Consider the following 115,343-nt stretch of genomic DNA (forward strand, 5'->3'; position numbering starts at 1 on the left):
TCATCAATGAATGGTCCTTTTTTCAAGCTACGAGCCATTTCGGAACCTCCCTCCATGATTCAGCCACGACTCGATTGAATCGCAGCTTAATCACATTATTTTTTACGAGAACGAATGATAAATTTATTAGATTGTGCTTTTTTGTTACGAGTTTTGTAACCAAGTGCTGGTTTACCCCATGGAGTCATTGGTGATTTACGACCAACTGGAGCTTTACCTTCACCACCACCGTGTGGGTGATCGTTAGGGTTCATTACAGAACCACGAACTGTAGGACGTTTACCCATCCAACGTTTACGACCTGCTTTACCAATATGGATAAGTTCGTGTTGTTCGTTACCAACTTCACCGATTGTAGCGCGGCAAGCTGCTAAGATCATACGTACTTCACCAGATTGTAAGCGTACGATTACGTATTTATCTTCTTTACCAAGTACTTGTGCAGAAGTACCTGCAGAACGTACAAGTTGTCCACCTTTACCAGGTTTTAACTCGATGTTATGGATTGTAGTACCCATTGGAATGTTAGCAAGTGGTAATGTGTTACCTACTTTGATATCCGCACCTTCACCAGATACGATAGTCATGCCAACTACTAGACCTTTCGGAGCTAGGATGTAGCGTTTTTCACCATCAGCATAGTTAATTAATGCGATGTTTGCAGATCGGTTAGGATCGTATTCGATAGTAGCTACTTTACCTACGATACCATCTTTATTACGTTTGAAATCGATAATACGGTATTGTTTCTTGTGGCCACCACCGTTATGACGAACAGTGATTTTACCCTGGTTGTTACGACCAGCTTTGCGTTTTTTAGCAGCTAATAAAGATTTCTCTGGTTTATTAGTTGTGATTTCAGCAAAGTCAGATGACGTCATGTTACGACGGCCATTTGTGGTTGCTTTATACTTTTTAATCGCCATGTGTATTCCCTCCTTTATTAATTAAGAATGCAATCTATATTACATTTCGAATAATTCAATTTCGCCTTCAGCTAAAGTTACGATAGCTTTACGACGTTTGTTAGTTAAGCCAGTGTAACGGCCAACGCGTTTCTTTTTACCTTTGTAGTTCATGATGTTTACTTTCTCAACTTTAACACCAAAGATAGTTTCAACAGCGTCTTTAACTTCTGTTTTGTTGGCACGAGTGTCAACTTCAAATGTGTATTTTTGTTCTGCCATTTGTTCTGAAGAGCGCTCAGTGATGACAGGACGTTTTAGTACTTCACGTGCTTCCATTAACCAAGCACCTCCTCAATTTTAGCTACAGCATCTTTAGTGATAACAACTTTGTTTGCAGATACTAGATCTAGAACGTTGATACCTTCAGCTGTTAGAACAGTTACGCCTGGAATGTTACGAGCAGATAATGCTACGTTTTCATTCATATCAGCAGTAACGATAAGTGATTTAGTTGCTACTGATAAATCAGCAAGAACTTTCACGAAATCTTTAGTTTTTGGTGCATCTAAAGTTAGAGCATCAACAACTACGAAGTTTGTTTCAGCAACTTTGTTAGAAAGAGCTGATTTAAGTGCTAAGCGACGAACTTTTTTAGGAAGTTTGTATGCATAGCTACGTGGAGTTGGACCGAATACGATACCACCACCGCGCCATTGTGGAGAGCGGATAGAACCTTGACGGGCACGACCAGTACCTTTTTGACGCCATGGTTTACGACCACCACCAGAAACTTCTGAGCGACCTTTAGTTTTGTGATTACCTTGACGTAGAGAAGCGCGTTGAGCGATTACTGCGTCGAAAAGTACAGCTTCATTTGGTTCAATTCCGAAGATAGCATCGTTTAATTCGATTTCACCTACAGAAGAACCTGTTTGACTAAGTACGTTTACTTTTGTCATTCCTGTTTCCTCCTTTCTTCGGAAAATTAGTTAGCTTTAATACCAGACTTAACTGTGATTAACGCTTTTTTAGAACCAGGAACATTACCTTTAACTAATAATAAGTTGCGTTCTGCATCAACTTTTACGATTTCTAAGTTTTGGATAGTTACAACGTTGCCACCCATTTGACCAGGTAAATTCTTTTGTTTGAATACGCGGTTTGGAGCAACTGGACCCATTGAACCAGGGCGACGGTGGTAACGAGAACCGTGGGACATAGGACCACGTGATTGACCATGGCGTTTAATAACACCTTGGAAACCTTTACCTTTAGTAACACCTGTTACATCTACTACATCGCCTTCTGCGAAAATTTCAACTTTGACTTCTTGACCAATCTCGTACTCAGCTAAGTCAGCATTGCGAATTTCGCGAATGAAGCGCTTAGGAGCAGTGTTTGCTTTAGCTACGTGTCCTTTTGAAGGTTTGTTAGATAACTTTTCACGTTTATCTTCGAAACCGATTTGGATAGCTTCGTAACCATCTGTATCAACTGTTTTCTTTTGAAGAACTACGTTTGGAGTAGCTTCGATAACAGTTACAGGGATTAAATCACCGTTCTCAGCGAAGACTTGCGTCATACCGATTTTTCTACCTAAGATTCCTTTGGTCATGTGTCACACCTCCTGAGGATATTTAAAAATTATTTTTATTTTTTACCATGCATTATAGTTTGATTTCGATATCAACGCCTGATGGTAAATCTAATTTCATTAACGCGTCAACAGTTTGTGGTGTTGGGTTAACGATATCGATTAGACGTTTATGCGTACGCATTTCGAATTGCTCACGTGAATCTTTATATTTGTGGACTGCACGTAAGATTGTGTAAACTGACTTTTCAGTTGGTAGTGGAATCGGACCTGATACACCAGCACCTGAACGTTTTGCAGTTTCTACGATTTTTTCAGCAGATTGATCTAAAATACGGTGATCATATGCTTTTAAACGAATACGAATCTTTTGTTTTGCCATTATTTTCCCTCCTTTTCGCCTATTTCCTAGACAATTCTCCACGGAAATTTTCCAACCACGCGCCATGGCAATGCGGCCGGGTGTGTCGGTAACCTCCCGTTTCATCGCAGTCAAAGACCAACATTTATATTATACATAATCTACGTATTCAACGCAACAACTTTCTTTAAAAAAATTATTTGCGCTATTCTATGTGGTTCTTTTCTAAATTTTTAATTTACGTCTGCTTTTTTTAACGTTTCCTAGTATATAAAAAATTAACCAATAAGGCAACCCATTCCCCTTCAAAAATAAGAAAAACCATTTTTCTGTCAACTTACGTACAAAAAAATGGCCTTTCTTCTATAAATAATACATTTCATTATGAAAAGAACATAATCGCTACCCAACCAGAAATTAATAAGGGGATATTGAAAATGAATAGTGTTGGTATACATGTATCACGAATATGATCATGTTGCCCATCAACATTTAATCCAGCTGTAGGTCCCAATGTTGAATCAGAAGCAGGTGAACCTGCGTCACCTAATGCTCCAGCAGTTCCTATTAATGTAATAATTGCTGCGGCACTTAGACCAAAGCTTTCAGCAATTGGCACAAAAATGGATGCAATAATAGGAATCGTTGCAAAAGATGAGCCAATTCCCATATCGATAAAGAAACCTATCAACAACATAATTAAAACAGCTAACGCTTTATTATCACCAAGCATTTTTTCTGCTGCAGACACTAAGCCATCTACATCTCCAGTTGCTGTAACCACCGCAGCAAAACCGCTTGATGCAATCATAACCATACCGATAAACGCCATTAAACGCATACCATTCGTTAAAATACTGTCGGCTTCTTTCCATTTAATTGCTCCCGTAATATACAAAATCAACACACCTGTTAATGCGCCTAAAAACATTTGTCCTGATTCTAAGGGTACAAGTGCTGGAATTTGAACAAGCACTGTAGCAATTAACGCAATTATTGTTGAAATGATATTTTTCTTACTTACTTGAACGACAAGTTCACTTTTCACATTGATTTCTTGATATTTACGCGGCTTACGAAACACAAAAAATGCAATTGTTAAACCAATTAACATTCCTACTGCGGGAATCAGCATTGGTCCATATACATCAGAACGAGAAATTTCTACTCCTGCTGATGAAATATTCTCTGCTACGATACCTTGATAAACAAGTCCAAAACCGAATGGCAAACTCATATACGGTGTGATTAAACCAAATGCTAAAATACATGCAATCAAACGTCGATCAATTTCCAATATATTTAAAATCTTAATAATTGGTGGAATCAGCAAAGGAATGAATGCAATATGAATTGGGATAATATTTTGTGAAGATACCGCCATTAATACCAACACAATGAAAATAAGCGCTTTTACTAATGCAGTATTTTGTGAATCTCCTCCGCGCTTTACCAATTTTAAAATTGTTGATACTAACAATTCAGAAATACCCGTTTTTGAAATAGCGACAGCCAGACCTCCAAGCATTGCATAACTCAATGCCACTTCTGCTCCATCACCTAAACCTCCAATAAATGCCTCTAACGTTTTACTTAGTGACATCCCTGAAGTTAAACCTCCAACAAGTGCTCCAATCGCTAATGAAAAGTAAGCCCGAAATATAAAAAAACGCGCACCTTAACGGTACGCACAGCAAATAGCCGATTAGTCGAATGATTTTTGACTAAGTCGGCTATTTATTTTCTACAAGTGGCCTGAATATCTTCGGACCATGGTAGATAACGCTCTAAAATTTCTGGTTGCTGCTGAAAAGGCAGGTTCGGTAAATCTGTCATCAATTTCACCAAGTATTGATAGAAATCAATGCCATTGGCTTTAGCAGTTTCAGCAAGACTTAAACAAATGGCATTTGAATGAGCGCCTGCTTCACTGACAGAAAACAGCCAATTTTTTCGACCAATCACATTTGGACGAATCGCATTTTCTGCAGCGTTATTATCAATGGCTATATAGCCATTATCAAGGAATCGTTTTAATGCAACTTTACGATTCAATGTGTAGTCAGCAGCTTTAGCAAGTGCATTTTTTCCGAAGAACGGCGAACGATCCACCCATTCAAAAAATTCATCTACAATCGGTTTGGATTCTTGCTGACGAATTTTCACACGTTCTTCCGGTGAAAGATGCTTGATCTTACGCTCAATATGAAATAACTGATCGCAATATTGCACGCCTTTTCGACCATTGTTACTATCAGCCTTTAACCAATAGCGGCGGACATGGGCCCAACAGTTAGCGAACTGAACATCAGGCAAATGATTATAAGCTGAATAGCCATCACAAATGACGGTGCCCTTGAACCCTTGAATGAAATCTTCTAAGGTCGCACGACCACGAGACAATGCACTCTTAAACAAAATAATCACTGGGCCTTCACTTTGAACACTGCGAGCTACCCAGTTATAAGCATTTGATTGTGCTGGTCTTCCATCGGAACGCTTAAGAATTTGCGCAAAGGTTTCATCAATATGTAAAACGGATTTTGCTATTAAACGCTTTTTCATCAATTCGTACACTGGTTGCAGCCAATCTGTTGCTACACGTATTACCCAATTGGATAAATTTTTATCGTTTGTTAATAAGCCATGTCTTGACCATTCATTTACTTGACGGTAAAGTGGCAAATATTGCGCAAACTTATCATAAATAAGCTTTGCCAAAACAGTAGGCCCTGCAATACTTCTTTGAATTGCACCTTTTGGTGCTTGGCCGCGTTTAATTTGAGATTTTTTCAAAGAATCATTTTTACATAATCGACACTCATAGACATGCTCAAAGTACTGTACACGTTTTAGTGTAGCTGGTATAAATTTTGCTTCTTCTCTAACTAAGACAGAGCTAAATTCGACCATTGGTTCATGACAACAATCGCAAGATGAATCATTTGGATGATAATGAACTTCTTCAATTTCTATATGCTCTCCAAATGAATCATTACGTTTTTTATTTGTCTTTTTACGATTAACCGTATAACTAATTGTTTCGGTGCTTTTTTCTTCTGTCTGCTCAGATTCGTTAAAAGACGGATCATCCTCAAATAAAGAACCTTGCCCATCGGGCACTTGGTACTTTGATTTTTCTGATTTGGAACCGTATAAAGCTTTTGTTAATTGACGGACTTGTTCAGTCAACGCTTCAATTTGTTTAAACGATTGATCTAATTTCTGTGTTAATTCTTCATTCTGTCTGTTCGAGTGCGCTAGTTGAGTTTCTAAAAGTTGTATAATCCGTTCATTGTTCATAGAAGCGTTTTCCAAATCATTCACCACATTTCGTTCGGTATGTTGTGGATAATTATACCATTTTATACAAAGTAATTAAAAGACACCTTTTAAAGATTTTGTAATCGCCTTTGGCTGTTGTATAGATAACCCCTCTAATAGCCAGCGCAATTCTTGCTGCGAAAGGTTACGGACTTGTTGCTCATTTTTCGGCCATTGCAGACGACCTTGATCTAACCGCTTGTACAGTAAAGCAAAACCATCGCCATCAAAATAAAGACATTTATAGCGATCTTTGCTTGTACCCGAAAATAAAAAAATAGCATCGCTATATGGATCCAATTCGAATGAATCCTGAACTAAGGCCGCCAGGCCATCAATTCCTTTCCGCATATCCGTTCTGCCACAGACAATATAAATATTTTTTACCTTTGTGAAATCTGTTTTCATTTCAACACCAATCCTTTCAATACGGTTTGGACAAGGTGTGCATCTACGCCATTGAAGAAAGAGATTTCAACTGCTGCTGTTTTAATCACACAGGTTGGCTCGATTTTTTGTTGAGGCGAGGATCCCGGAGGGAGTTCTAAAGGGAGAGGATCTAAATGAACGGGGACGATAATTGGTTTGTTCGTAGACATAATAAAAGCACCTCCATTGATTGATACATTTATCGTATCGGAGATGCCTACAAGATTATATGCGTTATTTGATTACGGGCTTACAATGAAAAAACAACATTAATGCGTAAAACACTCAATACTAGCATGACTAGTACAGCAATGATTACTGCATTCATCGCTGTCACCCACTTTCTAAATTTTTAACACAATTGCATAAAAAAAACGTATGTAGCGTGCACGCTACATACGTTTTTATAAGAAAGCTTGTTAAATCAATCTAGTTAAAGAGAGAATTAAGCTTTTTCGATGTTAGAAACAACACCTGAACCAACTGTACGGCCGCCTTCACGGATTGAGAAACGAGTACCGTCTTCAATAGCGATTGGGTGGATAAGTTCGATGTTCATTTTAGTGTTATCGCCAGGCATTACCATTTCAGTACCTTCTGGTAACGTGATTACACCAGTTACGTCAGTAGTACGGAAGTAGAATTGTGGACGGTAGTTAGAGAAGAATGGCGTATGACGGCCACCCTCTTCTTTTGATAACACGTAAACTTCAGCAGAGAATTTAGTGTGAGGTGTGATTGTACCTGGTTTAGCTAATACTTGACCACGTTGGATATCTTCACGAGCAACACCACGTAATAAAGCACCGATGTTATCGCCAGCTTCAGCGTAATCTAATAATTTACGGAACATTTCAACACCTGTTACAGTTGTTTGAGCAGTTTCTTCAGTAATACCAACGATATCAACAACATCGCCGACTTTAACTTGACCACGTTCAACACGGCCAGTTGCTACTGTACCACGACCAGTGATAGAGAATACATCCTCTACTGGCATCATGAATGGTTTGTCAGTTTGACGTTCTGGAGTTGGAATGTAAGAATCTACAGCGTCCATTAATTCAACGATTGCATTTTCCCATTTTTCTTCGCCTTCTAAAGCTTTAAGAGCAGAACCTTTGATTACAGGAACATCATCGCCAGGGAAGTCGTATTCTGATAATAAGTCACGTACTTCCATTTCAACTAATTCAAGTAATTCTTCATCGTCTACCATATCACATTTGTTTAAGAAAACAACGATGTAAGGTACACCTACGTTACGAGATAAAAGGATGTGTTCACGAGTTTGTGGCATTGGACCATCAGCAGCAGATACTACTAAGATAGCGCCGTCCATTTGTGCAGCACCAGTGATCATGTTTTTAACGTAATCGGCGTGTCCTGGGCAGTCAACGTGAGCGTAGTGACGAGTGTCAGTTTCATATTCGATATGAGAAGTGTTGATAGTGATACCGCGTTCTTTTTCTTCTGGAGCGTTATCGATATCAGCGTATGATTTTGCAGTACCGCCTTGTTTTTTAGCAAGAACTGTAGCGATTGCAGCAGTTAGAGTTGTTTTACCATGGTCAACGTGTCCGATTGTACCAATGTTAGCATGCGTTTTAGAACGGTCGAATTTTTCTTTAGCCATTTTAAATGTGCCTCCTAGGGTTTAAAAAGTTTTATTAGTAATAAGTTTTATTAGATATATCTTTTAGAAGAACGGGCCCTGTTCTTCTGCCAAGACATAGCTTACATGTTATTTATACTTGATATACCAAGAAATTTCAATTAAAAATTATTTAATTTAAAATTAACCTTGGTGTTTTTTAATGATTTCTTCTGAAACTGATTTCGGAACTTCTTCATAGTGATCAAACACCATCGAGAATGTACCGCGACCTTGGGTAGATGAACGTAAAGTTGTTGCATACCCAAACATTTCAGCAAGTGGAACCATTGCACGAACAACTTGAGCGTTACCGCGAGCTTCCATACCTTCTACACGTCCACGACGAGCAGTGATGTTACCCATGATATCACCAAGATATTCTTCTGGCATTACTACTTCTACTTTCATAACTGGTTCTAAAAGAACTGGGTTACAAGCAGAAGCAGCTTTTTTCACTGCTAGAGATGCAGCTACTTTGAACGCCATTTCATTTGAATCGACATCGTGATAAGAACCATCGACTAATGTAGCTTTAACATCGATTAGAGGGAACCCTGCTAATACTCCGTTTGCTAATGAATCTTTAAGTCCGGCTTCTACAGCTGGAATGTATTCACGAGGAACTACACCACCAACGATAGCGTTGACGAACTCAAAGCCTTTTCCTTCTTCGTTTGGTTCGAATTCGATATGAACGTCACCATATTGACCACGACCACCAGATTGGCGAGCGAATTTACCTTGAACTTTAGCCGCTTGGCGGAAAGTTTCACGGTAAGATACTTGAGGAGCACCTACGTTAGCTTCAACGTGGAATTCACGTTTCATACGGTCAACTAAGATATCTAAGTGAAGTTCACCCATACCTGAGATGATAGTTTCACCAGTTTCAACGTCAGTGTGAGCGCGGAAAGTTGGATCTTCTTCTTGAAGTTTTTGTAGTGCTTGACCCATTTTATCTTGGTCAGCTTTTGATTTAGGCTCAACAGATAGAGAAATAACTGGTTCTGGGAATTCCATTGATTCAAGGATAACTAAGCTATCTTCTGCACAAAGAGTATCACCAGTAGTTGTAGCTTTAAGACCTACTGCAGCAGCAATGTCGCCAGCGTAAACTTCAGAGATTTCTTCACGGCTGTTAGCGTGCATTTGTAGGATACGACCTACACGTTCACGTTTGCCTTTAGAAGAGTTTTGTACGTAAGAACCTGATTGAAGAACACCAGAGTACACACGGAAGAAAGTTAATTTACCAACATAAGGGTCAGTCATAACTTTGAACGCAAGTGCAGCAAATGGTTCATCATCAGAAGAGTGACGTACGATTTCTTCTTCACCATCAATAGATGTACCTTTAATAGATTCAACATCTGTTGGAGCTGGTAGGTAATCAACTACTGCATCAAGCATTAATTGAACACCTTTGTTTTTGAACGCAGTACCACATACTACTGGGTAGAATTCTACTGATAAAGTAGCTTTACGGATAGCAGCTTTTAATTCGTCTGTAGTGATTTCTTCACCAGCGAAGTATTTTTCCATTAGATCTTCATCTAATTCTGCAACTGCTTCGATAAGTTTTTCGCGGTATTCGTCTGCTTGTTCTTTGTATTCAGCAGGAATTTCTTTAATTTCTGCATTTGAACCATCATCGCCTTCTTTGTAGAAAGTAGCTTGCATTTCTACTAAGTCGATAATAGCGTGGAACTCATCTTCAGCACCGATTGGTAATTGAATTGGATGAGCGTTTGCTTGTAAACGTTCATGTAAAGTTCCTACAGAATATAAGAAGTTCGCACCGATTTTATCCATTTTGTTAATGAATACGATACGTGGTACGCCGTAAGTTGTAGCTTGACGCCATACTGTTTCAGTTTGTGGTTCTACACCTGATTGAGCATCAAGTACAGTAACAGCACCATCAAGTACACGAAGAGAACGTTCAACTTCTACAGTGAAGTCTACGTGTCCTGGTGTATCAATGATATTTACACGGTGGCCTTTCCATTGAGCTGTTGTCGCAGCAGAAGTGATAGTGATACCACGTTCTTGCTCTTGCTCCATCCAGTCCATTTGAGAAGCACCTTCGTGAGTTTCACCGATTTTGTGAATCTTACCAGTGTAATAAAGGATACGCTCAGTTGTTGTTGTTTTACCAGCATCGATGTGAGCCATGATTCCGATATTACGAGTGTTCTCAAGTGAGAATTCTCTAGTCATGCGGAATTTCTCCTTCCATAATGGATATATAGTTTAGTTTGAATATTACCAGCGGTAGTGAGCGAATGCTTTGTTAGCTTCAGCCATTTTGTGCATATCTTCACGTTTTTTAACTGACGCACCAGTGTTATTAGAAGCGTCTAAGATTTCGTTAGCAAGACGTTCTTCCATAGTTTTTTCGCCGCGAAGACGAGAGTAGTTTACTAGGTAACGAAGACCTAAAGTAGTACGGCGTTCTGGACGCACTTCTACTGGTACTTGATAGTTAGCACCACCGACACGGCGAGCACGTACTTCAAGAACTGGCATTACGTTTTCTAATGCAGCTTCGAATACTTCTAAAGCGTCTTTACCAGAGCGTTCTTTAACTAAATCGAAAGCTCCGTATAAGATTTTTTGAGAAGTACCTTTTTTACCATCTACCATTAATTTGTTGACTAAACGAGTTACAAGTTTTGAATTATAAAGTGGATCTGGTAACACGTCACGTTTGGAAACAGGACCTTTACGAGGCATGTGTTTTCCTCCTTTCAAGTATAGCTACTTATTATATTACATTATTTTTTTTCTTTAGGTTTTTTAGCACCGTATAATGAACGTGATTGCATACGTCCTTGTACAGCTGCAGTATCAAGAGCACCACGAACTACGTGATAACGTACCCCTGGTAAATCTTTTACACGTCCGCCACGGATAAGAACAACACTGTGTTCTTGTAAGTTATGGCCTTCACCAGGAATATAAGCGTTAACTTCGATTTGGTTAGTTAAACGCACACGAGCGTATTTACGTAACGCTGAGTTTGGTTTTTTAGGTGTCATTGTACCAACACGAGTACAAACACCACGTTTTTGTGGTGAGTTGACATCAGTTAAGCTTTTTGCAAAGCTGTTGTAGCCTTTGTTTAAAGCTGGTGAATTAGATTTCTTACTTTTGGATTGACGAGGCTTACGTACTAATTGGTTAATTGTAGGCATCGATATGTCCTCCTCTCATTGCTTTCTTTAAATCCACACATCCAGGTGGTTCATTTTAAGTTAAAAACAAAAGCCTTTACGTGATCAGCGTAAAAACTACTAACGCAGTACTTCAAGTTATGCTGGCGTTTCGTATCAACGTCATCATCTCTACCAAGAGTCTGCCTGGTTATTTAATGCAACGGGAACTCCAAAATTTGTGCCGTCGCACCGCATGCGTGGTTATTCACCTGTTACATCTTAGAGTAACAATGTTTTGCTCCACGACCAACAATGCTTGTCGCTACTGTTTGTTAATAACATGTATTGTTTTAATTTTTCCCTTAGACAATTATGTCCATGAAATGATAGACAATGAACTATCAACCTAAAATATATTATCATCCTATAAGTTCGTTGTCAACTAAATATAAAAAATCCCAACGAAAATTCGTTGGGATTTGATATAAAACTAATTATTCAGCTGAAGTTGTGCTTTCTGTAGCTGCAGCACCAGCAATTTCAATTTGGCGGTAGCGTTGCATACCTGTACCAGCTGGCACAAGTTTACCAAGAATAACATTTTCTTTCAGACCTAATAATTCATCACGTTTACCTTTGATTGCTGCATCCGTTAACACACGAGTTGTTTCTTGGAATGAAGCCGCAGATAAGAATGATTCAGTTTCAAGAGAAGCTTTTGTAATACCAAGGATCACTGGGCGACATGTAGCTGGCGCTTTGTTACCTGACACTAAAATATTTCGGTTTGCTTCAGTGAATTGGTGAATATCAACTAACGAACCTGGTAGTAATTCAGTGTCACCAGCTTCGATAATACGAACCTTACGTAACATTTGACGTACCATAACTTCGATATGTTTATCGCCAATTTCTACACCTTGCATACGATATACTTTTTGAACTTCTTTTAATAAATACTCTTCTACAGTAGATACGTCAGTAACTTTGATTAATTGTTTTGGATCAATTGAACCTTCAGTTAATGTTTGGCCATGAGCAACTTGATCGCCTTCTTGGACTTTTAGACGTGCATTGTATGGAGCAGTATATTTACGAGATTCAATTGGGCTTTGAATAGTAATTTCTTTTAAGCCTTCACGAATTTCTTCGATTTCAACAACAGTACCTGAAATCTCAGTAATTAATGCTTGACCTTTTGGATTACGAGATTCAAAAATCTCTTGGATACGAGGTAAACCTTGTGTGATATCGGCACCGGCAACCCCACCAGTATGGAATGTACGCATTGTTAACTGTGTACCTGGTTCACCGATAGATTGAGCAGCGATGATACCTACTGCTTCACCTACTTCAACTTCGTCACCTGTAGCTAAGTTCATACCATAACATTTTTTACATACACCATGTTTTGTGTTACATGTGAACGCAGAACGGATTGTAACTGTTTCGATATTTGCTTCTGTAATTTTACGAGCTAATTCAGCTGTGATTAATTCATCTGGGCTAACGATAACTTCGTTTGTTTCCGGGTGACGAATTGTTTTCTTAGCGTAACGACCAAGAACACGTTCTTCAAGGGCTTCGATTAATTCGTTACCTTCTTTAAGAGCTGAAATTTCAAGACCTTTATCAGTACCACAATCATCTTCACGAATGATGACATCTTGAGCAACATCAACAAGACGACGAGTAAGGTAACCTGAATCGGCTGTTTTAAGGGCTGTATCGGCAAGACCTTTACGAGCACCATGGGTAGAGATGAAGTACTCTAATACCGTTAAACCCTCACGGAATGAAGATTTGATTGGTAATTCGATAATACGGCCAGCTGGGTTGGCCATCAGACCACGCATACCTGCCAATTGAGTGAAGTTAGATGCGTTACCACGGGCACCAGAGTCACTCATCATAAAGATTGGGTTCGTAGCTGGAAGAGATTTCATCAGTTTGGATTGGATAACATCTTTTGCGTCACTCCAGAATGAAATTACGCGATCATAACGTTCGTCTTCAGTAATTAAACCGCGACGGAATTGTTTTTGAACTTTATCAACTTTAATTTGAGCTTCATGTAAAATTTCTTGTTTATCTGGTAATACGATGATATCTGAGATACCAATTGAGATACCGGCTTTAGTTGAGTATTTGAAACCAAGGTTTTTCAACTCATCAAGCATTTTAGAAGTCTCAGTAATATGGTAGCGGTCGAATACTTCTGCAATGACTTTACCAAGATATTTTTTAGTGAATGGTTTAGCAGGTTCTTGTTCTACTAAATATTCTTTAATATTTGTGGTAGTCGGAACGAAATATTTATCTGGCGTACCCACTTGTAAATTATCAGTAGTTGGTTCATTAATGTATGGGAAATCAGCGTACAAGATTTCATTGAACATTACTTTACCAACAGATGTAATTAACAATTTTTTGTTTTGTTCTTCAGTGAACGTATTGTTATTTAAAGAAGCTGCGCGAATCGCAATACGAGAGTGTAAATGTACCTCATTATTCGCATAAGCAACATTTAACTCTTCTGGATCTGAGAAGACAGTACCTTCACCTACAGCACCTTTACGCTCAAGAGTTAGGTAGTAGTTACCTAAAACCATATCTTGAGATGGTGTAACGACTGGTTTACCATCTTTAGGGTTCAGGATATTTTGTGCTGCAAGCATTAATAAACGTGCTTCAGCTTGTGCTTCTGCAGAAAGAGGAACATGGACGGCCATTTGGTCACCATCGAAGTCAGCATTATATGCAGTACATACTAATGGGTGTAAGCGGATTGCTTTACCTTCGATAAGTGTTGGCTCAAACGCTTGGATACCAAGACGGTGAAGAGTTGGTGCGCGGTTTAGTAATACTGGGTGTTCACGCATGATGTCTTCTAAAACATCCCATACTTCTTCATGTTGACGTTCGATTTTACGTTTAGCTGATTTAATATTGTGAGCTAACCCACGTTCAACTAATTCTTTCATTAAGAAAGGTTTGAATAGTTCGATTGCCATACCTTTTGGCAGACCACATTGGTACATTTTTAAAGATGGACCAACTACGATTACAGAACGACCAGAGTAATCGACACGTTTACCAAGTAAGTTTTGACGGAAACGACCTTGTTTACCTTTTAACATATGAGAAAGAGATTTCAATGGACGGTTACCAGGCCCTGTAACAGGACGGCCACGACGACCATTATCGATTAACGCGTCAACTGCTTCTTGTAACATACGTTTTTCGTTTTGAACGATGATGCCAGGAGCACCAAGGTCTAATAAACGTTTTAAACGGTTGTTACGGTTGATAACACGACGGTATAAATCATTTAAGTCAGATGTTGCAAAGCGACCACCATCTAGTTGTACCATTGGGCGTAATTCTGGTGGAATTACAGGAAGTACATCTAAAATCATCCATTCAGGACGGTTACCTGAGTGGTGGAATGACTCAACAACTTCTAAACGTTTAATTGCACGTGTACGGCGTTGGCCTTGTGCAGTTTTAAGCTCTTCTTTAAGCTCGATTGATTCTTTGTCTAAATCGATTTCTTTCAATAAGTCTTTGATTGCTTCTGCACCCATAGATGCCTTGAAAGTGCTACCGAATTTTTCACGATATGCGCGATATTCTTTTTCTGAAAGAAGTTGTTTCTTTTCTAAAGGAGTATCGCCCGATTCGATTACAACGTAAGAAGCAAAATAAATTACTTCTTCAAGTGCACGTGGAGACATATCTAAAATGAGACCCATGCGGCTTGGAATCCCTTTGAAGTACCAAATATGAGATACAGGAGCAGCTAGCTCAATGTGTCCCATTCGCTCACGACGTACTTTTGCACGTGTTACTTCAACACCACAACGATCACAAACTACGCCTTTATATCGTACGCGTTTGTATTTACCACAATGACATTCCCAGTCTTTTGTTGGACCAAAGATGCGTTCACAGAATAAACCATCTTTCTCTGGTTTTAATGTACGGTAGTTGATAGTTTCTGGTTTTTTAACCTCACCGTATGACCAAGAACGGATTTTATCTGGTGAAGCAAGACCAATTTTCATATATTCAAAATTATTAACGTCTATCAAGGAGCCTACCTCCCTCTATTAATGAAGTCTTTTCGACTTATAAATAATTAGCTCGACGATTGATTATTAGTAAATAAACGGGAATTAGGACAAGCCCCTAAGAGGGCCTGTCCATGTCCCGAAAAAATTACAACTTAGTTTTCAGAAGTTACTTCATTAGTCTCTTCTTTTTTAGAAGCGATATTTAACGCGTCAGCTGACGGAACATCATCATCTTCGTCATCGCGTAGTTCTACTTCTTCATCATTAATATTTAACATTTTCACGTCTAAACCTAATGATTGAAGTTCTTTGATTAATACTTTGAATGATTCTGGTACGCCTGGTTCTGGAACAGATTCACCTTTAACAATTGCTTCGTATGTTTTCACACGACCTACAACGTCATCAGATTTCACTGTTAAGATTTCTTGAAGTGTGTGCGCTGCACCATAAGCTTCAAGAGCCCAAACTTCCATCTCACCGAAACGTTGTCCACCAAATTGAGCTTTACCACCCAATGGTTGTTGTGTAACAAGTGAGTAAGGACCAGTTGAACGAGCGTGAAGTTTATCATCAACCATGTGCGCAAGTTTGATCATGTACATAACCCCAACAGATACGCGGTTGTCGAATGGTTCACCTGAACGTCCATCATAAAGAGTTGTTTTACCGTCACGGTTCATTCCTGCTTCTTCCATTGTACGCCATACGTCTTCATCTGAAGCACCATCGAATACAGGAGTAGCCATGTGCACGCCTAAGTAACGAGCAGCCATACCTAAGTGTAATTCAAGTACTTGTCCGATGTTCATACGGGATGGTACACCTAATGGGTTAAGCATGATGTCAACTGGAGTACCATCTGGTAAGAATGGCATATCCTCTTCTGGTAAGATACGAGAGATAACCCCTTTGTTACCATGACGGCCGGCCATTTTATCACCAACGCGGATTTTACGTTTTTGAACGATGTAAACACGTACCATTTGGTTTACACCTGGAGATAATTCATCGCCGTCTTCGCGATGGAATACTTTAACGTCAAGTACAATACCACCAGAGCCATGAGGAACACGTAATGATGTATCGCGTACTTCACGTGCTTTTTCACCAAAGATTGCATGTAATAGACGTTCTTCTGCAGTCAGCTCTGTTACACCTTTAGGAGTAACTTTACCTACTAAGATATCACCATCATTTACTTCTGCACCAATACGGATAATACCACGTTCGTCTAAGTTGCGAAGTGCTTCTTCACCAACGTTTGGAATATCACGAGTGATTTCTTCAGGTCCAAGTTTTGTATCACGTGCTTCTGATTCATATTCTTCAATGTGAACAGAAGTGTATACGTCATTTTTAACTAAACGTTCATTCATAATTACAGCATCTTCATAGTTGTAACCATTCCAAGTCATGAATGCCACGACTACGTTACGACCAAGTGCAAGTTCACCATTTTCCATTGATGGACCATCAGCAAGGATTTCACGTGGTTGCACGCGGTCTCCTTCTTTTACTAATGGACGTTGGTTAATAGATGTACCATGGTTAGAACGAGTGAATTTTTGTAATTTGTAACGAACTAAATCACCTTTCACCTCTTTACCATCTACTTCTTCGATTGTACGAACTGAGATGTAACGAGCTTCAACATGCTCAACAATACCATGGTATTTCGCTACGATTGCAGCACCAGAGTCACGAGCGTTGACATGTTCCATACCAGTACCTACGAATGGGGCCTCTGGGTTTAGAAGTGGAACAGCTTGACGTTGCATGTTGGCACCCATAAGAGCACGGTTAGAGTCATCATTTTCTAAGAATGGGATACATGCTGTCGCAGCAGATACTACTTGTTTAGGAGATACGTCCATGTAGTCGATAGTGTCGCGTTTGAACACTGAGTTATCGCCACGGAAACGTCCTACTACTTCTTCCTCGGTGAACGTACCATCTGCATTTAGTGGTGAGTTCGCTTGAGCAACAACATAGTTATCTTCTTCGTCTGCTGTTAGGTAATCAATATGTTCAGTAATTTTACCAGTTTCAGGACTCACACGACGGTACGGTGTTTCGATGAAACCAAATTTATTTACTTTTGCATATGATGATAGAGAGTTGATTAAACCAATGTTTGGACCCTCTGGAGTTTCGATTGGACACATACGGCCATAGTGAGAGTAGTGAACGTCACGTACTTCGAAGCCAGCACGTTCACGAGTTAAACCACCAGGTCCTAATGCAGATAGGCGACGTTTGTGCGTTAATTCTGCAAGAGGGTTTGTTTGGTCCATGAATTGTGATAATTGAGAGCTACCAAAGAATTCTTTAATAGCTGCAATTACCGGGCGGATATTGATCAATTGTTGTGGAACAATTGCATCAGTATCATTAATAGACATACGTTCACGTACAACACGTTCCATACGAGATAAACCAATACGGAATTGATTTTGTAGTAATTCACCTACTGAACGTAGACGACGGTTACCTAGGTGATCGATATCATCAGTATCGCCCACACCATGTAATAAGTTGAAGAAATAAGAAACAGAGGCTACAACATCAGCTGGAGTAAGATGTTTTACTTCATCATCGATGTAAGCATTGCTGATTACTTTGATTTCTTTTTGTGACTCATCATTTGGTGCAAAGATTTTAACTTCTTGTACAAGGATATCGCCTTCGATGATGCCGCTAACTTTTGAAAGTGTTTTGAAGTTTACGCCTTCTTCTAAGAATGGTGTAATGCGGTCTAATACACGACGGTCAATCACTGTACCGCTTTCTGCTAAGATTTCACCTGTATTAGGGTCTACTAGCGTTTCAGCCAATGTTTGGTTGAATAAACGGTTCTTGATATGAAGTTTTTTATTCATTTTATAACGACCTACAGCCGCTAAATCATAGCGTTTTGGGTCGAAGAAACGAGAATATAGTAAGTTTTTAGCTGACTCTACTGTAGGTGGTTCACCCGGACGTAGACGTTCATAGATTTCTAATAACGCTTTTTCAGTGCTATCAGTATTATCTTTTTCTAAAGTATTACGTAAATATTCATTATCACCGATAAGATCGATAATTTCTTGGTCAGATGCAAAGCCTAATGCACGTAGTAATACCGTGGCAGGTAGTTTACGTGTACGGTCGATACGAACGTAGACAACATCTTTTGCGTCTGTTTCATATTCTAACCATGCGCCGCGGTTTGGAATAACTGTTGCGCCAAAGCCTTTTTTACCATTTTTATCTGTTTTATCGTGATAGTATACACTTGGTGATCGAACTAATTGGGAAACGATAACGCGTTCTGCGCCGTTGATAACAAAAGTCCCGGTTTCTGTCATAAGTGGGAAATCACCCATGAATACTTCTTGTTCTTTTACTTCTTCAGTTTCCTTATTATGAAGACGTACTTTTACGCGTAATGGTGCTGCGTAAGTAACGTCACGTTGTTTACATTCATCGACATCATATTTTGGTTCTCCAAGACTGTAGTCGACGAATTCTAGTGAAAGATTTCCTGTGAAGTCTTCGATTGGTGAAATGTCGTGGAACATTTCACGTAAGCCTTCCTCTAAAAACCACTCGTTAGAAGCAGTTTGAATCTCGATAAGATTCGGAAGTTCTAGCACCTCTTTAATACGCGCGAAGCTTCTACGCTGGCGGTGTTGTCCGTACTGAACTAGTTGACCTGTCAACTCATTCACCCCTCAATAAAGCGATATTAGGTCTTATGAAATTGCAATTTTTCAAAAGACAAAAAAGAAAACGAGCAATAAATCTCATTTTCGATTATTCAAACATAATTTTATACCGAAAGCTATTGACATTTTCATAAAATAGGCAGACGGCTTCAAATTAATATTTTTGCATTTTCTTATAATATCACAGCGTTTTTGTCAAGTCAATCTATAAATATTGACAATTATTTTTCAGAAAATAGTATAAATTATTTTATTGCTTTAATAATCCAATAACCCTTTTCTTTATCAACAACTGTGACATCTTTAAACTGTATTTCTAAATGATCTACTGTAGATGGTGCTCCTTGTTTCTTTTGGATGACAATCCACAGTTCTCCGCCTTCAGATAAAATATCATAGGCTTGATTGTAAATGCGGAAGATGGTTTGTTTACCGGCACGAATAGGAGGATTTGTCAGAACAACAGCGACTTTGTCTGTTTGCACAGATGAAAGCGCATCACTCTCATAAATTCGTACATTTTGAACCCCGTTAACTTCAGCGTTTTTGCGTGCTAAATTTAACGCACGATCATTTACATCCATCATGTGAACAGTACGTTCTGGGTAACTTTTTGCGATTGATAAACCAATTGGACCATATCCACAACCCACATCCAAAATATTCCCTTCAACTGACGGCAGTTCAAAACGATCGATTAATACACGGGAACCAAAATCTACTTCGCTTTTACTAAAAACACCTGCGTCGGTTTCAAACGTGAAGGAAAATCCTCGAAGTCTAAAACTCCATCTACGTGGTTTACTCTCAACCTCAGGGTTTTTTGAATAATAATGATCTGACATTAGCATGCCCTCCATCACGTAAAATGAAGAAAAAGCTCGTCAAAAATTGACGAGCTTTTTCAATAGGTTAGCAGAAATTATTTAACTTCTACAGATGCGCCAACTTCTTCAAGTTTAGCTTTGATTTCTTCAGCTTCAGCTGCAGCTACGCCTTCTTTAATAGCTTTAGGAGCGTTGTCTACTACTTCTTTAGCTTCTTTAAGACCTAAGCCTGTGATTTCGCGTACTACTTTGATTACTTTGATTTTAGAATCACCAGCAGATGCTAATACTACGTCGAATTCTGTTTTTTCTTCAGCAGCGCCAGCTACAGCACCAGCTGCAGCTACAGGAGCAGCAGCAGTTACGCCGAATTCTTCTTCGATTGCTTTTACTAAGTCATTTAATTCTAAAACTGTCATCTCTTTAATTGCAGCTAAGATTTGTTCTTGGTTCATTATGAGTTCCTCCTATTATGGAATCTAATTTTTTATTTTTGGTGCACCCTAAGATGCGATGAAGTTTAAGCAGCTATTAAGCGCCTTGTTCTTCTTTTTGTTCTGCAACAGCTTTTGTTGCAAGCGCGAAGTTGCGCATTGGTGCTTGTAGCACTGATAAAAGCATTGATAGTAAACCTTCGCGTGATGGAAGTTCTGCTAATGCTTTTACTTCTTCTAAAGTTGCGAAGTTGCCTTCGATTAAACCTGCTTTAATTTCTAAAGCTTCGTTTTCTTTAGCGAAGTTATTGATAATACGAGCTGGAGCAACTACGTCTTCGTTAGAGAACGCGATTGCGTTTGGACCAGTAAGTACATCATTGATTTCAGCGTGACCAACTTCTTCAGCAGCACGACGAACTAAAGTATTTTTGTATACTTTGAATTCAACGCCAGCTTCACGTAATTGTTTACGTAATTCAGTTACTTGTTGAACTGTTAAGCCGCGGTAGTCTACTACTACTACTGACGCTGCAGCTTTGAACTTGTCAGCGATTTCTTGAACAACAGTTTGTTTTGCTTCTACTGCTTTGCTCATTATTGACACCTCCTATAAGAATGAGTCATTTATACCGACAAAAGAAAAGCCTCTTATCAAAGACAGACAAGAGGCAGAAATTCATCATCTAAATAGAGAATGATTCCTTTGCCCTCGGCAGGATTATTAAGCGGTACAATGCCGCCCCTACTGTCTATGGTACAAATGGATAATTCACAACAAAACTCATCTTATCAGATGAGTTTTTTTTTGTCAATTATTAAATTATTTTGCAAATGCTAGAGTATCAAGTTTGATTGATGGACCCATAGTAGTTGTAACGTGTACTGATTTTAAGTAAACGCCTTTTGCTGTAGCTGGTTTAGCTTTAACGATAACATCTACTAAAGTTTGGATGTTTTCAGCTAATTTGTCAGCGTCAAATGATGCTTTACCTACTGGTGCGTGTACGATACCTGCTTTATCAGCACGGTATTCAACTTTACCAGCTTTGATTTCGTTAACTGCTTTAGTTACATCGAAAGTAACTGTGCCAGTTTTAGGGTTTGGCATTAAGCCTTTTGGACCTAATACGCGACCAAGTTGACCAACTTGACCCATCATGTCTGGTGTAGCAACGATAACGTCGAAATCGAACCAGCCATCTTTAATTTTTTGGATGTATTCAGCATCGCCTGCGTAGTCTGCACCAGCAGCTTCAGCTTCTTTAAGTTTTTCACCTTTAGCGAATACTAAAACTTTTTGAGTTTTACCAGTACCGTTTGGAAGCACGATTGCACCACGGATTTGTTGGTCGTTTTTACGAGTATCGATGTTTAGGTTGAAAGCTACTTCTACAGTTGCGTCGAAGTTTACTTTACTTGTATTTTTAGCTAATTCAGCAGCTTCAGCTACAGAATAAACGTTAGTTTTGTCTACTAATTTAGCGGCATCTTGTAATTTTTTACCTTGTTTAGCCATTTTGAATTTCCTCCTTGATTGTGGTTATAGCGGGATTTCCCTCCCACGAATAAAGGTTGCGGTGTTTCAAATATCGCTATAAGAAACATTCGCAACCTCCAAAAACAATACTTTTATCAAGTAATGGGATTAGTCTTCTACGACAATACCCATGCTACGTGCAGTACCTTCTACCATTAACATAGCAGCTTCTACAGAACCTGCGTTTAAGTCTGGCATTTTAGTTTCAGCGATTTCGCGAACTTTGTCACGTTTCACTGTAGCTACTTTATTCTTGTTAGGTTCACCAGAACCAGATTTGATACCTGCTGCTACTTTAAGTAATACTGCAGCTGGTGGAGTTTTTGTAATGAAAGTGAATGAACGATCTTCAAATACAGAAATCTCAACTGGAATAATTAAACCTGCTTGGTCTTGTGTACGAGCATTGAATTCTTTACAGAATCCCATGATGTTAACACCTGCTTGACCTAGTGCAGGACCTACTGGTGGCGCTGGGTTTGCTTTACCAGCTTGAATTTGAAGTTTTACAACTTTAACAACTTTTTTAGCCACGAGACACACCTCCTTAAGTCCGTGATGTGGTCATAGGGTTGCCCCTCCCACTCAAATATCTGTCTGTCGGCTTATTTCCGATAACATTAAAAATTACTGTTAGTCGACTATAACTTAGTCACAGTCTGACCTAAAAAATAATAACACTTTTAATTATGCAAGGCAAGCATAATTAAATCAAATTAAACTTTTAATACTTTATCAAAAGCTAATTCCATTGTTGTTTCACGGCCGAACATATCGACTGTAACTTTAATTTTTTCGTCAGCAGCAAAGATTTCTTCGACTTTCCCTTGGAAATGAGCGAATGGTCCTTCTAATACTTCAACAAGATCACCTACAGCGAAATCAAGATCAACACTTTGTTCGTTTTCAGCCATTTTGTTTAAAATATGATCCACTTCTTCAGGTAATAATGGAGTTGGTTTTACCCCACCACCTGAAGAACCAATGAAACCTGTAACGCCTGGTGTGTTACGTACAACGTACCAAGCATCATCTGTCATGATTAATTCAACTAAAACATAACCAGGGAATGTTTTACGCATATATGTTTTTTTACGGCCATCTTTTACTTCTGTTTCTTGTTCTTCAGGAACGATGACACGGAAAATTTTATCTTGCATACCCATCGTTTCAATACGTTTTTCTAGGTTTAACTTTACTTTGTTTTCATAACCAGAGTAAGTATGAACGACATACCAATTTTTTTCCATAATTATTAGGACTAAATTGTCCTTTCCCTCCTTTTTTTAAAGGCAAATGAAAAAACCCGTTTCTACGGGCTCCTTCAAAAATATTAACATTTTTTCACTTATAAATCCAAGTACATGCGGAATAAATTTGATATTCCTAAGTCAACTAGCATAAAGAACACTGCCATAAAGAGTAATGTAGAAAGTACAACTAGTGTGTATTTGCTAAGCTCTTTACGTTTAGGCCAGCTAGTTTTACGCATTTCAGAAAACACATTACTGAAAAATGTTTTAAGCTTTCCCATCCAACCTAACCTCCGAATAAAAATAAAAATCTTGTATGATTAACGAAATTTATCTTGTTTGTTTGTGTAATGTACGTTCATTACAGTGCGAACAATATTTCTTTAATTCCATTCTTTTTGAGCTATCCTTTGGGGCCGGTAAATTATAATTACGGGCGCCGCATTTTTCGCAGCATAGCACAACTTTGTTTGCCATAATAAAAATCACCTTTCAGGCATTTGTCCTTATACAGACTATCATCTAATGCCATAAGCTGTCAATAAAGCTCAATGTGTCAGTTTGCTGTCAATTGTTGTTCAAGTTTACGTTTAATTCGTTGCAATGCATTGTCAATAGACTTCACATGGCGCTCTAATTGTTCGGCAATTTCTTGGTAGCTACAGCCGTCGATATAGCGTGCTAAAACTTTTTGCTCAAACGGACTAAGCAAGTCATTTATACGTGATTCCATATCAAGAAATTGTTCGCGATGCACTACAAAATTTGCTGGATCTTCGCTTGCATCTGTTTGCAATAAATCCATCAATGTACTAGCTTGTTCATCATCACCTACAGGTTTATCAAGCGACACATAAGAGTTTAGAGGGATATGCTTTTGTCGAGTAGCTGTTTTAATTGCTGTAATAATTTGGCGCGTAATGCATAGCTCTGCAAAGGCTTTAAACGACGCTTGATGTACGTCACTAAAATCTCGCACTGCTTTAAATAAGCCAATCATTCCTTCTTGAATGATATCTTCTTTATCTGCACCAATTAAAAAATATGATTTTACTTTAATCCGTACGAGTGGCTTATATTTTGTAATCAAAAAATCAAGCGCCTCGCTGTCGCCTTGCCTAGTGAATTCGACGAGTTGCTCGTCGGTCATACTACTATACTGGTGCTGCAATTTACTTGTTATCACAAAATCACCCCAACTATTAATCTATTTCAGGCCTCGACGCATATTTTCCAACTTATTTTTCGTTTCGGCATCTACTTGAACTCGGTTTGAAAATTTTCGTTGACGCGCATAGTCCTTGTTGACCGTTTGTGTAATTTGACGCTGTGATTCACGCACTTCCATCAACAATTCAGAAGCTGGCATACGCAAAGCACCATTCCCAAAAATAACGCTTTGCTCTGCCATATCAGATGTAGCAACTGTAATGCGCGTTAAACGGCCATATTTTTGAATCTTATCCATCGTCAACGATTCAATACATTCATCTGCCGTTTCTTTCACACGCGTATAAATAATTTCAATATCATGTTGTTTTTCTTTTGTAGCGACGCCTGGAACCTGATACGCATCAAATACAACAATAATCTTATAATGTGAATACGCTTGATATTCAGCTAATAATTCAATTAAACGATCACGCGCGTCAATTAATTGATGTTTGTCTTTCAATAGCTTCAATTCATCCCAGTCACCAATCATGTTATAGCCATCTACGATCAAAATATCCTTCATGAGCAGCCCTCACTTATAGCTCGTGACGTTTACGATACACTTCATACATTAGAAGCGATGCTGCTACTGATGCATTTAACGATGTAACGTGTCCAACCATTGGTAGATTGTAAAGGAAGTCACATTTTTCTTTTAGAATGCGGCTCATGCCTTTTCCTTCACTACCAATAATTACAGCAAGTGGTAATGTAGCATCCATGCGACGATAGTCTTGTGAACCTTTCGCATCGGTACCAGCAATCCAAACACCACGCTCTTTTAGTTCATCAACCGTTTGCGATAAATTGTTGACGCGTACAGTTGGAATGTATTCAATCGCGCCTGTTGATGCTTTAGCAACAACAGCTGTAAGTGATACAGACCGACGACGTGGAATGATAATACCATGTGCGCCAACTGCATCTGCAGTACGCATAATAGAACCTAGATTATGTGGGTCTTCTAGTTCATCTAAAATCATGATAAATGGATCTTCACCACGTTCTTCAGCCAATTTGAAAACGTCATCTAATTCTGCATAGTTATATGCGGCAACTGATGCGACAATTCCTTGATGATTTTCTGATGATAAATTATCAATTTTTTGTTTTGGTACAAATTGCACTACAATGCGACGTTCGCTCGCCATATCTAATAATTCTTTAATGCCATTCTTTTTCACGCCTTCAGCGATCCAAATTTTATTAATATCGCGCGTTGAACGAAGCGCTTCTAGTACAGGGTTTTTCCCTGCAATCATCTCTTTTGAGTGATCGACTTCTTGCTCTACTTCCGGTGCACGTTCAGGTTTACGGTCGCGTGCTGGGCGACGGTCGCGATCCTGTTTACGTCCCGATTTATAATCTCGTTCATATTTCATTATTTTGACACCTCATTTTTATCTTCAACTGTATCGATGGCGTATTGAATAATACCATCTACGCGCTCTTTTTGACCTAATAAATATAAATAACCGATAACTGCCTCAAAAGCCGAGCTATAGTTATATGTTTGAACATCCGTATTTTTTGGCACAGAACCTGATTTTGCATTACGCCCACGTCGTAGTACCGCTAGTTCTTCTTCTGTGAAATAATTTTCATCCATCATTTTACGAACGACCATTGCTTGTGCTTTTGCAGACACATAATGCGTTGCCTCACGGTGTAATACTTTCGGTTTCACTCGACCTGAGCGTAATAAGTGCTCACGAATCGCGATTTCTAAAACCGCATCTCCCATATAAGCTAAAGCTAGCGCATTTACTTGTTTAACATCTGCATCTCGAAGTTCTTCCACTTCTCTTAACCTCGTTTCCATCTTACGCCTTGGCGTGTGTCTTCTAAGATAATATTCATATCTTTTAATTGGTCACGAATCTCATCAGCACGTGCGAAGTTGCGATCCTTACGCGCTTGTTGACGTTCTTCGATTAACGCATCGATTTCTTCGTCTAATAATTCTTCTTTTACATTTAAGATAATACCTAATACGCCAGATAATTCATCTAACACATCGAGTAATGCTTGTAATGTTTCTGCATTTGTATTATCTTCGTTCAAATATTTGTTTGCTAACGTAGATAATGCAAATAATGTTGCAATCGCATTTGCTGTATTAAAATCATCGTCCATTGCTGTAGTGAAATTTTGGCGTTCTGTTTCAATTGCTTCAAATACCGCTTCATCTTTTTCCGCTAAGTTTGCTGTGCTTTCTAGGCGGTGCACTAAATTTTTGCGTGACGTGCGTAGACGGTCTAAACCATTTTGAGCAGCCTCCACTAAATCTTGTGCAAAGTTAATTGGATGGCGATAGTGTACAGATAACATGAAGAAGCGCAGTACTTGTGGATCGATTTGTTGAATAATATCATGCACAAGGATGAAGTTCCCTAGTGATTTTGACATTTTTTCATTATCGATATTGATGTAGCCATTGTGCATCCAGTAGTTTGCAAATTGCTTATCTGTGTAGGCTTCTGATTGTGCAATTTCATTTTCATGGTGAGGGAATGTTAAATCTTGACCACCTGCATGAATATCGATTGTATCACCAAAATGTTCGTGAACCATAACAGAGCATTCAATATGCCAACCTGGACGACCTTCACCCCATGGACTTTGCCAGAAAATTTCGCCTGGTTTCGCCGCTTTCCATAATGCAAAATCTAATGCATCTTCTTTTTTCTCTCCAGCTTCAATACGGGCGCCGATTTTTAAATCATCTACTGATTGATGCGATAATTTACCATAACCTTTGAATTTGCGTGTACGGTAGTAAACGTCACCTTGAGATTCATACGCAAAGCCTTTTTCGATTAATACTGCAATGAAATTAATGATGGCATCCATATGCTCAGTTACGCGAGGATGCGAATCAGCTTTTTGGCAACCTAATGCTGTAATATCTTCAAAATATGCATTAATGAAACGTTCCGTTAGCTCCGGTACTTCTTCACCTAATTCATTGGCCGCTTTAATGATTTTATCATCAACGTCGGTGAAGTTTGAAACGTAGTCTACTTCAAAACCACGATATGTTAAATAACGTCGAACTGTATCGTATACGATAACAGGACGGGCATTCCCGATATGAATGTAATTGTAAACAGTCGGTCCACATACATACATGCGCACCTTACCTTCTTCAATTGGCACAAAGTTTTCTTTTTCACGTGTCAGTGAGTTAAAAATTTGGATAGCCATTAGCGATCATCTCTCCTTTAATGAACATCGTTACTATAAGTTGATCCAGCGATAATCGTATTGTTCTCATTCCCTTACGATTAAAACATAATCACGAAAAAAAGCGCCCCTATCTACTAACTAGACAGAGACGCTGTATGCGCGGTTCCACTCTGATTGGAAAAATAATTCCCACTCGAAGTCTATTAACGGTGACGAACCGGTCATGCCTACTTACATTTCAACATGACACTCAGAGGTGCATTTCTGCGCAGCCTAGACTCAAATCATTTTCAGCCAATGATGATTCTCTCTTTAGAGCGTGCGGCGCATACTTCTCCTCTTCAACGTTTTGAACTGGATAGATTCATTGTACAATGAAACCTCACTTTTGAAAACTAAAACAAAAAAAGAAGAGAGCGCCACGTGCGGCGTCCCCTCTTTTTCTTAAAAACGATTAGCCTAGTTGAGCATCTAAACGTTTTACAACTGTATCTTTACCTAAAATTTCAATTGCATCTGCAAGTTCTGGTCCATGCATTTCGCCAGTAGTTGCTACGCGGATTGGCATGAATAGGTTTTTACCTTTATGGCCTGTTTCTTTTTGAACAGCTTTGATTGCTTTTTTGATTGCTGGAGCTTCAAAAGCTTCTAGTTCAAGAAGGTTTTTCTTGAATGTCGCAAGTACTTCAGAAACTTGTTCACCAGCTAATACTTCTTTTTCATCATCGTTTAATTCTACATGATCTTGGAAGAACATTTCAGAAAGCTCAACAATTTCAGCACCGAAGCTCATTTGTTCATGATAAAGACCGATTAATTTGTCTGCCCATTCAGCTTCTTCAGCTGTTGGATTTTCGGCGATACGACCTGCTTTTTGTAAGAATGGCAGGCAAAGTGCCACAACTTCTTCATGCGTTAATTTCTTCATGTATTGGTTGTTCATCCATTTTAACTTTGTCATATCGTACATAGATGGTGATTTTGTTAAACGTTTTTCATCGAATTGCTCAATCAATTCGTCCATAGAGAAAATTTCTTCTTCACCTTCTGGAGACCAACCAAGTAATGCAAGGAAATTGACCATTGCAGCTGGTAAATAACCAAGGTCTTTATATTGAGAGATGAATTGGATAATTGATTCATCACGTTTTGATAATTTTTTATGGTTTTCATTGATGATTAACGTCATATGACCGAAACGTGGTGCTTCCCAGCCAAATGCTTTGTAAATCATTAATTGTTTTGGTGTGTTAGATAAATGTTCTTCACCGCGGAATACATGTGTCATTTCCATTAGATGGTCGTCTAATACTACTGCGAAGTTATATGTTGGGATACCATTTGCTTTAACGATTACCCAATCACCAATATCTTTTGATTCGAATGTTACTTCATTGCGAATTAAATCATCTACTACATATGTTTCATTTTCTGGAACTTTGAAGCGGATTGTATAAGGTGCGCCTGACGCTTCTTTTTCTGCTACTTCTTCAGCTGATAAATGACGGCAAGTACCTTTATACATTGGAGCTGCTACACCAGCTTCGCGTTGTGCTTCACGTTCAGCTTCTAATTCTTCTGATGTACAGAAACATTTGTAAGCCATACCCATATCAATTAATTTTTCAGCAGCATCTTTATATGTGTCTAAACGCTCCATTTGACGATATGGTGCGAATGGGCCACCGATTGCTGGTGATTCAACAGGGTCAATCCCCATCCAAGCTAGGTTATGAAGTTGTGATTCTTCGCCACCCTCGATGTTACGTGCGATATCTGTATCTTCAATACGGAAGATAAAATCTCCGTCGTAATGTTTTGCGTATAAGTAATTGAATAGTGCAGTACGAGCACCACCGATGTGTAAGTGTCCAGTTGGACTTGGTGCATAACGTACACGAACTTTTTTAGTCATGATTAAAATCCTCCTATTTTGTCGAGAAAAAATTCAACTTTGTTAATTCTACCACTCGCGATATGAAATTTAAAGCGGCCTTACTTTTTAATTAAAAGAATTGTCGCCATTGAGGCAATTCCTTCTTTACGACCAACGAAGCCTAGTTTTTCAGTTGTTGTTGCTTTCACATTTACTTGCGATGGCTCTGCATTTAATAATTCTGCAATACGATTGCGCATTTGCTCAATGTATGGAGCCATTTTTGGTGCTTGTGCCATGATTGTACAATCGACATTTCCTAATGTGTAACCTTTTGCTTCGACCTTTTCCCAAATAAATGATAAAAGTTTTGCAGAATCTGCACCTTCCCATTCCGGATCTGTATCCGGGAAATGATGACCGATATCCCCTTCACCAATTGCGCCTAATGCAGCATCTGTTACTGTATGTAGCAGTACATCTGCATCCGAATGACCTATTAAACCTCTGTCACTTGGAATTTCAATACCGCCAATAATTAATGGGCGGCCTTCTGCAAATTCATGTACATCAAAACCTTGTCCTACGCGAAACATATAATTATCCTCCAATACGTTGGTTTAAGATGGCCTCACCAAAAACCAAATCTTCTTTTGTTGTTATTTTAACATTTTCATAGCTACTCTCAACCATATACACTGATTCGCCTTCACGTTCTACTAGCATCGATTCATCAGTACCTAAAAAATTATCTCGCTCCGCATGGTTTTCTGCTTGTTGTAATAGCTCGAAACGAAATGCTTGTGGTGTTTGAATCATCCACAATGTCGAACGATCCACAGTTTCTTGAATAATACCTTCTTCAACACGCTTCATCGTATCTTTCGCACGTACTCCAACAATTGCTGCACCTTTCTCATATGCCGCTTCTGCTAATTCGTGAATTGTTGGCTCTACAATAAATGGACGAGCTGCATCATGCACAAGTACAATTTCGCCACTTCCAATCGCCTTCATACATGACTGTACGCTATGTTGACGTTCATCGCCACCAGTTGGCATCGCACGTACTTTTGTAATGTTGTATTGCACAAGTAAGCTTTGAATAAAATCTCGCTCACTATCTTTCACCGCTAAATAAATACCTCGACACCAATTATCACGCTCAAATACTTCTAATGTATGAATTAAAATTGGCTTTCCTTTTAATTCAAGGAACAATTTATTTTTACCAGCACCCATGCGTTTACCGCTACCAGCTGCTGGCAAAATAACATCGTAGTTCATGTAATACACTCCCCCAACAATCTACTGTCTCTTATTGTATTAAAAAATGGTTGAAGCGCATAGCTCCAACCATCATCATTTATTTTTTTGGTTTGGCAAAAATCATACGACCAGCAGATGTTTGAAGCACGCTCGTTACAATAACGGTAATCGCTTCCCCGATATACGATTTACCATCCTCGACAACAATCATCGTTCCATCGTCTAAGTAGGCAACACCTTGATTGTGTTCCTTCCCTTCTTTGATGACGACAACATACATTTCTTCGCCGGGAATAACGACCGGCTTCACAGCATTCGCTAACTCGTTAATATTTAACACTTGGACGTTGTGCAATTCACAGACTTTATTCAAATTGAAATCATTCGTCACAATTTGACCGCCACCCATTTTTTTCGCTAAGCGTACTAATTTTAGATCAACTTCAGGCACATCGTCAAAATCGACTTCGGTCAATAATACCGTTGTGGCAGGTTCATCTTGAAGTGCTTTTAAAATATCAAGACCTCTACGACCTTTTGTACGTTTTAGCGTATCCGATGAATCAGCAATATGTTGAAGCTCCGTTAAAACAAACTGCGGGATAACGAGCGTACCTTCTACAAAGCCTGTACGACAAATGTCTGCGATACGGCCATCGATAATCACACTCGTATCTAATAATTTGTATGAAGCTGGCGGCTCAAGTAACTCATCTTTCGTGTCATCATTCTTTTTCTTAGCTGAACGGGATGTAAAGACACTCATTAATTCTTCACGCCGCTTAAATCCAACTTGAAAACCTAAATAGCCTAATACAATTGATAATAAAATCGGCAATACTGTTGTGATGATGGGAATGCGAATACTATTAAGTGCAAAACCAATCAAATACGCCACAATCAATCCGATAATCAAACCTAACGTCCCGAACAATAAATCCCCACTCGGCTCTTTTAATAATTTTTCTTCAAGCCAACGAATAAACTGCACAAAATAATCAGCAATGAAGAACGACACAACAAACAAAATAATCGCACCAATTAAAACAGAAACATATGGGTTATTAATCCATGGGTTATTGGATAAATGAAGAACTTTGTATAAAGGCGGTAACAGGACTAACCCTAGCGTTCCCCCAATTAATAGGAATACGATTTGAATAATTCGTTTTAACATACATGCACCTCCCCTTTAATTGACTATTATACAGATTATCCCTAAATTCCGCTTCATTCAGCCCTGTTCTAACAACAATAAAATAATTGGCACTACAGTTCGCAAAACGCTTGCTTCAATGCTTGATCAACGCGCTCTACACCAATGATTTCAATGCCGTCCGGGAAATCCCAACCCCCAATATTTGATGCTGGAATAAAAATACGTTTAAATCCTAATTTTGCAGCTTCATTCACACGTTGTTCAATACGTGTCACACGGCGAACTTCTCCTGTTAATCCGACTTCACCTGCAAAGCAATCTGTTGGATTCGCCGACAAATCCTTAAAACTTGAAACGATGCTAACAAGTACTGCTAAATCAATTGCTGGTTCATCAAGTTTTACACCGCCGGCTACTTTTATAAAGGCATCTTGCGCCTGTAGCATAAATCCCATACGTTTTTCTAACACAGCCATTAATAACGACACGCGATTTTGGTCAAGTCCTGTTGCCATACGTTTCGGATAATTGAAACTAGACGGTGAAACCAAAGCTTGAATTTCCACGAGAATTGGGCGCGTCCCTTCCATCGAAGCTACGATTGTCGACCCTGGTGCACCTTGCGAACGTTCTTCAAGAAACATTTCAGATGGATTTAATACTTCTTTTAAACCACCATGTACCATTTCAAAAATAGCGATTTCATTCGTTGAACCAAAGCGGTTTTTTTGACTGCGCAAAATACGATGATTATGATGACGCTCACCTTCAAAATACAATACGGTATCTACCATATGTTCTAAAATACGCGGACCGGCAATCTGACCTTCTTTTGTGACATGGCCAACAAGGAAAATCGCAATATTTTTTGTTTTGGCGATGCGCATTAATTCACCTGTACATTCACGCACTTGAGATACACTGCCTGGTGCGGATGTTACCTCTGGATGATGCACTGTTTGAATGGAGTCAATGATGACAAATTTCGGTTGCGTTTGCTCGATTGTTTCACTAATCATTTCTAAATTAGTTTCTGCATAAATATAAAGTTCAGGTGATTGTACGCCCAAACGTTCAGCGCGTAATTTTGTTTGGCGAATGGATTCCTCACCTGATACATATAACACGCGATGATTTTGATTTGATAATAATGCCGATACTTGTAAGAGTAACGTTGATTTTCCAATCCCAGGATCCCCACCAATTAAAATAAGAGACCCTGGCACAATACCTCCACCAAGGACACGATTGAATTCTGTTAATTCCGTTGGTACACGCTGTTCTTCTTGTGTCTCAACAGAAATAATTGGCGTAGCTTTTGCCGAAACCATTTCAGAATGTTTAAATGCACCGCGCGGCCTCTTCGCTACTACCTCAACTTCCTCTACCATCGTATTCCATTGCCCACAACCTGGACAACGCCCCATCCATTTAGCTGTTTCATAACCACATTCATTACATACAAATTTTGATTTCTTCTTTGCCATAATACCCTCCTATAAAACATTTATACGTTTATGATAAAACAAAAAAGGAACGTCTTATATAGTACAGACGTTCCCATTTCTGAAAATCTTTTATTTTTCAGCAGTTGCTGGTTCAGGCTCTTTTGTTGAAACGGTAAATTTACTATCTGCATCAACATCGAATACAACTACTTGACCTGTGAGTACTTCACCTTTTAGAATTTCTTCTGATAGGCGGTCCTCTACGTGTTTTTGTAATGCACGTCGGATAGGGCGTGCTCCGTATTCTGGGTCGTAGCCTTCCTCTGCAATTTTATCAAGTGCGGCTGGTGTAAGCTCAAGCTCGATATGTTGTTCAGCAAGGCGTTTTGTAAGCTGTTCAGCCATTTTGCCAACGATTTCAGCAAGCTCATCTTTCTTAAGCGTATGGAATACAATTGTTTCGTCGATACGGTTTAAGAATTCTGGACGGAATGCCTTTTTCAATTCTTCAAGCATAACATCCTTCGCAGTCGCCTCTGTTTTCGCTGTTTCTTGTGCACCGAAACCGACTGATTTACGGTATTTCAATGCTTCTGCACCGATATTTGATGTCATGATGACTACTGTATTACGGAAATCAACAACGCGTCCTTTTGAATCTGTTAAACGGCCATCATCTAATACTTGTAGTAAGATATTGAACACATCTGGATGCGCTTTTTCGATTTCATCTAATAACACAACTGAGTATGGTTTACGACGAACTTTTTCAGTCAATTGTCCGCCTTCTTCGTAACCTACATAACCTGGAGGTGAACCTACAAGACGTGAAGTTGAATGTTTTTCCATGTACTCAGACATATCAATACGAATCATTGAATCTTCATCACCAAACATTACTTCCGCTAATGCGCGACCAAGTTCTGTTTTACCAACACCTGTTGGACCAAGGAAAATGAATGAACCGATTGGGCGTTTTGGATCTTTTAATCCAGCTCGTGCACGACGGATAGCACGAGAAATTGCTTCTACTGCTTCACTTTGACCAACTACACGTTTGTGTAATTCTTCTTCTAAATTCAATAGTTTTTCAGATTCTTCTTGAGCGATTTTCGCTACTGGAATACCCGTCCACATCGCCACAACTTCCGCAATGTCATTAACGGTTACTTCTGATTCAGAACGACCTTGTTTTTCTTTCCATTCTTTTTTCGTTGCTTCTAATTCATCTTTTAACTTTTGTTCAGAGTCGCGTAAATTCGCTGCTTTTTCAAATTCTTGGCTTTGAACAGCTGCATTTTTCTCTGCTTTTACACTTTCTAATTTTTGTTCTAATTCTTTTAAATTAGGCGGTGTTGTATAAGAACGTAGACGTACTTTTGAACCCGCTTCATCCATTAAATCGATTGCTTTATCCGGAAGGAAGCGATCTGAAATGTAGCGATTACTTAATTGTACCGCTGCTTCTACAGCTTCATCGGTAATTTTTACGCGGTGATGTGCTTCATAACGATCGCGCAGACCACGAATAATTAATACCGCTTCTTCAGGTGTAGGTTCATCTACTTGAATTGGTTGGAATCGACGTTCAAGCGCTGCATCTTTTTCAATATATTTACGATATTCATCAAGCGTTGTAGCACCAATACATTGTAGTTCACCGCGCGCTAATGATGGTTTTAAAATATTCGATGCATCAATCGCACCTTCCGCACCACCTGCACCAATTAACGTGTGTAACTCATCAATGAATAGAATAACATTGCCTGCTTGGCGAATCTCATCCATTACTTTTTTCAAACGATCCTCAAACTCACCACGATATTTCGTACCCGCGACAACCGTACCCATATCTAATGTCATAACGCGTTTGTCGCGTAAGATTTCCGGTACTTCGTTGTTAACAATTTGTTGTGCTAACCCTTCTGCAATCGCTGTTTTACCAACACCTGGTTCGCCGATTAAAACAGGGTTATTTTTTGTACGTCGTGATAATACTTCAATGACGCGTGTAATTTCTTTGCTACGGCCGATTACTGGGTCTAAACTGCCTTCACGTGCAATTTGCGTTAAATCACGCGCCAAGCTATCTAATGTTGGCGTATTTGCTGTTGGTGCCGCAGAAGCGTTACCTGCTGCATTCGTATCATGGTTACCAAGCAATTGTAATACTTGCTGACGCGCTTTATTTAAACTAACTCCTGCGTTATTTAATACGCGAGCTGCCACGCCTTCACCTTCACGAATTAATGCTAATAAAATATGCTCTGTGCCGATGTATGTGTGGCCAAGTTTACGCGATTCATCGACGGATAATTCGATCACTTTTTTCGCACGTGGCGTATAGTGAACGACAGGGCCCACATCTTTTGTACCGACACCAACAAGCTTCTCAATACCTTCCTCAATCACTTCAGGCGTCACTTCAATTGCTTCTAATGCCTTTGCTGCAATGCCGCCGCCTTCACGAATAAGGCCAAGTAAAATATGCTCTGTGCCAATCGCATCATGCTTCATGCGAATTGCTTCCTCTTGCGCTAATTGTAAAACTTTTTGAGCTCGTTGAGTAAAGTGGTTAAACATCATATGAATCGTCTCCTTTTTCACGCTGTCTCACATTATTTAATATCTCTCGTAATAATGTGGCACGATAAACATCTCGTTCGTTTGGCTTTAATGTAGTGCCAACATATTGTTGTAAAAATCCTGGTTGAATGACCAGCATGCATTTATTTAAAACCTTCGTAGGAATGTTTTCGATTAGTCCTAAATCTATACCCAATCGCACGTTAGATAAACAATTTGCCGCCTCGTCAGACGCTAAAATACGGGCATAATGTAATGTACCTAATGATCGATTTACCCGGTCATTCATAATAGTTGCCGCATGGGCTAATAGGGCTTTTCGAGACTCTGCTTCTCGTTGTACGATTTGTTCCGCTAATGATTGTAAGTCAGTTAAAATTTCTTCTTCTGATTTTCCAAGCGTCACTTGATTTGAGATTTGATAATAGTTGCCTACAGCTTCTGTTCCTTCGCCGTAAATTCCGCGAACGACCATGCCAAGCCGAGGCATCATGCTAATAATTTGTTCCATTTGATCGGTCATCGTTAGCGCTGGTAAATGCATCATAACTGAAGCACGCATGCCGGTTCCCGTATTCGTTGGGCAACTTGTCAAATAGCCAAATTCCTCATCAAATGCATACGGGACATGCTCTTCTAAATAACGATCAAGCGTGTCCGCATTGAAGTAAGCTTTTTCTAAATCAAGCCCTGGCTCCATGCATTGGATACGCAAATGATCCTCTTCATTAATCATGACACTAACTGATTCATCATCTGAAATAACAACAGATGCCGAACGCTCTTTATGCGCTAACTGCGGACTAATCAAATGTTTTTCGACGAGCACCTTCTTTTGAAGAATCGGCGTCGTCGATATATCGATATATGTGAAGTTCTGGTCAAGCGTTTCTGCATCGAGCAGTACATTCGAAATGGTTTGGTCTAATTTAAATGCTTCATCGTCTGAGAAAGCTCGTGGGAAGCGGTAATCTTTTAGATTGCGAGCAAGGCGAATACGTGTACTCATGACAATATCACCATACTCTGCATCGCCCTCCATCCACTTCACATCGGTCACATTAAAAAACATGTCCTTTTTATCCATTCGAATCACCACCTTGCAATTGCTGTTCAAGTGCTCTTGCTTCATCACGAAATGCTGCAGCATCTTCAAACCGTTCTTCTTCCACGGCCTTTTTCATGTCGTTGCGCAAACCTTCAATTTGCTGTTTCAATTCATAGGTTGCATTGACTGCTCCAGGCATTTTCCCTACATGTTTTATGGCACCATTATGGAGGCGCTTCATCACCTGCGGGAGTTCATCACGAAATGCATCGTAACACGTTGGACAATTGAATTTGCCAGCGTGTAAAAACTGCTTATAGGTCATACCACAGTTAGGGCAACTTGTATGCTCTTCCTGCCGCTGACTTTTCGGTGCATTTGCTGACCATGTTGGAATCCCAAACCAGTCTGCAAAAAGTTGTTGCAATGGCACATGCTCATCCAAAGAATGGTCATGCTGATGTAATTGTTGGCTACAAACCTCGCAATAATGTTTCGTGATTTGCTGGCCATTTTTCACCTGCGTTAATGTTATAGTGGCAGGGCGTTGCTTACAATTCTCGCAGATCACTTCACACACCTCTTATCTTTTAGGAATATCATATTTCAATGTCGTAAGCATTGCGCGTAAAATTCGTGCACGAACTTCATCACGCAATGGCAAGTTGAGTGCTAATATATGACGATCGACAGCTGCTAGCATCATCTTCGCTTCTCTTTTAGAAATAACTTCTTCATTAATAAGTCGAAAAATGATATCTTCCGCAACTTGCTGTGGTGCAGAAATTCCAAGCTGTCGAACCGTTTCATCAATCAAATCAGCACTCGAAGTTACTTGAACACGTACGATGCGAATATAACCACCACCGCCACGTTTACTTTCTACTTGATATCCACGTTCTTCTGTAAAGCGCGTATTAATCACATAGTTAATTTGCGATGGTACACATTGAAATTTATCAGCGATTTCGCTACGTTTAATTTCAACTAAGCCGTTTCCCTCTAATTCAATAACTTCTTTCAAATATCCTTCAATGATGTCCGAAATATTTCTCATTTGCTGTCCTCACCTCGCTTGCCTCACTGACTTTGACTATCTTTGACTATATTATATTCAATCCAAAATTCGATTACAAATTATTTGGCTCAAAACGTGTAAAACCTATTCTCTTATTTCCATACAAAAAAAACCACACCGCAGCGTAGTTTTAATTTCGGATGTTATAGAAATTAGAAGAAACGTTTAATAATTGGGTATTCCCAATGTCGTCCTTGCAATGCATTCACAATGCCAACAATTGGAACGATAATTGTCATGGCAACAAATACGATTAGGAATGGAATGCCGATGATAATTGCTGAAAAGAACGCAGAGATTGCAATTAAAATCCCCATTACTAGTTGAAATAGCACAGCTTGCAATGATAATCGTTTAATTTCTTTTTCATCATTTAAAAAATAAAACAATAGCGGCACGATAATCAAAACAAAAAATGAAGAGAAAAAACCACTAGCATGAACAATAACTTTTAACCATTTGCTATCAGATAATGTTTGTGTACTCATGTAAACTACTCCCTTCTATCATTTAATTATTCTACGTACTCTAGCATAAAATAGTTTCAACGTTGTCATAATAATTTGGAAACATTTTTTAATAATATGCGTCCTTCCTAATATCACATGATGAAAGGGATGTTTCTCTTGAAGAAAGCATTGCTTACAGCAGGAATTACTATTTTAGGTCTCGCTGTTTTAATCGTTATGCCCTACTGCCTTTTAAAGAGTTCATTTGACTCAAATGACTCTGTTGACCATAAAAATATACAATCAATTTCAAATGGACATGGCGGCGAAAAAATAGCCGTCTGGTTGTCTAGTGAACATTAAAGCCGCTTAATATGCGGTTTTTTATTTTGTTATTTTCTTCTTTTACGTTTATCGACAACAGGGTATGGATATGGGACAATAATAACAACTACGGAGAAAAAGAGGCGTTACGATGATTCGAACTTTAGGTTTTACAAAAGATAACGATGTAATAGCCGATTTTCCATTGGATGAGCTACATAATTTTGATTTTGATTGGTATTGGATAGATTTCGATCAGCCTATACCAGCTGAAAACACTTATTTAGATACAGTGTTTCATTTTCACCCATTGGCAATCGAAGACTCTTTAATGCGCTTACAACGTCCAAAAATCGACTATTATGACGACTGCCATTTCCTTGTCGTACATAAAATGAATTCTATCGAATTAGAAGCAGAAGAAGTAAATATTTTTATCGCTAGTAACTTTATTGTGACGTATCATAAAACCCCTGTCCCAGAAATTGAAACAGCACGAAAGCGTGTGCTCAATCAACCCGGTGATTGGGAACGCGGCTCATATTATGCGATGTATCAAGTTGTAGATAAACTCGTTGATAGCTATTTTCCAATGGTTTATAACATTGAAGACCGCTTAAATGAAATTGAGGACCAATTAAATTATCAGCGTAATGCAAAAGCAATGTCTGATGTATTTGATTTGCGTAGTGATTTGCTACATATCCGCCGCATCGTACTACCGATGCGCGATTTATTATATCGCGTCATGAACTCTGGGCGCCTTGGATTAATTGGGACGGAGCGCGCTTACTTTGGCGATATCCATGACCATCTCGTAAAACTTACAGAAATGATTGAATCCAATCGTGAATTAACGGCAGACATGCGCGACAGCCATATGTCGATGAATGCTGTGCGCATGAATAGTATTATGATGATTTTAACGATTGTATCTACAATTTTCATCCCACTAACCTTTGTTGCAGGTGTCTACGGCATGAATTTTGATAACATGCCTGAATTGCACTGGCATTGGGGCTATTTCATCGTTCTTGGCGTCATGTTCTTTATCGCCGTTTCAATGATTGCTTGGTTTAAACATAAAGGGTGGCTCGACTTTTTTAAGCTATAATCTTTTTTCAGAACTGTCGATGCGGCAGTTCTTTTTTAATAAGCTCAGCTGCAGCAAGCCTTTCTTTTAAAAACGATTGTCGATTTAATTTTGTAAATTCTAAAGTTTTTTTATGGTGGATAGATTAAAATAAAAACTACAGCCGATATAACTAATGAAAATATACTTTTTTAAAGATTTAATACAAAATTATCAATATTATTTTGAAGATATAGATAGGAGCCAACACCGTGAGTATTTGGAATTTTTCAAAGCCAAAACAGCCCCCATCACCATTTCATTTAGATGAAGCAATAAAAGATGTGGAGCTGGATTTATCAACATTTCCTGGCTTATCAAAACAAGTAGAGCTATTGGACTTAACAAAAGAGGACTTAGCGATTATTTCTCATTTTAAACAATATACACATGAACTTGTACCAATGATGGTTGATGAGTTCTACAAAACGATTAGTAAAGCGAATGAGCTGACATCAATCATTAATCACAACTCATCAATTGATCGTTTAAAAGTCACCTTAACACGCCATATTACAGCGATTTTCAATGGCCATATCAATCATACGTATGTCGTTGATCGCCAGCGTATTGCACATATCCATGTAGTCATTGGTTTGCCATCAAAATGGTATTTAAATTCATTCCAAACACTTAATAATACGTTTATGACCTATTGTGTAAACTTAGAGCTACCGGTTGATGATTTCAAACGTGCGGCCAATGCTTTTGCAAAAGTTATCAACTTTGAGCAGCAAATCGTTATTGAAGCGTATGATGAAGAACAAGCTGAAATCCAGCAACATCACATCGACGAAAAAGCAGAAATTATGGTTTCTGTACAAAGTACGGCAGAAGAGCTAAGCGCTATTAGTGAAGAAACGACCGCCTCAATCCAATCACTTGTAACACAGGCTGAAGATATTTCAGACGCAACAAAAAAAGGCTTAACATTCGTCAATGAAACAGAACAAAAATCTGAAGATGGCACGCGTCTCCTTGTACAACAAAATGATTTGATGGCGCGCATGTCATCATCTGTAAAGCAGCTCGATTCAACGATGGGTCATCTACGCATTTCATCACAAAAAATTTCTGAAATTGTACGCCTTGTAACAGATATCGCCGACCAAACAAATTTACTCGCGCTCAATGCCTCGATTGAAGCAGCACGTGCAGGTGAACATGGAAAAGGCTTTGCGGTCGTTGCTGATGAAGTACGCAAATTAGCGGAAGAAACGAAGAGCGCTGTACAAAACGTTTCTGCGCTCATTCATGAAACAGAGTCAAACATCTCAAATATGTCCTCATCTGTAAAGGAAGTGGATACACAAATTTTATCTGGCGTTGAAATGCAGAAAGAATTATCTGATTCGTTCCAAACAATCGCTCGTGCTGTATCTGGGATTAAAACAAACCACACAGCTACAACAGAAGATGTTTCAAGCATCACTTTGATTTTAGATGAAATTTCAAATGCCACATTCCAGGTAGCCGACTCAGCAGAACGTTTACTTGAAGTAGCAACTGAATTAACAGAGTAGTATGTGAGGGCCCTATTAAAGGGTCCTTTTTTAATTGCTTTGACATTCTAAATAGAATCTTCTATACTTGGTGGGATTTCACTTGAAAGGAAGGATGACATGGTAACGCTATACATTACGCGCCATGGGCAAACAGAATGGAACGTCCAAGAACGAATACAAGGATGGTTTGATTCACCGTTGACTAATTACGGCAAGGACCAAGCACAAGCTCTCTGTAAACGCCTTAGCAATACACCATTCATCGCTGCTTACTCAAGTCCGAGCGGTCGAGCTTTAAAAACAGCTCATCTTATTTTAGACGGACATCAAACCCCGTTATTTATTAAACATGAATTAAAAGAAATTAACGTAGCGGAATGGCAAGGGATGCAGATTGAAAAAATCAAACAAGAATTCCCGACTTCCTACGATAATTACTTCCACCATGCAGAGCGCTTTGAATCGCTAGAAGGTGAAAATTTCTTTGACGTCCTTGAGCGCGCAAAAAAAATTATCGATAAAATTGAAGGCAAGTACGACCAACATGATAATGTTCTAATTGTTACACATAGTATCGTTAAAAAGGTGCTTATCAATTACTTCCTTGGCCGACCGATGGAGCAACTATCAGAATCACCATACATTGATGGTACAAGCCTCACAATCGTTCATTTAGAAAACGGCAAAGCTACTATTGAAACCGTTGGATGTATCAATCATATGCCTGAAAAAAAGAAATATATACATTAAAAAAAGGCCTCGACATCTATCAATTGATGTGCGAGGCTCTTTTTTTAAAAGAATGAATGAGGCATTTCACGTTTTGCTTTACGATGTGCACGACGAGCTGGGCCTGATTCGAATAAACGACGTTCTTCATTCGTTTCGGGATAAACGGGTGCTACTTCTTGTGGTTTTCCATGTTCATCAACTGCAACCATCGTTACAAAAGATTCCGTTGTTAAACGTGTTTCATGTGTTTCAATATCTCGTGATTGTACACGAATATAAATTTCCATTGAGGAGCGGCCTGTATTGCTAACGACCGCGTCTAACTCTAAAATTTCTCCTGAACGTACCGGTGCAAAAAAATCAACGGAGTCAAATGACGCTGTCACTGTTTGCATTTTTGCGTGTTTCATAGATGTAATAGCTGCAATTTCATCAATATAGGCTAAAACTTTTCCACCGAAAATTGTATTCATATGATTTGTATCTGGTGGTAATACAAGATTTGTTTGTATTGTTCTTGATTGTCTCATTGGTACTGCTTCTAACATTACAACCGCTCCCCTCCTGAACCATCTGTACTCATAATAAAATAAAATCTGTATCATTTCAAATAAATAAGCTTATTAAATAGACATAAAACTGTATTTATTTTAAATCAAAAATTAATATAACAAAAAAAGCAGTGGATTAACCCACTGCTTTTTCATTGGCAATTATTTTCTTTACTTCCTCATATTCTTCGTCGGTAAACACACGCGCGCGAATAAGGAAACTTTTATTTTCAATAGATTCAATTGAAAATCCGCTGCCGAAACTATCTACAACATCTAAAACATGCTGTGTATGTTTTGAATAATTGTAGAGATTTTCATGCATGTAAAATGGGACATCTCCATCTACATAACCAAGCAGCACATCAATTTGCCCTACTTTAAACTCATCTTCCAAAAAGCAAAGTGGTTTGGAACCTTCACAACAGCCACCTGATTGATGAAAGGCAAGTCCTTTGCCATACTTATTTTTCAAAAAATGAATCAGTTCAATTGCTTTATCCGTTGCAACAACACGTTCTACCATGTTGCTCTCTCCTTTCGGTTTAGAAGAAACCTTGAGGCTTACGGTTGTAGCTAACTAATAAGTTTTTCGTTTGTTGGTAATGATCTAACATCATTTTGTGGTTTTCGCGGCCGATACCTGACAGTTTATAACCACCGAATGCTGCGCCTGCTGGATATTGATGATATGTGTTTGTCCATACGCGACCTGCTTGAATAGCGCGGCCCGCACGATATGCGATATCACCTGAACGAGACCATACACCAGCACCTAAGCCGTACTCTGTATCATTCGCAATTTCAATTGCTTCATCATAATCTTTGAACGTTGTAAGCGATAATACAGGACCAAAGATTTCCTCTTGGAAAATACGCATTTTATTATGCCCTTTAAAGATTGTAGGTTGGATATAGAAACCATCTTCTAAACCATCTAACTTATTCGCTTCACCACCAACTAACACTTCGGCACCTTCATCTTTACCAATTTGTAAATATGATTTAATTTTTTCTTGTTGTTCATTTGAATTTTGTGCCCCCATCATGACATCTGTATCTAACGGGTTACCAATTTTAATTGATTTGACACGCTCAATGGCACGCTCAATAAATTTATCGTAAATAGATTCTTGAATAATTGCACGTGAAGGACAAGTACAAATTTCACCTGAGTTCAATGCAAACATTACAAGACCTTCAATTGCTTTGTCTAAGAATTCATCATCTTCATCCATAACATCTTCGAAGAATACGTTTGGTGATTTACCACCTAACTCTAATGTTACAGGGATGATATTTTCAGTTGCATATTGCATGATTAAACGACCAACTGCTGTTGATCCAGTAAACGCAACTTTTGAGATTTTTTTGTTTGTCGCTAACGCTTTACCTACTGTTGCACCAAAACCATTAACGATGTTAACAACACCTGGTGGTAGTAAGTCTTCGATTAACTCCATAACAACTAAAATCGATACTGGTGTTTGTTCTGCCGGTTTTAACACGACACAGTTACCAGCTGCTAAGGCAGGAGCGAGTTTCCATACTGCCATTAAAATAGGGAAGTTCCATGGAATAATTTGACCTACAACGCCTAGTGGCTCTTGGAAATGATAAGCTACTGTGTCGTCATCTATTTGCGTAATGCTGCCTTCTTGTGCGCGAATTGCTGAAGCAAAATAACGGAAGTGGTCTACCGCTAATGGAATATCGGCATTTAATGTTTCACGAACTGCCTTACCGTTGTCCCAGGTTTCTGCAACGGCAATCAATTCTAAATTTTCTTCAATGCGATCAGCAATTTTATTTAAAATATTTGCACGTTGTGTTGCGGAAGTTTTTGCCCAAGCATCTTTTGCTTTATTTGCAGCATCAAGCGCTAATTCAATATCTTCGGCAGTTGATTTTGCAGCTTTTGTAAAGACTTCACCTGTTACTGGCGTTACATTATCAAAATACTCGCCTTTTACTGGTGCTACCCATTGGCCACCAATATAGTTTTCGTATTTCTCTTTAAAGTTAATTACTGCACCTTCAGTATTCGGATTTGCATAGATCATTACACTACCCGCTCCCTTACGATTTTTTAAAACAGTCAATACCAAAATTTTCTGTTTTGTACATATATTATCTATCATAAACATTTATTTTTCAAATAATAGCTCAATGGATTTTTGCTAATTCTTTTTCCTCATCTTTCGTAAATGGGCGACTGCGCGTTAAAAAAGCTTTTCCTAATTCCGACTCAATTGAAAATCCGCCCATCCCATTTGTCACATCAACAATAATTTGTGTGTGTTTCATATATTCGTATAAACTTTCATGCATATAAAATGGGATATCTCCATCTAATGTTCCAAGCAATAAATCCACGCTACCTTCTTTAAATTCTCCTTGCTCATAACACATTGGCGCAGTCCCATCACAACACCCACCCGACAAATGAAATACTAATGGCCCATGACTTGCTTTTAATTCTTGAATGACATTTAATGCTTTTTCAGTTGTTGTTACACGTTCTACCATTTTCATCAACCCCTTTTCTTATCTTTACCCGCATTAAAAAAGAGCAAGCATTTGCTCGCCCTTTTTTATGTCTATAAACCGCCAAGATAAGCAGCTCTTACTTCATCACTTTCTTGAAGCTCTTTCGCGTCGCCTGATAACACAACTTTTCCCGTTTCAATTACATAAGCTCGTTGTGCAATCGACAGCGCCATATGTGCATTTTGTTCAACTAATAAAACCGTTGTCCCTGCCTCATTAATTTCTTTAATAATCCTAAAAATGGTTTGGACCATTAACGGCGCTAATCCCATCGATGGTTCGTCTAATAATAGTAATTTAGGCTTTGCCATAATCGCGCGCCCCATAGCGAGCATTTGCTGCTCACCACCAGATAGCGTGCCCGCTGACTGATTTTTTCGTTCAAGCAAGCGAGGAAACAACTCATACACACGTTCCATATCTTTTTTGATGCCATCGCGATCTTTTCGTAAATAAGCTCCTAAATCTAAGTTTTCCTCTACGCTCATATTCGCAAAAACGCGGCGGCCTTCAGGTACTTGTGAAATGCCACTCTTTACAATTCCTTGCGCTGCTTTTCCAGCAATCGATTTACCAAGGTATTCAATCGTTCCTTTTTTCGGCTTTAATAGCCCTGATAAAGTTTTTAGTAATGTCGTCTTGCCCGCGCCATTCGCTCCAATTAATGTGACGATTTCACCTTCATTTACTTCGAGCGACACTTCACGTAATGCCTGAATATTACCGTAATAGACGTCGATATTTTCAACTTTTAGCATTAAATCGTCACCTCCTCGCCTAAATACGCTTCGATTACTTTTTTATTACTACGGATTTCTTCCGGAGTGCCTGATGCGATGAGTTGGCCATGGTCTAGCACATAAATACGTTCACAAATCCCCATTACAAGCCCCATGTCATGCTCGATTAATAAAATCGTCAAATCGAATTTTTTACGAATCAATGCAATTAAATCCATCAATGCACGCGTCTCCTGTGGATTCATCCCTGCTGCTGGTTCATCAAGCAATAATAACTTTGGTCCAGCTGCTAATGCACGCGCAATTTCAAGACGACGTTGCATACCATATGGTAAATTCTTTGCCAACTCGTCTTTATATTTATCTAACTCAAAAATTTTTAGAAATTCAATTGATTGTTGTTCCATTTTTGCTTCGCCTTTAAAATGTGCTGGCAAGCGTAGCACAGAGCTCATCAATGAATGATTAGCTAAAGAATGGTTGGCCACCTTTACATTATCAAGCACTGTTAATTCCTTAAACAATCGAATATTTTGGAATGTACGACTCACACCGCTTTTCGTTACTTGGTGCGGCGACATTTTATTCGTTACTTTTCCATCGAATGTAATCTGACCTTCAGTTGGTTTATATACGCCTGTAAGCATATTGAAGCTTGTCGTTTTCCCAGCGCCATTCGGGCCAATTAAACCGACTAGTTCCCCTTCAAATAATTCCATATCAAAACCTTGCACTGCTTTTAAACCACCAAATTGGATGCCGACGTTTTCTACTTTTAACAGTGGATTATTCATGAACGTCGCCTCCCTTGCGTTTACGTTTGAATAAGTCTGTAATTTCTTTCGTTCCCATTAAACCAACCGGACGATACAGCATGACTAAAATTAATACTAAACTGTAAATAATCATACGTGTTTCCGGGAAGTCTTGTAAGTAGAGTGAAATAATCGTTAATGCTACCGCGGCGATAACCGCTCCCGATAAACTACCAAGACCGCCGAGTACAACATAAATTAAAATATCAAATGATTTTAAAAATCCAAATTGCGCTGGTTGAATGATAAAGAAGTTATGCGAAAATAATCCACCCGCAAGTCCGGCAAATAACGAACCAATAGCAAAAGCTAATACTTTATAGTACGTAATATTAATTCCCATTGCATCCGCTGCAATTTCATCTTCGCGAATGGCAATACAAGCACGACCGTGACGAGATCGCGTAAAGTTTGAGATAACAATAATCGTAATCAACATACCAAAGAATGCGTATGTCCACGTTGTTTGTTGCATTACTTGCATCCCTGCTGCTCCGCCAACATAATCCCAGTTTAAAAAAATGATACGGATAATTTCAGCAAAACCGAGTGTTGCGATTGCTAAGTAGTCTCCGCGTAAGCGAAGCGTTGGAATCCCAACAATCAATCCAGCAATGGCTGCAACAACGGCGCCTACAATAAGCCCTACAATGAATGGCAGCTGAAGTTGCATCGTACAAATCGCCGAAATATACGCACCAACAGCTAAAAACCCAGCATGCCCAATCGAGAACTGACCGGTAATTCCAATGACTAAATGAAGACTTACCGCTAACATGACATTAATCGCCATCGTAATAAATAAATTAGAGTAATACATATCAAGTTGTCCACTTGAAATCATCACTTGAACAATCACATAGCCAATAATCGCTATCATCGTGTAGATCCAAAATGGTTTTGAAATTTTCATATTGACCACCTACACTTTCTCGCGAGTATTTTTACCGAAGATACCCGCTGGCTTAAAGATTAAAATTAAAATTAAAATAATAAATGCTGCTGCATCACGCCACATCGAGAAACCGACCGCGCTAACAATTGTTTCAACAATTCCAAGTACCATACCACCTGTCATGGCTCCCGGAATACTACCAATACCACCGAGCACGGCAGCAATAAATGCTTTCACACCTGGAATAATCCCCATTAGTGGATCGATTTTCGTATAGTACAGGCCAAAGACAACACCGGCAGCACCTGCTAATGCTGAACCAATCGCAAAGGTTGCCGAAATCGTATTGTTGACGTTAATACCCATTAGGCGCGCTGCTTCCATATCATGAGATACGGCGCGCATTGCCTTACCAATTTTCGTTTTGTGAACGATAAATTGTAACAACACCATAAGAATAATCGTTGTTGCTAAAATGATGATTGATTCCGAACTAATTTGCGTACCAAAAATCGTAAATGTTTTTGAAATAACTGCATCATCTGGATAGGCTTCAGGCTGAGCACCACGGAAGAAAATCGTCGTATATTCAATCAGTAGTGACATCCCGATAGCTGTAATTAACGCAGCTATACGCGTTGCATTACGCAAACGTTTGTAAGCAAGACGCTCGATAACAACCCCTAAAATAGAACAAATAATCATCGCAGCAAGCAGTGATGGAATAAAGCCAATATGCCAATGTGTTAAACCGTAAAAACCAACGAATGCGCCAATCATAAAGATATCCCCATGCGCGAAGTTAATCAATTTAATGATGCCATATACCATCGTATATCCTAGAGCTATAAGCGCATAAATACTCCCAATTGATATCCCGTTTACGAGTTGTTGAAGCCACTCCATAATTTTCACTCCTTTTTCGTCAATTTAAAAAAAGGAGGACAAGTGCCCCCCTTCATAAAAGACTCGTTGCTTAAGGTTCCACTTTTGTTTTGAACACTTGTTTACCGTCTTTAAATTCAAGAACTGTTGCCGATTTGATTGTGTTATGTTCTTTATCCACAGAGAATGTACCTGTCACAAGACTTAAATCTTTTGTATCTGCTAATGCTTTTTGAATATCCTCACCCTTTGTAGAACCTGCGCGCTCAATAGCGTCTTTTAACCAATAAACAGAGTCATAACCAAGTGCATTGAACGCATCCGGTGATTTATCATCATTTGCTGCTTTAAATGCTTTTACGAATTTTTGAATTTTTTCATCTGGATCTTCAGCAGAGTAATGGTTTGTGAAGTACGTGTTATTTAATGCATCAGCACCTGCTAATTCAACGATTTTTGGAGAATCCCAACCATCGCCACCCATCATTGGTGCTTCAATGCCGATTGCACGCGCTTGTTTTACAATTAATCCAACTTCTTCGTAATAGCCTGGTACATAAATAAAGTCAGGATTTTTTGATTTCAAACGTGTTAAAGTCGATTTGAAATCTGTATCTTTTGCTACATACGATTCTTCTGCTACTACTTTTCCACCATTTGCTTCAATTTGCTTTTTGAATGCTTCTGCTAAACCTTTAGCATAGTCGCTTGAGCTATCCGAGAAAATAGCAACGTTTTTAGCTTTCAAATCATTTGATGCAAAGTTCGCGGCAATCTTTCCTTGGAATGGGTCAATGAAGCATGTGCGGAATGCATATTCATTTACTGAACCATCATCATTTACCGTAACTGTTGGTGATGTTCCTGATGGCGAAATGATTGGCATTTTATTTTGATTTGCCACTTGTACAGCCGCCACTGTATTCCCTGAAGTTGCTGAACCAATTTGTGCCACTACTTTTTCTTGTGTTGCTAGCTTCATCGCTGCCGATGTCGCCTCAGAGTTTTCTGATTTGTTATCAATCTTTACCGTCTCAATTTTCTTACCGTCGATTCCACCGGCATCATTAATTTCTTTAATTGCTAATTCTGCACCTTTAGCAATCCCTGTACCATATGATGCTACGTTACCTGACAATTCTAAATTTAGACCAACTTTAATCGTATCCCCACCTGATGATGCACCACTATTTGAGCTTTCATCTTTTGCACCGCAAGCTGTTAATGTTCCTAACAACAATGCAGATGATACGATTAGCGCACCATACTTTTTCAAATTGTTATTCTTCATTAAATCCATCCCCCTTACGCTTGATTTATTGAATAATTCTGAAAATTGATAACATAACTGTAAAATATGTTTTCTAATTCCATATTTTATATTCTAAAAACAAATAAGTAAACAAAATTTTCTATTAATTCTAAAAATTTAAAAAATAATATATTAATGTTTTTTAGAGAATAAAAACGTTTTTTAGAGTATTTATAGAACGAATGATTTATTGCTATAATGAAAGAAAGGAGGTTTCACAATGACAAAAGCATTGATATGGTTCCGCTATGATTTACGATTACATGATAATTTAGCGTTGCTTGCAGCAAGTAATTTCGATGAAGTAATTCCCATTTTTATTTATGAACCTAATGTTTCGGAAGCATCAGCGTCCGATTGGTGGCTCCATCATTCATTAAAAGAACTCGCAATAGCAATAGAAAAGCATGGTGGCTCACTTATTATCCGCCAAGGTGATCCACAAATCATACTCGATGAATTAATACAGGCGCAGCAAATTGATGCGTTATTTTTTAATCGTAGCATGCTTCCTAATGATACCTTAATCGAGCAAAGTCTCATCGAAAAATATTCTTCTAAAACAATATATGTGAAGTGTTTTGATGATCGATTACTATTTTATCATCATAAGCTAGTGACAAAGAAACATACCCCCTATAAAGTATTCTCGTCTTATTGGAAAATCGCAAAGTTGCAATATATTACTTTTCCACAAAATAAAATTAACCATTATTCAACGACAACTATTCCTTCGATGGCGATTGATGACTTAAATTTATTACAGGGGCATCAATGGATGAAAAAATTTGAAGATTATTGGCATCCTGGCGAACAACAGGCCATTCAAAAATTTGAAGATTTTGTTGAACAAAATTTAAGCTCCTATGATGCCTTACGTGATTTCCCTGGAAAATATAGTACTTCTGATATGTCGCCATACTTGGCATGGGGAAATATTAGCGTGCGCTCTATGTGGTACCGTGTAAAGCGTTTCGCAAACGAATACCCTGAGCATGCTAGTGCCGCTGAATCGTATTTGCGACAACTTGCATGGCGCGACTTTGCGTATGAACAGCTTGCACATTTTCCAGCGCTCACTCATGAGCCTGTGCGCACAGCTTTTAATAACTATCCGTGGGATTTCAATGAAGATTTATTTCTAGCATGGAAAAAAGGGCAAACAGGTTATCCACTTGTCGACGCTGGTATGCGCGAACTTTATGAGACAGGATTTATGCACAACCGTGTACGCATGGTTGCCGCTTCATTTCTTGTAAAGCACCTCCGTATCCCTTGGCAATATGGCTATGAATGGTTTAAAGAAACGCTTGTGGATTTCGATATGGCGAACAATGCGATGGGCTGGCAGTGGGTTACTGGTAGTGGCATCGATGCCGCACCGTACTTCCGCGTCTTTAACCCTACAGGCCAAGCAGAAAAATTTGACCGTGGCGCACAGTATATTAAACGTTGGGTACCAGAGCTTCGCGAGGTTCCGCTTGATGTTATCCACAGCCCTGCAAAATACGTTGCAGCGCATCAACTAAGTTATCCACAACCTATCGTTGATCATGCTACTGCCAGACAGCTAGCACTTGACGGTTTTGAACAAATTAAAAAACATTAAAAAAAGAGGCTGGATTTCTCCAACCTCTTTTCTTTATTTTTCATTACGTTTAATAGCTGCTGTGAGGAGTTTATCTTGAATATTAACATATTGTTCGATTTCTTCGTCTGTCAGTGCATCGAATAATTCTGTTTGAAACTCGCGACCAAATTCTTGAGCTTCTTTGAATACCATCAAGCCTTCTTCCGTAATATCGAGCAATACATGGCGGCGATCATCGTCGTTATATTTACGAACAGCGTAACCCGCTTTCACAAGTTTATTCGAAATATTCGTCATTGCTCCCGGCGTACATCCAATTTTATCGGCTAATACCGTTTGCTTTTGCGCGCCACTATTTTTCAATTCAGCTAATACAAGGACAGGTGTGACACCAATTTTATGCGGAAATCGTTTCATAAAGTAGACGATGTTCGAATTATTAATGATTTCTGTCGCATGAATAAGTTGAAAGATATTTTTGTTTTTCAAAACTATGCCTCCTTCTCGCATAACTATCGAAGCATAATTGAACCGCCATCCGTCATGATTGTTTGGCCAGTAATGTATTGAGAATCTTCAGAAGCTAAGAATACAGCTACGCGACCGATATCTTGTTCAACATCGCCAAAACGACCTAATGGAATTTTGTTTTTCACTGCTTCATAGTATTCAGGTTGTGCTTTAGACCATGCTTCAACGCCTGGTGAGTAAGCAATTGGGCTAATCATGTTAACGTTGATGCCGAATTGGCCCCACTCGTTTGCTGCTACACGAGAGATACCGCGAATTGCTTCTTTTGCTGCTGCGTATGCGCCTTGAGTTGGGTCACCTTTTAAACCTGCACCTGATGCGAAGTTAATAATATTACCTTTTGATTCTTTTAAGTAAGGGAATGCTGCTTGCATTAAATAAAATGTTGGATAGAAACCTGTACCGAATGAAAGATCGATATCTTCTTGTGTAGTTTCCATTAACGGCTTTTGTCGTGAAGCATGTGCATTATTTACTAAGACATCTAGTTTACCATATTTTTTAACAACTGTTTCAACGATGTTGCCTAAGTTTGCGCGGTCCATTAAGTTTGCTTGTAAAAACATTGATTCTGGAGAGTATTGTTGCAGTTCTTTCTCCATTGCTTGACCAGTTTCTTCATTTAAATCTACGATTACTGCGATAGCGCCTTCTTTAACCATTGCTTTAGCCATACCGCTACCGATACCGCCTGCGCCACCTGTGATGATTGCTACTTTATTATCTAATTTACCCATTAGTGAACACTCCTTAATGTTTAATTGATTATATTTTAGCATTAAAATATTTAAATTCAAACTAAAAAGCTTGACGTTCATAAATTAATAATCTGTCATTTGGCGACAAGATCAGTTGAGGGGGCATTAAAATTTCCGTAATAAATTGAAATGGTGACCAGTCTAGCAACTCTATATATTCAAACATCGGAAAATAGACAATAATTTTCATGTGGCGTGGGTGCTTGTCATACGAAGCATTAATATTTTTTAAAACGGTTTCAAAAATAGCTGGGCTAAATGGATTGAAGAAGAAAAAAATAGAATCTGTCTGCTTTATGCGATAATTTTGCGCTAGCGTGTGGTGAAAAGTAATGTCTTTTTCACCATGCTTCTTACAATATAAATAGCGATTCATATTGGCCACTTCGACATAAAGCGCATCATATTCTACACCGGTCACCGGAATACCCCAGCGATAGTTTGCATAAATGGCGACTCGTCCCTTTCCACTACCAAAATCAACAAAGTAATCCTGCTGTTGTATCTCTACCTCATTTGCAAGCAATTCTAACACGCTATAAGCAGTTGGTTCATATGAATGATTGTCTACAAGGTGCATTGTTGCTGGCTCATCAACGATTGTTTGAATGCCTAATTTTTTTTCAAATTGATAATCGTCCATAGTTTCACCTACCTTTTTCCAATGATTATATACGAAAAAAACCATCTATACATCGGTGTGCTATCCAATGTAAGATGATTTTTTTAAGCGTAAATATAAATTGGGTGGGTTATTCCTGCTTACTAGCAGTTATGAAAAAATAGGTTACTCATTGGCATCGATGACGAGTCGAATTCATTGAGCAAACTTACTAAAGTGTGTGGACATACAATTAGTAAGTTGGACAAATAAAGGATAAAGTGTGCGGAAGTCATGCTTAGTGGACATTAAGCAGACTAATTTAGCCTTTATTTAATTGGATAGAAAGAAATATGGCTTCTTCAAGGCTCAGGAGTGAGCCTTCATATTTCTACAACCATTATATTGCAAAGCATAGAGTCTATAAGAGTGGACAGTCCTATAAACTGTACGCTTTCGCTAAGCAAGAAACCTTGTTGTTTCAACACTTTTATACATAATGATTTAGTTCTATCGTAAAGGGCGACACTACTCTTTGTAGCAGGCACTACGTAGATACTAGCAGTCGCCCAGGTAATTATTGTTCTTCAGTTGTTGCTGTTGATAACGTATTATCAATTTCATAATCTTTTTCTAAATCTGCTAACCATGTTGCATAGTTTGCGTTCATTTGTTCATTAACATATGCTGCGCGAACTTCTTTTTTCACATCTTCATACGTTGCATCTTTAGCTTCTTTAATGCCCGTTACTTTAATAATGTGATAACCATATGAAGATTTTACAGGTTTACTAATTTCATCTTCCTTCATAGAGAATGCAGCATTAGCAAAGTCTTCATCCATTGTTGTTTTATCGAAATAGCCTAAGTTACCACCCTCAGAAGAATTGCTTGTATCTGTAGAGTATTTCTTCGCTAATTTATCCCAACCTTCGCCATCAGCAAGTAATGCTTCAACTTTTTCGGCTGTCTTTTTATCTTCAACTAAAATGTGGCTTGCTTTCACTTGCTTCTCTGTATCATATGAAGTTTTATTTTCTTTAAAGTATGCTTTTAGTTTTTCATCTGTAATGTCTAATGTCGGTTCCATTAGTTTTTGTGTTAATAAATAGGTTTTAACGCTTGCTTTAAAATCAGCCATTTCCATGTTGCTTGATTTTAATGCTGATTCTAACGCCGCTGTGCCGCCGTATTGCGCTGCTTGAGCTTTTACTTCAGCATCAATTTCTTTATCTGATACACTGACATTTTGTTTTTTCGCTTCTTGCTCAATAACATTGTCAATGATTAGTGCTTGAACAACTGTTGGGCCATATTGTTTTTGCATCGCTTCATTTAATTCATCTTGTGTAATTTTTGTATCGCCTACTTTTGCAACATAATTGCTACTGTTTCCTACTAACAAGTACACAACTAAGCCAATCACTGCAATCGCAACGATAACGCCGGTAATAATGAGGCCCTTTTTCTTTTTGGGCTGCTTATCCATATAGTAGAACTCCCTTTCTTTCTCTCGATACATTTATTATATAGAGCGAATGTGTCAGCTAAATGTCAGCACACAAGAATTAAAAAAGAGATTAACAAATGATTTGTTGATCTCTTTTTTACATTATTCACTTGTTTGTTCGACTGCTTTTGGCAATGTAATTTTAAAGACTGTGCCGTTTGTCGTACTCTCTAAAAGCTGTAAATCTCCTTTTAAAGATTGCGCCATCATTTTACTTAAAGCTAATCCTAAACCTAAACCACGTACAGCATATTTTTTATTTTCACCTCGATAGAAGCGCTCAAAAACAAAGGCTTGTTCTTCTTGCGGAATTCCTTTTCCAGTATCAGCAATAAAAATCGCAACATTATCGTTCTCCTCTTGCAGCGTCAATTGAATATGACCATGTCCATCCATCGCTTGTTTAGCGTTCGTTAACAGATTCGTTAAAATTTGTTGAAAGCGCACACCATCTAATTGTAGTATCTGCTCCTCTGGCAAAATTTCAACAGCTACTTTTACCCCGTCATCTTGTTGCGACATCACCCATTGCATGACGGATTCTTGTACATAATGATTAATAGCATACGGTTGGATATGAACCGGTATGGCATTGACAGAAAATGAGTTAAACGCCAATAAATCTCCGACCATCGTTTTGAGTTTTGTCGTTTCATTAAGTGCCATTTTAACAAATTCTTTTTCATCATCACCTGTGACAACACCATCTTTGACTGCTTGTAGCAAGCCACTAATCGATGTGACCGGCGTTTTTAGTTCATGTGTAACACCTGCTAATAATTCCGTTCGCGTTGCTTCAAGTTGTTTGAGCCGATTCGCCATCTCACGAAATGATTCGATTAATTCATATACTTCTTGTTCCTTCACATCATTTGCGAGCGCTACATTATAATCCCCATTTTGAATTTGTTGGGCTGCTTGCGCGACATCTTTAATTGGTTTTGATAAACGTCGTGACAATAAATGAATGGCAACCGTTCCAATCAACGCAAGTGCAATAATTATCGCCGCAAGTTGCGTATACTCTTGATCTACATGTGCAATATTTTTCTTGGATTCTAGTAAAACGATATAGCCAACTACGTTATCTTCATTATTGGTAATCGCCTTTTTCACAGCATAATAAGTCGTATTATTTTTTTTCAAATGAAAGTTCACAATATCTTTTTTACTTTCTATCACTTTCATTGGTAATGTTGTCGTAAAAAGAGCGTCTGGTGGCTTTGGTAAATCCGGTTGTGCTTCATTCGCCTTTTGAGGTATTTCTTTTGGTTCATTACTCGAAATAATGCCCCCTGTGCTATTCGTTAAATAAATTTTAGGATTGATGCCTAAATTTGAAAGCGGTGTCCGTTCTCTGAATAAACTAGGGTCCGCTTCCTTATTTGTAATGCTTTCTGTAATGCGACTCGACATTTCATCTGCTACAACTTCCAACATATCAATGCGATTCGTCATCGTATTGTGACGCAGCCATGTAATCGATAAGATTGAGACAATTAATAAGCCAATAATAAGTGCTGCTAAATAACGTAGCGTCCAATAACGTGCCAGTGGAACACGCCGCATTTCTTTATTTTTTGACACTGAATTGATATCCTAAACCACGCAATGTTTTAATCTCACCTTGTTCTTCAGGCCAATCTTGTAACGCTTTACGCAAACGCTTCACCGCTAAATCCACTGCGCGGTCACTGCCGTCATATTCCCAGCCCCAAACCTTTTCAATTAATTGCTCACGTGTAAATGTTTGATTAGGATTTTCCGCTAAAAAAATCAGCACTGACAAGTCACGTGGCGTCAACTCCACTTTATAACCATGTAACGTCACATCATGTGACTGCAAATTAATTTCAAGTGCTCCAAATTGTCTTGTTTGCCCACTATTTGCCGTTGTTCGGCGTAATACAGCTTTTATACGAGCGACGACTTCCTCTGCTTCAAATGGCTTTGCAATATAATCATCTGCCCCGCCATTTAATCCATCTAGTCGATAATTCACATCGCCGAGTGCCGTCAACATAATAACCGGGCATTTGCTGACTTGACGAATTTCTTCGAGAATTTCCCAACCATTTTTTTCTGGCAACATGACATCTAGCAATACTAAATCAGGCTCCCACGAATGAAATTTTTGAATAGCTTCTGTCCCTGTGTATGCTTGCTCTGTTAAAAATTGTGCCTTCATCAAGTAGACTTTCAATACTTGGCTGATGGCAAACTCATCTTCAACAATTAAGATTTTCTCCATCTATAACCCCACCTTTTTAATCGTGCATTTATTCTAGCATCTTTTTAAGTCTAGTATATGTCAATGAATTGCTAAAAAAAGAGGCCGGGACAAAACATTTCATTTTCTTTTTTAGCGTTCGCAACAAAAAACCGGAACCGCGCCACAGCGCGATTCCGGTTTTTCTTATGCTTATATGAGATGGTGTTTTTACACTCATGTCCCAGCCTTTTGAAGTTGCTTATTAGTGTTTTGCTTGCTGTTTAGCCGCTATTTCAGCTGCTTCATTTTCAAAGTAGTTATTATACTTATCCATATCAAGACGGCCTTCCCATTTCGCCATAACGAATGCTGCTAATGTGTTACCACAAACGTTAACTACTGTACGCATCATATCTAGTAAACGGTCAATCCCAAGAATGAAAGCTAAACCTTCTAATGGAATACCTACAGCGCCAAGCGTTGAAAGAAGTACTACAAATGATACCCCTGGAACGCCTGCAATCCCTTTAGATGTAACCATTAATGTTAAGACTAAGATGATTTGTTCTGTTAATGATAAATCAATATTGTACATTTGTGCAATGAACAATGCTGCGATTGCCTGATAGAGCGTAGAACCATCAAGGTTAAATGAATAACCTGTTGGAATTACGAATGAACCGATATCTTTCGGTACACCAGCTTTTTCAGTTTTAATCATAATACGTGGTAATACTGTTTCAGAACTTGCTGTTGAGTAAGCTAAGATTAATTCATCTTTTAGTATTTTAATAATACGGAAGATGCTGACGCCCACAATTTTTGCTGTAATCCCCAATACGACAACAATGAAGAAAATCATTGCGAAGTATACTAAAATCATTAATTTTCCTAATGGAATTAATGAAGATAAGCCGAATGTTGCAACTGTATTTGCGATTAACGCGAAAACCCCGATTGGAGCGAATTTCATGATTGTGTTTGTTACCCAGAACATTGCATCTGCAACACCCTGTGCAAATGCAATAACTGGTTTCCCTTTTTCACCAATTGCTGCTACCCCTAAACCAAATAGAACAGAGAAGAAAATGATCGGAAGCATATCGCCTGCCGCCATTGAAGCAACGATATTTGTTGGTACGATACTCGTAATCGTATCCATAATCGTATGCCCTTCTTTTGCTAAGTCTTCAGAAGAGTGCACATATGAAGAAATATCACCTTTAGATAATTTCGACATATCTACGCCTTCACCGAATTTTGTAATATCAGCTAAGAAGATACCTAAAATAATTGCGATAGTTGTAATAATTTCGAAGTAAACTAATGTTTTTACACCTAATTTACCGACTTGTTGTAAACTACCTTGACCTGCAACACCGATAATCAGCGTTGAAACGATAATTGGAACAACGATCATTTTGATCATGTTCATGAAGATAGTACCTAGCGGCGCAACGTATTTTGTAATGTTCTCATTACCATAAAAAACTGCCCCTACGATGATACCTAGGATAAGACCGATTAAAATCTGCCATGCGAGACTGATTTTTTTACGTGGTTTCTTCTCCATCTATGAAGCCCCCTTAAGAGTATATTATGATTTTTCATACCTACATAAAAAACTATAATCTTATTCTATAGTTGACTTATAAAATCCGACATCATCCGACAATTTTATTAAATAAAATTTTCAAAAAAATTATTCCTTCATAGTTTTTCTTGATGATAACTAGGGCTTAAATCTGTTTTCGAGATGAAATGAACATCATTTAGATGATTTCCTCCTAAATTTATCCATAGAATCCACAAAAAGAACTTGCATAAACTTTTTAATGTTCACTTTCACTTTTTTCGGCATGGAACCGCTTTCTTGTATTTCTTTCATGCTCGAACGAATTTCTGAGAAATCAAAATAACGAGGGGCATAGTACTCAAACTCAGGGTTTGTGTAATCTACAACACCGAGTGTCGCAATATTATTCATCGCTGCCAAAATCGTACGGCGCATGCGCTGCTCAATCGCTTTGCTTTCTTTCGCAATTTCCGGTCCACTAAAACGCGTTTGCGAAGCGATGTCTTCGTAGAGTCCTTTTAATGAAGGAACTTGCATCGTGGCTTCTTCACGTTCCGATAATAATAAAATAATTCGTACGATATCATCGCTACCGACTTCGCCGACAATTCCCATCTCACTTAAAATGGATAATACAACATCCTTCATCGTTAAATACGTCTCTTCCTTTGTTTCTTCCTCGAAATGAAGAATCGATTTCCGAATGTTCATTAGTGATTTCTTCAATATAAAGCGCTCACTCGTCTTGCGTAAAATACTTTGCACTTCCACGCGATTAATTGGTTTATGAATGAAAAATTCAACATCTTTTTCATAAGCTTCGCCGACCATCTCTTTATTAACTACTTGTGAAATCATAATAAAATGGCCTTTAAATCCTTGTCTGCGAAGTTGGTCAATCGTTTCAATGCCATCTAAATCTGGCATTAATAAATCGATTAATACGAAATCTGGATCACTTGCTAAAATTGGCTCTAGCGCATGTTCCCCACTATCCGCTTCTCCTAGCACAACACCCATATCCCCTTCTAAAATAATTTGCTTCAACATGCGTCGACTTGCTGCATCATCATCAACAATAAAATAGCGCATCTTACTTTTCCCCCTTTTGCAAAATCATTTGCATCGGAATATCGACAATGAAAATAGTGCCCTGTTGTGGCAGCTCTACTTTGATATGACCTTGCAATGTTTGAATAACTTCAAGCACATGCGACAGTCCAATACCTGTAGCAGCTACCCCTTGTTCATTATATTTTGTCGTAAATCCTGGTTCAAAAATAATATCTAAATCTTCTTGTGGAATCCCTTTACCATCATCTTGAATAATAAAATAAACGTTGTGATCTTTTTCAAAAATAGTGAGCTCAATTGTGCCCTGTCCTTCTAATGCTTCAATGCCATTAGCAACGATATTATTCAGCACCGCAAGCAGTGGAATATGTTGATTTGTATAGAAATCAACCGATTGTTCCACATGAAACATTACGTTGCGCCCAAGCATAGCCCCGTACTTTTCATTGGCTACTTCGACAAGATTTATAACGTCTGAAAGCTTATAATACTCACCTGTTTTATGCATTGTCATATCCGAAATACTCGAGAATATTCGCTGTGAATCTTTTTTCACTTCATGAATTTCTTGTGCAATATGAAGTGCTTTTACACTCAGCTTTCGATTGTCAGTTTTTTTCAATTCTCGATACATTTCATAACTCTCTGCCATAATTTGCTCAATGTGATTCATTGATTTTTGTAAATACAACGCTTCCACATATAAATCAGACCCCATCGTTAATTGTTCTTGAAGATGCTTTCGTTGTTCAGATAAAATAACTGTACTATAAATCCCCACAACAAAAAAGCTACGGAAAATCGCCACACATGCTACTAATACAAAATCAAAAAAACTTAACGATATGTCTGGTATTAATAAAAAGCGCAACACATGCTCTGCACTATTACTAATAAATTCAATAAGCGCCGAGAAAAAGCCTAATAATAGTGGCTGATTAATATACGCACGCAAATTAAAAAACTGAAAACCACATGCAAAAACAACATAATAGAAGAAAGCCGGGTAATTGTTAATAAATATATCTGGTGAATAGCCTTCATTTATTAAGGCTAAGCTAATACGAAATAAAATCGTCACAATCCCTGTCATAAACCCAACAACGATAACGGACTTTACCGGCCTTACTAATAACAGTAATAAAAAGACAATACTCCCTAGCGCAAAGCGAAAGTTTTCGGTGTTACTAAACGGTAATAATTTAATTTCTCCGAGTAGCGTAGTCACTACTGCAACAATTAAAATCCAAAGCCATTCTGCTTTTAAAAAACTATATTTTGTTTGAATCATCGTTACGCCCATCCCCTTTAATCTATCTTATCTCACTATGAACGGATGTCACGAAATTATTAGATATGACGGGTGTTCTGCTTAAAAGTATAAAATATTTATGTCCTTTTGCATACAAAAAGCAGGGATTGTTACACTTACAATCCCCGCTTCTATTTAATATGAGCTTAACTTATTTTGCTGCTACTGCTGGATAATGTTCATACTTCACTTCATAGATTCCTACATCGTTCCCTAGCATTGGTGAATCTTCTTCTTTTGCGACGCGTTTATGTGTATTGACCGCTTCTTCTGATGTGAACCATGCATTGAAATCTGCTTTTGTATCCCAATTTGTACAAATTTTCACTTCATCATATTTATGATTTTTTTCATTAAGCAATACTTCCATGCGAAGAAAACCTTGTGCTACTGCGATTGATTTTGGCGTAGCAAAGCGCTCCGCTACAGCCTCCCCAAATCCTTTTTTTGTACGAATCGTATTCACTAATTTTACTGACATTGAAATTTCTCCCTCTCTAATAATTGATTTAAGTATTCAAGCACTGGCTCCGCTTCAAAACCTCCACGCTCTGCATGGCGAATAAGTGTGATGCCATGTGCACCTTTGGCATGTAATAAGGCTGGATTATCTTCTAGTGCCATTTCAACAAAGTTTAAATCGCCTAACATTGCTTGTGAGAACAATGTTTTTTGGGCACCTTTAGCAAGCAACAATTCGGCGATTTGCCTACTTCCGGTATGAGCCGCTGCATTTATGCCACTTTCAATATCCCCCGCGCCCCAATCCATTTCAATAAAAGCAAGTGACGGTTCAATGGTTAAAAGATGATCGACCATGTCATAGTCACCATGCGCTGCAATAATAAATGGTCGAATTAGCTCCTTCATTTATCCGTTCCTCCTTCTTCTCAGTGGCGTAAAATAAACGCCGTCGTGATTGTTGTGCACCTCGGCATCAATGTTAAAAATCGTTTGAAACATTTCCTTACAAAGAACACACTGTGGAATACCATCGTAACGAATTTGTCCTGCCTTCATCACAATAAGGCGGTCGCTGTACGTTGCTGCTTGATTTATATCATGTAACACCATAATAATCGTAATCCCAAACTCCTCATTCAAATATTTTACGAGTTCAAGCACTTCCATTTGGTGTGCAATATCTAAATACGTCGTTGGTTCATCGAGCAACAATACTTTTGAGCGCTGCGCAACAGCCATCGCAATCCAAGCACGTTGGCGTTCACCGCCCGATAAGCCCGGTAATAAACGATTGCGCATATGCGTCAATCCGGTCACCTCTAATGCCCATTCGACGATTTCTTGATTTTCGACTGATAATCGGCCGATACCTCGCTGAAATGGTGCGCGCCCAAATTCGACGAGCTCACCTACTGTTAAATCCAACATGTGGTCATTCATCTGCGGCAACATGGCGAGATTTTTTGGAAAATCTTTTTTTGCTATCGTTTTGAGGTTTTGTCCATCGATGATGATGTGTCCTTGTTCTGGTTTTAATAAATTGGCTATGACACGTAGCAGCGTTGATTTCCCTGAACCATTAGGGCCGATTAAGCTAATCACTTCGCCCTTTTTGATATTCAATTGAATGTCTTTTAATGAAAATGCCGGATTGCGTACAAATTGAATATTTTCTGCTTTAAGCACGTGCATCGCCCTTTCTATTACGCTGAATTAAATACAAGAAAAATGGCCCACCAAGAAACGCTAGCAAAATGCCGACTGGTAACTCGATTGGATCGAATACGGTACGAGCAATCATATCTGCAAAAACAACGATAAAGGCGCCACCAATTGCAGAAGCGGGTACTAAAAAGCGGTCGTCACTACCGATAATAAGACGTAAAATATGTGGTATTACTAAGCCAACAAAACCAATTAATCCTGAAACGCTTACGGCAATACCTGCAAGTAAAGCACTTAAGACGATTAGGAAAAAACGTACGACTTCTACGCGCTGCCCTAATAACTTCGCAACGTCATCGCCTAAACGTAGCATACGAATATATTTCACTGAGAACATCGAAATCATAATCGCACCGACCGCATAGTATACAATCATTTGAACATGAGACCAACCAACGCCGGCAAGTCCTCCTGAAAGCCACGGCAATGCTGCTTGCACGCGGTCGCTATACAGCAGCATGAGCGCATTCGTTCCAGCACCAACAATCGCATTGACTGCTACACCGACGAGTACGATTTTGACTGGTGTTGCGCCACCCTTCCATGCAAGAAAATAAATTAACAACGCCGTCATAAGCGCTCCTAAAAATGCTGCGAGTGGTAACAGCGTAATATACGCCGGAAAAATAATCATAATCGCTATCGCCGCAATACCAGCACCAGAAGATACGCCAATAATACCGGGGTCTGCAAGCGGGTTACGCATAATTGCTTGCAAAATAGCCCCCGCAACAGCTAAGCAAGCTCCGACTAATACTCCGACCAACACACGTGGAAATCGTAACTCCCAAATGATTCTACGTTCTAGTGAATGGTCTGCAACCGTTAAGCCATGCCAAATTTCTGCGAGTGAAAAACGTACCGGGCCAATCATCAAACTTGCCACAGATGCCACAATGAGCAGCATAACTAATAAAAAAAAAGTCCAACGACGCTTTTTCGCAAGTGGATGCGTTGGTGTTGTCGCTTGTTGTTGCACAGCTACCATTAGCGCACCTCATCGAGTTGTTTTGTCATTTCATCTAGTGCTTCGGTAATTTTTGTACCTGGATTTTGTCCAAATAGTTCCGCTGATAATACAACAACTCGTTTTTCTTTCACTGCGTCTAAATTTTTCCACGCTGCATTTTGATTCATTTCTTTCTCGAACGCTTTCTTTACAGCAGCGGGATCGCTATGCGTAATCAGCATAACGATTTCTGGATTTGCTTCCACAATCTTTTCTGTGCTCATGCTTGCATAGTTTGGATATTGGTCTGCTTTCGGAAACGCTGCAGCAATATTTTCGCCGCCAGCTTTTTCTAAAATATCTCCCGATAACGATGATGGCAGCGCTGCTAAAAATGTGCCTGGTGCACCGTATACTAACAGCGCACGCACCTTGTCAGTATTTTTCTCAATCGTTTCTATATGCTCGCTAATCTCTTCATTCAACTCTGTTGCTTGCTGCTCTTTTTCAAGCACATCGCCAAATAACGTAATGTTTTCTTGAATATCCTCAATCGAGTCTGCCTTCGTATAAACAACCTTTGAGCTTTGATTTTCAAGTGTATTCGCATACTGTTTAAATGATTCCTGAGCAAAAAAAACAGTTGGATGTACTTGTGCAATTTGCTCCAATGACGGCGAATGTGGGTTACCAATTTCCTGAATCCCTTCAAAACTAGCTGGCTTCTTACCGGTCATTGTCGGAACGCCGACTACATTCGCATCAAGTTCCATTAAAGTTTCTGCATCTCCAGGACTTAAAGCTGCGACAGATGTCGGTGGTTCCGTAAGCTCTACTTTATTTCCAAGGCGGTCTGTTGTTGAAATTTGGACTTTCCCAGCTGTTGTGCTAGCATCACTTGACGAGTTGCCACTGCAAGCTGCTAGGCTGAGTGACAAGCAAGCTACGATAGAAAGTCCTATGTATTTGCGCATTTTTATTCCCTCCCACCAGCGATAATTGATAAGCATTATCATTTGAGTTATCTTGAATTTCATCATAAAGTTAATGAGAATCATTGTCAATTAAACTTTTAGAAAAAAGAAAAAAGCGATGGATTTTTGCTAAATACGCTTAAAACCCTCACTTTTTCTCGTTAATATCATTTTTTTGTCACGACTATGCCGTCAAGACCTATTTTAATAGTGTATTTTTAATGAATCGGCTCAATAACAATTGCTCGCCATGCTTTCCCTTTATATGCGTTATATCCTTGCGACACACTAAAAGCAATTAGCTCATTTCGCTCAAGTTGGTACCCACTTCTTTCTAGTCCTTGAATGGATTTTTGCACAACTTGATAATTCGCTAAATCTTTTTTTAAAATATCCGAAGCTTCTTTTGAAGCAATCACAAGCCCTTCTTTGTTGATTATATAGAGTGAGGAATCTTGACCAATATTCGCACGCTCAACAATCTCCATGACATATTGCCAATTAAAACGCGTCGACATAACACCGATTATTTGCCCAGCATCATTATGAATTGGACTCGAATAATTCATTGTATGTGCTCGAATTGTATCCGAGTAATACAGGTCCGTCACATAAGGTTGATTTGTTTTTATCACTTGCTCGAACCATTCATGTCTAGACATATCTTGCCCGATTAATTGATGATTTTTTGCGGTTGAAACAATTTGACCATTTAAATCAATGACTAATAACTCAAAATATACTTCGTAAATTTTTAATGTATGCGCTAAAAATTGATTGGCTACTCGCTGATTTTCAGTTGAAGGCTCCTGTACGACATTTTTTACAGCTGAAAATGTTGCCCAAGCCTGTACGTCACAATTACGCTCAAATAAATTACGTTCGATTTTGTCCATCGTATCGTATGCTACATCGACGGTACGTACCGCGATAATTTCATTGGCTTTATGATGCATCCGTTGAATGATTTCCTCGCTAGCCTTGCTCGCTTCCATACTTGATGTTGCGAATTTGTCAATTTCTTTGGCGACAACCGCAAATCCTCTTCCAGCTTCCCCTGCTCTCGCTGCTTCAATCCCAGAATTCAGTGACAAAATTTTAGACTGCATCGAAATGCTCTGGATTTTTTTCATAACCTTTTGCATTTCATGATTATCCTCTTTTAAGTTTTCAATCAGTGCTGAAATATTTAATTCTGTAGTTTCTGACATAATAGCCCCTCCTTTCCCTCTATTATAATCAGATTAATATAAAAATTGTGACTTTTTATCGTTATTTCATATACATCTTCTATTACTTATCTCATACAAAGAATAAAAAAAGAGAAAATACATAAATATGTACTTCCTCTTTTTTCATCGATTAATCTTCTAAATAAAGTTCTTCAAAGATTAATTCGCCTGTATTGCTTTCTACTTTTTCAAGCGTTGATTTACCACCATTGAAGATGATTTCATAGACTAATGTATAAATTGGGAAATCATCATTACTTTCAATCGCGCGTGTTAAGCGTAGCTCTAATGCAGCGATATAGCGTTGATTCGCTTCTTCTAATGACACGATTGCTTGGTCGATTGAGAAGTTTTCAACAATTGCTTCATTGACACGCGTCACTGTGCAATCTTTAATATTCCCTGTGTAAATACCGACATCCACGTGAATGTTGTATTCATCAACAGGAATTCCTTGTACTGTGCGTAAGAATGAGAATGTGCGGAATGGTTCAAAATCATTGTCCTCTTCGTCATCAAACTCATCATCGAATTCGTCATCGTCATCTTCTTCCATTGCACGGAAATACGCCAATTCTTCTTCTGTTAGTTCTGGTTCATCTTCTTCAAGCTGTTCCTCAAGCTCAAATTTTGTATGCACCTCTCCAACGACTAATTCTAAAAATTGCTTCGCATTATCTTCTAATTCTGTAATCGGGCGCTCTTGCTGTGATTCATCCCAAGGCTTCACAGATTCATACATTGTCTCATAAGCATCGCTACGATCAATGCGCACATAAACGCTCTCATCTGCTGGCGATGTCCATGTTTGCACGTCATCTGAATCATCTAATACCATATCTGGCTCGATTCCTAACAACTCAGGCAATGATTTTGTTACAGTAACCGCGTCAATTGCTTTTTTCGAAAGCTCTTCCTCTGCATCTGGGTCAAATATCGTTGTTAATTGACCATCTACACCAACTGCCATGAAACGATTTTTAGGCACGTAGACAATATGTAATTTGTCTGGTGTCTCTTCGATTTCACGTTTTAGTAGCATTTCATTTGCTAATACTACTTTAGCTTGATCTGCTGTCACTTTCACTTCTGGATAAGTTAGTTGATAATACGTCTGGTTAAGTGTTGCAGAAACGATAAAGCCTTGTCGATTAATTTCAACTTGTGCACCGGAGTTTGGTAAGGATAAGTTTAATTCGTGATCAAACTGTTCAAATGTTACTAGAATCGTATCGCCAATCCAGTGTTGCGCATTAACATAACGTAAATCGCCTGAACAAAATTCTTCCGCAAATTCTTCTGCCATTTCTTTTAAATCATCGAGCCCAAGTTCTTCATATTCATCTAACGAAATATCATTATTGTCTGTAATTTCTTCCATATCAATCATGACATTCGTTAATTTTCCTTCGTCTGACACTTCAATCTGACCGTAAACAATACCACGGTTTGCATCGACGATTTCGCCCATAAAATCTTCTTCTTCACGTTCAATTTTAATCGCTGGGCGGCCAAGCATGTACTCTCTAATTGCCATTTCTAATTCCATCATTATGCTTAATCCTCTCAATACATGTTTCTATAGATTTGATACTATCATATCATGATTTTTCATGATTTTTGCATATGTAATGAAATTGAAAAGAGGAAAGCTTTCGCCTCCCTCTTCTACTATTTTGCGACTACACCGCTCTCATACAAACGCTCTTCATAAAGTTCAATATCTTCTAATGAAAAAGCATGCCAAATACAAACAAAAGTTGATGGATATCTACCGTCAACAGCATCGCCGTCATAATAGCTAAGCGGGAGCAATACGCCTTGTGCCACATAATCGGCCATTAAATTATAAAAGGCTGTGTTGTGCTCAGCATCAATCGCATCATACGTGTAAAATTTCATGCATTGATGATTCAATGGCTCAGCATACATCAACATCGATGTCGAACCGTTAAGTCGGAAATTTAAGTCGATTGCTTTAACGTCTTTATCTTCCGTCCATAATAAATCGAAACCCGCAATGCCTATATACCCTTTATCAACACCTGCCTGCATAATTTCACAGCCCGCTTTTATTACTTCTTCGGGCACATTGTCGACCATCACATTTCCAGCATAAACACCTTCATCATCAGTGATTTGTACCGATGTTCCTAAATATTGTAGGCCAACGTTTTCGCTGTAGGCATACTGACATGAATAATTTTCAATTTCTTCAACATATTTTTCAATAATGACGTGGTCGGCACCTTCTTGCGTAAAGAGCTTTTTCGCTTCGGTTAACTGCTCCTCAGTATGACAAATTTGGACGCCATACCCACCTGCAGTTGGTGTTTCATCGCCTGGTTTTAGCACGAATGGTAATTCCCAATTCAGCAATGCTCGGTCAAGATCTTTACTATCAATCACCTCGCGCTCTGGTACATATTTTTCGGGTACAATTTCGCGCAAATACGCTTTGCTATTTAAATAATTTAATAGTTTAGCATCCATCCAATACGCATCACGATCAACTGTTTTTTTGCTATGAATGTATTGCAATACAACTTCTTTTTTGTCCTTACTCCACTGCTTTAAAATGTCGTCATATTCTTTTTTTGAGTTGTATACATACGGCTGTTTCGGAAAAGGAATGCTTGCTAATTCAAACAGTTTTCGCGCTTTCTCTGTTTGTGTTGCTGCATGGACGAGTACAGGTACATCGGCGATCAACGTTTCGCGTGCTGATAAGGCATTCAATTTTTCATCACTTGGCATCCATGGATTTACTTCATGTGCTGGTCGCGCCGAAAAAACGACATCGCCATAAATATCTCGCATCGTATATTTTGGTTTTAACATATTAAATACTCCAATCTGTAAAGGTTTGTTGTTCCACTACATCTTTATGGGTTGCTTTAATACTGTCTAATAATTCTGGGTCCTCTATTACTGTTAATGCAGTAAGCGCGAGTGCTTTCGCTGACAGCAATAACGCCTCATCTGCTTTTGCTGACGCCGCAGCTTCGCAAAAAGCTTGCGTATGGCCAATCAATGTAGAAGAACCAATTTTTATATGTGGATGAATAGTAGGTACTACTTGACTAACATTCCCCGTATCGGTTGCACCGAATCCAAAATCATCATCAGAAAACTGCTCGCCTAAACTTTCAGCGGCTTCTCGGAACGTTGCATCAAGCTTTTTGTTAATGAAAAAATCGTCCACACCATTTTGAATAAAGCTAAACTCCATGCGAGCTCCGGTCTGTAATGCTGCGCCTTCTGCAATCGCTTTGACGCGACGTGTTAAAGAATTTAAACGTCGTCTACTACGCGCGCGCGTGAAAAAACGTGCCTTCGTATATTCTGGAATAATATTAGGCGCTTGACCTCCTTCCAAAATAACACCATGCACGCGATCTGTATCGAGCATTTGCTGACGATAAGCATTGATGCCGTTATAAAATTGCAGCATAGCATCGAGTGCATTAATACCATCATGCGGGTTTTCAGAAGCGTGCGCAGGTTTACCAAAAAACTCCACTTCAAAAACATCTACCGCAAGCGTTGGTATCGTGTCGTAGGAATCTGGTCCTGGATGTACCATGAGCGCGACATCAACATCTGCAAAACGTCCATCCTTTACATAGGCTGCCTTCGCGCTACCATTCACACCACCTTCTTCTGCGGGTGTGCCGTAAACGCGAACTGTTCCACCTGCCTTATCAATCACTTGCTTTAGCGCAATACCAGCGGCGCACGAAGTCGTACCAATAACGTTGTGGCCACATGCGTGACCGAGTCCTGGAAGCGCATCATATTCTGCTAAATAAGCAATTGTTGGGCCTTCTTTTTCAGCCTTATAACTCGCAATAAAACCTGTATCGTAGCTCGAAATATGTTTCTCCACTTCAAAGCCAAAATCTTCAAGTAAGTCGATTAATGTACGCGATGCGAAAAATTCTTCGTTGCCGATTTCTGGTCGCGCATGTATTTGATGACTAATATCTAGTAAACGGTCGGATAATCGGTCCACCGTTTTTTCTATTTGTATACGTTGTTGTGCTGTAACTGCCATGTCTAATCCCCCTTATTACATAAATTGTAATTAGTATATGTATTTGCCACAAATGATAGCTACGTAAACATCATAAAAAAGTGAATATTTCGTTAATTTAACAGAAAATGATTAATTTCTACAGAAAAAAGAAGATAGCTTTCTAAATGCGGGTTGGCCCTCAAACAATCATTCAAGCTATCTCTCAAAAATGCTTGCTGAACATCCGTTATTGTAAAAAACAACTGTTACACAGTAATTTTCAAGCACCAAATGACATAAAGTGTCACAAGCTGATTTCATAATTTGTGATATTTTTTTGCTTTTTAATACAATTTATATAGCTGACGTTAATTTTTTTAAAAATGTCAGTAAAAAGGTTTGACAGCGCTATCAAAATATTGTAAATTACCAAAGGACGAACGTTTTAAATAAAACAAAAAATAATATTCGCTTTTAGGAGTGTTTTTAAATGGATAACGTATTTGACTATGAAGATATTCAATTAATTCCGGCAAAATGTATCGTGAACAGCCGCTCAGAATGTGATACATCAGTAGAATTAGGTGGGCATAAATTCCGTCTACCAGTTGTACCTGCAAATATGCAAACAATTATCGATGAATCAATCGCAACAAAATTAGCTGAAGGCGGCTATTTCTATATCATGCACCGCTTCAACCCTGAAAAACGTATTGGCTTCATTAAAGAAATGCAACGTAAAGGTTTAATCGCTTCTATTAGCGTTGGCGTTAAACAAGAAGAATACGATTTCGTTGAAGAGTTAGCAAACGAAGGCTTAACTCCTGAATTTATTACAATCGACATTGCACACGGTCACTCAAATGCCGTTATTTCAATGATTCAACATATTAAAAAATTAGTTCCTAACGCTTTTGTCATCGCTGGTAATGTTGGTACACCAGAAGCTGTGCGTGAACTTGAAAACGCTGGTGCTGACGCTACAAAAGTGGGTATCGGACCTGGTAAAGTATGTATCACAAAAATCAAAACTGGTTTCGGTACTGGTGGCTGGCAATTAGCGGCTCTTCGTTGGTGCTCAAAAGCAGCTACGAAACCAATCATCGCTGATGGTGGTATTCGTACAAACGGCGATATCGCTAAATCTGTACGTTTCGGCGCATCAATGGTTATGATCGGCTCTCTATTTGCAGGTCACGAAGAATCTCCAGGTGAAACAATCGAAGTTGAAGGTAAAAAAGTAAAAGAATACTTCGGTTCAGCATCTGAATTCCAAAAAGGCGAAAAGAAAAACGTTGAAGGTAAAAAAATGTTTGTAGAACATAAAGGTTCTTTAAAAGATACACTTGTTGAAATGGAACAAGATTTACAATCATCTATTTCATATGCTGGTGGTACAAAATTAGAATCAATCCGCAACGTAGATTATGTAATTGTTAAAAACTCAATCTTTAACGGTGACAAAGTTTACTAAGATATCTAGAAAGAGGCTGGGACAAAATAGTTCATTTTCCTTTTCTAGCGTTCGCAACAAAAAACCGGAATCGCGCTGTGGCGCGGTTCCGGTTTTTCTTATGCTCATCTGAGAGGGTGTTTTTACACGTATGTTCCAGCCTCTTTTTATTACGATTTATAAATACATATATTTTTCTAAAACTTTTAACAATTAATAGCTTTTATGATACGATTGTTTACGAACTTTAAGACTACAACAAGGAGATTTACAATGGCTAAAAGCACTAAACTAAGGAATAAAATGTTAATATTTTTGCTACCACTTATTATTATTCCTATTTTATTGAGTAGCGTATTTTGGTACAACTCAAGTAAGCAACAAATTGAAGAAGAGCAGCTCACAGCAGCCACTTCTAATATGGCCCTTTTAAATGACAGCATTGATAGTTTAATTGAGCCAAAAATACATGACGTATCGTATTTGGCAACACGACTAACATCGGATGATTTATCGCTCGCTAAAGATAGCAACGTGCGTAATGTACTTGACCAATATGTGCGTGAGCATCCAGAAGTGGCGATGGCGTACGTTGGAAGTGCAAAGGGCGACATGATTCGTATGCCATACTTCCTTTACAAAAAAGATGAGTATGATCCACGCGAACGTCCATGGTATAAACAAGCGATGAGCATCGATATTGCTATTACAGATCCCTATATTGCTAAATCAAGTGGCGATTTAGTCGTGACGATTTCAAAAAAATTGGCCGATGGTAGTGGCGTTGTCGGCATTGATATGTCGATTTCAAAACTCTCAGATATCGCAGGTGGCGTTAAAATCGGCGATCATGGCTATACATCAATTATCGATTTAGCGAACCATTATATTGCTGATAAAAAAATCGATAGTGGTGAAGCAGTATCGAGTGATATTACTTCGAAGTTGACGAAAATGAAAGGGCAATTTGACCACGGCGATACGATTTTACTCTATGACACGAATGCGACGACGGGCTGGAAAGTGATGAGCACGCTTTATAAAGATGAAGCTGCCGCTGCCGCAAAAGATATCGCAGTAGCGAATATTGTCTTTGCGCTTTGTATTGTACTCATTAGCATCGCAATTATTTTATGGCTCGTACGCTCGATTACGCGTCCATTGCAAACGATGGCTCAAAAGGCTGAGCTTATTCGCGATGGCGATTTAACAGTCGATATTGCTATTGAACGCCGTGATGAAGTTGGTCAATTAGCAACGACATTAAATGCGATGAAAGAAAACTTAGCAACGCTCGTACGCGATGTCGGAAATAACACGCAGCAAGTAACGCATTCTAGTAACGAAATGGATCAGCATATCGCACAAAATATGTTGAGTACGCAAGACGTTACGACAGCTATTACACAAGTAAGTGAAACGACCGAGCGCCAAGCGAATGATTTACAAGCAGCTTCCTATGCAATCAATGATGTCGCAACAGGTGTTACGACAATTGCAGAAAGCATTACCGATGTTGCTGAATTTTCGACTACCTCACTCGAACATGCACACTCTGGGCAACAAGCAATTTATGAAGCGGTGACAACGATGGAAGGTATTAAGCAATCGGTAGCAACATCGAATGAGCAAATTCATTCCTTGCATACACACACCGCTGAAATTGGTAAAATGCTTGAGATGATTAAAGAAATTGCTGATCAAACGAATCTGTTAGCACTTAACGCCTCGATTGAAGCGGCGCGTGCCGGCGAGCATGGCAAAGGCTTTGCAGTCGTAGCTGATGAAGTACGCAAACTCGCTGAAAGCTCGCAACGCTCAGCGAATCAAATCGCCTCTCTTGTGACGACGATTCAAACAAGCACGAAACAATCAGTTGAACAAATGGCCGCAACGCTTCAAAAAGTAGATGAAGGCGTTGTTGTCACAAATACAGCTGAACAACGCTTTGCGAATATTATGTCGCAAATCAAAAGCATGACGCCGAAACTTGAAGGTGTTTCTGCAACGACTGAAGAAATCGCTTCAGTGACAGACCAGTTAGCAAACAGTATCGATAGCGTCTCAAGTCACGCACAAACAACAAATGCGATGACCGAGGAAGTAACAGCTTCGGCTCAAAATACGCTTCACTCGATGAATGATATGCAAGCTGAAATGCATCGCCTTGCTGAACTCGCAACATCACTTGAACAGTCGATTGCACAATTTAAAATTTAACGAACAAAAGAGGCTCGGAATATTCCAAGCCTCTTTTTCTCTATTAATAAACGGAACCGGGGGGCACCATTTTTATTAACGCGCAACACGTAAACGGTCGCGGCGATATAAATCGTAATTCACAATAATGTACATATACTCACTAATATCTTGCACTTCAAGCCCTTGTTTTTCAAGGAGTGTCCATAACTTTTCATCAAGCGCATAAGGATGCGTATGTTGCAGTAATTCCACGTCATTTTTTGACAGCGCAACGCGGAATTTTTGCTTGCCATTCGTGACTGACAACGTATACGTTCTCCACGTTTCCACTTCTACACGGTAAGCATCATCCCACTGACGTAATTGCGCTTCAATATCTGTTGCAACGTTTTTAAAAAATTTGCGTACTGTAAATGTATTGGCTTTTGTTGTGCGGAAAAATGTATTCGTATTCATGTCAATCGCTCCCTTTTCGTTAATACCAAGTTATCTTATAAGAATTATAACACTTTAAATTCAAAAGTCAAAATCTTTCTACAAAATTAAAAACGCTTACAACATCACTATACTTTGCACATTCTATTTCAGTATGTGAAAATTACTTTAACGATAATGAAAGTGAGGCGAAATTTATGAAAAATATGGAATTTAAAGTTGTATTCCCAAAGGTATTGCAATGGATTTTAAATATTTCCTTAGTTGGGTTATCAGCATTTCTCGTATTCTCAATGATAAAAGAGCTATTTATTTTCGCAGATATTTTATTGTTTGACCATGACTCAAAGTATACGCACGAAGAATTTCTCGCGAATGTATTAGCTTTTTTCCTCTACTTTGAGTTCATCACGATGATCGTAAAATATTTCAAAGAGGACTACCACTTCCCGCTTCGTTATTTTATTTATATCGGCATTACAGCGATGATTCGTTTAATTATTATTGACCATTCAAGCGCTATCAATATGCTCTTATATGGTGCGGTCGTACTGCTGCTAATCATCGGCTACTTTATTATTAATATTACGCCGCTTGAACGACCAAAAAAAGCGCGCTACGAAAGTAAAAATGCCAAAGTTGATGATGAACCATCATATAATGAACGTAGAGGTGATTAGATGACAACAACAATTTATACGAACAATGAACAAGTTTTAATGGGCATCTCGCTACAAGATGATACACGGCCCGAAAAAAACAATATGGCTCTTCACGTTTGTGAAAATCCAGAAACGATTATTCAAAATCGCGAACATTTAGCTGCTTCAATTGGCCATTCTTTACAAGATTTTGTTTGTGCCAATCAAACCCATAGTGCCACATATTATAAAGTCACAGCGGCAGATAAAGGACGTGGGACATTACGCGCTGATGATGCGATTCCAGCAACTGATGCGCTTTATACGTTTGAGCCAAATATTGTGCTCAGCTCGTTTACAGCAGATTGCGTACCGGTATTATTTTATGCGACAGACTCTACGTTAATCGGAGCCATTCACTCTGGTTGGCAAGGTACGGTGAAGGAAATTTCACTGAAAACTTTTACACATTTAAAAGAACATGAGCATGTTGATTTAACAAATGTGCGCGTGCAAATTGGGACGGCACTAAGCCAAGAAAAATTTGAAGTCGATGAAGATGTTTATACGAAATTTAAAACGTTAGGTTATGCGAATGACTGGATGTATTTCAAAGACGCCACGCAAAAATACCATATCGACAATCAGCAAACGGTGAAAAAGCAATGCGAGCTTGCTGGTATTCCAGCTGAAAATATTACGATTGAAAATGTTTGCACATTTAAAAGCGATAGCGGCTTCTCGTATCGTCAGCACAAACAAGCTGGTCGCCATTTAAGCTTTATCGTGCGAAAGTAAAAAAAGAGGCTTTGACAAAACAGTTCATGTTCCTTTTTTAGCGTTCGCAACAAAAAACCGGGACCGCGCCACAGCGCGATTCCGGTTTTTCTTATGCTCATCTGAGAGGATGTTTTTACACGTGTGTCCCAGCCTCTTTTTTAATGCATTTCTTCATAAATGGTCACGCGATTGCGGCCATGCTCTTTTGAATAATATAATGCTTCATCTGCACGCTGAATCAACGATTGCTCGTCATCATGTTCAGTGAAGTTAGCCATGCCAACGCTCACTGTCAGCTTGTGAATATGCGGCCATTCTTTTGCCGCTGCACGTTTATTAATGTCGTCTGCAACTTGTTGCGAATGTCCAATTAAAATAATCGTAAACTCCTCGCCACCAAAGCGACAAACAACGCCCTGCTCGCCAACGACTTCTTTCAAAAGTTGCGCGAGCTGTTCAAGTACAATATCGCCAACCTGATGCCCATACGTGTCATTGACATTTTTAAAATGGTCAATGTCGATTATAAGTAATGAAAACTGCACATGTTCCATGTCAAAGGCGCGTATAAACTCGCTCATTTTTTGGCTAAAATAGCGACGATTATACAATCCTGTTAACTTATCGGTATTCGATAATTCAATCAACCCTAAGTTAATGGCCATTAATTCATTTTGCTTTTGCTCAATCTCCGCATAGATTTGTTCAAGATGATCAAAGGCTTGTGATTTTTTTTCATATGCTTCCTCAGCTTGAATTTTTAATGATTGTACTTCGCGTTCATATTCTAAGCGGTGCTGCATTTTCATTAATATGTAGTCAATGACTTCCTCACCATCGCGCATATAACGTTTAGCATTCATTAAAAATGGCACGCTCTTTTTATTACTGTCGCGCATTGACAGGAAAAATTCCTCAACGATATTTTTTAATTGAATCGTTGGGTAAAAATAAGAATGAAACATTAATTTATTCGTTGGACTTAGTAACATTTCAACATGTTGCCCTAGCAACTGTTGCTCCGTATAACTAATCCAGCGTAAAAATGTTTCATTCACTTCGACGATTTTTCCTTCATCATTCGTACTTAAAAAGCCACATGGAGCTTTTCTCAAACGAATATCCATTGCTATCCCTCTTTCACATAATGTTTCAGACGTTCAATGGTCACTTCTGGATGACTGATATGTGGATAATGCCCTTTCACATCTAATACTTCAAAAGAGCTGTGTGGTAAATGTTCATGTAAATAATGACCAACATGACCTGGTACAATGCTATCTTCAGCGCATTGTAAAATTACTGATGGCACAGTCATTTCCGCCAGACGATTACGACAATCTAAATGGAAAGTCATATCTGCAAATTCGCGGGCAATACGTGGATTTTGTGATACAAATACATTCTCTAAGCTTTGTACAGTTGATGATTCCGGATCTTGGCTTAGTGCAAATGGCGCCATATAGCTTGCCCAGCCAGTAAAGTTCATTTCCATCGTTTGTAGTAGCTCTTGAATATCTTCTTCATCAAAGCCGCCTTGATAGTCTCCGTCATTTAAATAGCAAGGAGATGGCCCAATCATAATCACTTTTTTAAATGCTTCCGGGCGCTCAATTGCTGCAAGCATTCCAATCATTGAACTAACGGAATGACCGACAAAAATAACGTCTTTCAGTGCCAACTCATCGATAATATTTAACACATCTTGTACATAGCCATCCGCTGAGCGATACGTTGCATTGTAGGCGTTTAAATCTGACTGACCTGCTCCTACATAATCGAACAATACCATTTTATATGTTGATTCGAACGCAGGTGTAATATACTGCCACATTGTTTGCTCGCACCCAAATCCGTGCGCAAACATCAGCGTTTGATTCCCTTGACCTAATACCTTAACATTATTGCGTGAACAAATGACACCCATTAGTTCCACTCCTCACTACTTTTTCTCTATTATATGCTTTTTCAGAAGGATATACAGCTAAATATTAGAAGATTCAGCTCACAAAAATGAGGACTTGCTTAATAGTACAAGTCCTCATCATGATTCTATTATTTACCAAAAATTTTTGTTAAACATTGCTGTGCTTGTATTGGTAGCATTTTGTAGCCAATTCCTTTTTGTTGAATATCTAGCACTGCTGCTATTCCAACGATAAATCCTAAAAACTTCATCTAAAAAGCCTCCTAAGTATTCTTATTTTAACCTACTCTCATTTTTCATGTAAATGAGCTATTTTGCAACGCTTTTTTAACAAAAAAAGAAGCACCGACAAATTTGTCGCTACTTCTTAAATTCGTTATTTCACGTTGCGTGGATCGAGTGCATCTCGAAGTGCATCACCAATATAGTTAATCGATAATACCGTCAGCAAAATGAAAATGCCCGGCGGAATCCATAACCACGGTTGGTCGGTCAAAATCGTAATCGATTGTGCACTCGATAGCATATTCCCCCAACTAGCATCAGGTGGCTGTACACCAAGCCCTAAGAAACTAAGTGCCGCTTCATCTAAAATAGCACCGGCAACGCCTGATGTGGCATAAATTAAAATCGGCGCAATCGTATTTGGTAAGATGTGTTTGAATAAAATACGCGGCGTACTATAGCCAAGCGCAATCCCCGCCTTCACATAATCCGATTGTTTAATCGCAAGCACATTCCCGCGTACAAGACGCGCAATCCCCGGCCAGCCGAGCACGCCAAGAATGATAATAATATTCGTTAAGCCAGGGCCTACGATACTTGCGACAACAAGGATAAACATGATGTATGGGAACGACATAAATACATCGGTAATACGCATAATAATGCCATCGATAATGCCGCCAAAGTAACCGGCAATTAAACCAAGTACCGCACCAATTGCCGCCGCAATCGCCACGGCACCAACACCAACAGATAGCGATACACGCGCCGCATATAATACGCGACTCAAAATATCGCGCCCAATATCATCGGTCCCAAGCCAGTGAGCCATCGATGGTCCTTCACCAAATGCATCGGTAATTTCATTCGGATTGTACGGCGCAAGTAACGGCGCAAAAATCGCACATAGTAAAATAATCGCTAAGTAGAAAAAGCCGATTACTGCAAGCTTATGCCTTTTAAACCGCTTTAAAAATAAGCCCTTTGATGGCATATCTTCCGACCATGTCACTGTATGCTCTGCATCATATTTCTTTTTATTAAAATAACGCTTAAACAGACTCACTACTTCGCACCCCCAACGTAGCTTTTTCGAATGCGTGGGTCAACAAAGGCATAAACAATATCCGTCAAAATATTTGCCGCAATTACGACAAAGGCGGCTACTAAGTTTAAGCCCATTAATGTTGAGTAGTCACGATTCATAATCGAAGAGAGTGTTAATTGACCAATACCTGGCCATGAGAAAATTTGCTCGATAACAACGGCGCCACCGAATAAAATCGGAATTTCTAAGCCGATAATCGTAACGATTGGAATCAACGCATTGCGCAGTGCGTGGCGATTGACGACAAATAATTCCTTCAAGCCTTTCGCACGCGCCGTACGCAAGTAATCTTGTCCTAAAATTTCAAGCATACTCGAACGCACATAACGAATGTTACGCCCTGCAACATTCGCAACTAGCACAATAATCGGTAAAATCATATGCACAAGCAATGTCCCAAAACCACCATCGCCGCCCACTTCTTTCATGCCGCCAGATGGTAGCCAGCTTAGTTGTACCGCAAAAACATAAACAAGGATTAATCCTAAGAAGAAGTTTGGAATTGAAATCCCTAAAAATGACCCTGTCACAAAGATGTAGTCAAGCTTTGAATATTGTTTTGTCGCACTTAAAATACCAAGCGGAATCGCAATAAGCAAGCCTAGCACAAGCGCTGTCCCCATTAAAATTAATGTAGGCCCCATGCGCTCTAAAATCATCGAGACGACCGGCTCTGATGTGTACATCGAATAACCGAGGTCGCCATGCATCACTAAGTTTTTCAGCCAGTTCCAATACTGCAAATAAACTGGGTCATTCAAGCCAAGCTCGATTGCCTTGGCCTCACGCGCCGCATCTGGGAGCTTCGGACTGACAAGCATATCAATCGGATTTCCCGGTGCCATACGCATAATAATAAAGTTAATAACCGTTACCCCAAATAGGACGGGGATTGCGATGAGTAACCGTCGTAAAATGTAACCGAACATGCAACTGCCCCTCCTATTGTTGTGTTAAAATACTCCGCTTTGTTGGATCTGGAATCGGATAAGCACCGAGTAATTTTTTCGTATACTCATGCTGTGGATTTTTGAAAATTTGTTCGGCAGTACCCATTTCAACAATTTTCCCAGCGTACATCACCGCGATACGATCCGAAATATATTTTACAGCGCCAAGGCCGTGTGCGATAAATAAATACGTTAAGCCAAGTTCGCGTTGTAATTGTTTGAACAAATTCATAATTTGCGCCTGAATGGACACATCAAGTGCCGATACGGGCTCGTCACAAATGATTAAACGCGGACGAAGTGCGAGTGCACGCGCGATGCCAATACGCTGACGTTGACCACCTGAGAATTCATGCGGATAGCGTGCTTTTGCTGTTTCTGATAAGCCAACGAGCTGTAGTAAACGCGTCACTTCTTGCTGAATTTCATTGCGTGGTACGATGTTGTGCACCGTCAGCGGTTCCGCTAATAAATCGCCAATCGTCAGACGTGGATTCAATGAAGAATACGGATCTTGGAAGACGATTTGAATTTGTTTGCTTAAGCTCACGCGGTCCGTACGGAAATTCATCGGCTTGCCGTCGAATAAAATCTCACCGTCTGTCAGTGGCTCGAGGCCGATAATCGTGCGCCCTAGCGTCGATTTACCACAGCCCGATTCACCGACTAAACCAAGTGTCTCGCCTTCATAAATTTCAAATGATACGTCATCAACTGCACGCACATAACTTGTTTGTAAGTTCATAAAGCCTGTTTTCACAGGGTAATATGTTTTGACGTTTTTCACTGTTAGCAATGGCGTATCCATTATGCATTGCCCCCTTGCTGAAGCTGGCGCCATTCAAAGCAGCGCGTTAAATGCCCGCTTCCTGTATCCGTTAGCTCCGGCTTATTTGTTTTACAATGCTCGGTTGCGAGTGGACAACGATTCGCAAAACGACAGCCAGGAAGCTGATTATAATTTGCTGGAATACTTCCCGGAATCGCCTGTAATTCTTTATTGTCAAAATCCATTGATGGAATCGAGTTGAGTAGACCTACTGTATATGGATGAAGCGGCTGTTCAAACAGCGTATATACATCGGTCGTTTCGACAACTTGCCCTGCATACATAACAACGACGCGGTCTGCCATTTCCGCAACAACACCTAGGTCATGCGTAATCAGCATAACAGCTGTCCCGTACTCCTGACATAATGAATGCAGCAGGCGAATAATTTGTGCCTGTACGGTCACATCAAGTGCTGTTGTCGGCTCATCGGCAATAAGTAGTTTGGGCTTACAAACAAGTGCCATCGCAATCATCACACGTTGGCGCATCCCACCTGACAACGCAAACGGGAATTGTTTAATCACGCGCTCCGCCTGTGGAATCCCAACCTTATCAAGCATCTCTATCGCGAGCTTTTTCGCCGCTTTTTTCTCGAGTGGTATATGCAGGCGAATCGCTTCAACAAGTTGATAGCCTATCGTTAACACCGGATTCAGCGCGGTCATCGGCTCTTGGAAAATCATCGAGACATCATTACCACGCAATTTTTGCATCTCATGATCCGATACTTGTGCTAAATCAATCCCATTTAATAAAATCTCGCCTTCTTCAACATGACCGTTTTTTCCTAGCAGACGCATGATGGAAAGTGCCGTAACGCTTTTACCACTACCCGACTCGCCTACGATTGCGAGCGTTTCACCATGCTTCACATCAAAGCTGACATCCGAAGTACTGATGACTTTTCCATGCTCCGTATCAAAAGCCGTCGTTACATGCTTTACACTTAGTAAGCTTTCCATTGTTATACCGCCTATCTTAATTATTTAACTGTCCATTCGTTTACGTTAATGAACATACCGAAATCGCTAGGTGTTGCACGTTGAACGCGTTTGTTTACCGCACCTAAAGCTTTCGTTGCGTAAATGGATGGCATTGGTACTTCTTGTTGTGTAATTTGTTGTAACTCGCTGTATAATTTTTCGATTTTTGCTTCGTCCACTTCTGTTGATAAAGCAGCTAAAATTTCATTGACGCGTTTGTTGTTATAGCCATTTGGATTGCCTTCACCGATAAAGTACGCGATGTCTGGTAATGGGTTAACTGGTGTAATCGATACCGTTAATACTGCTAAGTCATAGTCTTTTTTGACGATATCATCGAGTAGTGTACTTAAATCCGTCATTTGGATTTGTGTTTCGATACCTGCTGCACGTAAGTTTTCAGCGATAATATTCGCCGCTTTTTCAAGCGTCGCATCCCCTGAAAGAACAGCTAATTTTAATTTTTTCGATTTATCCCATTTTGAGTCGTCTACTAATGCTTGTGCTTTCGCAGCGTCATACGCAACCGGTTTGATTGTTTTATCTAAATACGGGCTCATGCTTGTGAAGAAACCATCTGTTACTTCGCCAGCACCTTTTAATAAATTATCAACGATTTGCTGACGATTCATCGCATAAGAAATCGCTTGGCGTGTTTTCACATCACTTACGACCTCTTCATTGATGTACATAAATTGTGTTGCAAGTGGCTGACCGTAGTTTGTTGTTAATGTGTCTAAGCCTTTCACCGTATCAAAATCAGATACTGGAATCATTCCTGCAGATGGAATGTTCATATCGATTTCGCCGCTTTTCAGTTGTGCTGCGATTTGATTTCCTTGTAAGACTTTGAAGTTTAATTGCTCTAATTTAGAAGCGCCTTTGAAGTACTCTTTGTTTGGCACCATTTCTACATAATGATCCGTATCAATTTTCGATAATTTAAATGGACCTGATGTCACGGTTGGATTTTTCATGAAATCACTTTTATTAATTTCTGCAACGTCGATTTTTTCAAGCTCTGATTTTGGAAGTGTTAATAAGTAACGACCTACTGTATCTTCAAAAATTGTTAATGTTGTTGGATTTTTTGTTGTCACTTCGACTGTTTTATCATCGACTTTTTTCACGCCTTTGATGGACTCTTTCCCTTTTGGAAGGAACCCTGCGTCATCTAAACCGTCAACAATCGCAAACATATACGCGTAGTTTGAAGCAACCGTTGGATTCGCCATTAATTCCATTGTGAACACAACATCATCTGCTGTAATGTCTTTGCCATTTGTCCATTTAGCTTCTTTGTTTAAGTTGATTGTGAATGTTTTATTATCTTTCGTTTCGATTGAGTCTGCTAACATCGGTTGATACGTTAACTCTGAATCTAAATCAACAAGTGGTAAGAATAATAAATTGGAAACGTACGTTGATACTAACCCGACTGGTTGTAGCGGATTGATATTACTTGGCGCATACGTCACACCAATATTAATGACGTTTTTATCACTACTTTTCCCTTGTTGCTGTTCTTCATCTTTGCCGCCGCACGCAGCTAGAACGACAACGATTACCATAACGGTCATCATAAGCCATAATTTTTTGAACATATCTTTCACTCCTTTTTAATTGTCTCAAAGCGAAAAAGAGGTATTATTTGTTATTTCAAAGGATTTCATACTACTTCCCTTAAGCTCCAATTCATACTAATCTAATATACATTATTTGAATTCAAAAATTAACCTTATTTTACTGATTGCCATAGGACATTTTTTTCGCCAGCTGATATTGCTGTTTTCAAGCGATTTGAAAACGGCGGCATCGGACAATTAAAATGTGGTGAAAAAGCGCATGGTGGTAAAAAGGCATAGTTGAAATCTAACTTCACATGGCCAGCTACATCTGGCTCAATTACGAGCATACGCCCCGTACCATATGTGTCAGCGCCACTCGTACTATCACGAAAAACAATAATCGAGTAAGCACCGGCTGCAAATGGACGCAAACGATATGTCTCGCCTGCAATGTCGACGACTATTTCACCAATCGATGCGTGCTCGCGTGTACCTGCCTGATCACTCGTATGTGTAAATGAAAAAGTTTGCTCTGCATGTTGAACAAGCTGCCCTTCAAATACCGCCGCTTCATTGTACATATACGTGTCAATCGCTACATAATTTTTTCGCGCTTCACAACTTGTATCCCAAACTGCTAATAAATGATTCGATTCCGGCTGATTTGTTGCCATCATCGTACGACCATCTGCTGCTTCTACTACGGTCATATAGGCGATTACGTCATAGCTGCCGTCTACTAGCTGACCATTTATTTTCAAACCATCTGCTGCGGTTGCACGCACGGTTAAACCCGGCGCATCAGTTGTCGGTGTCCACGTACCTGGCACTTCTGGCACGATCATCGCTTCTTTAATAGCATGCATCGCAATAAGTGACGCGTCGCCTTGTGGTGCTAGCATATCTTGTTGACGAGTGGCTTTCCATTGTTCAAATGCCTGCATTATTTTGTACCTGCTAATAAGAATTTACGTACGACTTCTAGGAAATGTGTATGTTCTTCAATAAATGGTTGATGTCCTGATTTTTCAAAGATGACAAGCTTTGAGTCTTGAATTAAGCGATGCATTTCTTCAGCTTGTGTCACCGGTGTAATCCAATCATGGCGACCTACTGTAATGAGTGTCGGAATGTCTAGTTTTGTGATAGCCTCGCGCACATCATAATGCGGCATTAAATGCTTGAAGGTGTAGTTACACACATCGAGTGAGCCAATTGGACGCGCCCCGGTATCGTTACCAATTTCTTCTTTGAAGTCATACCAATATAAATCCCAGCACACTGTCCACCATTCTTCTAGATGTTCATCATCGCGAATATTACCTTCGAATAGCTCAGGAATTTTTACATATTGCTCTGGTGTTGCGGTATTTTTTGCAAAAGCTAATGCTTCGTTGTAAAATTCATAGCTTGGTGCCGTATCAATCAATAATAATTTTTCGACGGACGCCGGATAGCGCGTCGCATATTCTTGCGCAATCATGCCACCGAATGAATGTCCTAGCACAGTAATTTTTTCTAATCCTAAATAATTGCGCAGTGCCTCAATATCAGCTGCTAATTGGTCGTACGTACAAGTAGCTGGATCTACGCGTTCTGACTGACCATTTGAACGTTGGTCTAAATAAACAATCTGATAATCCTCTGTTAAAGGAGTCAACCACGGCTTAAAATCTGAATGGTCACTTCCTGGACCTCCATGCACCGCAAAAAGAACAGGTTTTTTCACCATACGAGGGCCATCTGGGATATATCCTGAACCTTCAACGTCAAAATATATCTTCGTGCCATTAATTGCTGCGAACATACTATTACCTCCATTATAAAAAATAAGCTATTGCTCTAATCCTAATAATACAACGTGTGGCTTTAGACAGAAACAGTGTTTTGTTATTATTAAAAATTTTTATCCTTTATATACATTTAATAGTATTTTTAATAAAATACAGAAAAAACCCCTCGCTTTTGTACGAGGGGTTTTGAAACGCTTAATTAATCATGTAATTTAAGAGATTTATTTGAAGCATCATGTAATTCTTTGAATAATTCTGGGTTGTCGATTAGTTTTTGACCGTATGAAGGAATCATTTCTTTGATTTTCGGTTCCCATTCTGGCATTTGTTCTGGGAAACATTTGTTCATAACGTCAAGCATAACTTTAACAGCTGTAGAAGCACCTGGAGATGCACCTAATAAGGCTGCAACTGAACCGCCCGCACCAGTGATTACTTCTGTACCGAATTGAAGCGTACCTTTACCGCCTTTTTCAGTATCTTTAATTACTTGTACACGTTGACCGGCAACTACGATTTCCCATTCAGAATCTTTTGCTTCTGGAACGAATTTACGTAATTCTTCAACGCGTTGTTCTTTATTTAACATAACTTGTTGTACTAAATATTTCGTTAAGCCCATTTCTTTAGCGCCACAAGCAAGTAAAGTTAATAAGTTGTTTGGTTTAACAGAGTTGATTAAGTCCATGTTAGAACCTGTTTTTAAGAACTTAGGTGAGAAGCCACCGAAAGGTCCGAATAATAATGATTTTTTACCGTCGATATAACGAGTGTCTAAGTGAGGTACTGACATTGGAGGAGCACCTACTTCAGCTGTACTGTAAACTTTACCATGATGTTGATCTACAACTTCTTGGTTGTTACATACTAACCAAAGACCACTTACAGGGAATCCACCAACATGTTTGCTTTCAGGGATACCTGTTTTTTGTAATAGATGTAAGCTACCGCCACCAGCGCCTAAGAATACGAATTTAGATGTCACATATTCTAATTTACCGTCTGCAGTTTTCACTTTAACTTCCCAAAGACCATCAGCCGTTTGTTTCACGTCTTGAACTGAAGCGTTGTAAGTAGCTTCAACGCCTGGTTGTTGTTCAAAGCTATCCATTAAAATACGAGTTAATGAACCGAAGTTTACGTCAGTACCCGATTCGATGCGCGTTGCAGCGATTGGGCTTTGGCTAGTACGGCCATTCATAATTAATGGGAACCATTCTTTTAATGTTTCTGGGTCTTCAGAGTACTCCATACCTTCAAATAGGTGGTTGTCTTTAAGAGCCGCGAAACGTTTTTTCAAGAATTCAACTTTGTCAGTGCCTTGTACCATACTGATGTGTGGAATTGGCATGATGAATTCTGAAGGATCTGCAATGCGACCTTGATCTACTAAATAAGACCAGAATTGACGAGAAAGTTGGAATTGTTCGTTTACATTGATTGCTTTTGTTGTGTCAATTACACCGTCTTTTTCAGGAGTGTAGTTAAGTTCACATAAAGCAGAGTGACCAGTACCTGCGTTGTTCCATTCATTAGAACTTTCAAGACCTGGTTTGTCTAATTTTTCAAATACTTTAATTTTCCAATCGGGTGCTAATTCTTTTAGGAGTGTCCCCAATGTCGCACTCATGATACCAGCACCAACTAAGATAACGTCTGTTGTAGTTTGTTTATTACTCATGTTTACCTTCCTTATACCATAAGATTTGCAGAAAGGATGTCGGCGAGCCATCTATTTTACCGCAACAAGCCAGCCAAAGCGCGACCTAGTCACACACCATTTCTGTATCAATAATTTACCTTATTACAGTGTATCATACTTATTTATCGAATAAAATAAATACTGCGATACCCGGTTTATACACTATTTAACCTAGCAAAAAGTGAAAAATTCGTGCATTTTTATGTACATTTCACAAATCACTAAATTCGCAATTAGTACATTTTCTACCTATTAAATGACAAAATCCACTAACCTACTACTTACCAATGTATTGAACGCCATATCCCCTCTTCGATAAAGAATCCCCCTCGTTCGCTCTTTAAATTCACTAAAAAATTGAAATTAAAGCGCTTTCTCTCTATTATAGCCCATCTGCTACATGAAGTGGCGGAAAAAATTTAGTGTTTGCTTACTGCACGCTCATTAAAAAAACGGACCTGTTAAAAGTCCGTTTGAATGCGCTCTAAAAAGTACTTTAAAATGCGCGCTGTCAGTCCCCAAATGACATAATCATTGTATTCAAAAAACCATTCATCGATCGCACGTGCACGCCACTCATAGTCCTCACCATTCATAATTTTATCAAACGGGAAGCCATCTGCTGGCGTTGGTTTCATAAATACGTGATGTAGGTCCGGGTCACAATCTAACAGCCATTGCAGTGGTACTGTAAACACTTCGGCAACCTCATCGCGGTTTAATGTATTCACTTCGCGCATATCCACTTTCGCCACGAATGGATAAATGACAAATGTCGGCGAAATAATAAGTGGGCTAAGCTCTGATAACACATCGACCGATGATGGTGGTACGCTTAATTCTTCATACAACTCGCGGAGCGCTGCAGCTTGTGGATTCGCATCCGTTGGGTCGATTTTGCCACCCGGAAAACTAATATCGCCAGGTTGTTTACGCATCGTCAGTGAACGCACTTCAAATAACACATGCAACTCGTCATTGATGTCAACAAGCGGCACCACAACCGCTGAACGAAATGCCGACTCTTCCCCAATAAACGACGGCTGCGCATGTTGAAGCTGCTCCTTAATCTTCGTCAAATTCATACATGTCCCTCTTCTCAATATCATCATTGTACTTATCATAACATCAAGATATTGAACATGTTACTTTTTAAGTAGCGTCTGCAGCTCGGTATAGCCTTTTTCATTCGCATAATCAAGCGCCGTTTTGCCATTATTGTCACGCAGTTTTGTGTCGGCATGATGTTTCAATAATTCTTTCGCGATGTCCTGATATACTTTTGAGCCATCCGTTAGCGCCACCGCTTCGATCAACGCGGTATAGCCAAAACTATTTTGATGATTTATACCAGCGCGGCCATCTTCAAGTAGTAACTTCACGTTGTCTAAATGCCCCTTCTCTGCCGCTGGAATTAACGCATTGCCTCCGTAGCGATTGACGATTGTTTGGTCGGGTTCATGATGTGCTAGCATGTACGCTAAAATCTCCGTTTTCCCTTGCGCTCCGGCATATAAGTACGCACTATCTTCAATAGCATCTTGCTTGTTAATATCGGCCCCGGCATCAATAAGCATTTTAGCGATGGCGATATCATTTTGATGCGTCGCAATAAGGAGCGCTGTTTCGCCTTTCTCATTTTGTGCATCGATGTCGACTGATTGTGCTAAAAGCGCTTTGACTTGCGGTTCATTTTGTTGCTGCACTGCTTCGATAAGTGACATGGATTTGTCCTCCTTCTCTTGTTGGCACGCGACTAAACAAACGACGATGATAAGCAATCCTATTTTCATCATTATCTATACCCGTTTTGACAAAAAAAGAGCCAGCCGAAGCTGACCCCAAAACGATTATTTATTTAAATCTTGATATTGAGTTTGGTAATTACCGCCGTCTGACACTTGTGAATGATAAAGTGCTTTAACTGCAAGATGACGCTCTAATCCCATATCTTTCATCAATGATTTTAATTCTTTTTGTAATTCAGGATGTTTCTTTAGTAATTGATTCATCTGATGTGCATCGTATTTCATGCTCGCAAACCTCCTTGGTTGAACAACTCTAGCGTACACTTATTTTAGAAATTCATCAATCTAGTGTTGTTAGTTGGATTCTGTTCAATTTAAACATTGGGGTGGAGATGTGCTATACATTGAAGCGGATTCGTTGTATGAAGATGAAAGCAAAAGGAGGATTCGCTGCTGGCGAACCCTCCTTTTTAACGTTCCCAAATCAATGTCATATGCTTGATTTGTTCTTCTCTTTTCATAAATTCTTTCGCATCAAATTCACCGTAGTACACCGCATCAATTTTTTCACTTTCAGATAATGTAAAGTGATCCCCTTCACTCGCTACATCTGTTCGTAAATTCGTGCGCGTAGGTGAGTTCGCAAAACTTTGTTCATAGAACACAAAACTGACATTTTTCTCTTCACCATTGATGTTCATCTTAACCGGGTGCATGAAATTAGAACCTGCATGGCTATCACCGTAATAATTCATCATAAGCGTGCCATCTGATTGTTGCTCCACCTTAAATAATTCAGGTGTATAGGCAATTGGTTTTGTATAATGAAAGGTCAAGCTAAATAATGCTACTGACATCATCGCTACAATTAGTGTGGAACTTAAAATAAGAAGCCACTTCTTTTGATTCCAGCGCTTTTGCACATGCTCAAACATCGATGTGTCATGCTCAATCGGCACATATAAAATCCCTTTCATTTGCTCATATTCTTGTCGACAACACTCACATGTTTTGAGATGTGCTTCTACAAGTTCTTTTGTATCGTCACTCACCACTTCATCGACATATAGTGGCAGTAAATCTTCTATTACCGAACACTTAATTTCCGTCATATTGTTCCTCCATATACGTCATTATTTTTTTCTTAGCGCGATAATACGTCACCCTCGCCCATCCAGCGCTTTTTCCAAATAGTTGCCCGATCGTTTCAAACGACAGCTCCCCAAATGTCCGAAGCGAGAAAATTTCCTTATATGGCTCCTCCATCGCATGCAAAAACTGGTGAATTCTTAGCGCCTTTTCTTCATCGACCAAATAATCAACAAGCTGCACATTTTGCTGAGGCTCTGTTTCGATGACACGCTGTTGTTTTTTGTAGTGCGTAAAGTATGTATTTTTTGCAATCGTAAACAGCCACGCGCGAATATCTTTCTTATGATCAAACTGATGCAACGATTTCAATGCTTTAAAAAAGGTTTCTTGCGTAATTTCCTCTGCCAGCTCCTTATCTGCCATAAGCGACAATGTGTAGAAATAGACATCTTGAAAATATGCGCGATAAATTTCCTCAAAATCCAAAAGCTCCCCTCCTTTACTGAACTAACTTGCGAAGTACAAAAACGTTACAGAATCTTTTATAATGAGAACAAGGTGGTGACGGTTATGCTAGATAAACAAATAACGCAGCAACTCATTGACCATTTGAACGAAGAACTTCAACCAGCTTTTATTTTATTGTTTGGGTCGCACGCAAAAGGAACAGCGCCTTTCCTTTAGATTGGAAGGAAGTTTTAATATGTCTGATATTTATGCTACTTTAGGTTACTCCATGGTTGGATTAATTATTTTAATTCCTACTATTTATCATTTTTTAAAGAAAAAACGTTCTCACAAAGAGTTTTATTTCGTAGTAATTTCATGCTTCGCTTTCTTTTTCTTAGTATTATATTTATTTAAATGAGTTTAATATTTTAAAAATTACAGTACCTAGAGCTTTGAGACAACAAAAACCTGTATCTGTAAATGAAAATCCATACATTGGAACATATCGAAGAAACTTTGAAGGCGACTATCGCTGCTCTAAAGAAGAAGTTGATAATATGATTGCAGAATCTTCTAATATTACGAGAGATAGTATAGTTTTAGATAAATATTCATTCGACGATCTTGATAAAGACTCATTCAAAAGATATAGACAACGTTTTGCTGTCAGAAATCCTTCTCATATTTGGAATGAGTTAGATGATATTGATTTTTTAAGAAGAATTGGTGGTTGGGACAAAGATAGAGAAAAAAAAGTAGAAGGTTTAACAGCAGCAGGGCTATTAGTTTTTGGACAAGAAATGAATATAACCAGCTATTTTCATAATTATTTTCTAGATTATAGAGAACACGTGAACGAATATGAAGATCAGCGTTGGTCAAATCGATTTACTTCACAGAATGGCGAATGGTCAGGTAACTTATATGATTTTTATAATAAAGTTATCGCTAGAATTAATGAAGATTTAAAAGTACCATTTAAAATTGACGAGACAGATTTAGGGCGTGTATCAGATACTGATTTACATAAAGCTTTAAGAGAAGCTCTTTTAAATACAATTATTCATGCTGATTATTTTACAAAAGGGAATATTATAGTTGAGAAAAATAAAAATGAATACAAATTTATTAATCCAGGTCTCTTACGCATACCTCTAGAAAAAGCTATTGGAGGTGGTACTAGTGATGCCCGGAACAAAAATATTTTTAAAATATTTTCACTTTTAGGTTTAGGTGAACGATCTGGGTTTGGATTAGAAAATATTCATAATACATGGAAAAAATATCAATGGGAATTACCTTCTTTAGAAGAATCATTTAAGCCTGAAAATATTACGCTATTGTTGAAAACTACACCTATAATTGATAGTGATATTTCAAAAGAATTAAAGGAAATATTCTCCACTGAATACGATTCCTTAAACCCTTACGAATTAAAATTAATCGGTTTCCTGTGTTTTGCAATAAAAAAGTGCAGAGAATTGCAACGAAAAATACAGAATGTTGCCACCCGATATTTTCCTTATTTTCTCGACAATGCGTTTGTTAAACGGAAGCTTTGGCCCGTGTACGAAATAATATGGGCATGGTGAATCAAACGATCCACCAGAGCTGCCGTTAAACGTGAATCCGAGAAAATACGGTTCCACTGACTAAACTCTAAATTTGATGTGATAATCAGACTCTTTTGTTCATAGAATTCTGAAATAATTTGAAATAGTAATTCTGCTCCTTCTTTGCCAAAAGGCAAATAACCCATTTCATCTAAAATCATTAAATCCACTTTTTCTAATTTATTTCTAAATTGCTTCATTTTCCCCGTATGCAAGGCTTGCTCTAGTTCCTCAACTAAATGTGAAACGCGATAAAAACGGACTTCAAACCCATACTCACAAGCCTTTCGGCCAAGGGCTGAGGCTAAATGTGTCTTACCTGTGCCGGGTGCGCCAACTAAAATAACATTCTCTTTTCTCTGAATAAAATCCAGCTGCTCTAATTCTTCTTTTGTTAAATGACTAGGTAAACAAATGTCTTTATGCCACTGATAGGTTTCAAGCGTCTTCGTATCGATAAAACGTGCCTGTTTCAAGTTGCGTGCTATTTTGGCTTGTTCTCTGCCTACTTGCTCTTTTAATAAGATTTGATAAATATATTCTTCTGGTTCGGTAAAAGGGACTTCTTTAATCGCTTCTGCTACGTGTGCTAATCTCAATTGCTTACAGAGTGTTAAAATCGCTTCATTCATGATTCGACGCCTCCGTTCCTTTTGGTGATAATGCATCATATTCTGTCCAATTCACACCGTAAGGGTGTTCTAGTTCCTCAGACTCACGTCCAATATAATCATAGAAATTTTGATCAATGTCATTCATATCATGTGTGAGTAAAAGCGTCAGTAATTCATTGATTCGCTGTTTTCTCAATACTAGTGAAGGGACCGTTAAATATTCCTTAATGCGTGTTGGTAAATAGTTTGCGTAACGGGAATGCCCCACAACACGTGGTTTTTTCAACCAATCCTTTAAGATTTCTTTCCACGGAATAAAACGACGTTTTCTCATATAAGGACGTGCATCAGATAATAAAATTTCGCCGTCATTTGTAATGACTTTAAACGAGTCCCAATAGGTCACGCAAGAAAGTTGAACGTAATTCCTTGCCCTTGGCACATGAATTAAATGCCCATCAAGTTTGAACTCGTTATATTTATTAAATTTGATTAGGAATTGCTTAAATACTGGATACGATTCTTCTGGTAATTTGATTAACTGCTTTTGCTCTTGCTGCCATAGCTCATCAATCAGCACTTCTTTTTTATAATGTATCCGTTGGCGATCATTGATTAATTGTTGTTCTAATTGATTTGTTAAATCCTCCAGATCCTTTATGACTGGTGGTAAGCTAAAGAAGTTATAACGAACATAACCTACTTTACCTTCTACATGACCTTTTTCATTTCCTTTGCGTGGGTTGCACACTTGCACTTTGAACCCATAATATTGCTGGAAATGTCGAAAGGCTTCTGTTAGTTCTGCTTCTGAATCGCCTTTTCTCACCTTTTTCACCGCAGGTGTTAAGTTATCAATTCGAATGCTCAAAGGAACGCCTCCAGCCTGTTTAAATAACTCTTGAAGTCCTCCTAAAAAGCACTCTAAATTTTCGCTTGGCATTGGTACGGAAAATGCTGTATTACTTGCTGGAAATGACATGATTAATGCGTGAACATCCAATATTTCACCATCTTGAACTGCCTCCATGATACCGAAGTCTACTTGAGCTTCTCCTTCTGGATGTGCTAAGCGTTCGTGGCCTTTGTCTGCTTCTTCTTCCTGTGCCACCTTCCATTCTTGAATAAAATTACAAACCGTTCTGTAAGAACCTTGGAAACCCTCTTTTACTAGATCCTCAAATATTTTTTTGTTTTTTCGTCGTAACTTTTTCTTGAGCTTTAAATCTTCTTCTAACCAATCAACTACGATTTCTCCCCATTTTTCATCGTACATCATGCCTTTTTTTAAATGAGTTTTCTCTTGAGGGAGCTGATCCCCGTCACCATATTTTTTAGCAGTACGCCAATTGACTTGCATTGTTTTTGCGATTTCAGTAATCGATAATCCTTTTTCGTTTCGTAATGTTTTGATACAATTAACTTCAGACATTGCTAGCATCCTTTCTTACCTCCCTGTTTTGGCTTCGACACCTTAAACAGTAGAGGGACTTGGGGTGGCTGGCAAGTCTTTTTTTATGCACAAAAATAGTGCAGGACTCTGTACAAATTCTTTGCACAAGTCTGCACTTTTATTTTGCAATAAACAGGTTTCCTTTACGAGCAAGAAAGCCTCACGCTATTAGAAGCTCAAACTATACTTAACCAAAAATCAACTTTTATAAATAAAATATTTATGAAATTAGAACAAAAAAAAATTATCAAAAAAAATTATGATAATGGTGAATTAACTTATATTCTTTTTAGTTCTAATGAAGCTGATAAAGTTTTATTGACTACTTTACGTTCGAAAGTAATTCATATTGCTGAGAGTAAAAGAACAAAACCACAACAACTTAAGGATGCTGTACTAACCATCTGTGAAGGACGATTTTTAACTCTTCAAGAAATTGCAGAAATCTTAAATCGTAATGAAACTCATTTAAGAAAAACTATTATTACTCCTTTGGTAGAGAGTCAAGAACTAATTTTAAAGCATCCTGATAAACCTACTCATATGAATCAAGCTTATAAAACTTATAATTTATTTATTTAACTATCTAAGCCCTCCGGAGGTTGTTTTTACCTTAGGAGGTTGTTTTTATACCTCCGGAGGTTGTTTTTACCTTAGGAGGTTATTTTTATACCTCCGGAGATTGCTTTTACCTTAAGAGGTTGTTTTTATACCTCCGGAGGTTGCATTTCTTATCTTTAAAGTCTAACTCTTATTTCTCAATTAAAATTAAAGCGTCAATTGCAAAACATAAGTTTAGTGTTAAATTTCCTTTAACTACAGTACAGCTCGTTTCAAATACTAATCAATGGGAACTGATTAAAACTACTAGTAACGAGCCATACATATTGCTATGCAATAATGAGACACATCAATTTTACAGGATTCAATCATCTTTGAGTGATGAAGATATTGAGATGTTATCATTAGCACTAAGCAATTAATATTCTAATAAATTCTAAAATAGATTCAATAGAATCCAAAAATTTATTAAAAAAAGAAAGAGGCTGGGACAAAAGATTTTCAGCGAACGAAAAAAAAGCGAACTATATGATGATTTTTCACTCCGAATCTTCATAATAGTTCGCTTTTTGTTACTATTTATAGCTTAGTCTTTAAAAAATGATTCGTTTTTTAGAAACCTTACTTTAGTTCTGTCCCAATCTCTTTTTCTTTTTATTATCTTTAGGAGTAATTAGTCTTTTAGAAATATCTAATCATTATTCACCAGAACAGAAATTATCTGCTTTTCTAAGGAGATGTTACACTCAATAGGAAATCCACACTTACTTATGGTACGGTTCATTCTTCATAATTCTAAAACTACGATACACTTGCTCAACTAATACGAGCTTCATCAACTGATGGGGCAGCGTCATTTTCCCAAATGATAGCAGGTCGTTTGCGCGGCTTACTACATCGTCATGGAGGCCAAGTGAGCCACCGATAACAAAGACGATTTTGCTGTGGCCATATGTCATGCAGTTTTCAATGTCTTTTGCGAGTTGTTCAGATGAGCGCATTTTGCCGTTGATTGCTAGTGCGATGACATAGGCATCGTGAGGAATCTTCGCCATGATGCGTTCGCCTTCTTTTTTCTTCACAATTTCCATTTCTGCGTCGCTTAATTGTTCTGGGGCTTTTTCGTCTGGTACTTCGATTAAATCGATTTTTGTGTAGCCATTTAGGCGTTTCACATACTCTTCAATCCCCATTTTTAAATACTTCTCTTTTAATTTCCCAACCGAAATAATCGTCACGCTCAATGCGATTTCCTCCTTAAATTTACAAAGCCGTTTTATGAGTTATCCACAGAATTCTGAAAGTTATCCACAGGCTATACTAGATATTGTGTGGGCTCATTTGTTCGCCACAATATATGTTGCTTTGGCGTCACAATACGCACATTTTTGCGTTTCTTCGGCGCTTTCTTTGAGTTTATCCATAATTGGAAAATCTTTCTCATTCGCTACAAACATGTCAAGCGCGTGCCCTACGTGGTCCTCGCAGCTATAAATTTTCATTTGATGACTTCCCTTCAAGTTTATCTATTGTCCAGTTCATTTTAGCAAACAAAAAGTGGATAGAACAGCAATGCGCTACTTTTCTATCCACTGAGTTATCCACACCTTGTGGATTACTTACTTTCGCTCAAAGAACCTGTAAGTGTTAATGTTTTATTAATTATTTCCCCGTTGCGATATGCTTTCACTTTCATTTCATCGCCGACTTTTTTATCGTTGTATAAAATTTTGCGAAGGCTGATTGCATCATCGACTTTTTGACCGTCAATTTCAACAATCACATCATATTTTTCTAAGCCTGCTTTATCAGCAGCAGAACCATTTTGAACACCTGAGATAACGACACCTTTTGTGATGTCTGCTGGAAGTTTTAATTGATTTTGTTGGTAATAAGACGGCACATCTGAAAGGTCAGCTAATGTAATTCCCATTGATGGACGCTCTACTTTACCGTTTTGCTCAAGCTCATTGATGATTGGTACAGCAGTGTCACTTGGAATCGCAAAGCCAATCCCTTCAACAGCATCTTGTGTATTCGAGATTTTCATTGAGTTAATCCCGATGACTTGACCAGCCATATTGATTAACGCACCACCTGAGTTCCCTGGGTTGATAGCAGTGTCCGTTTGAAGAACTTCTGCGTTCCAGTCCGCAGTACCATCTCCGTTTAAATCAACCGGTACAGAGCGATTTAAGCCTGAAATAACGCCTGTTGTAACCGAACCATAGTAATCGAGACCAAGCGGGTTCCCAATCGCGATAACGGACTCACCTTTTTTCAGTTTTGATGAATCGCCGAACGTTGCGACTGCTTTAACATCTTTACTTGGAATCGAAATAACCGCTAAGTCTGTCCAAATGTCGGTACCGACCAGTTTCGCATCTACTTTCGTACCGTCTGCTAATTTTACTTCTAGCTTATCTGCACCGTCTACAACGTGGTTATTCGTTACGACATACGCTATTTTGCCGTCTTTTTTATAAATAACACCTGAACCTGTGCCTGCTTCTTCAGTAATCGCAGTATCTTTATTCTCTTGTGTCGTACCGCCTTGTTGGCCAAAGTCGAATGGTGATGTACCCCATAAGTCTTGCTGCGTTTTTTGTAAATTGACGACGCCGACAACTGCGCTATCAACATCGGCTACGACTTTTGTTATGTCGGTTGAAATGTCCGTTGATAGTTGTACTGGGTCTGTCGTTTGAACTTGTGACGCTGAATTACCGGCAATATTAGATGTGTTCATAACGTTTGGAATGATAAGCCATACAAGTAGCGCACCAATGATGACACCTATAAGACCTGTAAAAAAGTAGCCTGCTTTACTGCCGCCCTTATTACTGCGCTTTGGCGTTTGATTTGGATCTTGATCGTAATATCCCATAACTTTGTTCCCTCCTGTTTTGTTGTTACTTATAGTTTACCGGGCAAACATGAAAATTAGATTAAAATCACTTAAAAATCTCTTCAAAATTTAATGTGCCCTTTTTCAACAAAAAAAAACCTCCATCTCTGGAGGCTTTGAATTAAACGAGCACAAGTGGCGTTGCTTTCTCCGCATCGGTATCATGCAGATGCAAGTATTCTCCTGCGCGAATACCACATGATTCTAACGTTTGAGAAACGCTCATACGCGCGAGCTCTTTCATATTGTTGTCTTTACTCAGATGCGCTAAATAAATTTGTGTTTCTTTTTCAGCAACGACTTCACTCATCGCCACAGCCGCGTCCTCATTGCTGACGTGACCGACGTCGCTTAAAATGCGTCGTTTAATGTTCCAAGGGTATGGCCCCATTTGCAGCATACTGACATCATGATTGCTTTCAAAGACGTAAGCATCCGCTGTTGAAATAAAGCCTTTCATCCGATCGCTGACATAGCCTGTATCGGTCATGACAACGAGTTTGCGGCCATCTTCATGGAATGTATAGAACATGGGCTCTGCCGCGTCATGAGACACCGCAAACGACTGGATATCAAGTCCACCGAATGTTTTTAGTTCATCGGTTTTCCATTCGAAGCGTTGGTCGAGTGGAATCGTACCGACCGATGCACTCATCGCGTCCCATGTTTTAGCATTCGCGAATACAGGGATATGGTGTTTGCGCGCTAACACGCCCACGCCTTTAATATGATCGGAATGTTCATGCGTCACGAGAATACCGCTTAGCTTTTTCGCATCGCGGTCAATTTGCGCAAGCAGTGCCTCCATCTTTTTGCCGGTTAGCCCCGCATCGACGATAAACGCGTGCTGTTCATTCTCCACATAAATAGAGTTTCCTGTACTCCCACTTGCTAAAACACTAAACTTCATCGCTAAAACCCCTTAATTTGATTCGATTGATTCTTTGTTTTCTTCCATATCGATGACTTGTCCGTCAACCGCATTGGCATTCACAAAGAAATCGGCTTCTCTCATTGTACCATCATTCTCTTTTAGTTCTACATGAATGCGCCAAGTTGGCGATAATACACGTGTCTCCGTTAATGGCACAAGCGTTGAATAGCCAAGCTCGGCCGATTTAACGCGCGCATATTCTGGTAAATAGCCTTTTTCAAACAATGTTTTTACTGCTTGATTGGCACCGATTAACGCATTTTTCTCACCGAATGTTTTTAAGTTTTTAAATGCCGTTTGCTCATAGCCCGTAATCGCATTGTCTTCATTCCATGCGACTTTAATATACGCACTTTCATTATAGAAAATCGTATGGTTTTGAATTGTTTGGAAGAAAATTGCGATACGTTTTTCTTTGTCGATTGAAAATAGCTTATACTCATCGCCCAATGGGACATATGTTTTAACGAAAGCATTTAGCGCTTCTTCATTAAATTCCTTCACCAGGTACGGCGTTAATAACGCACTATGCAGTGTTAAGCCAGACGTGCTAATGACAAACTTTTGTTCATTTTTATATGGTGCTAAATCCGCTTCTTCAAATGTTTTCGTCTTGCCGGAAATATAAGCAATTTTCTTCACATCTGTTGGCAGCTGGTCGATTTTAATATGCGATGCTTTTAACTCATCATCCACATTGATTTGCCCAAGCGTTTCAAGTTTCTTCGCTTCGTTATAGCTGTTGACATACATCGAATAAAGAAAGACATTCAAAATGGAAAAGACGATAATAAAAATCGTTTTCGTTTTATTCCAATCCATCATTGTCACCCCTTACAGTCGCTTTTTCTGGCGCAATCGTAATCCAGTCATCATGCGATTTATAAAACCATGTAGGCTCTAACGTAAAGACGACTGCACCATTGTCGCGCTCTTTAAACGACATACTGTAGCCAAGGCGTAAATCTTCAATGTCTTTGCTTTTCACATTTTCGGTTGTCGTCAACATACGATACACTTGACGGCCCGTTTTGAGTGTCGTTAAGTTGTTGCTTTCATCATCTGGAATCGTTTCTAGCTGGTAATACGGACGCGCATAACGCGAAACGACACCATTGCTAATTTTCACTTCGATTTCCGTTGATGTTGTTTGCGTCGATGGCTCAACAGGTAAATCAGACATAAATAGCTGATACAATACTTTTTGTTCGCCATAATGAACGCTTTCATAACGGTAATCGTTCGTGAAGCCGCCATGCTCATTAACGAAGCTCAGCGTATTATCGATTAAATGCGATTTTGAAATGCGGTCGTCACTTTCACCTAGCATACTCGCAAAGTTCAGCATGTATTGGCTGTTGTACACCGTCATGACAGAACGGTCATCGGAATATTTATCAATGTTTGTCATAGAATCTTGGCTCGTTTTCACGATTTTCGGATTCGTAAACAACGCATTTTTAAACTCCTCTATTTTACTGCTAACATTGCGTGCAAAATATTGCTGTTTCGCAAATTCTAGTTTACCGTCTAGCACATACAGCATGCGACCATTCGATGTTTCAATGACGGAGTATTTATCGTATTTAGGCATGTTTTTTAGTTGCTGTGCAACGAACTCTTCCGATTTTTTAATATGCAGCTTGGCGCTGTACAGTTCATGCGTATCGGACGATGCAAAATAAACATCTAATTCATTATCATTAATACGATTTTCAGGTTTTTTCAGCGAAATCATCATTTGTGAAAACTCAATGCCCGATACTTTTTTGTTCACAGTCGGCAAAATACTTTGGAAAATGGACATCGGTACTTCATCTGAAAACATTAATGAAATACTATCATTCGCGGTCATGAGCGCATACATTTTCTCATATGATAGCTTTTCGCTAATCATCGATAAATCCGATAGTTGCGAGTCTTTTAAGACATTGTAAACGCCATCAATATGTTCCGTTTTCACCGTACCGCGGAATGTATCATCATGTTGTACGACCATTTCATACGGTTTGACAACTTGCGAGATGGTTTTCTTTTTATCGATGACTACATTCATCGGCTCTGTTTTTTCGATTGTTTGATAATTTGGACTGTATGACCAAATTGAAAACGTGAGCGTAACACTCAGTAGTACAAGGACGATTAATACAAATGTTTTGATTGGTTCAATATATTTCATCAATCCCATTCATCCTCCTCATCTACGAGGTCATATGGCAACGTAAAGAATACCGACGTGCCTTGACCTTCGATACTTTCCGCCCAAATCTTACCGTTATGCGCCATGATCATTTCACGAGAGATGGCAAGGCCAAGCCCGGTGCCACCCATCGAACGAGCACGTGCGCGGTCAACGCGGTAAAAGCGGTCAAAGATGCGGTCCACTTGCTCTTTTGGAATCCCCATCCCTGTATCTTTGATTTCGACGAGGAGCTCGCCGTCATTTGCAGTCACCGTAAAGCGGATGCTACCGCCATCTGGTGAATATTTTTGTGCATTCGAAATAATATTATCGATTACTTGCGTCACTTTATCGGTGTCAATTTCAACGTATAGCGGCATCGCCGGAAGCTCGCGAATAAACGTGATTTCTTTTGATTTCGCCATTTCAAAGCGGTCGATAATACGGTTAAAGAACTTCACGAAATCGACGAAGTCCGTATTCAGCTCATACTCACGGCTATCCATACGCGACAGTTGCAACAGGTCGGTTACTAAGCGAATCATGCGCTCTGTCTCCGTCTGTGCTACGCCAAGGAATTGCTGCGCAAGCTCTGGCTCATGTAGCGCACCGTCTGATAGCGCTTCTAAATAGCTACGCATCGTCGTAAGTGGTGTACGCAACTCATGCGATACATTCGACACGAAGTCGCGGCGTTCCATTTCGATTTTTTCTTGTTCGGTAATATCATGTAACACAGTAATCAAGCCGTTGACAAAGCCCGTTTCCTTTTGAATAACTGAAAAGGTAGCGCGCCAAATATACGGCTGTTCAAACGTACTAAAGTCGAGGTTCACCGATTCTTGCATATGGATTAAATCCTCGAATGTATATTCCTCATCAAGTCCGAGCACCGCCGTTAGTGAACGTCCCATTAACTCGTTTTGTTCACTTTTTAACAGCTTTTGTGCCGGGGCATTGATGAGCATAATTTTCCCTTTACGGTCGGTCGCAATAACGCCATCGGTCATATTTGTTAATACTGATGCGAGCTTACGTTTTTCCCCTTCCGTCGTCGATTGCGCCTCTTGCAGTCGATTCGTCAAATGGTTGAAGGCTACTGCAAGCTGACCAATTTCATCGTCCCCATACACTTTTACTTTGCGTGAATAGTTCCCTTTCGCCATCGCCTGTGCTTGGCGACGCATATCTGAAATTGGCTTCGTAATCGTTTTTGAAATGAAGATTCCGAGCACCATCGTAATTAATAGTGCGAGTGCTGTACCACCAGCAAGGATTTTATTGATCATATTCATCTGGTCAAATACCGATTCGATATTCGCCTTTACATACAACACGCCAATGACCTTGCCACCCGATTGAATCGGTTTGGCGACAACCCAAATACGCTTTGAAGAATCATCAAGTGCGATGTTTTCCATTTGCGTAGCTGAGTTGAGCGCCGATTGTACGATGGCCTCACTTGAGCGTTGACCTACCCTCTTTTGGTTGTTTTCATCGCTCGTCGCTAAAATCCGCGAATGTGAGCTGATGATTTGTACTTCTGTAATATCACCCGATGACAGCCCGTTAATAATCGTTGAGAGATTATCTTCAAGCTGTGTTCCATCTTCGTTCTGCGTTTTATTCATCTCTTCCTTGACGCTAAACTCTACAATTTTTAAGCGTTCTAAAATCGACGTCTCAAAATTTGTTTTTAATGTCGCTTCAAGCTTATTGGCAAAGTAGAGACCCATAATTTGCATCGCAATGATGATTAAAAGCATATAAATCAGTACAAGTTTCATTTGTACTGATTTATAGAATCTCACTTTTTGCATTGGCTCCTACTCCTGTTCAGGGTTTCTTAAATAGTAACCGACACCGCGACGTGTCACGATCCACGCTGGGTGACTTGGGTTATCCTCGATTTTCTCACGCAGGCGACGAATGGTTACGTCTACTGTACGCACATCACCAAAGTAATCATAACCCCATACTGTTTGCAGCAAGTGCTCACGCGTCATCACTTGGCCAATATGGCGTGCTAAGTAATGTAGTAATTCAAATTCGCGATGTGTTAATTCGATCGTTTCGTCACGTTTTAATACTAAATAAGCATCCGGTTGAATCGTTAATGAACCAACAACGATATCATTGCTTTCTTCGACTTCTTCTTCCGGTTGTGCAACGGCTTGGTGACGGCGCATATTCGCTTTAACACGCGCGATTAATTCACGTGTACTGAACGGTTTTGTGACATAGTCATCGGCACCTAACTCAAGGCCTAATACTTTATCGATTTCAGAGTCTTTTGCCGTTAGCATGATGATTGGAATATCGTATTTTTTACGCACTTCACGACATACTTCCATGCCATCGCGCTTTGGTAACATAATATCAAGCAACATTAAATCCGGCTGAACTTCTTCCACTTTCGCTAAAGCTTCCTCGCCATCATAAGCGCAAACTACTTTATAGCCCTCTTTAATTAAGTTAAATTGTAAAATATCTGCAATCGGTTTTTCATCGTCTACAACTAAAATTGTTTTTTCCAAACTGTTTCTTCCTCTCAAAATATAATCTATATCAATACGTTTTTGACGTTATTTATAAGGAATGTCTAAAGATTCCCATTCCCCTATTTTAACGTATCATAAAAGAACTAGCTAGTTTACTGATTTTACACAGTTGTAACGAACTTGAAAAATATGCGTCCTTTTAAAGACAAACATTACAGTTTTCCGTTAAAATAAAGAACAGTTGTTTATTTTTTTATTAGGAGGAAGCATATGGAAAATTCGCTTAAAACTGCGCAGCCTCTCTCAAAACCTTTGCCAAAGTCTCGGGTCTTCATGCGTATCATCATGGTCATTATCGGCTCCATTATTATGGCGATTGGCCTTGAACAATTTCTCGTACCAAACAAAATCTTAGATGGTGGTATCGTCGGCATTTCGATTATTTCCTCACATCTATTTGGCATTCCCCTGGGCATCTTTATTTTTATTTTAAACATTCCCTTTTTCTTTATTGGTTACAAACAAATCGGTAAAACATTTGCGCTTTCAACGGCGCTTGGCATTACGGTGCTGTCGATTGCGACTATTTTTTTACATCCTATCGCTGCATTTACCGATGACCTGCTCCTTAGTACGGTTTTTGGCGGCGTCATCCTCGGTACAGGTGTCGGCATCGTCATCCGCTATGGCGGCTCACTCGACGGTACAGAGATTATGGCGATTTTATTTAACCGAAAGTTGCCGTTTTCAGTCGGTGAAATCATTATGTTTTTCAATATTATTATTTTTACGGTTGCTGGCTTCGTCTTTAATTGGGAGCAGACGATGTATTCGCTACTCGCTTACTTTATCGCCTACAAAACAATCGACATTGTCATTGAAGGGCTTGAAGAATCAAAAGTGATTTACATTATTAGTGAAGAGCATGAAGAAATCGGTGCTGCCATTATGAATCGTCTTGGTCGTGGCGTGACGTACTTACATGGCTCTGGTGGTTATACCGGGGATGCTAAAAATGTCATCTTTACGGTTGTCACACGTTTAGAGGAGTCAAAGCTTATCACAATTGTTGAAGAGAAAGACCCGACCGCATTCCTCGCAATCGGTAATATCGCCGAAGTACGCGGTGGCCGTTTTAAAAAGAAAAATATCCATTAATCAATACTTGAAAGAGGCTGAGACAAAACATTTCATGTTCCTTTTTTAGCGTTCGCAACGAAAAACCGGAACCGTGCCACAGCGCGATTCCGGTTTTTCTTATGCTCATATAAGATGAGGTTTTTTCACGTATGTCCCAGCCTCTTTTTTAACATGTGAAAATTAATTAATTCGATGCCGCGGCGCACAACGACTTGCTGACGTACAACTTCATAGCCATGATGCTCGAAAAATGGTTTTGCGGTGATGCTCGCATATGTTGTAATGTCTTGTGCGCCTGTTGCTTGCTCTATACGCTTTAACAGGGCAGTCGCAATGCCGCGGCGCTGATAATCTTTATGCACGTAAAGGCGGTCTAAATAGCCATCTGCTGCAACATCACTAAAGCCAACAATGCGGTCGCAACAAACGTGTCATGCTGCATGAGTGAGTGCTGCCACTGCGCAAGTTGTTTAGCGTCTAATGACGGTGCCCATACATCAAGCTGCGCCGGCGTATAATGTGCAGCATTCACGTGATGAACAGTGTCGTAAAATAAGGCCAAAATCGCGGCGGTATCGTTCTCTGTAAAACGGCGAATCGTGAGCATCTGCATTCCCTCCAAAAAATAAAAAGACACCCACCTTTGCCGAGTGGATGTCTTTTCTGCAATTATTTTGTACGTTATTGAAACGCTTCACTATCTAAAAAGATAGGGAGCAATAGTACCGTATTTCATTTCTTACTTATACTTCGATAATAGAGGAAATTTTAAACAATTGCAATATTTAAATGTCTAGTTATCCCAAACGTCTACTAATACATTTGTTTGGTCACGGTCTGGACCTACAGAGAATGTCGCAATGCTAATACCCGTTAATTCGCTTACGCGTTTCACGTAGTTTTGTGCGTTTTCTGGAAGGTCTTCTAAACGACGGATGCCTGTAATATCTTCTTCCCAACCAGGAAGCTCTTCGTAGATTGGTTTACAATCTTCGATGATGTGGTTGTTTGCTGGATATTCCGTAATGCGTTCGCCATTGTAATCATATGCTACACAGATTTTTACTGTATCTAAACCTGTTAATACGTCAATTGAGTTAAGCGCTAAATCTGTAATACCAGATACGCGGCGAGAGTGACGTACAACTACTGAGTCAAACCAACCTACACGGCGTGGACGACCTGTAGTAGTACCGTATTCACGACCTACTTCACGGATTTGGTGACCTACTTCATCAAATAATTCGGTAGGGAATGGACCGTCACCTACACGAGAAGTGTAAGCTTTTGAAACGCCGATTACGCGCGTTACAGCAGATGGGCCAATACCAACACCAGTTGTAACACCACCCGCTACTGGGTTAGAAGATGTTACGTATGGATACGTACCGTGGTCAACGTCTAATAATACGCCTTGTGCGCCTTCAAATAATACTTTACCTTCTGAATCGATTACGTCGTTTAATACTTTAGAAGTATCTGTTACGTATTGAGCGATTTCTTGGCCATATGCGTAGAATTGTTCGAACATATCGTCGAAGTTTAATGGTTCTACTTCATAGAATTTTGTGAATAAACGGTTTTTCATTTCTAAGTTAGAGCGAAGTTTTTGTTCAAATACTTCTTTATCTAAAAGATCTGCTACACGGATACCCATACGTTGTACTTTGTCTGTGTAACATGGTCCGATACCTTTACAAGTCGTACCAATTTTAGCGTCGCCGCGTGATTCTTCATCCACTTTATCTTGGTAAACGTGGTAAGGAAGGATTACGTGAGCACGGTTAGAGATACGTAAGTTAGAAGTATCGATACCGCGGTCTTGAAGACCTTTCAATTCTTTAACTAAAGATTGTGGGTTGATAACCATACCATTACCCATTACTGAAGTTTTGTCGCTGTAGAAAATACCTGATGGGATCAAGTGTAATTTATACGTTTCGCCTTCGAATTGAATTGTATGTCCAGCGTTGTCGCCACCTGAGTAACGTGCAATCGCGTCTGCTTGTTTAGATAGGAAGTCAGTAATTTTACCTTTACCTTCGTCTCCCCATTGTGTTCCTACTACTACAACTGATGTCATTTAATCAGCACCTCCGTCAGGCAATTTATGTATGCCCTGATTCAAACAGACCTATTGTACCAACCATAGATCTAATAGTCAACCAAAAGCATAAAAAAACACGAACATGATGTCATGGTCAGACATCATTGTTCGTGTTTCGTGACAATTAATAGCTTGAAGGTGGCATTTGTTGTGACCAATCCACGCTAACAAACTTATTGTATTCTTTTTTGAAGGCTAATTTCACCGTATCAGTCGGACCGTTACGTTGTTTTGCTACAATAATTTCAATCGTATTGGCGTCTTCCGTTTCTTTATCGTAATAATCTTCACGATATAAGAATGCGACGATATCGGCATCTTGCTCAATCGAACCAGATTCACGTAAATCACTCATCATCGGACGTTTATCTTGGCGTTGTTCAACACCACGAGATAGTTGCGATAACGCGATTACAGGTACTTCTAGTTCACGCGCAAGACCTTTTAACGAACGCGAAATATCCGATACTTCTTGTTGACGGTTTTGGCCCGCTTTCCCTGGGCCTTGAATTAATTGAAGATAATCAATCAAAATCATACCAAGGCCATGCTCTTGTTTCAGGCGACGACATTTTGCTCGTATATCATTTATACGAATGCCCGCCGCATCATCGATGTAAATACCGGCGCGCGATAGTGCCCCCATCGCTAGCGTCAATTTACCCCAATCCTCGGTCGTCAATGCGCCTGTACGTAGCACTTGCGCGTCAATATTCCCTTCCGCACAAAGCATACGCATGACAAGTTGTTCAGCGCCCATCTCTAGCGAGAAAATCGCGACATTTTCATCGGTTTTCGTACCGACCGCCTGCGCCACATTTAGCGCAAACGCCGTTTTACCTACCGACGGACGTGCCGCAACGATGATTAAATCACCGCGCTGAAATCCGGCCGTTAATTTATCTAAATCTCGGAAGCCTGTTGGAATCCCAGTGATATCGCCTTGGCGGTTTTGGAGCTGCTCGACATGGTCATACGTTTCAACGAGCACACCTTTAATGTGCTTGAAGTCACTTGAGTTTTTACGACTCGCCACTTCCATGATTTGCTTCTCCGCTTCGCCTAAAAGCTCAGCGACTTCATCTTCGCGCGTATAGCCATCTTCAACGATTTTCGTAGCAGTACGGATTAAGCGGCGTAGCACCGATTTTTCAGCGACAATGCTAGCATAAAATGCCACGTTTGCCGCAGTTGGTACAGCGCTTGCTACTTCCGTAATGTACGTGATACCACCGACATCATCGAGCAAATTTTTGTTTGATAGCTCTTCCGCTATCGTCACGATATCAATTGCTGTACGTTGGTCGTTCAATGTGAGCATCGTTTCAAAGATGAGCTTATGTGCAGCATTATAGAAATCCTCTGGCACCAATACCTCCGATGCAGTCACAAGTGCTTGTGGCTCTAAGAAAATAGCACCGATAACAGATTGCTCAGCCTCTTGGTTGTGAGGCATGACGCGGTCCATTTCGTTCATACGCGTCTCCCTTTCTTACGCTTCTTCTGCAACATGTACTTTCAGAACCGCCATTACTTCATGGTGTAATTTTACGTTGACGTTTGTTACACCTAATGTACGGATTGCCTCTTTTAAATCCATTTTACGTTTGTCGATTTTGATGCCATGATCTTTTTGCAGTTGTTCAGCAATTTGTTTTGATGTAATTGAACCGAATAAGCGACCATCTTTACCTAACTTCGCCGTTAGCTCAACCGTTAATTTTTCTAATGTTGCTTTTAATTGTTTTGCATCTTCAAGCTCTTGCGCTGCATTTTCTTCAGCACGTTTATTGTTTGCGCGTAATTTAGCCATTTCAGCAGCAGTTGCTTCCACCGCTTTCTTTTGTTTAAGTAAAACGTTACGTGCGTATCCATCCGATACTTCTTTCACTTCACCTTTTTTACCTTTACCTTTTACGTCTTCTAAGAAAATAACTTTCATTATTCCGAGCTCCCCTCTATTACATGATCGATTGCGACTTTTAAACGTTCCATTGTTTCGTCAATGGTATCCGCCTCAAGCTGACACGCCGCGTTCGTCAAATGGCCGCCCCCGCCCAGCTCTTCCATCACGAGCTGAACGTTGATGTCTCCTAGTGAACGCGCCGACACCCCGATGCGACCATCTGCGCGATGAGCCACAACGAATGATGCGGAAATCCCTTGCATCGACAATAAAATATCGGCTGTTTGTGCAATCAATACTGAATTATATACTTTTGTTCCTTCCCCACGAGCAATCGCAATCGTCTTATGATAAATCTCTGACGTTTCGACGATTTTAGAGCGCATAATATACGTGTCGATGTCTTCCTTCAACAAGTTTTGTACGAGCACCGTATCGGCCCCGTTAATGCGCAAGTAAGACGCCGCCTCAAATGTCCGCGCCCCCGTACGAAGCGTAAAGCTTTTCGTATCGACGATGATTCCTGCAAGGAGGGATGTTGCTTCCAACATAGTTAGTTTATCATTTTTTGGCTGATATTCGAGTAATTCGGTTACAAGTTCTGCTGTTGATGAAGCATATGGCTCCATATAAACGAGCATTGGACTCGTCACAAATTCCTCACCGCGACGGTGGTGGTCAATAACGACAACCTTATCAGTAAGCTCTAATAAGCGCTCATCAATCGTCATCGACGGCTTATGCGTATCAACGATAACAAGTAGGGATTTCTCGGTCATACGCTCTCTCGCCTGCTCTGGCGTCAAGAATTTATCGAATAAATCCGACTTGTCTTTAATGACGCGCATAAGTCGCGTGATGCTATTATCGATATTATCAAAATCAATGACGACATAGCCATTAATATTGTTCATATCGGCCATCTTGCGCACGCCGATTGACGCACCAATCGCATCCATATCCGGCATCTTATGCCCCATGACAAACACTTGATCACTATCTTGAATTAAATCACGTAGCGCATGTGAAATGACGCGAGCACGCACGCGCGTACGCTTTTCGACAGGGTTTGTTTTCCCACCATAAAACTTCACCTTACCATCTGGTTGTTTAATCGCCACCTGGTCCCCACCGCGGCCAAGTACTAAATCTAAACTCGACTGCGCGAGTTCACCAAGCTCGGTTAACGACGGCGAGCCTGCGCCAATCCCGATACTGAGCGTTAGCGGCAAACTTTGTTGCGCCGTTTCCTCGCGAATATCATCCAAAATAGCAAATTTCTTTTTCTCGAGCTTTTGCAAAATCGACTCATTCATAATCGCAATAAAGCGGTCGGTCGACACACGTTTAATGAAAATATCGTGTGCATTTCCCCAGCGATTGACGAGCGATGTCACGAGCGCATTCGTTTGACTCTTATGTTGATCGTCCATATTTTCAGTAATATCATCGTAGTTGTCGATAAATAAAATGCCAATAACAGTACGGTCATCATAATACAATTCTTCAATTTCTACTTGTTCGGTAATATCAAAGAAATATAAGAGTTTTTCGTTGCGCTTATAAAGCGTTTGGTACTGACGGTCCTTAATCGTAACCGTCGTTTCGTTCAAATCATCATGCTTTACAAGTGCCTGCAGTTCCTCGGAAATCTCGAATAAATCCGTTCCTACAAGCGTCTCTACTTGCATGACGCGTTTCATAAATGGGTTTGCCCATTCCACTTGCTGTATGTCATTGATTAACAACACACCAAGCGGCATTTCTAACAGTGCCTCTTCTCCAACTTCCTTTAGTCTGTAGGATAAAAGTTCGATATGCTTTTCTGTTTGCTCATACGCCTCGCGTTCAGCTTTGAACGCAATCGCTAGCACAATAATAATGACCACACCATAAATTGTCCCAATGATTGGCGACTTCATGACGATGGCGACAATACTAATGACAGCGAGCAATGACAAGATGATTAGCGGATATCGAACAGGCCTTTTTCTAAATAGAGTATCCAAAAAATCAACTCCTATTTCTTTGTCTTACCAGTAATAAATCCACGAACATTAAACCCTAAATCAATTAAGCCAATGAGTGATACAAACTGCAGCATCGGAATTGCAACAATCGTTGCGATGACTGCCACACCTTTTGGCATTCCTTTTTCATGGATGAAGAAGTGAATTAATGACAAGCCTTGTAACGCAAGTAATGTCGACAAGACGAGCGATAAGTTTAAGATTGCCACATAAAGATATGTACCCTCTTCTGGTCTTACAAACAGCGATAACGTTAACGTAATCAAGTAATACCATAGGATGGAACGTGGTAACTGCATATAACGAAACGGTTTAAATTTTGGCACCTCTACGTTTAAACGCTTTAGTAGTGGCAAGTTAATTGATAGCACGATAAAAGCAACGGTAATGACGCAAAATACGACGACTGAAGGCATCGTATACCCTACCGTTTTCTCCATCAAATCCATTCGGTTTTCAAACTGCGTCATCTGTTGGGCAGACAATTGCGCCTGCTCCATCATTTTTCGCGAAAGCTCCATTGATTGTGTAAATCCATCGAGCGCGATTTTTAATACATCGATGCCGAGCAGTTTAACAAATGCGCTATACACGATGGCAAACGTCACCAGTGATGCACCACTTGTTGCTATAAACATCACAACTTTGCTTTTTTTCAGGCGAATCATCGTCCCGATTACGAGGCCGATAATCGCAAAAATAAAGGCTGCTGGAAGTGAGGTTAGCCCACCACCAACGATAAACGACAACAAAATCGCAACGATTGTTGCAGCAATCGATGAGCCGGTATTATACTTTGCGCTATACCACGCAAGCGGTAATGGTAGTACCCAAATCGCAATGAGATAAAATAGCGGAATATAGGTTGAAGCCGCTAATAATACCGTAAAAATGGCTACCATCATCGCTCCATGTGTAAGGCGACGCGTACTATTTTCTGGCATGTTGTACCTTCCTTTTTTAAGAGAAACTTTTAATATTTCATCTTCTCATTGTACCATGTTTCATAGTACCTAACAAAAAATCGATAGGGGTAAATATGCGCTAAAAATGTGCTGTGCCTTACGTTTCGGCTAAAAAAAAGCAAAAGAAAAGAGACTAAGCAGATGCCTAGTCCCTCTAAGAACAAAGTCTTATTTTTCTTCGCCTACGAATGGAAGTAATGCCATTACGCGTGATGTTTTGATAGCTAGAGTTAATTTACGTTGGTATTTAGCGCTAGTACCCGTTACGCGACGTGGTAAGATTTTTCCTCGTTCAGAGATGAATTTTTTTAATAAATCAACATCTTTATAATCGATGTGTTTGATATTATTAGATGTGAAGTAACAAACTTTACGGCGTTTGCGGCCTCCTCGACGTGGTGCCATGTTCAATTTCCCTCCTTTTTAAAATTAGAATGGAAGATCGTCCTCAGAAACATCAACTTTCGAATTGTCAGTTGGTGTTGCAAAAGGATCTTCATTCATGTTTGTATAGTTTTGATTAGTTGGCTGATTCTGTTGATAAGATGGTTGTTGATAACCGCCTTGTTGAGAATTACCGAACTGGTTGCCGCCAAATTGGTTTTGGTTGCCGCCATTATAAGGCTGTTGTTGGTATCCACCTTGTTGTTGGAAACCGCCTTGACCTTGTTGATAATTGCTGTTAGCGTTTTTCGGTTCTAGGAACTGAACGTTATCAGCGATCACCTCTGTCGTGTAGACGCGTTTCCCGTCTTGGCCTTCATAGCTACCTGTTTGGATACGTCCTTGAACGCCCGCAAGGCTTCCTTTGTGCAAGAATTGTGCACAGTTTTCAGCTTGTTTGCGCCAAACAACGATTGAAATGAAATCCGCTTGCTTTTCACCATTTTGGCTAGAGAAAGGACGGTTTACAGCAAGTGTAAAACGCGCTACAGCAACACCAGATTGTGTCTGGCGAAGTTCAGGGTCTTTTGTTAAGCGACCGACTAATACGACATTGTTAATCATCAGAATACAACCTCCTTACTTTATATGTTATAACTGATTATTTTTCTTCTTCACGTACAGCGATGTGACGGATGATATCCTCGCTGATGTTAGCTAGACGAGTGTATTCGTTGATTGCTTCAGTTGGAGCATTAACTTTCATGATTTGGTAGAAACCTTCACGGAAGTCATTGATTTCGTAAGCAAGACGACGTTTGCCCCAATCCTTAGATTCAACTAGTTCAGCACCGTTAGAAGTTAAGATTTCGTTGAAACGTTCAACTAAAGCTTTTTTACCTTCTTCTTCGATGTTTGGACGAATGATGTACATTAATTCGTATTTGCGCATTTGTATTTGCACCTCCTTATGGTCTTTGGCCTACCTACCATAGATAGGCAAGGAGAGTTAGTATCGTGTACTACTCACATCTTTAAATATTACCATATTAGACTTTTGTTCGCAACGATTATTATTCGCTATTTTATGAACGATTTGCGATACTACAAGGCAGGAGGTGCGTTGATGCGAGAACTAGTGAAATTTGCCGTTATCGAGCTTGATATGCTCAAAGTCGGCAAGCAAAATCTATGGGCGACAGTCGGCGGCTCGATTTTTTTGTTAGGGCTGTACGCGCTCATATACGATATCTCATTCGACTTTTTTTCATGGACATTTTTCATGCAATTGATTCTCTTTTTCGTACTCTATATGGTGCTCATTGTACTGCACGAAGTTTGTCATCTTATTGGCTTTATATTGTTCGGTCGCGTACCACGTTCATCACTACGCTATGGCCTCAATTTAAAAATGGGTGTCGCCTACGCTACGACGACCGAGCTGTTACCAAACACCGTTATGCGCAAAGCTTTGCTGTTGCCATTTTGGGTGACCGGCGTCGTGCCTGTGCTACTCGGCTTCTTTTTTGAGAGCCCGATGCTTGTGTTACTTGGCGCTTGGCTCATTGCCGGGGCGGTTGGCGACTTTGCGATGTATGCCGGGTTACTAAAATACCCAAAAAACTGCCTCGTAAAAGATGACGAACAGTTTCCGCGACTCCATCTCTATACGATGCACCCAGTCGAAAAAAAAGAGGACCCTGCCTAATGCAGCGTCCTTTTTTTGATTATACGTTAAATAAGAATTCCATTACGTCGCCATCTTGTACAACGTATTCTTTCCCTTCAAGACGAAGGCGACCCGCTTCTTTTGCCGCAGGTTTTGAACCGTATTCTACTAAATCTTCGTACGATACTGTTTCTGCACGGATGAAGCCGCGTTCAAAATCAGAGTGGATAACGCCGGCACATTGCGGTGCTTTCATGCCTTTACGGAATGTCCACGCGCGCACTTCTTGTACACCAGCAGTGAAGTACGTAGCTAAGCCTAGTAAGCTGTATGCCGCTTTGATTAGTTTGTCTAAACCTGATTCTTCGATGCCAAGCTCTTCTAAGAACATTGCTTTTTCATCGTCATCTAATTGCGCGATTTCTTCTTCGATTTTCGCACAAACAACGATTACTTCAGCGCCTTCTTTTGCCGCATAGTCGCGTACTTGTTGCACGTATTCATTATTGTCAGCGTCCGCTACTTCATCTTCCGCAACGTTTGCTACGTATAGCGCTGGTTTTAATGTTAAAAGACTTAAACCTTTGATGATTTTTTTCTCTTCATCACTTAAATCAACTGAGCGCGCTGGCATTTCATTTGCGAATGCTTCTTTTACTTTTTCAAGTACAGCTGCTTCTTCCATTGATTCTTTATCTTTTTGTTTCGCTAATTTACTTACTTTTGCATAGCGTTTATCAACTGATTCTAAATCGGCAAGAATTAGCTCTAAGTTGATGACTTCGATGTCGCTAAGAGGGTCTACTTTCCCATCAACGTGTGTAATGTTTTCGTCTTCAAAGCAACGTACAACTTGTGTAATCGCATCTACTTCACGAATGTGTGATAAGAATTTATTGCCTAGACCTTCACCTTGGCTCGCACCTTTTACGATACCCGCGATATCTGTAAATTCAAATGAAGTTGGTACAGTTTTCTTTGGTTCTACTAATTCTGTTAATTTATCTAAACGAGCATCTGGTACTTCTACGATCCCTACGTTCGGGTCGATTGTTGCGAAGGGATAGTTCGCCGCAAGCGCACCTGCTTTTGTAATTGCGTTAAATAATGTCGATTTACCAACGTTAGGTAAACCTACGATACCGGCTGTTAAAGCCATGTTCATCCACAACCTTTCAAATTGTTCAATACGTGTTTAACCTGTTCATTATAATTTTTAAGCACGTAAAAGTCTATTATTGTTCTGGCGCCTCAATAAGCACCTTTTTTAATTTCTTTTCAAATTCACGACGAGTAATCAGCACACTATGCTGGCAACCCGTACATTTAATGCGGATGTCTGCACCTAAGCGAATGATTTTCCATGCATTTGTACCACATGGATGTTGCTTTTTCATTTCGACGACATCATTTAACTTATAAGTTTTAGCTTCCACTACTCTTCGCCCTCCTCTGAAATTGCTGTAGCCTCGCGTTCATATACCATCATTTTTGGATATGGAATTTCAATGCCATTATCATCGAATAATTTCTTCAAATCACGTCGAATCATCCGTGACACACCAAAGTGTTGCATCGGCAATGTTTCGACTGAAATGCGCAAAATCACTTCTGCCCCGACGACACTTTGCACACCTAATAGAGTCGGTTCGCCAACAATATTTTCATCCTTTTGAGGTATTGTGCGTAAATAATCTATGATTAGTTCCTCCGCTTTATTAATGTCTGAGCTATACGCTATGCTAACATCGATAATCGCAGTTGAATTATTAATCGAATAGTTGATGACTTCGGTAATCGAACCATTTGGCACGATATTAATTTCACCACCCGCTCCTTTAATTTTCGTCGTGCGCAGCCCAATTTCAAGTACGGTACCTTCAATATTCGTCAAACGAATGTAGTCACCAACGCCAAATTGGTCCTCGAAAATAATGAAAAAGCCGGTAATGACATCCTTTACTAAGCTTTGCGCACCAAAACCAATTGCTAAACCAACAACCCCAGCCCCCGCAATCAAGCCGGTCACATTAATACCGATGATTGATAAACAGGCGATACCTGCAATAAAGTATACGACGTAGCCAACTATGCTTTTTAATAGACGCAGTACAGTACGATAACGACGGTCTGCATTGTATGTCTTATAACCGCCCGTTTGCAATTTACTCGTCAAACTAACACGCATCGTAAACGTTTTTGTAATCGCAGCGCGCGCAATCCGGACGATAATCATAGCACCTAAAATGATGCAGACGATTTTCAGCGAGCCCATGCCAAGTGCCATCCACTTATCTTCGTTCATGATATCATTCATAAACTTATCGTAGGCATTTTGCAAAATACACCGTCTCCTCTTCTTCATATTGAAAACAGCCATCTACGATACGTAAATAGCTGTTTAGTCTACCTCTCATTATAGTAAAAATAC

At 39.3% G+C, this 115,343-nt stretch carries 119 protein-coding genes and 2 other annotated features (1 of these 121 cut by a window edge); of the genes, 13 read left to right on the forward strand and 106 right to left on the reverse strand.

Going from position 1 to position 115,343, the window contains the following annotated elements:
• From rpsS to V514_RS0114575, 39 genes are all read right to left on the reverse strand, one after another.
• On the reverse strand, positions 1–38 hold the beginning of the coding sequence (rpsS, locus tag V514_RS0114390; protein ID WP_029500593.1) for a 30S ribosomal protein S19. 244 nt of this gene lie to the left of the window's left edge; only the first 38 of its 282 coding nucleotides appear in the window; its start codon is at positions 36–38; the stop codon falls past the left edge of the window.
• A 57-nt stretch (positions 39–95) separates the two neighbouring features.
• Positions 96–926 (reverse strand): 50S ribosomal protein L2, encoded by an 831-nt coding sequence (gene rplB / locus V514_RS0114395; protein ID WP_029500594.1) that lies wholly within the window; start codon positions 924–926, stop codon positions 96–98.
• 39 nt (positions 927–965) lie between these two features.
• Positions 966–1,244: a 50S ribosomal protein L23 gene (gene rplW / locus V514_RS0114400; RefSeq protein ID WP_029500595.1), complete on the reverse strand. Its 279-nt coding sequence runs from the start codon at positions 1,242–1,244 to the stop codon at positions 966–968.
• Positions 1,244–1,867 (reverse strand): 50S ribosomal protein L4, encoded by a 624-nt coding sequence (gene rplD, locus V514_RS0114405; RefSeq protein WP_029500596.1) that lies wholly within the window; start codon positions 1,865–1,867, stop codon positions 1,244–1,246. The genes rplW and rplD overlap by 1 nt, the downstream gene beginning before the upstream one ends.
• A 26-nt stretch (positions 1,868–1,893) precedes the next feature.
• A complete protein-coding gene (rplC, locus tag V514_RS0114410) occupies positions 1,894–2,523 on the reverse strand; it encodes a 50S ribosomal protein L3 (protein ID WP_029500597.1) in 630 nt (209 codons plus the stop codon).
• A 52-nt stretch (positions 2,524–2,575) separates the two neighbouring features.
• A complete protein-coding gene (gene rpsJ / locus V514_RS0114415) occupies positions 2,576–2,884 on the reverse strand; it encodes a 30S ribosomal protein S10 (RefSeq protein ID WP_029500598.1) in 309 nt (102 codons plus the stop codon).
• A gap of 361 nt (positions 2,885–3,245) precedes the next feature.
• Complete coding sequence (locus V514_RS0114420; protein ID WP_051392481.1) at positions 3,246–4,526, reverse strand: Na+/H+ antiporter family protein; 1,281 nt, start codon at positions 4,524–4,526, stop codon at positions 3,246–3,248.
• A gap of 74 nt (positions 4,527–4,600) precedes the next feature.
• Positions 4,601–6,181: an IS66 family transposase gene (gene tnpC / locus V514_RS0114425; RefSeq protein ID WP_029499883.1), complete on the reverse strand. Its 1,581-nt coding sequence runs from the start codon at positions 6,179–6,181 to the stop codon at positions 4,601–4,603.
• 60 nt (positions 6,182–6,241) lie between these two features.
• Positions 6,242–6,595, reverse strand: a complete 354-nt coding sequence (gene tnpB, locus V514_RS0114430) for an IS66 family insertion sequence element accessory protein TnpB (RefSeq protein ID WP_029499882.1) — start codon at positions 6,593–6,595, stop codon at positions 6,242–6,244.
• Complete coding sequence (locus V514_RS0114435) at positions 6,592–6,786, reverse strand: hypothetical protein (RefSeq protein WP_029497974.1); 195 nt, start codon at positions 6,784–6,786, stop codon at positions 6,592–6,594. The genes tnpB and V514_RS0114435 overlap by 4 nt, the downstream gene beginning before the upstream one ends.
• Before the next feature lie 275 nt (positions 6,787–7,061).
• Positions 7,062–8,252 carry an elongation factor Tu gene (tuf, locus tag V514_RS0114440; RefSeq protein ID WP_029500600.1) on the reverse strand — a complete coding sequence of 397 codons (1,191 nt, stop codon included), beginning with the start codon at positions 8,250–8,252 and terminating at the stop codon, positions 7,062–7,064.
• Between the two features lie 162 nt (positions 8,253–8,414).
• A complete protein-coding gene (fusA, locus tag V514_RS0114445) occupies positions 8,415–10,493 on the reverse strand; it encodes an elongation factor G (protein WP_029500601.1) in 2,079 nt (692 codons plus the stop codon).
• Between the two features lie 45 nt (positions 10,494–10,538).
• The gene (gene rpsG / locus V514_RS0114450; RefSeq protein WP_029500602.1) at positions 10,539–11,009 is read right to left on the reverse strand and encodes a 30S ribosomal protein S7; all 471 of its coding nucleotides are present in this window, start codon (positions 11,007–11,009) and stop codon (positions 10,539–10,541) included.
• Positions 11,010–11,050: 41 nt separating this feature from the next.
• Positions 11,051–11,470 (reverse strand): 30S ribosomal protein S12, encoded by a 420-nt coding sequence (gene rpsL, locus V514_RS0114455; protein ID WP_010308011.1) that lies wholly within the window; start codon positions 11,468–11,470, stop codon positions 11,051–11,053.
• 455 nt (positions 11,471–11,925) lie between these two features.
• On the reverse strand, positions 11,926–15,525 hold the full coding sequence (gene rpoC, locus V514_RS0114460; RefSeq protein ID WP_029500603.1) for a DNA-directed RNA polymerase subunit beta': 3,600 nt from the start codon (positions 15,523–15,525) through the stop codon (positions 11,926–11,928).
• 134 nt (positions 15,526–15,659) lie between these two features.
• The gene (gene rpoB / locus V514_RS0114465; RefSeq protein ID WP_029500604.1) at positions 15,660–19,211 is read right to left on the reverse strand and encodes a DNA-directed RNA polymerase subunit beta; all 3,552 of its coding nucleotides are present in this window, start codon (positions 19,209–19,211) and stop codon (positions 15,660–15,662) included.
• Positions 19,212–19,462: 251 nt separating this feature from the next.
• Positions 19,463–20,062 carry a class I SAM-dependent methyltransferase gene (locus V514_RS0114470; RefSeq protein ID WP_029500605.1) on the reverse strand — a complete coding sequence of 200 codons (600 nt, stop codon included), beginning with the start codon at positions 20,060–20,062 and terminating at the stop codon, positions 19,463–19,465.
• A gap of 77 nt (positions 20,063–20,139) precedes the next feature.
• Complete coding sequence (gene rplL, locus V514_RS0114475; protein WP_029500606.1) at positions 20,140–20,499, reverse strand: 50S ribosomal protein L7/L12; 360 nt, start codon at positions 20,497–20,499, stop codon at positions 20,140–20,142.
• Between the two features lie 76 nt (positions 20,500–20,575).
• Positions 20,576–21,076: a 50S ribosomal protein L10 gene (gene rplJ / locus V514_RS0114480; protein WP_029500607.1), complete on the reverse strand. Its 501-nt coding sequence runs from the start codon at positions 21,074–21,076 to the stop codon at positions 20,576–20,578.
• 33 nt (positions 21,077–21,109) lie between these two features.
• Positions 21,110–21,254, reverse strand: a sequence feature (ribosomal protein L10 leader region).
• 47 nt (positions 21,255–21,301) lie between these two features.
• Entirely contained in the window at positions 21,302–21,997 is a 696-nt protein-coding gene (gene rplA / locus V514_RS0114485; protein ID WP_029500608.1) for a 50S ribosomal protein L1, read from the reverse strand.
• 129 nt (positions 21,998–22,126) lie between these two features.
• Positions 22,127–22,552, reverse strand: coding sequence for a 50S ribosomal protein L11 (gene rplK, locus V514_RS0114490; RefSeq protein ID WP_029500609.1), 426 nt, complete (start codon positions 22,550–22,552; stop codon positions 22,127–22,129).
• Between the two features lie 182 nt (positions 22,553–22,734).
• Positions 22,735–23,268, reverse strand: a complete 534-nt coding sequence (nusG, locus tag V514_RS0114495) for a transcription termination/antitermination protein NusG (RefSeq protein ID WP_029500610.1) — start codon at positions 23,266–23,268, stop codon at positions 22,735–22,737.
• 98 nt (positions 23,269–23,366) lie between these two features.
• Positions 23,367–23,552, reverse strand: coding sequence for a preprotein translocase subunit SecE (gene secE, locus V514_RS0114500; protein WP_029500611.1), 186 nt, complete (start codon positions 23,550–23,552; stop codon positions 23,367–23,369).
• A gap of 49 nt (positions 23,553–23,601) precedes the next feature.
• Positions 23,602–23,748, reverse strand: coding sequence for a 50S ribosomal protein L33 (rpmG, locus tag V514_RS20060; RefSeq protein WP_081715068.1), 147 nt, complete (start codon positions 23,746–23,748; stop codon positions 23,602–23,604).
• A gap of 79 nt (positions 23,749–23,827) precedes the next feature.
• Positions 23,828–24,421, reverse strand: coding sequence for an RNA polymerase sporulation sigma factor SigH (gene sigH / locus V514_RS0114505; protein WP_051392489.1), 594 nt, complete (start codon positions 24,419–24,421; stop codon positions 23,828–23,830).
• A gap of 57 nt (positions 24,422–24,478) precedes the next feature.
• On the reverse strand, positions 24,479–25,009 hold the full coding sequence (locus V514_RS0114510) for an NYN domain-containing protein (RefSeq protein ID WP_029500613.1): 531 nt from the start codon (positions 25,007–25,009) through the stop codon (positions 24,479–24,481).
• Positions 25,010–25,022: 13 nt separating this feature from the next.
• Positions 25,023–25,748, reverse strand: coding sequence for a 23S rRNA (guanosine(2251)-2'-O)-methyltransferase RlmB (gene rlmB, locus V514_RS0114515; RefSeq protein ID WP_235073457.1), 726 nt, complete (start codon positions 25,746–25,748; stop codon positions 25,023–25,025).
• 119 nt (positions 25,749–25,867) lie between these two features.
• Positions 25,868–26,287, reverse strand: a complete 420-nt coding sequence (locus V514_RS0114520; protein WP_029500615.1) for a Mini-ribonuclease 3 — start codon at positions 26,285–26,287, stop codon at positions 25,868–25,870.
• Between the two features lie 5 nt (positions 26,288–26,292).
• Positions 26,293–27,693 carry a cysteine--tRNA ligase gene (gene cysS, locus V514_RS0114525; RefSeq protein WP_029500616.1) on the reverse strand — a complete coding sequence of 467 codons (1,401 nt, stop codon included), beginning with the start codon at positions 27,691–27,693 and terminating at the stop codon, positions 26,293–26,295.
• A 123-nt stretch (positions 27,694–27,816) separates the two neighbouring features.
• Positions 27,817–28,029 (reverse strand) — a binding site (T-box leader).
• A 100-nt stretch (positions 28,030–28,129) separates the two neighbouring features.
• Positions 28,130–29,590, reverse strand: a complete 1,461-nt coding sequence (gene gltX, locus V514_RS0114530; RefSeq protein WP_029500617.1) for a glutamate--tRNA ligase — start codon at positions 29,588–29,590, stop codon at positions 28,130–28,132.
• Between the two features lie 80 nt (positions 29,591–29,670).
• Positions 29,671–30,147 (reverse strand): 2-C-methyl-D-erythritol 2,4-cyclodiphosphate synthase, encoded by a 477-nt coding sequence (ispF, locus tag V514_RS0114535; RefSeq protein WP_029500618.1) that lies wholly within the window; start codon positions 30,145–30,147, stop codon positions 29,671–29,673.
• A 4-nt stretch (positions 30,148–30,151) separates the two neighbouring features.
• Positions 30,152–30,838 carry a 2-C-methyl-D-erythritol 4-phosphate cytidylyltransferase gene (gene ispD, locus V514_RS0114540; protein ID WP_029500619.1) on the reverse strand — a complete coding sequence of 229 codons (687 nt, stop codon included), beginning with the start codon at positions 30,836–30,838 and terminating at the stop codon, positions 30,152–30,154.
• 79 nt (positions 30,839–30,917) lie between these two features.
• Positions 30,918–31,997, reverse strand: coding sequence for a PIN/TRAM domain-containing protein (locus V514_RS0114545; RefSeq protein WP_029500620.1), 1,080 nt, complete (start codon positions 31,995–31,997; stop codon positions 30,918–30,920).
• 92 nt (positions 31,998–32,089) lie between these two features.
• Positions 32,090–33,466, reverse strand: coding sequence for a DNA repair protein RadA (radA, locus tag V514_RS0114550; RefSeq protein WP_029500621.1), 1,377 nt, complete (start codon positions 33,464–33,466; stop codon positions 32,090–32,092).
• A gap of 90 nt (positions 33,467–33,556) precedes the next feature.
• Positions 33,557–36,013: an ATP-dependent Clp protease ATP-binding subunit gene (locus tag V514_RS0114555; RefSeq protein WP_029500622.1), complete on the reverse strand. Its 2,457-nt coding sequence runs from the start codon at positions 36,011–36,013 to the stop codon at positions 33,557–33,559.
• The gene (locus tag V514_RS0114560) at positions 36,003–37,100 is read right to left on the reverse strand and encodes a protein arginine kinase (RefSeq protein ID WP_029500623.1); all 1,098 of its coding nucleotides are present in this window, start codon (positions 37,098–37,100) and stop codon (positions 36,003–36,005) included. Before V514_RS0114560 ends, V514_RS0114555 begins: the two co-directional genes overlap by 11 nt.
• Positions 37,093–37,632, reverse strand: coding sequence for a UvrB/UvrC motif-containing protein (locus V514_RS0114565; protein WP_029500624.1), 540 nt, complete (start codon positions 37,630–37,632; stop codon positions 37,093–37,095). Before V514_RS0114565 ends, V514_RS0114560 begins: the two co-directional genes overlap by 8 nt.
• 12 nt (positions 37,633–37,644) lie before the next feature.
• Positions 37,645–38,118 carry a CtsR family transcriptional regulator gene (locus V514_RS0114570; protein ID WP_029500625.1) on the reverse strand — a complete coding sequence of 158 codons (474 nt, stop codon included), beginning with the start codon at positions 38,116–38,118 and terminating at the stop codon, positions 37,645–37,647.
• Between the two features lie 173 nt (positions 38,119–38,291).
• Entirely contained in the window at positions 38,292–38,627 is a 336-nt protein-coding gene (locus V514_RS0114575; RefSeq protein ID WP_029500626.1) for a DUF4870 domain-containing protein, read from the reverse strand.
• Between the two features lie 117 nt (positions 38,628–38,744).
• Between V514_RS0114575 and V514_RS20255 the strand changes: the two genes are divergently transcribed.
• The 4 genes from V514_RS20255 to V514_RS0114590 all read left to right on the forward strand — a co-directional run bounded on the left by V514_RS20255 (position 38,745) and on the right by V514_RS0114590 (position 42,299).
• Complete coding sequence (locus tag V514_RS20255) at positions 38,745–38,951, forward strand: hypothetical protein (RefSeq protein WP_152528989.1); 207 nt, start codon at positions 38,745–38,747, stop codon at positions 38,949–38,951.
• Positions 38,952–39,063: 112 nt separating this feature from the next.
• Positions 39,064–40,026 (forward strand): magnesium/cobalt transporter CorA, encoded by a 963-nt coding sequence (corA, locus tag V514_RS0114580; protein ID WP_029500627.1) that lies wholly within the window; start codon positions 39,064–39,066, stop codon positions 40,024–40,026.
• A 230-nt stretch (positions 40,027–40,256) separates the two neighbouring features.
• Positions 40,257–41,567 (forward strand): globin-coupled sensor protein, encoded by a 1,311-nt coding sequence (locus V514_RS0114585; protein ID WP_029500628.1) that lies wholly within the window; start codon positions 40,257–40,259, stop codon positions 41,565–41,567.
• A gap of 99 nt (positions 41,568–41,666) precedes the next feature.
• Complete coding sequence (locus V514_RS0114590) at positions 41,667–42,299, forward strand: histidine phosphatase family protein (RefSeq protein WP_029500629.1); 633 nt, start codon at positions 41,667–41,669, stop codon at positions 42,297–42,299.
• A 44-nt stretch (positions 42,300–42,343) separates the two neighbouring features.
• Here the strand turns inward: V514_RS0114590 and V514_RS0114595 are convergent, their stop codons facing one another.
• The 9 genes from V514_RS0114595 to V514_RS0114635 all read right to left on the reverse strand — a co-directional run bounded on the left by V514_RS0114595 (position 42,344) and on the right by V514_RS0114635 (position 50,008).
• Entirely contained in the window at positions 42,344–42,829 is a 486-nt protein-coding gene (locus V514_RS0114595) for an acyl-CoA thioesterase (protein ID WP_029500630.1), read from the reverse strand.
• Between the two features lie 139 nt (positions 42,830–42,968).
• Entirely contained in the window at positions 42,969–43,358 is a 390-nt protein-coding gene (locus tag V514_RS0114600; RefSeq protein WP_029500631.1) for a DUF779 domain-containing protein, read from the reverse strand.
• A gap of 19 nt (positions 43,359–43,377) precedes the next feature.
• Positions 43,378–44,895 (reverse strand): acetaldehyde dehydrogenase ExaC, encoded by a 1,518-nt coding sequence (gene exaC, locus V514_RS0114605; RefSeq protein WP_029500632.1) that lies wholly within the window; start codon positions 44,893–44,895, stop codon positions 43,378–43,380.
• Positions 44,896–44,998: 103 nt separating this feature from the next.
• Entirely contained in the window at positions 44,999–45,361 is a 363-nt protein-coding gene (locus V514_RS0114610; protein ID WP_029500633.1) for a DUF779 domain-containing protein, read from the reverse strand.
• Between the two features lie 71 nt (positions 45,362–45,432).
• Complete coding sequence (locus V514_RS0114615; RefSeq protein WP_029500634.1) at positions 45,433–46,140, reverse strand: ABC transporter ATP-binding protein; 708 nt, start codon at positions 46,138–46,140, stop codon at positions 45,433–45,435.
• Positions 46,140–46,916: an ABC transporter ATP-binding protein gene (locus V514_RS0114620; RefSeq protein WP_029500635.1), complete on the reverse strand. Its 777-nt coding sequence runs from the start codon at positions 46,914–46,916 to the stop codon at positions 46,140–46,142. The genes V514_RS0114615 and V514_RS0114620 overlap by 1 nt, the downstream gene beginning before the upstream one ends.
• Positions 46,909–47,850 (reverse strand): branched-chain amino acid ABC transporter permease, encoded by a 942-nt coding sequence (locus V514_RS0114625; RefSeq protein ID WP_029500636.1) that lies wholly within the window; start codon positions 47,848–47,850, stop codon positions 46,909–46,911. The genes V514_RS0114620 and V514_RS0114625 overlap by 8 nt, the downstream gene beginning before the upstream one ends.
• Positions 47,851–47,859: 9 nt before the next feature.
• Positions 47,860–48,738 (reverse strand): branched-chain amino acid ABC transporter permease, encoded by an 879-nt coding sequence (locus V514_RS0114630; RefSeq protein WP_029500637.1) that lies wholly within the window; start codon positions 48,736–48,738, stop codon positions 47,860–47,862.
• A 70-nt stretch (positions 48,739–48,808) separates the two neighbouring features.
• On the reverse strand, positions 48,809–50,008 hold the full coding sequence (locus V514_RS0114635; protein ID WP_407636656.1) for an ABC transporter substrate-binding protein: 1,200 nt from the start codon (positions 50,006–50,008) through the stop codon (positions 48,809–48,811).
• 241 nt (positions 50,009–50,249) lie between these two features.
• On the opposite strand from V514_RS0114635, the gene V514_RS0114640 reads away from it, so the two are divergent.
• Positions 50,250–51,638: a cryptochrome/photolyase family protein gene (locus tag V514_RS0114640; RefSeq protein ID WP_029500639.1), complete on the forward strand. Its 1,389-nt coding sequence runs from the start codon at positions 50,250–50,252 to the stop codon at positions 51,636–51,638.
• 33 nt (positions 51,639–51,671) lie between these two features.
• Here V514_RS0114640 and V514_RS0114645 read toward each other — a convergent pair whose 3' ends face one another.
• From V514_RS0114645 to V514_RS0114730, 18 genes are all read right to left on the reverse strand, one after another.
• Positions 51,672–52,109, reverse strand: coding sequence for a MarR family winged helix-turn-helix transcriptional regulator (locus tag V514_RS0114645; protein WP_029500640.1), 438 nt, complete (start codon positions 52,107–52,109; stop codon positions 51,672–51,674).
• Between the two features lie 23 nt (positions 52,110–52,132).
• Positions 52,133–52,888 carry an SDR family NAD(P)-dependent oxidoreductase gene (locus tag V514_RS0114650; protein WP_029500641.1) on the reverse strand — a complete coding sequence of 252 codons (756 nt, stop codon included), beginning with the start codon at positions 52,886–52,888 and terminating at the stop codon, positions 52,133–52,135.
• 61 nt (positions 52,889–52,949) lie between these two features.
• Positions 52,950–53,552, reverse strand: a complete 603-nt coding sequence (locus V514_RS0114655) for a methyltransferase domain-containing protein (protein WP_029500642.1) — start codon at positions 53,550–53,552, stop codon at positions 52,950–52,952.
• Between the two features lie 535 nt (positions 53,553–54,087).
• Positions 54,088–54,999 carry a peptidylprolyl isomerase gene (locus tag V514_RS0114660; protein ID WP_029500643.1) on the reverse strand — a complete coding sequence of 304 codons (912 nt, stop codon included), beginning with the start codon at positions 54,997–54,999 and terminating at the stop codon, positions 54,088–54,090.
• Positions 55,000–55,122: 123 nt separating this feature from the next.
• On the reverse strand, positions 55,123–56,607 hold the full coding sequence (locus V514_RS0114665) for a sensor histidine kinase (RefSeq protein WP_029500644.1): 1,485 nt from the start codon (positions 56,605–56,607) through the stop codon (positions 55,123–55,125).
• Positions 56,594–57,271 (reverse strand): response regulator transcription factor, encoded by a 678-nt coding sequence (locus V514_RS0114670; protein WP_029500645.1) that lies wholly within the window; start codon positions 57,269–57,271, stop codon positions 56,594–56,596. The genes V514_RS0114665 and V514_RS0114670 overlap by 14 nt, the downstream gene beginning before the upstream one ends.
• A gap of 223 nt (positions 57,272–57,494) precedes the next feature.
• A complete protein-coding gene (locus tag V514_RS0114675) occupies positions 57,495–58,805 on the reverse strand; it encodes a cation:dicarboxylate symporter family transporter (protein ID WP_029500646.1) in 1,311 nt (436 codons plus the stop codon).
• A gap of 195 nt (positions 58,806–59,000) precedes the next feature.
• Entirely contained in the window at positions 59,001–59,900 is a 900-nt protein-coding gene (locus V514_RS0114680; protein WP_029500647.1) for a response regulator, read from the reverse strand.
• Between the two features lies 1 nt (position 59,901).
• The gene (locus V514_RS0114685; RefSeq protein ID WP_051392482.1) at positions 59,902–61,173 is read right to left on the reverse strand and encodes an ATP-binding protein; all 1,272 of its coding nucleotides are present in this window, start codon (positions 61,171–61,173) and stop codon (positions 59,902–59,904) included.
• Between the two features lie 172 nt (positions 61,174–61,345).
• The gene (locus V514_RS0114690; RefSeq protein WP_029500649.1) at positions 61,346–61,675 is read right to left on the reverse strand and encodes an antibiotic biosynthesis monooxygenase; all 330 of its coding nucleotides are present in this window, start codon (positions 61,673–61,675) and stop codon (positions 61,346–61,348) included.
• A complete protein-coding gene (locus V514_RS0114695; RefSeq protein WP_029500650.1) occupies positions 61,666–62,064 on the reverse strand; it encodes a hypothetical protein in 399 nt (132 codons plus the stop codon). Before V514_RS0114695 ends, V514_RS0114690 begins: the two co-directional genes overlap by 10 nt.
• Positions 62,065–62,844, reverse strand: coding sequence for an ABC transporter ATP-binding protein (locus tag V514_RS0114700; protein ID WP_029500651.1), 780 nt, complete (start codon positions 62,842–62,844; stop codon positions 62,065–62,067). It abuts the gene before it with no gap.
• On the reverse strand, positions 62,837–63,871 hold the full coding sequence (locus V514_RS0114705) for a FecCD family ABC transporter permease (protein ID WP_029500652.1): 1,035 nt from the start codon (positions 63,869–63,871) through the stop codon (positions 62,837–62,839). The genes V514_RS0114700 and V514_RS0114705 overlap by 8 nt, the downstream gene beginning before the upstream one ends.
• The gene (locus V514_RS0114710) at positions 63,871–64,806 is read right to left on the reverse strand and encodes an ABC transporter substrate-binding protein (protein ID WP_029500653.1); all 936 of its coding nucleotides are present in this window, start codon (positions 64,804–64,806) and stop codon (positions 63,871–63,873) included. The genes V514_RS0114705 and V514_RS0114710 overlap by 1 nt, the downstream gene beginning before the upstream one ends.
• Before the next feature lie 218 nt (positions 64,807–65,024).
• Entirely contained in the window at positions 65,025–66,017 is a 993-nt protein-coding gene (locus V514_RS0114715; protein ID WP_029500654.1) for a cache domain-containing protein, read from the reverse strand.
• Positions 66,018–66,168: 151 nt separating this feature from the next.
• Complete coding sequence (locus V514_RS0114720; protein ID WP_029500655.1) at positions 66,169–67,590, reverse strand: YcdB/YcdC domain-containing protein; 1,422 nt, start codon at positions 67,588–67,590, stop codon at positions 66,169–66,171.
• Between the two features lie 119 nt (positions 67,591–67,709).
• The gene (gene ldmS / locus V514_RS0114725) at positions 67,710–68,879 is read right to left on the reverse strand and encodes an L-aspartate--L-methionine ligase LdmS (protein WP_029500656.1); all 1,170 of its coding nucleotides are present in this window, start codon (positions 68,877–68,879) and stop codon (positions 67,710–67,712) included.
• Between the two features lies 1 nt (position 68,880).
• Complete coding sequence (locus V514_RS0114730; RefSeq protein ID WP_029500657.1) at positions 68,881–70,095, reverse strand: M20 family metallopeptidase; 1,215 nt, start codon at positions 70,093–70,095, stop codon at positions 68,881–68,883.
• A gap of 451 nt (positions 70,096–70,546) precedes the next feature.
• On the opposite strand from V514_RS0114730, the gene guaC reads away from it, so the two are divergent.
• Together guaC and V514_RS0114740 are read left to right on the forward strand one after the other, a co-directional pair.
• Positions 70,547–71,530, forward strand: coding sequence for a GMP reductase (gene guaC, locus V514_RS0114735; RefSeq protein WP_029500658.1), 984 nt, complete (start codon positions 70,547–70,549; stop codon positions 71,528–71,530).
• A 252-nt stretch (positions 71,531–71,782) separates the two neighbouring features.
• Positions 71,783–73,729, forward strand: a complete 1,947-nt coding sequence (locus V514_RS0114740) for a methyl-accepting chemotaxis protein (RefSeq protein ID WP_029500659.1) — start codon at positions 71,783–71,785, stop codon at positions 73,727–73,729.
• 75 nt (positions 73,730–73,804) lie between these two features.
• On the opposite strand, the gene V514_RS0114745 is transcribed toward V514_RS0114740, so the two are convergent.
• Positions 73,805–74,167, reverse strand: a complete 363-nt coding sequence (locus V514_RS0114745; protein ID WP_029500660.1) for a hypothetical protein — start codon at positions 74,165–74,167, stop codon at positions 73,805–73,807.
• A gap of 176 nt (positions 74,168–74,343) precedes the next feature.
• On the opposite strand from V514_RS0114745, the gene V514_RS0114750 reads away from it, so the two are divergent.
• On the forward strand, positions 74,344–74,826 hold the full coding sequence (locus V514_RS0114750; RefSeq protein ID WP_029500661.1) for a phosphate-starvation-inducible protein PsiE: 483 nt from the start codon (positions 74,344–74,346) through the stop codon (positions 74,824–74,826).
• On the forward strand, positions 74,827–75,585 hold the full coding sequence (pgeF, locus tag V514_RS0114755; RefSeq protein ID WP_029500662.1) for a peptidoglycan editing factor PgeF: 759 nt from the start codon (positions 74,827–74,829) through the stop codon (positions 75,583–75,585). It begins immediately after the preceding gene.
• A gap of 140 nt (positions 75,586–75,725) precedes the next feature.
• Here pgeF and V514_RS0114760 read toward each other — a convergent pair whose 3' ends face one another.
• The 16 genes from V514_RS0114760 to V514_RS0114835 form a co-directional block, all read right to left on the reverse strand.
• Positions 75,726–76,694, reverse strand: a complete 969-nt coding sequence (locus V514_RS0114760) for a sensor domain-containing diguanylate cyclase (RefSeq protein WP_029500663.1) — start codon at positions 76,692–76,694, stop codon at positions 75,726–75,728.
• Between the two features lie 2 nt (positions 76,695–76,696).
• Positions 76,697–77,494, reverse strand: a complete 798-nt coding sequence (locus V514_RS0114765; RefSeq protein ID WP_029500664.1) for an alpha/beta fold hydrolase — start codon at positions 77,492–77,494, stop codon at positions 76,697–76,699.
• Positions 77,495–77,622: 128 nt separating this feature from the next.
• Entirely contained in the window at positions 77,623–77,745 is a 123-nt protein-coding gene (locus V514_RS20795; RefSeq protein WP_268744226.1) for a hypothetical protein, read from the reverse strand.
• A 125-nt stretch (positions 77,746–77,870) separates the two neighbouring features.
• Positions 77,871–78,785, reverse strand: coding sequence for an oligopeptide ABC transporter permease (gene opp4C / locus V514_RS0114775; RefSeq protein ID WP_029500665.1), 915 nt, complete (start codon positions 78,783–78,785; stop codon positions 77,871–77,873).
• Positions 78,785–79,756, reverse strand: coding sequence for an ABC transporter permease (locus tag V514_RS0114780; RefSeq protein ID WP_029500666.1), 972 nt, complete (start codon positions 79,754–79,756; stop codon positions 78,785–78,787). Before V514_RS0114780 ends, opp4C begins: the two co-directional genes overlap by 1 nt.
• A gap of 13 nt (positions 79,757–79,769) precedes the next feature.
• Positions 79,770–80,585: an ABC transporter ATP-binding protein gene (locus tag V514_RS0114785; RefSeq protein ID WP_035944920.1), complete on the reverse strand. Its 816-nt coding sequence runs from the start codon at positions 80,583–80,585 to the stop codon at positions 79,770–79,772.
• A complete protein-coding gene (locus tag V514_RS0114790; protein WP_029500668.1) occupies positions 80,585–81,571 on the reverse strand; it encodes an ABC transporter ATP-binding protein in 987 nt (328 codons plus the stop codon). The genes V514_RS0114785 and V514_RS0114790 overlap by 1 nt, the downstream gene beginning before the upstream one ends.
• Before the next feature lie 20 nt (positions 81,572–81,591).
• Positions 81,592–83,196 (reverse strand): ABC transporter substrate-binding protein, encoded by a 1,605-nt coding sequence (locus V514_RS0114795; RefSeq protein WP_029500669.1) that lies wholly within the window; start codon positions 83,194–83,196, stop codon positions 81,592–81,594.
• A gap of 134 nt (positions 83,197–83,330) precedes the next feature.
• A complete protein-coding gene (locus V514_RS0114800) occupies positions 83,331–84,104 on the reverse strand; it encodes a DUF1684 domain-containing protein (RefSeq protein WP_029500670.1) in 774 nt (257 codons plus the stop codon).
• A complete protein-coding gene (locus tag V514_RS0114805; RefSeq protein WP_029500671.1) occupies positions 84,104–84,967 on the reverse strand; it encodes an alpha/beta fold hydrolase in 864 nt (287 codons plus the stop codon). Before V514_RS0114805 ends, V514_RS0114800 begins: the two co-directional genes overlap by 1 nt.
• Before the next feature lie 185 nt (positions 84,968–85,152).
• Positions 85,153–86,685 (reverse strand): malate dehydrogenase (quinone), encoded by a 1,533-nt coding sequence (gene mqo, locus V514_RS0114810; protein WP_268744227.1) that lies wholly within the window; start codon positions 86,683–86,685, stop codon positions 85,153–85,155.
• A gap of 431 nt (positions 86,686–87,116) precedes the next feature.
• Positions 87,117–87,740: an NUDIX hydrolase gene (locus V514_RS0114815; protein WP_029500673.1), complete on the reverse strand. Its 624-nt coding sequence runs from the start codon at positions 87,738–87,740 to the stop codon at positions 87,117–87,119.
• Between the two features lie 60 nt (positions 87,741–87,800).
• Positions 87,801–88,451, reverse strand: a complete 651-nt coding sequence (locus tag V514_RS0114820; RefSeq protein ID WP_035944922.1) for an ankyrin repeat domain-containing protein — start codon at positions 88,449–88,451, stop codon at positions 87,801–87,803.
• A 54-nt stretch (positions 88,452–88,505) separates the two neighbouring features.
• Entirely contained in the window at positions 88,506–88,688 is a 183-nt protein-coding gene (locus tag V514_RS0114825) for a hypothetical protein (protein ID WP_029500675.1), read from the reverse strand.
• A gap of 185 nt (positions 88,689–88,873) precedes the next feature.
• On the reverse strand, positions 88,874–89,515 hold the full coding sequence (locus tag V514_RS0114830) for a zf-HC2 domain-containing protein (RefSeq protein ID WP_029500676.1): 642 nt from the start codon (positions 89,513–89,515) through the stop codon (positions 88,874–88,876).
• Positions 89,502–89,981, reverse strand: a complete 480-nt coding sequence (locus V514_RS0114835) for an RNA polymerase sigma factor (RefSeq protein ID WP_029500677.1) — start codon at positions 89,979–89,981, stop codon at positions 89,502–89,504. Before V514_RS0114835 ends, V514_RS0114830 begins: the two co-directional genes overlap by 14 nt.
• A gap of 416 nt (positions 89,982–90,397) precedes the next feature.
• Between V514_RS0114835 and V514_RS19315 the strand changes: the two genes are divergently transcribed.
• Positions 90,398–91,537 (forward strand): ATP-binding protein, encoded by a 1,140-nt coding sequence (locus V514_RS19315; RefSeq protein ID WP_152528991.1) that lies wholly within the window; start codon positions 90,398–90,400, stop codon positions 91,535–91,537.
• Here the strand turns inward: V514_RS19315 and istB are convergent.
• Positions 91,468–92,190: an IS21-like element helper ATPase IstB gene (istB, locus tag V514_RS0114850; protein WP_035944561.1), complete on the reverse strand. Its 723-nt coding sequence runs from the start codon at positions 92,188–92,190 to the stop codon at positions 91,468–91,470. The two genes, V514_RS19315 and istB, sit on opposite strands and share 70 nt — an antisense overlap.
• A complete protein-coding gene (gene istA, locus V514_RS0114855; protein ID WP_029500678.1) occupies positions 92,183–93,613 on the reverse strand; it encodes an IS21 family transposase in 1,431 nt (476 codons plus the stop codon). The genes istB and istA overlap by 8 nt, the downstream gene beginning before the upstream one ends.
• A gap of 234 nt (positions 93,614–93,847) precedes the next feature.
• On the opposite strand from istA, the gene V514_RS0114860 reads away from it, so the two are divergent.
• Positions 93,848–94,207, forward strand: coding sequence for a hypothetical protein (locus V514_RS0114860; protein ID WP_029500679.1), 360 nt, complete (start codon positions 93,848–93,850; stop codon positions 94,205–94,207).
• A gap of 743 nt (positions 94,208–94,950) precedes the next feature.
• On the opposite strand, the gene rlmH is transcribed toward V514_RS0114860, so the two are convergent.
• From rlmH to yycF, 8 genes are all read right to left on the reverse strand, one after another.
• Positions 94,951–95,430: a 23S rRNA (pseudouridine(1915)-N(3))-methyltransferase RlmH gene (gene rlmH / locus V514_RS0114865; RefSeq protein WP_029500680.1), complete on the reverse strand. Its 480-nt coding sequence runs from the start codon at positions 95,428–95,430 to the stop codon at positions 94,951–94,953.
• 93 nt (positions 95,431–95,523) lie between these two features.
• Positions 95,524–95,688, reverse strand: a complete 165-nt coding sequence (locus V514_RS20065; protein ID WP_035944925.1) for a CxxH/CxxC protein — start codon at positions 95,686–95,688, stop codon at positions 95,524–95,526.
• 113 nt (positions 95,689–95,801) lie between these two features.
• Positions 95,802–97,073 carry a S1C family serine protease gene (locus V514_RS0114875; RefSeq protein WP_029500681.1) on the reverse strand — a complete coding sequence of 424 codons (1,272 nt, stop codon included), beginning with the start codon at positions 97,071–97,073 and terminating at the stop codon, positions 95,802–95,804.
• Positions 97,074–97,215: 142 nt separating this feature from the next.
• Positions 97,216–98,004, reverse strand: coding sequence for an MBL fold metallo-hydrolase (locus V514_RS0114880; RefSeq protein ID WP_029500682.1), 789 nt, complete (start codon positions 98,002–98,004; stop codon positions 97,216–97,218).
• Positions 98,005–98,016: 12 nt separating this feature from the next.
• The gene (locus V514_RS0114885) at positions 98,017–98,853 is read right to left on the reverse strand and encodes a two-component system regulatory protein YycI (protein WP_235073437.1); all 837 of its coding nucleotides are present in this window, start codon (positions 98,851–98,853) and stop codon (positions 98,017–98,019) included.
• On the reverse strand, positions 98,837–100,207 hold the full coding sequence (locus V514_RS0114890) for a YycH family regulatory protein (protein ID WP_029500684.1): 1,371 nt from the start codon (positions 100,205–100,207) through the stop codon (positions 98,837–98,839). The genes V514_RS0114885 and V514_RS0114890 overlap by 17 nt, the downstream gene beginning before the upstream one ends.
• Positions 100,207–102,030, reverse strand: a complete 1,824-nt coding sequence (gene walK, locus V514_RS0114895) for a cell wall metabolism sensor histidine kinase WalK (protein WP_029500685.1) — start codon at positions 102,028–102,030, stop codon at positions 100,207–100,209. Before walK ends, V514_RS0114890 begins: the two co-directional genes overlap by 1 nt.
• Positions 102,031–102,036: 6 nt before the next feature.
• On the reverse strand, positions 102,037–102,747 hold the full coding sequence (gene yycF / locus V514_RS0114900) for a response regulator YycF (RefSeq protein WP_029500686.1): 711 nt from the start codon (positions 102,745–102,747) through the stop codon (positions 102,037–102,039).
• Positions 102,748–103,044: 297 nt separating this feature from the next.
• On the opposite strand from yycF, the gene V514_RS0114905 reads away from it, so the two are divergent.
• Complete coding sequence (locus V514_RS0114905; protein ID WP_407636657.1) at positions 103,045–103,869, forward strand: YitT family protein; 825 nt, start codon at positions 103,045–103,047, stop codon at positions 103,867–103,869.
• Positions 103,870–103,994: 125 nt separating this feature from the next.
• Here V514_RS0114905 and V514_RS20870 read toward each other — a convergent pair whose 3' ends face one another.
• From V514_RS20870 to rpsF, 10 genes are all read right to left on the reverse strand, one after another.
• Positions 103,995–104,213, reverse strand: a complete 219-nt coding sequence (locus V514_RS20870) for a GNAT family N-acetyltransferase (RefSeq protein WP_327059471.1) — start codon at positions 104,211–104,213, stop codon at positions 103,995–103,997.
• A gap of 11 nt (positions 104,214–104,224) precedes the next feature.
• The gene (locus tag V514_RS20875) at positions 104,225–104,458 is read right to left on the reverse strand and encodes a hypothetical protein (protein WP_327059472.1); all 234 of its coding nucleotides are present in this window, start codon (positions 104,456–104,458) and stop codon (positions 104,225–104,227) included.
• Positions 104,459–104,644: 186 nt separating this feature from the next.
• Positions 104,645–105,934, reverse strand: coding sequence for an adenylosuccinate synthase (locus tag V514_RS0114915; protein WP_029500688.1), 1,290 nt, complete (start codon positions 105,932–105,934; stop codon positions 104,645–104,647).
• A 148-nt stretch (positions 105,935–106,082) separates the two neighbouring features.
• Entirely contained in the window at positions 106,083–107,435 is a 1,353-nt protein-coding gene (dnaB, locus tag V514_RS0114920; RefSeq protein ID WP_029500689.1) for a replicative DNA helicase, read from the reverse strand.
• 15 nt (positions 107,436–107,450) lie between these two features.
• Positions 107,451–107,900: a 50S ribosomal protein L9 gene (gene rplI / locus V514_RS0114925; RefSeq protein WP_029500690.1), complete on the reverse strand. Its 450-nt coding sequence runs from the start codon at positions 107,898–107,900 to the stop codon at positions 107,451–107,453.
• On the reverse strand, positions 107,900–109,873 hold the full coding sequence (locus V514_RS0114930; RefSeq protein ID WP_029500691.1) for a DHH family phosphoesterase: 1,974 nt from the start codon (positions 109,871–109,873) through the stop codon (positions 107,900–107,902). The genes rplI and V514_RS0114930 overlap by 1 nt, the downstream gene beginning before the upstream one ends.
• An 11-nt stretch (positions 109,874–109,884) precedes the next feature.
• On the reverse strand, positions 109,885–110,838 hold the full coding sequence (locus V514_RS0114935) for a YybS family protein (RefSeq protein WP_029500692.1): 954 nt from the start codon (positions 110,836–110,838) through the stop codon (positions 109,885–109,887).
• Between the two features lie 189 nt (positions 110,839–111,027).
• The gene (gene rpsR, locus V514_RS0114940; protein WP_029500693.1) at positions 111,028–111,264 is read right to left on the reverse strand and encodes a 30S ribosomal protein S18; all 237 of its coding nucleotides are present in this window, start codon (positions 111,262–111,264) and stop codon (positions 111,028–111,030) included.
• Positions 111,265–111,288: 24 nt separating this feature from the next.
• A complete protein-coding gene (locus tag V514_RS0114945; protein WP_029500694.1) occupies positions 111,289–111,867 on the reverse strand; it encodes a single-stranded DNA-binding protein in 579 nt (192 codons plus the stop codon).
• A 37-nt stretch (positions 111,868–111,904) separates the two neighbouring features.
• Positions 111,905–112,195: a 30S ribosomal protein S6 gene (gene rpsF, locus V514_RS0114950; RefSeq protein WP_029500695.1), complete on the reverse strand. Its 291-nt coding sequence runs from the start codon at positions 112,193–112,195 to the stop codon at positions 111,905–111,907.
• A 174-nt stretch (positions 112,196–112,369) separates the two neighbouring features.
• On the opposite strand from rpsF, the gene V514_RS0114955 reads away from it, so the two are divergent.
• Positions 112,370–112,951 (forward strand): DUF3267 domain-containing protein, encoded by a 582-nt coding sequence (locus V514_RS0114955; protein WP_029500696.1) that lies wholly within the window; start codon positions 112,370–112,372, stop codon positions 112,949–112,951.
• 19 nt (positions 112,952–112,970) lie between these two features.
• Here V514_RS0114955 and ychF read toward each other — a convergent pair whose 3' ends face one another.
• The 3 genes from ychF to V514_RS0114970 all read right to left on the reverse strand — a co-directional run bounded on the left by ychF (position 112,971) and on the right by V514_RS0114970 (position 115,229).
• Positions 112,971–114,071: a redox-regulated ATPase YchF gene (gene ychF / locus V514_RS0114960; RefSeq protein WP_029500697.1), complete on the reverse strand. Its 1,101-nt coding sequence runs from the start codon at positions 114,069–114,071 to the stop codon at positions 112,971–112,973.
• Between the two features lie 76 nt (positions 114,072–114,147).
• A complete protein-coding gene (locus tag V514_RS0114965) occupies positions 114,148–114,348 on the reverse strand; it encodes a DUF951 domain-containing protein (RefSeq protein WP_029500698.1) in 201 nt (66 codons plus the stop codon).
• On the reverse strand, positions 114,348–115,229 hold the full coding sequence (locus V514_RS0114970) for a mechanosensitive ion channel family protein (RefSeq protein WP_235073446.1): 882 nt from the start codon (positions 115,227–115,229) through the stop codon (positions 114,348–114,350). The genes V514_RS0114965 and V514_RS0114970 overlap by 1 nt, the downstream gene beginning before the upstream one ends.
• Positions 115,230–115,343: the final 114 nt, after the last annotated feature.

It is taken from the genome of Kurthia huakuii LAM0618, from assembly GCF_000505545.1.
In the GTDB taxonomy this organism is placed as follows: domain Bacteria; phylum Bacillota; class Bacilli; order Bacillales_A; family Planococcaceae; genus Kurthia; species Kurthia huakuii.

What these genes read in the sequence shown, in the direction of transcription:
- rplB (WP_029500594.1), bottom strand. Translation starts at nt 926, where the DNA reads ATGGCGATTAAAAAGTATAAAGCAACCACAAATGGCCGTCGTAACATG.
- rplW (WP_029500595.1), bottom strand. Translation starts at nt 1,244, where the DNA reads ATGGAAGCACGTGAAGTACTAAAACGTCCTGTCATCACTGAGCGCTCT.
- rplD (WP_029500596.1), bottom strand. Translation starts at nt 1,867, where the DNA reads ATGACAAAAGTAAACGTACTTAGTCAAACAGGTTCTTCTGTAGGTGAA.
- rplC (WP_029500597.1), bottom strand. Translation starts at nt 2,523, where the DNA reads ATGACCAAAGGAATCTTAGGTAGAAAAATCGGTATGACGCAAGTCTTC.
- rpsJ (WP_029500598.1), bottom strand. Translation starts at nt 2,884, where the DNA reads ATGGCAAAACAAAAGATTCGTATTCGTTTAAAAGCATATGATCACCGT.
- tnpB (WP_029499882.1), bottom strand. Translation starts at nt 6,595, where the DNA reads ATGAAAACAGATTTCACAAAGGTAAAAAATATTTATATTGTCTGTGGC.
- V514_RS0114435 (WP_029497974.1), bottom strand. Translation starts at nt 6,786, where the DNA reads ATGTCTACGAACAAACCAATTATCGTCCCCGTTCATTTAGATCCTCTC.
- tuf (WP_029500600.1), bottom strand. Translation starts at nt 8,252, where the DNA reads ATGGCTAAAGAAAAATTCGACCGTTCTAAAACGCATGCTAACATTGGT.
- fusA (WP_029500601.1), bottom strand. Translation starts at nt 10,493, where the DNA reads ATGACTAGAGAATTCTCACTTGAGAACACTCGTAATATCGGAATCATG.
- rpsG (WP_029500602.1), bottom strand. Translation starts at nt 11,009, where the DNA reads ATGCCTCGTAAAGGTCCTGTTTCCAAACGTGACGTGTTACCAGATCCA.
- rpsL (WP_010308011.1), bottom strand. Translation starts at nt 11,470, where the DNA reads ATGCCTACAATTAACCAATTAGTACGTAAGCCTCGTCAATCCAAAAGT.
- V514_RS0114470 (WP_029500605.1), bottom strand. Translation starts at nt 20,062, where the DNA reads ATGTCAGATCATTATTATTCAAAAAACCCTGAGGTTGAGAGTAAACCA.
- rplL (WP_029500606.1), bottom strand. Translation starts at nt 20,499, where the DNA reads ATGAACCAAGAACAAATCTTAGCTGCAATTAAAGAGATGACAGTTTTA.
- rplJ (WP_029500607.1), bottom strand. Translation starts at nt 21,076, where the DNA reads ATGAGCAAAGCAGTAGAAGCAAAACAAACTGTTGTTCAAGAAATCGCT.
- rplA (WP_029500608.1), bottom strand. Translation starts at nt 21,997, where the DNA reads ATGGCTAAACAAGGTAAAAAATTACAAGATGCCGCTAAATTAGTAGAC.
- nusG (WP_029500610.1), bottom strand. Translation starts at nt 23,268, where the DNA reads ATGGAAAAAAATTGGTATGTCGTTCATACTTACTCTGGTTATGAAAAC.
- secE (WP_029500611.1), bottom strand. Translation starts at nt 23,552, where the DNA reads ATGGGAAAGCTTAAAACATTTTTCAGTAATGTGTTTTCTGAAATGCGT.
- rpmG (WP_081715068.1), bottom strand. Translation starts at nt 23,748, where the DNA reads ATGGCAAACAAAGTTGTGCTATGCTGCGAAAAATGCGGCGCCCGTAAT.
- sigH (WP_051392489.1), bottom strand. Translation starts at nt 24,421, where the DNA reads ATGACCGACGAGCAACTCGTCGAATTCACTAGGCAAGGCGACAGCGAG.
- V514_RS0114510 (WP_029500613.1), bottom strand. Translation starts at nt 25,009, where the DNA reads ATGAAGGATATTTTGATCGTAGATGGCTATAACATGATTGGTGACTGG.
- rlmB (WP_235073457.1), bottom strand. Translation starts at nt 25,748, where the DNA reads ATGATTGCAGGGAAAAACCCTGTACTAGAAGCGCTTCGTTCAACGCGC.
- cysS (WP_029500616.1), bottom strand. Translation starts at nt 27,693, where the DNA reads ATGGCTATCCAAATTTTTAACTCACTGACACGTGAAAAAGAAAACTTT.
- gltX (WP_029500617.1), bottom strand. Translation starts at nt 29,590, where the DNA reads ATGACTAAAAAAGTTCGTGTACGTTATGCACCAAGTCCAACTGGACAC.
- ispF (WP_029500618.1), bottom strand. Translation starts at nt 30,147, where the DNA reads ATGTTTCGCGTAGGACAAGGTTTTGATGTACATGAATTTGCAGAAGGC.
- ispD (WP_029500619.1), bottom strand. Translation starts at nt 30,838, where the DNA reads ATGAACTACGATGTTATTTTGCCAGCAGCTGGTAGCGGTAAACGCATG.
- V514_RS0114545 (WP_029500620.1), bottom strand. Translation starts at nt 31,997, where the DNA reads ATGTTAAAACGAATTATTCAAATCGTATTCCTATTAATTGGGGGAACG.
- radA (WP_029500621.1), bottom strand. Translation starts at nt 33,466, where the DNA reads ATGGCAAAGAAGAAATCAAAATTTGTATGTAATGAATGTGGTTATGAA.
- V514_RS0114555 (WP_029500622.1), bottom strand. Translation starts at nt 36,013, where the DNA reads ATGATGTTTAACCACTTTACTCAACGAGCTCAAAAAGTTTTACAATTA.
- V514_RS0114560 (WP_029500623.1), bottom strand. Translation starts at nt 37,100, where the DNA reads ATGGATAAAAAGGACATGTTTTTTAATGTGACCGATGTGAAGTGGATG.
- V514_RS0114570 (WP_029500625.1), bottom strand. Translation starts at nt 38,118, where the DNA reads ATGAGAAATATTTCGGACATCATTGAAGGATATTTGAAAGAAGTTATT.
- V514_RS0114575 (WP_029500626.1), bottom strand. Translation starts at nt 38,627, where the DNA reads ATGAGTACACAAACATTATCTGATAGCAAATGGTTAAAAGTTATTGTT.
- V514_RS20255 (WP_152528989.1), top strand. Translation starts at nt 38,745, where the DNA reads ATGATGAAAGGGATGTTTCTCTTGAAGAAAGCATTGCTTACAGCAGGA.
- corA (WP_029500627.1), top strand. Translation starts at nt 39,064, where the DNA reads ATGATTCGAACTTTAGGTTTTACAAAAGATAACGATGTAATAGCCGAT.
- V514_RS0114590 (WP_029500629.1), top strand. Translation starts at nt 41,667, where the DNA reads ATGGTAACGCTATACATTACGCGCCATGGGCAAACAGAATGGAACGTC.
- V514_RS0114595 (WP_029500630.1), bottom strand. Translation starts at nt 42,829, where the DNA reads ATGTTAGAAGCAGTACCAATGAGACAATCAAGAACAATACAAACAAAT.
- V514_RS0114600 (WP_029500631.1), bottom strand. Translation starts at nt 43,358, where the DNA reads ATGGTAGAACGTGTTGTTGCAACGGATAAAGCAATTGAACTGATTCAT.
- exaC (WP_029500632.1), bottom strand. Translation starts at nt 44,895, where the DNA reads ATGATCTATGCAAATCCGAATACTGAAGGTGCAGTAATTAACTTTAAA.
- V514_RS0114610 (WP_029500633.1), bottom strand. Translation starts at nt 45,361, where the DNA reads ATGGTAGAACGTGTAACAACAACTGAAAAAGCATTAAATGTCATTCAA.
- V514_RS0114615 (WP_029500634.1), bottom strand. Translation starts at nt 46,140, where the DNA reads ATGCTAAAAGTTGAAAATATCGACGTCTATTACGGTAATATTCAGGCA.
- V514_RS0114620 (WP_029500635.1), bottom strand. Translation starts at nt 46,916, where the DNA reads ATGAATAATCCACTGTTAAAAGTAGAAAACGTCGGCATCCAATTTGGT.
- V514_RS0114625 (WP_029500636.1), bottom strand. Translation starts at nt 47,850, where the DNA reads ATGAAAATTTCAAAACCATTTTGGATCTACACGATGATAGCGATTATT.
- V514_RS0114630 (WP_029500637.1), bottom strand. Translation starts at nt 48,738, where the DNA reads ATGGAGTGGCTTCAACAACTCGTAAACGGGATATCAATTGGGAGTATT.
- V514_RS0114635 (WP_407636656.1), bottom strand. Translation starts at nt 50,008, where the DNA reads ATGAAGAATAACAATTTGAAAAAGTATGGTGCGCTAATCGTATCATCT.
- V514_RS0114640 (WP_029500639.1), top strand. Translation starts at nt 50,250, where the DNA reads ATGACAAAAGCATTGATATGGTTCCGCTATGATTTACGATTACATGAT.
- V514_RS0114650 (WP_029500641.1), bottom strand. Translation starts at nt 52,888, where the DNA reads ATGGGTAAATTAGATAATAAAGTAGCAATCATCACAGGTGGCGCAGGC.
- V514_RS0114655 (WP_029500642.1), bottom strand. Translation starts at nt 53,552, where the DNA reads ATGGACGATTATCAATTTGAAAAAAAATTAGGCATTCAAACAATCGTT.
- V514_RS0114660 (WP_029500643.1), bottom strand. Translation starts at nt 54,999, where the DNA reads ATGGATAAGCAGCCCAAAAAGAAAAAGGGCCTCATTATTACCGGCGTT.
- V514_RS0114670 (WP_029500645.1), bottom strand. Translation starts at nt 57,271, where the DNA reads ATGGAGAAAATCTTAATTGTTGAAGATGAGTTTGCCATCAGCCAAGTA.
- V514_RS0114675 (WP_029500646.1), bottom strand. Translation starts at nt 58,805, where the DNA reads ATGGAGAAGAAACCACGTAAAAAAATCAGTCTCGCATGGCAGATTTTA.
- V514_RS0114680 (WP_029500647.1), bottom strand. Translation starts at nt 59,900, where the DNA reads ATGCGCTATTTTATTGTTGATGATGATGCAGCAAGTCGACGCATGTTG.
- V514_RS0114685 (WP_051392482.1), bottom strand. Translation starts at nt 61,173, where the DNA reads ATGATTCAAACAAAATATAGTTTTTTAAAAGCAGAATGGCTTTGGATT.
- V514_RS0114690 (WP_029500649.1), bottom strand. Translation starts at nt 61,675, where the DNA reads ATGTCAGTAAAATTAGTGAATACGATTCGTACAAAAAAAGGATTTGGG.
- V514_RS0114695 (WP_029500650.1), bottom strand. Translation starts at nt 62,064, where the DNA reads ATGAAGGAGCTAATTCGACCATTTATTATTGCAGCGCATGGTGACTAT.
- V514_RS0114705 (WP_029500652.1), bottom strand. Translation starts at nt 63,871, where the DNA reads ATGGTAGCTGTGCAACAACAAGCGACAACACCAACGCATCCACTTGCG.
- V514_RS0114710 (WP_029500653.1), bottom strand. Translation starts at nt 64,806, where the DNA reads ATGCGCAAATACATAGGACTTTCTATCGTAGCTTGCTTGTCACTCAGC.
- V514_RS0114715 (WP_029500654.1), bottom strand. Translation starts at nt 66,017, where the DNA reads ATGTCAGAAACTACAGAATTAAATATTTCAGCACTGATTGAAAACTTA.
- V514_RS0114720 (WP_029500655.1), bottom strand. Translation starts at nt 67,590, where the DNA reads ATGATGGAATTAGAAATGGCAATTAGAGAGTACATGCTTGGCCGCCCA.
- ldmS (WP_029500656.1), bottom strand. Translation starts at nt 68,879, where the DNA reads ATGTTAAAACCAAAATATACGATGCGAGATATTTATGGCGATGTCGTT.
- V514_RS0114730 (WP_029500657.1), bottom strand. Translation starts at nt 70,095, where the DNA reads ATGGCAGTTACAGCACAACAACGTATACAAATAGAAAAAACGGTGGAC.
- guaC (WP_029500658.1), top strand. Translation starts at nt 70,547, where the DNA reads ATGGATAACGTATTTGACTATGAAGATATTCAATTAATTCCGGCAAAA.
- V514_RS0114740 (WP_029500659.1), top strand. Translation starts at nt 71,783, where the DNA reads ATGGCTAAAAGCACTAAACTAAGGAATAAAATGTTAATATTTTTGCTA.
- V514_RS0114745 (WP_029500660.1), bottom strand. Translation starts at nt 74,167, where the DNA reads ATGAATACGAATACATTTTTCCGCACAACAAAAGCCAATACATTTACA.
- V514_RS0114750 (WP_029500661.1), top strand. Translation starts at nt 74,344, where the DNA reads ATGAAAAATATGGAATTTAAAGTTGTATTCCCAAAGGTATTGCAATGG.
- pgeF (WP_029500662.1), top strand. Translation starts at nt 74,827, where the DNA reads ATGACAACAACAATTTATACGAACAATGAACAAGTTTTAATGGGCATC.
- V514_RS0114760 (WP_029500663.1), bottom strand. Translation starts at nt 76,694, where the DNA reads ATGGATATTCGTTTGAGAAAAGCTCCATGTGGCTTTTTAAGTACGAAT.
- V514_RS0114765 (WP_029500664.1), bottom strand. Translation starts at nt 77,494, where the DNA reads ATGGGTGTCATTTGTTCACGCAATAATGTTAAGGTATTAGGTCAAGGG.
- V514_RS20795 (WP_268744226.1), bottom strand. Translation starts at nt 77,745, where the DNA reads ATGAAGTTTTTAGGATTTATCGTTGGAATAGCAGCAGTGCTAGATATT.
- V514_RS0114780 (WP_029500666.1), bottom strand. Translation starts at nt 79,756, where the DNA reads ATGTTCGGTTACATTTTACGACGGTTACTCATCGCAATCCCCGTCCTA.
- V514_RS0114785 (WP_035944920.1), bottom strand. Translation starts at nt 80,585, where the DNA reads ATGGATACGCCATTGCTAACAGTGAAAAACGTCAAAACATATTACCCT.
- V514_RS0114790 (WP_029500668.1), bottom strand. Translation starts at nt 81,571, where the DNA reads ATGGAAAGCTTACTAAGTGTAAAGCATGTAACGACGGCTTTTGATACG.
- V514_RS0114795 (WP_029500669.1), bottom strand. Translation starts at nt 83,196, where the DNA reads ATGTTCAAAAAATTATGGCTTATGATGACCGTTATGGTAATCGTTGTC.
- V514_RS0114800 (WP_029500670.1), bottom strand. Translation starts at nt 84,104, where the DNA reads ATGCAGGCATTTGAACAATGGAAAGCCACTCGTCAACAAGATATGCTA.
- V514_RS0114805 (WP_029500671.1), bottom strand. Translation starts at nt 84,967, where the DNA reads ATGTTCGCAGCAATTAATGGCACGAAGATATATTTTGACGTTGAAGGT.
- mqo (WP_268744227.1), bottom strand. Translation starts at nt 86,685, where the DNA reads ATGGCTCGCCGACATCCTTTCTGCAAATCTTATGGTATAAGGAAGGTA.
- V514_RS0114815 (WP_029500673.1), bottom strand. Translation starts at nt 87,740, where the DNA reads ATGAATTTGACGAAGATTAAGGAGCAGCTTCAACATGCGCAGCCGTCG.
- V514_RS0114820 (WP_035944922.1), bottom strand. Translation starts at nt 88,451, where the DNA reads ATGATGAAAATAGGATTGCTTATCATCGTCGTTTGTTTAGTCGCGTGC.
- V514_RS0114825 (WP_029500675.1), bottom strand. Translation starts at nt 88,688, where the DNA reads ATGAAATACGATGCACATCAGATGAATCAATTACTAAAGAAACATCCT.
- V514_RS0114830 (WP_029500676.1), bottom strand. Translation starts at nt 89,515, where the DNA reads ATGACGGAAATTAAGTGTTCGGTAATAGAAGATTTACTGCCACTATAT.
- istB (WP_035944561.1), bottom strand. Translation starts at nt 92,190, where the DNA reads ATGAATGAAGCGATTTTAACACTCTGTAAGCAATTGAGATTAGCACAC.
- istA (WP_029500678.1), bottom strand. Translation starts at nt 93,613, where the DNA reads ATGCTAGCAATGTCTGAAGTTAATTGTATCAAAACATTACGAAACGAA.
- V514_RS0114860 (WP_029500679.1), top strand. Translation starts at nt 93,848, where the DNA reads ATGAAATTAGAACAAAAAAAAATTATCAAAAAAAATTATGATAATGGT.
- V514_RS20065 (WP_035944925.1), bottom strand. Translation starts at nt 95,688, where the DNA reads ATGAAAATTTATAGCTGCGAGGACCACGTAGGGCACGCGCTTGACATG.
- V514_RS0114875 (WP_029500681.1), bottom strand. Translation starts at nt 97,073, where the DNA reads ATGGGATATTACGATCAAGATCCAAATCAAACGCCAAAGCGCAGTAAT.
- V514_RS0114880 (WP_029500682.1), bottom strand. Translation starts at nt 98,004, where the DNA reads ATGAAGTTTAGTGTTTTAGCAAGTGGGAGTACAGGAAACTCTATTTAT.
- V514_RS0114885 (WP_235073437.1), bottom strand. Translation starts at nt 98,853, where the DNA reads ATGATGGATTGGAATAAAACGAAAACGATTTTTATTATCGTCTTTTCC.
- V514_RS0114890 (WP_029500684.1), bottom strand. Translation starts at nt 100,207, where the DNA reads ATGAAATATATTGAACCAATCAAAACATTTGTATTAATCGTCCTTGTA.
- walK (WP_029500685.1), bottom strand. Translation starts at nt 102,030, where the DNA reads ATGCAAAAAGTGAGATTCTATAAATCAGTACAAATGAAACTTGTACTG.
- V514_RS0114905 (WP_407636657.1), top strand. Translation starts at nt 103,045, where the DNA reads ATGCGTATCATCATGGTCATTATCGGCTCCATTATTATGGCGATTGGC.
- V514_RS20875 (WP_327059472.1), bottom strand. Translation starts at nt 104,458, where the DNA reads ATGCTCACGATTCGCCGTTTTACAGAGAACGATACCGCCGCGATTTTG.
- V514_RS0114915 (WP_029500688.1), bottom strand. Translation starts at nt 105,934, where the DNA reads ATGACATCAGTTGTAGTAGTAGGAACACAATGGGGAGACGAAGGTAAA.
- dnaB (WP_029500689.1), bottom strand. Translation starts at nt 107,435, where the DNA reads ATGAACGAAATGGACCGCGTCATGCCTCACAACCAAGAGGCTGAGCAA.
- rplI (WP_029500690.1), bottom strand. Translation starts at nt 107,900, where the DNA reads ATGAAAGTTATTTTCTTAGAAGACGTAAAAGGTAAAGGTAAAAAAGGT.
- V514_RS0114935 (WP_029500692.1), bottom strand. Translation starts at nt 110,838, where the DNA reads ATGCCAGAAAATAGTACGCGTCGCCTTACACATGGAGCGATGATGGTA.
- rpsR (WP_029500693.1), bottom strand. Translation starts at nt 111,264, where the DNA reads ATGGCACCACGTCGAGGAGGCCGCAAACGCCGTAAAGTTTGTTACTTC.
- V514_RS0114945 (WP_029500694.1), bottom strand. Translation starts at nt 111,867, where the DNA reads ATGATTAACAATGTCGTATTAGTCGGTCGCTTAACAAAAGACCCTGAA.
- rpsF (WP_029500695.1), bottom strand. Translation starts at nt 112,195, where the DNA reads ATGCGCAAATACGAATTAATGTACATCATTCGTCCAAACATCGAAGAA.
- V514_RS0114955 (WP_029500696.1), top strand. Translation starts at nt 112,370, where the DNA reads ATGCGAGAACTAGTGAAATTTGCCGTTATCGAGCTTGATATGCTCAAA.
- ychF (WP_029500697.1), bottom strand. Translation starts at nt 114,071, where the DNA reads ATGGCTTTAACAGCCGGTATCGTAGGTTTACCTAACGTTGGTAAATCG.
- V514_RS0114970 (WP_235073446.1), bottom strand. Translation starts at nt 115,229, where the DNA reads ATGAATGATATCATGAACGAAGATAAGTGGATGGCACTTGGCATGGGC.